Raw genomic sequence first — 104,262 nt, forward strand, 5'->3', positions numbered from 1 at the left:
CCGGCATCGACTCGGCCACGGGGCAGTGCGGCGTGGTCAGCGTCATCGTCACCACCGCATGGCCGCCATTAATCTCGACGCCGTAGATCAGGCCGAGATCGTAGATGTTGACCGGGATTTCCGGGTCGTAGATTTCCTTCAACGCGTCGATCACGGCCTCGTACAGCGCTCCACCCGGCTCCTCGCCGGAGAGCTGTTCCGGCTTTTCGGCCAGGAAGCCGGCGAGATAGTCGCGCTTGCGTTCGAAACTCTCGCGTGGCGCATCCTCGACGCGCGCCTTGGGCGGCGGCACGACGCCGTCCACTTCCTCTACGCTGATCCGGCTCTGCTCGTTCATCCGAAAATCCTCGTCACGCGCTCCACCCCTCGCGCCAGCGCCTCGACATCGGCCGCGCTGTTGTAAACCCCGAAGCTCGCGCGGGCTGTGGCGGGCACGCCCAGCACGTCCATCAGCGGCTGCGCGCAATGGTGGCCAGCGCGAATGGCGACCTGCCCCTCATCCAATATGGTGCCGACATCGTGCGGATGCACCCCCTCGACTGCGAAGCTGACGATGCCGGCCGAGTCCTCGGGCCCGAACAGCCGCACCGAATTGATCTGGCCGAGCCGCTCACGCGTGAGCTTCACCAGCGCGGTCTCATGCGCGTGAATTGTGTCCAGACCGATCGCATCGACATAATCGATCGCGGCGTGCAGCCCGAGCGCACCGGTGATGTGCGGGGTGCCCGGCTCGAAGCGGCCCGGCGGCGGGGCGTAGGTGGTGCGCTCGAACGTCACCCGGTCGATCATCGCGCCGCCGCCCATGAACGGCGGCATCGCGTCGAGCAGTTCGGCGCGCCCCCACAGCACGCCGATACCGGTCGGACCATAGAGCTTGTGGGCGGAGAAGACATAATAGTCGCAGTCGAGCGCCTGCACATCGACGGGCAGGCGCGGCACTGCCTGGCACCCGTCGAGCAAGAGCTTGGCGCCGACGCGGTGCGCCAGTTCCGCCGCGCGCCGGGCGTCGAGCACAGAGCCAAGCACATTCGAGACATGGGCGAAAGCGACCATCGCATGGTCCGGTGTCAGCATCGCCTCGGCGGCGTCCAGGTCGATGCGGCCGTCGTGGGTCAGCGGGCACACATCCACCTGCCAGCCGGCAAGCTGCCAGGGCACGATGTTGGAATGATGCTCGAGCTGGCTGAGCAGCACCCGGCGCCTGTCCGGGTGACGGTGCGCGACGAGGTTGATCCCCTCGGTCGCGCCGCGCACGAAAACGATCTCGTCCGTTTGGGCGCCGATGAACCGCGCCACGCGCTGCCTCGCCGCTTCATAGGCGAGCGTCATGTCGGCGGAACGCTGATACACGCCGCGATGCACGGTGGCGTAAGTGGTGTCGTAGGCGCGGGCGATGGCGTCGATAACCGGCTTCGGCTTCTGCGCCGTCGCGGCGGTGTCGAGATAGGCCCAGCCCGGGGGAATAGCCGGGAAGTCGGAGACGAGGTCGAGGGGGCGGGTGTCGAGTATCGTCGCCATCAACCTTCTCCGTTCGTTTCGAGCGCAGTCGAGAAACCGTCCTCCGCCAGCTCCAAACCGCGCTTCTCGACTTCGCTCGAAGCGAACGGAGTTTGGGTTAGCCACGCATCGGCGGCCGCCACAAACGCTTCCCGTACCTGCTGCTGTCCGACCCGCTCCAGCGCATCGGCTACGAACGCCCGCGTCAGCAGCGCCCGCGCTCGAACCGGCTGCACGCCCCGGCTCTGGAGGTAGAAGAGCGCGTTTCGGTCCAGCTCGCCGACAGTAGCGCCGTGCGCGCACTTCACGTCATCGGCGAAGATTTCGAGTTCGGGCTTCAGATTCACCGTTGCGGCGCGCTTCAAGAGCAGCCCGCGCAGCGACTGCTCTGCATCGGTCTTCTGCGCACCGCGCGCGACCTCGACCCGCGCCGAGAGGCTCGCGACAGCGGTGTCGTCGGCCACCGCGCGCCACGTTTGGCGCGACATGCCGTTCTCCGCTTCGTGCCGCACGACGACGGCCGCTTCGTGCCTTTGCTCGCCCCGGGTGAGCAGCGTTCCCCCCATCTCTGCAAATGCCGCTTCGCCGGTCAGGCGCAAATGCGCGTCGATCCGGCTGCCGGCGCCGCCTTCTGCGAGCACGGTGGTGACCAGGCTCGCCCCCCGCGCGATCTCCGCTTCGTCGCGGAGTGACTGGAACCCCGAGCCTTGCGCCAAACGCACCGCCCGCATCAGCCGCGCCGAGGGCGCTAGCCGGATCGCCGTCAACCGGTTCGCCCAGCCGTCGCCGACGAATGTCTCGACGATCGTCGCCGTTGCGTCTTCGTCAAGTTCGATCAGGCCGGGCAGATGGTTGGCCCCGCCGGTCGCAATATGCACGATCTCGATCAGTCCCGCCGCCGAGTCCCCATCAAGCCGCAGCGTCCAGCCTGACCCGGTCGCCAGCCTTCCAAGCGCATGGCCCGAGCGCAGGTCGAGCGCTTCAACCGTCACCGGCCCAAGCTCGCTCCGATCCGCATCCAGCCGCCCATCCACAAACACCAGCCGCGGCCCGTCCCCCAGCGCCGCAGGCGGCTCACCCGCAGCACCGCGCGCAGGCTGTTCCGCAAGCGTCGGCAAAGCCGATAGATCAGCCCACCGCCAAGCCTCATCCTGGCTGGAAGGAAGGGAGAGTGCGCTCACGCGTCCACCTTCTCCGTCATGCCGAACTTGGCTCGGCACAAGACGTCCGGTGCACCGTCAGTGGAACGCTTATCCCGAAACAAGTTCGGGATGACGGGTGTGGGGCGCTTCATGCGGCGATGGCTCCATAGCCTTCGCGTTCCAGCTCCAGCGCCAGTTCGGGTCCGCCGCTGCGGACGATGCGGCCGCCGGCCAGCACGTGGACAAAGTCCGGCCGCACATAGTCGAGCAGGCGTTGATAATGGGTGATCAGCAGCACGGCCTTGTCGGGCTTGCGCATGATGCGGTTGATGCCCTCGCCGACGGCCTTCAGCGCGTCGATGTCGAGGCCGCTGTCGGTCTCGTCAAGGATAGCGAGGCTGGGATCGATGATCCCCATCTGCACCATCTCGTTGCGCTTCTTCTCGCCGCCGGAAAAGCCAACATTGACGTTGCGCTTCATCATCTCAAAGTCGAGCCCCAACGCCTCGGCCTGCGCACGGGCGAGGCGGAGGAAGTCGCCGGCGGACAGCTCGTCCTCGCCGCGCGCACGGCGCTGGGCGTTGAGCGCGGTGCGGAGGAATTGGACGTTCGACACGCCGGGGATTTCGACCGGGTATTGGAAGCCGAGAAACAGTCCCGCCGCGGCACGCTCGTGCGGTTCGAGGGCGAGGAGGTCCAAAGCACCATCGTCATTGCGAGCGGAGCGAAGCAATCCAGCTCCGGACGGGTCACCCTGGATTGCCGCGTCGCTGCGCTCCTCGCAATGACGGGGAGAGAAGGTCACGCTCCCCCCCGTCACCTCATACCCAGGCCGCCCGCCCAGCACATAAGCAAGCGTCGACTTTCCCGCCCCGTTCGGCCCCATGATCGCATGCACCTCGCCCGCCCCGATCGAAAGATCGAGCCCGCGTAGGATCGTCTTGTCGTCGACAGTGGCTTGGAGGTTTTCAATCTTGAGCATCGTTATACCTTATCGCCTGCCCGAGAGCCGAAGACCGGCTCGTGCCAGTACATGCCAGGAGCGGCGAACCACTTCTCGTTCTGCTTCGTTCGAAAGCGCGCTAGCCGCGACATGTCGCGACCATATCTGTGATGAAGAGCGATCAATTCTCGCAGATCAGGCTCGCTCAGAGTATCCGTGGTCAGCTCAACGCAGACAAGGTCCAATCCATCCTTATGCAGCCCACGATAGCTCGCAACGCAGCCAATCTTGTCGAGCCACTGAAAGAATGCCGCCTCGTCATTTTGCGATCCATACCAGCCCTCAGGAATATCGAGCGTGATCACCCCACGCTCCCCTCAAGGCTGATGCCCAGCAGCTTCTGCGCCTCGACCGCAAACTCCATCGGGAGCTGCTGCAGCACGTCCTTGGCGAAGCCGTTGACGATCAGCGCCACCGCATCCTCCTGCCCCAGGCCGCGGGACATGGCGTAGAAGAGCTGGTCGTCGCTGATCTTGCTGGTGGTGGCTTCGTGCTCGATCTGGGCGCTCGGGTTCCTGACCTCGATATAGGGAACGGTGTGGGCGCCGCATTGGTCGCCCAGCAGCAGCGAGTCGCACTGGGTGAAGTTGCGCACGCCCTCGGCCGTGGGCCCGACGCGGACCAGCCCGCGATAGGTGTTGTCGCTGCGGCCGGCGCTGATCCCCTTCGACACGATGGTCGAGCGGCTGCCCTTGCCGAGGTGGATCATCTTGGTGCCGGTATCGGCCTGCTGGCGGTTGTTGGTGACCGCGACCGAATAGAATTCGCCGACACTGTTCTCGCCCGCCAGCACGCAGCTCGGATATTTCCAGGTGATCGCCGAGCCGGTCTCGACCTGCGTCCAGCTGACCTTCGAGTTCTTGCCCTGGCACAGCGCCCGCTTGGTCACGAAGTTGTAGATGCCGCCCTTGCCCTCGGCATCGCCCGGATACCAATTCTGGACGGTCGAATATTTGATCTCGGCATCGTCCAGCGCGACCAGCTCCACCACCGCCGCGTGCAGCTGATTCTCGTCGCGCATCGGCGCAGTGCAGCCCTCGAGATACGAGACGTAGCTGCCCTTATCGGCGACGATCAGCGTCCGCTCGAACTGACCGGTATTCTCGGCATTGATGCGGAAATAGGTGCTGAGCTCCATCGGGCAGCGCACGCCTTCTGGAATGTAGACGAAGGTGCCATCCGAGAAGACCGCGCAGTTGAGGGTCGCGAAATAATTGTCGTGCATCGGCACGACCTTGCCGAGCCACTTGCGCACCATGTCCGGATATTCGCGGGTCGCTTCGGAGATGGAGCGGAAGATCACGCCCGCCGCTTCCAGCTCCTTGCGGAAGGTGGTCGCGACCGAGACGCTGTCGAACACCGCGTCTACCGCCACCTTGCGCGCGCCCTCGACGCCGGCGAGTACTTTCTGCTCCTCGATCGGGATGCCGAGCTTTTCGTAGACGCGCAGGATCTCGGGATCGACTTCGTCCAGGCTGCCGAGCTTCGGCTTCGCCTTGGGCGCCGCGTAATAATAGGCGTCCTGGTAATCGATCGGCGCGAGGTCGAGCTTGGCCCAGTCCGGCGCCTCCATCGTCTGCCACAGCCGGAAGGCCTTCAGCCGCCAGTCGAGCATCCATTCCGGCTCGTTCTTCTTGGCGGAGATGAAGCGGACCGTGTCTTCGCTCAGGCCCTTGGGCGCGAAGTCCTGCTCGATGTCGGAGGTGAAGCCCCATTCATAGGTGGAGGCCCGATCGACCGCTTCCTGGGCTTCGGCATTACGCGTGGCCATCAGGCGGCTCCGTTCAAACTGGCGAGCGACACGCTGGAGAGCGCACCGCGAATCGCGTTGTTGACCGGCCCCCAGTGCGGCCGGACCTGGCATGCGCCTTCGAGTGCGCAATCGTGCCGTGCTTCATCGACGCATGACGTCATGGCGATGGGGCCTTCGACCGCTTCGATCACGTCGGCGAGGCTGATCTCGGCCGCCGGACGCGTCAGCACGAAACCGCCGCCGCCGCCGCGGGCGGAGGCGAAGAGACCAGCACTCGCCAGCCGACCTAGCAATTTCTGCGTCGTAGGAAGGGGTATGCCTGTCTTCGCCGCAAGCTCGGTCGCATTGACGCGCACGTCGCCCGCCCGCGCGGCGGCGGACATGATTACAACGGCATAGTCGGCAAGGTTGGACAGGCGCATGAGCTGCTTACAATCGGACTGATCTGGTCGGATTGCATGTGGGGGAGGGAATGGAGCGAGTCAATGTCGATCCTCCCCGGGACGGGGAGGGTGGCGGCGACTCGCGCGGCGTGGTGGAGGGGGCCCGTTGCCGCGCTCGATGCCAATCTCCCCTCACCATGCTTGGCATCGTCCCCCTCCCCGTCCCGAGGAGGATTTGTCCTACCGCGTCGGCACCGGCTCGGCGCCCGTCCAGTCGTAGAAGCCCCGCCCCGTCTTCTTGCCCAGCCAGCCGGCCTCGACATATTTGACCAGCAAAGGCGCGGGCCGGAACTTCGGATCGCCAGTGCCTTCGAATAGCACGCGGGTGATCGCCAGACACGTGTCGAGCCCGATGAAGTCGGCGAGCGTCAGCGGCCCCATCGGGTGATTGAGGCCGAGTTGGCAGGCGGCATCGATGTCGGCGATGGTGGCGACGCCTTCGCCGAGCGCGAAGCAGGCCTCGTTGAGCATCGGCATCAGCACCCGGTTGACGATGAAGCCCGGTGCGTCGTTTGCATGGACGATGCGCTTGCCGAGCCGCTGGCCGAAGCTCTCGACCTTGGCCACGGTTTCGTTCGATGTCGCCAGGCCGCGGATGACCTCGATCAAGCCCATCACCGGCACCGGATTGAAGAAGTGCACGCCGATAAAGCGTGCCGGATCGGGCGAGGCCTGCGCCAGCCGAGTGATCGGGATCGACGACGTGTTGGAGGCGAGCACCGCGTCGCCCCCGAGCAACGCGCCCGCGCTCTCGAAGATCTTGCGCTTTATCGCTTCGTTCTCGGTCGCCGCCTCGATGATCAGCCCGGCCTCGGCTAAGGGTGCATAGTCGCTTACCGGCTGGATGCGTGCGAGCGTTTCGTCGCGCTCGGCGGCAGAAATCTTTTCCTTTGTAACAGAGCGTTCGAGCAGTTTGGCGATGCCCGCCTTGCCCTTCTCGGCGACGTCGAGTGAGATGTCGGCGAGGAAGACGTTGTAGCCCGCCTGGGCCGACACTTGCGCAATGCCCGCACCCATCTGCCCCGCACCGATCACTGCGACTGACTGCACCCGACACCTCCTCGTCATCCTGAACTTGTTTCAGGATAAGCCTTCCGGAGCGGGGCGCTTGTCACGACCGTTATCCCGAAACAAGTTCGGGATGACGAAATCGATCAAGGCGCCATCCCCGACGGTTGCGCTTCTGCGAGGATCAGCGCGAACTGGTCGTCCGGGTCGGTCCACTCGGCGATAGGCGTCCAGGCGCCGGCGCGGAGCAGGAGGCGGGCGTCGCGCGGGCCATATTTGTGGCTGTTTTCGGTGTGGATCGTCTCGCCGGCGCGCATCGAAAAGCGCTCGCCGGCGACAGTGAAGGTGACGTCGCGCACCGCCTCCAGATGCATTTCGATGCGCGCATAGGCGTCATTCCAGATTGCGCGATGCCGGAAGGCGTCCACGGGAATATCCGCGTGAAGTTCGCGGTTGATGCGGTGCAGGAGGTTCAGATTGAAGGCCGCGGTGACGCCTTCCGCATCGTCATAGGCACGTTTGAGCGTTTCGACCGCCTTGATCCGGTCCATGCCGATCAGCAGCATCGCGCCGACCCCAAGCGTCTCGACCATCGCGCGAAGCAAGTTGACTGCGGTGCGCGCGACCATGTTGCCGATGGTCGAGCCGGGGAAGAAGCCGAGCTTCGGCAGCGAGGCGATCTCCGCCGGTGGCACGATCGGGTGGGTAAAGTCGGCTTCCACCGGCAGGATCGACAGCTTCGGGAAGTCGGACGCGAGCGCAGCGGCGCTTTCCCGCAGGAAATCGCCGGAAATGTCGATCGGCACGTAAGCGGCCGGCTGCACCGCATCGAGCACATAGGGCGTCTTGGTCGAGGAGCCGGAGCCGAACTCGACCACCGCGCGCCCTGATCCGACGATGTTGGCTACATCCGCCGCGTGTCGGGCGAGCAGCTCCGTTTCGACGCGTGTCGGATAATATTCCGGCAGGCCGGTGATCTGCTCGAACAGCTCGGAGCCGCGGAAATCGTAGAACCAGCGTGCGGGAATGGCGCGACGCTTCATCCGAAAGCCGGCGAGCACATCGGCGCGGAAGGCTGGATCGATCTGGGGCGGCGCCTGGATATTCACAGGTCGCGCGCCAGTCTCAGGCCGGTGAACTGCCAGCGCTGATGCGGGTAGAAGAAGTTGCGATAGCTTGCCCGGATATGACCGCGCGGCGTGGCGCAGCTGCCGCCCTTCAGCACGAACTGGCCGCTCATGAACTTGCCGTTATATTCGCCGACGGCACCCTCGGCTGCCTTGAAGCCGGGATAGGGGCGATAGGCGCTGCCGGTCCATTCCCAGACCGACCCGAACATGCCGTGGCCGCTCGGGCGCACCGCCCCGGCTTTTTCGAGAAACTGGCCTTGGTTCGCATCCAGCCCCGTCGCGGCATGTTCCCACTCCGCTTCGGTCGGCAGTCGGGCACCGGCCCAACTCGCATAGGCATCCGCCTCGTAGAGACTGATGTGCGTGACTGGTGCGTCAGGCTCGAGCTGCTTGAGTCCGTCAAGCCCGAACCCCTGCCCGTCTTCCCAGTAGGAAGGGGTGGCAATGCCCTCGCGCTGTATCCAGGCCCAACCGTCCGCCAGCCACCAGCGCGGCTCGCGATAGCCGCCATCCTCGATGAAGGCGTTCCATTCCGCATTGCTGACGGGGCGGTCCGCCAGCGCGTAGGGCTGCAGCAGCACCTGATGCCGAGGTCCTTCGCAGTCGAAGGCGAAGCCGAAGCCTGCATCGCCGACCTCCACGATGCCGCCCTCAAACTCCCGCCACCCACCTCCGTTCGCTTCAAGCGCAGTCGAGAAGCGTGTCTCGACTGCGCTCGACACGAACGGAAATCTTGAGGGCCAGAGCGCCGGCTTCAGCGGATTTTGCGCAAACAGGTGGAGGATGTCGGTCAGCAGCAGTTCCTGATGCTGCTGCTCGTGATGGCAGCCGAGTTCGACCAGCGCGCGCCTGTCCGTATCCAGGCCAGGCCAGTGGGCAATCAGCGCGGCATCGACATGGGCGCGGTAGGCGCGGATCTCTTCCAGGCTCGGCCGGGTCAGCAGGCCGCGCCGGGGCCGGGCGTGGCGCGGCCCTTCCGCCTCGTAATAGCTGTTGAACAGAAAGGCGTAGCGTTCGTCGAAGGCGCGGTAGCCGGGCACGTCCCGCAGCACGAACGTCTCGAAGAACCAGCTGGTGTGCGCCAGATGCCATTTGGCCGGCGACGCATCGTCCATCGACTGGACGGTGGCGTCGGCGTCGGAAAGCGGATCGGCAAGGGCGAGCGTTAGCGCACGGACCTTCTCGAATAGCTGCGGCGTCTCGGCCTCCAATCGCGCGTGCGGCGTCATCGCGAGACCAACATAGGCTAGTCCGCCTCCGCTGTCCCGTTATGGATTCGATGCGCTCAGCGCGAGGCGCCCGGCACCCACAGCACGTCACCACCCGAGCGGCTGGCGACCAGCCGCGCGGCGACGAACAAGTGATCGGACAGGCGGTTCAGGTACGCGAGCGCCTGCGGGTTGAGCGGCATGCCGCCCGCCGCAGCAACGGCTGAGCGCTCGGCGCGGCGCACCACCGCACGGGCGAGGTGCAGCGCCGAAACCGCGGCTGTGCCAGCAGGAAGAATGAAGGAACGGAGCGGCTCCAGGCCCTCGTTCATCGCATCGATCTCGCGCTCGAGCCGCTCCACCTGGGCCGGCACGATGCGCAAGGTCATCTCGTCGGGCTCGAACTCCTCGCCCGGCGTGGCGAAGTCGGCACCGAGATCGAACAGGTCGTTCTGGATACGCGTCAGGTCCGGCACGATGGGATCGGCACCCAGCGCGGCGATGGCGACGCCGATCGCCGAGTTCGCCTCGTCCACATCGCCGATCAGCGCCATCCGCGCGCTGGATTTCGCAATCCGCGAACCGTCGACCAGTCCTGTCGTGCCGTCGTCGCCGGTGCGGGTATAAATCTTGTTGAGCTTGACCATCCGCCTCTCACGTCATGCCGAACTTGTTTCGGCATAAGGCCCGAAACGCGGATCGGTCGAGGGCAAAGCGACCAGCCCGTTCGGCCGACAACTTATCCCGAAACGAGTTCGGGATGACGCATGTGATTAGCGCGCGACCAGCATCAGCAGGGCGGCGATCACCACCGCGATCGCCTGAAAGAAGATGCGGCCCATCATCGCCTTATTCTGTTTGAGCCCCGATGCGCTAGGACCCGTGCCGCCGGCTTTCAGGTCCGCCTCCGTCGTTTTCAGGAATGTGACAATGCCGCGCACGAGCATGGTCACGGTCGCGATCATCGCCGCGATGAGGAGGATGGTGAGGAAGATGCTCATGCTCATAATCTAGTTGTCCGAGAGCCGGAATCCAAGCGGCGCGCAGCCGGCTCGAATGGGTTCGACGATGTCTTTCGGATCAACACCTTGGGCGCGGAGCTCCGCGAGGCTGAGCGCGCCGTGGCGCTTGGCGAGCCGCTCGCCATCGGGTCCGATCATCAAGCGGTGATGATGATAGGCAGGCGTCGGCAGGCCGAGCAGCGCCTGCAGCAGACGGTGAACATGGGTGGAGAGGAAGAGGTCGCGCCCGCGCACTACGTCCGTCACGCCTTGATCTGCGTCATCTACGGTTACCGCCAGATGATAGCTGGTCGGCGCGTCCTTGCGGGCGAGCACCACGTCGCCGAGCAGGTCGGGCCGGGCCTCGATCTCGCCCGCGTCGGCATCGTCCCAGGTTAGCGGACCGGTCTCGGCCAAAGCACGTGCCGTATCCAGCCGCCAGGCGTGTGAGCGGCTGAGGTCAGGATCGGGCAGGCCCCGGCAAGTGCCCGGGTAGATCGGTCCCTCAGGGCCGTGGGGGGCCGAGGCACTGCGGGCGATGTCGGCTCTTGTGCAGAAGCAGGGATAAACGAGCCCACGGGCATTCAGCCGCTCGAGTGCCTCGGCGTAGAGCGAAAGCCGGCGCGATTGGCGCACGACCGGACCGTCCCACTTCAGCCCCAGCCAACGCAGATCCTCTTCGATGCCGGCGACATGCTCCTCACGTGTGCGGCCGGGATCGATGTCCTCAATTCGCAGCAGGAAGGTGCCGCCGCGGCTCCGCGCGAAGTCGTGCGCGAGCACTGCGCTCATCGCATGTCCCAGATGCAGCCTGCCCGTGGGACTAGGAGCAAAACGGGTTGTGGATAAGGCTGTGATCAAGATCGTGGATCGGGTTGACGCCGACTCGTCCGCAATGTCATTTCGGCGTCACTATCAGCGGGCAGAGCCGCAGGACAGATTGAGGGGACAAGGCGCTTGTACCATCCCGACCTGATCCGACATCCGGACAGCTGCCCGGCGCTCGTCCTCAATGCCGATTACACGCCGCTCAGCTATTATCCCTTGAGCCTCTGGCCCTGGCAGACGGCAATCAAGGCGGTGTTTCTCGACCGCGTGGACATCGTCGAGAGCTACGAGAAGGAAGTGCGAAGTCCCACCAGCGCGATGAAGCTGCCGAGCGTCATCGCACTCAAGCAATATGTTAAACCTTCCGCCTACCCCGCCTTCACCCGCTTCAACCTGTTCCTGCGCGACCGCTTCACCTGCCAATATTGCGGCACCGGACGCGATCTCACCTTCGACCATGTCATTCCCCGCGCTTACGGCGGACGCACGACGTGGGAGAATGTCTCTACCGCCTGCGCGCCCTGTAACCTGAAAAAGGGCGGCCGCACCCCGGCCGAGGCGCATATGGCGCTGTTCGAGCAGCCCTATCGCCCGACCAGCTGGCAGCTGCAGGACCATGGCCGCGCCTTCCCGCCCAACCATCTGCATGAGACCTGGCGCGACTGGCTCTATTGGGACGTCGAGCTACAGGCTTAGCCCAGCACCGTCATTGCGAGGAGCGGAGCGACGAAGCAATCCAGCTGCGCCGGACACCGGCTCTGGATTGCTTCGCTACGCTCGCAATGACGGAATCGGATTAGTTCTTAGGCGTGGGGCTTGGTGCCGGCGTCGGCGCCGTGCCAGCCGCCGCCCGCGCGTCCTGCCCATCACCTTCGGGCGCGGCGATGATGTCGCGGGTAACGGCGCCCTTGTCGACGGCGCTGGTTTCCGGCGAGCCCACTTCGGAACGGATGCCGGCCGGCGTGCGGTCCGCGCCGGCGCGGTTGAGCGCGGCGGCCTCCGGGATGCTGCGTGGGGCCGGCCCGCCGAACATCGCCTGCAGCGCCTGGGTCGAGCTGTCCGCTTCCTGCGGACGCGGCGCGCCCGGGCTCGGCGGCTGCAGCGCGAAGTCGGGCGGCACGACCAGCGGCGCGCGGCGGGCGACGGCGAATTCGTCCGGCCGCTCGCGGTTCAAACCGCCGCCGCCGCATCCCGCAAGCGTCAGGGCAGTGAGGCCCAGGGCTACAACATTACGCATTCACATTCTCCGCGGGTTCGCTCTTCGGCCGCGCGAACAAGGCGCGGGCGAGCAGGATCAGGACGCCAATGGTAATGGCAGCGTCGGCGACATTGAAGACCAAAAAAGGCCGGAAGTCGCCGAAGTGAAGGTCGAGGAAGTCGACGACATAGCCGAACCGCACCCGATCGAGGATGTTGCCAGCGGCGCCGCCGAGCACCAGGCCAAGCGCTATGACGTCATGACGGTTCTTCTCGCGCCATAGCCAGACGAGGACGCCGGTACCGATTGCCGCCGTCAGCCCGACCAGCGCCCAGCGCGCCGCGTCGCTGCCGGCGGTCAGAAAGCCCATCGAAACGCCGAAATTCTGCACCCAGGTCAGGTTGAAGATGGGCAGCAGGACGATCTGCCCCACTTCCTGCAGCTGCAGCGGACCGGTTACGATATATTTGACCAGCTGATCGGCCAGGAAAACGCCGAGTGCGATGAGAAGGCCGAAGCGGCGGGTGTTTGTCATCAAACGTCATCCCGAACTTGTTTCGGGACAAGGCGTCCAGCGCTCCTCAGGTGGAGGCCATATGCTGAAACAAGTTCAGCATGACGATGGTGTTTACCCACCCACTACCTCCGTGCACCGGCCGCACAGAGCGCCGTCCTCGGCCACCTCGGGCAGATGCCGCCAGCAGCGGCCGCATTTTAGCTTTTCGGTGCGCGTCACTGCGATCTCATCGCCGGGCGAGACCTTCGCCACGATGAACAGCTCTTCCAGCCCGTCATTGTCATTGGCGGGCACCGTCACTTCGGCCTCGAGGCTCGAACGGATGACCTTGTCGCGGCGATACGGCTCGATCGCTTCGGTGACCTGACTGCGCAACGCACGGAGCTCGGTCCATTTCGCTGCCAGTGCATCGTCCCGCCAACCGGCATCCACCTCAGGCCAGGTCAGCAGATGCACCGAGGCAGCGTCCGGCGTCCGCGTCTGCCACACTTCCTCGGCCGTGAAGGTCAGCACCGGAGCCAGCCAGCGCACGAGCCCGTTGAACAGGATGTCGAGTACCGTGCGATAGGCTCGCCGCTTCGGATCGCTCGGCGCGTCGCAATAGAGCGAATCCTTGCGGATATCGAAGAAGAAGGCCGACAGATCGTTGTTGGCGAAATCGCTCAGCAGCCGGACATAGGCATTGAAATCATAGTCGGCGACGGCCTGCCGCAGCTGCGCGTCGAGGTCCGCGAGCAGGTGCAGAATGTACTGCTCCAACTCCGGCATCTCCGCCGCCGGCACGCGCTCGGCCTCGTCGAACCCATCGAGAGCGCCGAGCAGGTAACGGAACGTGTTGCGCAGCTTGCGGTAGCCGTCAGCAGTGCCGGCGAGGATCTCCTTGCCGATCCGATGGTCCTCGGTGAAATCGACCGACAGCGCCCAGAGCCGCAATATGTCGGCGCCATACTCCGTCATCAGCTTCATCGGATCGACAGTATTGCCGAGCGACTTGGACATTTTCCGCCCGTCCGACGCCATGGTGAAGCCGTGCGTCAGCACCGCATCATAAGGTGCGCGCCCGCGCGTGCCGCACGCCTCCAGCAGCGACGACTGGAACCAGCCGCGATGCTGGTCGGAGCCTTCGAGATACAGGTCCGCGGGCCAGCTGAGCTCCGGCCAGCGCCCGCTTTCCAGTACGAAGGCGTGGGTTGAGCCGCTGTCGAACCAGACGTCGAGAATGTCAGTGACGCGGTCATAATCGTCCGGGTTGCGCCCCGGCCCAAGCAGCTCGACGGCAGGCGTGTCGAACCAGCCGTCGACGCCCTTCTCCCGCACGGCGGCGACGATGCGGGCGTTGACCTCAGGGTCGTTCAGATATTGGCCGGTCTTGCAGTCCACAAACAGAGTGATCGGCACGCCCCAGGCGCGCTGGCGCGAGATCACCCAGTCAGGCCGGCCCTCGACCATCGAGCGGATGCGGTTGCGGCCCTTTTCGGGGACGAAGCGCGTGGCTTCGATGGCGGCGAGGGCTTTCTGCCGGAGCGTCTCTCCCTCTCCCATCGGGAGAGGGCGACTCGCCGCAGGCGAGCGGGGTGAGGATGACAAAGCCTCATCGCCCTCACCCTCCCACCGCTTCGCGGCGGGCCCCTCCCTCTCCCGCTGGGAGAGGGGCATATCCATCGGGATGAACCATTGCGGGGTGGCGCGGAAAATGACCTTGGCCTTGGACCGCCACGAATGCGGATAGCTGTGGCGATAGTCCGCGCTCGCCGCCAGCAGCGCGCCTGCCTCGCGCAGCGCCTCGCAGATCGGCCCGTCCGGCGCGTTGAACTTGGGGTTGATCACCGATCCCTGGCCGCCCAGCCAGCCCCAATCCTCGCGGTATTTGCCGTCGCCCGTCACCGCGAAGACGGGTTCGAGGCCGTTCGCCTTGCACAGCTCGAAATCGTCCTCGCCATGATCGGGCGCCATATGCACGAGGCCGGTGCCCTGATCGGTGGTGACGAAGTTACCCGGCAGGAACGGCCGCGGCTGGGCGAAGAACCCGCCGAGATGGTGCATCGGGTGACGGGCGACGGTGCCGGCAAGGTCGGAGCCGTTTCCACGCCACAAGATCCCTGGAAACTGAAGCGTACCCGTGCCGTCCTCGTTCTGAGAGAGGAGCTGCAAGCCTGGCGCGAGACGCTTGATCGTCGGGGCTATCAGCTCAGCTGCCACAAGCAGCCTGCGCCCCTCAAACTCAATCAGCGCGTACGGAACTTCCGGCCCATATGCGATCGCCTGGTTGACGGGGATCGTCCACGGCGTCGTCGTCCAGATCACCGCATGGGCGCCGACCAGTTCCGGGATCGGGCTCTCGACAATCTCGAACGCCACGTCGATCTGCGTCGAGGTGATGTCCTCATATTCGACTTCGGCTTCGGCGAGCGCCGTCTTCTCGACCGGCGACCACATCACGGGCTTGGCGCCGCGGTAGAGCTGGCCGCTCTCCGCGAACTTCAGCAGCTCGCGGACAATGGTCGCCTCGGCCTCATAGTCCATCGTCAGGTAGGGCCGGTCCCAGTCGCCCAGGATGCCGAGCCGCTTCAGCTGCTCGCGCTGGGTGTCCACCCAATGCTGCGCATAGGCGCGGCATTCGGCGCGGAACTCGGCCGCGGGCACCTCGTCCTTGTTGCGCTTCTTGGCGCGATATTGCTCCTCGACCTTCCATTCGATCGGCAGGCCATGGCAGTCCCAGCCGGGCACATAAGGCGCGTCCTTCCCCAGCAGCGACTGGGTACGGCAGACCATGTCCTTCAGGATGTGGTTAAGCGCATGGCCGATATGCATGTCGCCATTGGCATAAGGCGGGCCGTCGTGAAGGATGAACTTCTCGGCACCGCTGCGCGCCTCGCGCAGCCGCTGATAAAGCCCCATTTCCTGCCACCGCGCGAGGATGGCCGGCTCCTTCTGCGGCAGGCCGGCCTTCATGGGAAAGTCGGTCTTGGGCAGGAAGACGGTGTCGCGGTAATCGGGCGGGGTCGGAGCGTCGGCCATAAGGGAGGGGCGATTAGCGCCTTAACCTCCATTCGTCATCCCGAACTTGTTTCGGGATAAGAGTGGAGCCACTCTCAAGCGTCGCGAGCCGGATGCCTGATCCCGAAACAAGTTCGGGATGACGCTTAGGGCACCGGCCCCAGGCGCGGCACCGTGCCCCCCGCGGCCCGTTGTCGGATCACGCGAAGATAGGTGTCGACCAGCGTCTGATTGACCTGGTCCCAGCCGAAGCGCTGCGCGGTCCGCTCGCCCGCCTCACCAGCGGCGCGGCGCGCGTCGTCATCGGTGCAGTAGGCGCCAAGTGCCTCGGCAAAGCCTTCGATCCAGCCGGGCCGGATGAGGCGGCCGGTGACGCCGTCGCGGACAAGGCTTTGGCTCCCCGTGGCGATCGCCGCGACGACCGGCAGCGCGCAGGCCATCGCCTCCAGCGTCACGTTGCCGAACGTTTCAGTTACGGACGGGTTGAACAGCATGTCGGTGCTGGCGAGCGCTCGGCCCAAGTCGCCGCCGCTCTGCTGGCCGACGAAGACGGCGTCGGGCAGCCGGCGCTCGAACCACTCCCGCGCAGGGCCGTCACCGATCACGAGCACGCGATGCGGGACGCCCTTCGCAGCGAGGCAGTCGATCGTGTCGGAGAAGACGTCGAGCCCCTTCTCCATCACCAGCCGGCCGAGAAAGCCGATCGTCACCTCCTGATCGTCGATCCCAAGTGAGCGGCGCCAGGCGAGATCGCGCTTGTTCGGTGAGAAAATCTCCCGGTCCACGCCGCGCGTCCAGATGCCGACATCATAGCTCATCCGTTGCTCGCGCAGCAGCTGGGCCATGGAGTCGGACGGCGCGACGATGGCATCGCAACGGCGGTAGAAGCGGCGCAGGATCGCTTCGATCACCGGTTCCATGAACGCCAGGCCGTAATAGCGCGGATAGGTCTCGAACCGCGTGTGCACCGACGCGACAGCGGGAAGCCCGTGCCGCCGTGCGAAGCGGACGGCGGAGTGGCCGGCGAAATCGGGCGAGGCGACATGGATCAGGTTGGGCGCGAAGCGGGCGATGTCCGCGCGCACGCGCCTCGGGATACCGCGCGGGATCCGATATTCGGGGCGCCGCGGGACCGCGAAGGCTGGGACGGGCACCAAGTCTCCGGTCGGCGGAAAGGCCGGCGTATCGGTAACCGGCGCATAGACGCGCACGGCGGCCCCTTGGCGAAGGAGATAGCCGACCAGCCGATTGAGCGCCTGATTGGCCCCGTCGCGGACATAATTATAGTTGCCGCTGAACAGCGCGATGCGAAGGTCGCTGGCTTGCATCGCGCGGGTGTTAGCCTCGCCTGCCGTCGAATTCCACACCGTCACCCCGGGCTTGACCCGGGGACCCGCTTCTTCTCCTGAAGGCAGCGGGACCCCGGCTCGGGGGCCGGGGTGACGTAGGGGAGGTTGCATGCTGACATTTGCCGCTATGCTGCTGGCCATGAGCACGCCTTTCGTCATCGGCCATCGCGGCGCTTCTGGCCAGCGGCCGGAGCATACGCTGGCGGCCTACGCCCTCGCTCTGGAACAGGGCGCGGACTTCATCGAGCCCGACGTGGTGCCAACGAAAGACGGCCATCTGGTCGCGCGGCACGAGAATGAGATTTCGGGCACCACCAATGTCGCCGACCACCCCGAGTTCGCCGGCCGCCGTACGACCAAGATGATCGAAGGCAAGGAGGTGAGCGGCTGGTTCACCGAGGATTTCACCCTCGCCGAGCTGAAGACGTTGCGCGCCCGCGAGCGGCTGCCACAACTCAGGCCCGCCAACATGGCCTATGCCGATGAGCCTATCGCGACACTCGACGAGCTGATCGTGCTTGCCAAAGCCCGCGGCAAGGGCGTGGTCGCCGAGATCAAGCATTCGAGCTATTTCGCCTCCATCGGTCTGCCGGTGGAGCAAAAGCTGCTCGAGACCTTCGCACGCCACGGCTGGACCAAGGCCGACGACCCGGTCTGGATCGAGAGCTTCGAGGTCGGCAACCTGAAGGCGCTTCGCCGCATGACCGGGCTGAAGCTGGTTCAGCTGGTGGACGACAAGGGCGCACCGATTGATCGGGCCGTGGACAGCTACGCCGCAATGATCACAGCCGAAGGACTGAAGGACGTGGCCAGCTATGCGGATGGGCTGGGCGCGGCAAAGGCGCTGGTGATCCCGCGGGATGGAGAGGGGCGCTCGCTTGCCGCTACGCCCTTAGTCGAGCATGCGCATGCGGCGGGCCTGAAGGTGATCGTCTGGACGCTGCGATCGGAGAATTTCTTCCTGCCCGCCGAACTGCGCGACGGCTCCGATCCGCGTGCTCGTGGCCGTGCGCAGGAAGAAGTGCGGATGTTTGCCAAGGCCGGCGTGGACGGCGTCTTCACCGACCATCCGGCGGACGCAGTCGCGGCGCTGAAATAAAAGGGCGGGCCCCCTGGAGCCCGCCCTTCTGGTACGCTTGAGCGACAACTCCCCAACAGGGGAGGCGATTACGGCATCAGCACCGTGTCGACGACGTGGATCACGCCGTTGGACTGGAGCACGTCGCCTTGCGTGACATGGCTCATGCCGCCCTTGGCGTCGGTCAGCATGATCTTGTTGCCCATCATCGAGGCGGTGAGCGTGCCGCCCTGCACGGTGGTAAGCGTCGCCTTGCCGCCACCCGCCTTGATCGCCTTGGCGACATCCTTGGCCGTCATCCGCCCCGGCACGACGTGATAGGTGAGGACGGTGGTCAGTGTTTCCTTGTTCTCAGGCTTGACCAGATTGTCGACCGTGCCGGCCGGTAGCTTGGCGAAAGCGGCATTGGTCGGCGCGAAGACGGTGAACGGGCCGGCGCCCTTAAGCGTGTCGACCAGGCCAGCGGCCTGGACGGCAGCGACGAGCGTGGTGTGATCCTTCGAGTTCACCGCATTGTCGACGATCGTCTTCGACGGATACATGGCGGCGCCGCCGACCATCACCGTCCTTTCGGCCGCAACGGCACCCGACGCAACCAACGACAGCGACAGCGCCGCAGCGGCCTTGAGCGAAGTCTTCATGATCTTTGATCCCTCTGATGAGCGCCGGCGCCGAAACGCCGGCCGCACGGCAGATACGGCGCGATTGTTGCAGCGGATGCATCGTCCGCGCGAAAAATCGCCGATCTTTCCGATCAGACGATCGTCATCGTTCCCGTCATCACCACCGGCCCGGTCGGCTGGCCGGTCGGCGAGCCGCCTTCGGGTTCCAGCGACACGGCCAATGTCACGCCGCTCGCCAGCAGCGGCCGGTGTCCGCCGGCGACGATCATCGTGCGCGCGTCCTTGGCCGCGATGACGCCCAATGAGCGCGGCTTGCCGTCGGCGGGGATGACCCAGAGCTCGGGCGTGCGGCCATCCGCATCCATGCCCACCGGAGTGACGGTCATCCGGCCTTCGCGTTCGTCATAGGCAATCGTGAGCGTGCCGCTGCCCTCCTTGGGGGTGAGCGCCGCGACCATCATCTTCGCCGCCGGCGTCGTGGCGACTTGCGGCGCGGGTGTCGGTGCGGTGCCGTCCGGCCGCAGAACGAGAATGCCGAGCAGCACCGCCGCGGCCGCGCTCGCGGCGAAGGTGGCGAACCGCCAGGGTCGCGCCGGGTCGCCTGGCTCATTGGCCGGCAGCCGGCGCTGAATGCGGTTCCAAAGCTCGGGCGGCGGCGCGCGCCCGGGCCCTAGCAAGGGGTCGAGCCTAGCGCGCCATGCCTCGACGGCAGCCGCGAATGCCGGATCGCTCGCTTCGCGCGCACTTTCGTCGGCCAGGCCCAGCGCGTGCTCGGCTGCGAGGATGTCGTCCTCTTCCGTCATCGGCACAGGCAATCGCGCAGTTTCATCAGCCCGCGGCGGATGCGGCTCTTGATCGTGCCGAGCGGCTCGCCCGCGCGCTCCGCCAGTTCCGGATAGCTGGCACCCTCCAGAAACGCGGTGCGGATCAGCGCCGCCTCTTGGCCGCCCAGTTCGCCGAGGCAGCCATATAGCCTGGCGCTCTCCCCGGCTTCCTCGATCAGCGCATCGGCGCGCGGTGTGGGATCGGCCAGGTCGAAGGCTTCTTCGATGGGCGCTGTACTACGATTGCCGCGCGCGCGCAGCCGGTCGATGGCCGTGTTGCGGGCAATCGCCGCCAGCCATGTGATGGGGCTCGCGCGCGACGCGTCGAAACGCTCCGCCCGCCGCCACACATTCACATAGGCTTCCTGCAACGCATCCTCCGCATCCTGGCCCTCACCCAAGATACGGCAGCAAATGCCGTAAAGTTTCGCGGAGGTGCGCTGATAGACATCGTGGAACGCCTTGCGGTCGCCGCGCGCGACAGACGCCAGGGCCGCTGCAAGGCGCTCCCGCGCCTCGTCCGCCGCCACCGACCGCATCACGTCCATTCGCTACGCTACCCCCGAATCGCGGGCGCACCCTAGCGGATCGTTGCGCCGTCGCAAGAAAGGCTCAGGCGCGTTTCAGCCGCGGCGCGAGCATGTCGACCTGAGCGCGGTAGCGCTCGTCATCCCCGCCGAACAGCAGGAAGAGCTACGAGTTGATCGCGATCGCGTCACGGACTGGTGACGGCCCGATTTGAGTCAGTCGTGCCTCGACCGTCAGGGCATGGCGCTTCAGGCGGTCGCCCAGGAAGTCGAGCACGGTGCGGATGCGGGGGCTGTGGCGCTGCCGCTCATGGGTGAGCAGCCAGATTTCCATGCCGCCATTGGTCGTGGCGGGCAAGCAGCGGATCAGCTCCGGGTCGAGTTCGGCAACCATGCACGGGAGCGCCGCACAGCCGACGCCAGAGCGGACCGCGGCGATGATTCCGGTGACGCTGCCGTGGGTCATCGCCACGGCGTGGTCGAGGCCGTTCTCTTTCAGCCACATGCCATAATAGCGGCCGACTCGCCCGCCACCGCCGCCGATCAGTGGATGCGAGGCGAGTTCCCGCCGGTTGCGCGGAATGCCATGCGCTTCAGCATAGGAACGGCTGCAATAGACGGTCCACAGGTCAGTGCCGATCTTGCGGCCGACGAGCCCGCTGCCGGTCATCTCCTTGGCAACGCGCACCGCCACGTCGGCGGCGCCGGCTTCCAGGTCCCGCAGTTCCTCGCTGGCGTCGAGTTCAATGATGATGTCGGGCCGCAGCTCGTGCAGTTCGCGCAGCATAGGCGTTAATACGCCGTTCGCGTACGACTCCTCAGTCGTCAGCCGGACCGTGCCGCCGGTCTCGCGCTTTTGCGCCGAGGCGGCATCGGACAGCGCCTCGGCGGCGGCATGCAGCGCCCGTGCTTCGAGCAGCAAAGTCTCGCCCGCTGTCGTCAGCGCATAGCCCGCACGGCGCTTGTCGAAGAGGGTGAGGCCGAGCGACTCCTCCAGCGCGGCGATGCGCCTTGCGACGGTAGTCTGACTGACGCGCAGCGCGCGGCCGGCGGCTAGAGTGCTGCCGGTGTCGGCCACCGCCACGAAGAAGCGCGCGTCGTTCCAGTCGAACATGGCGCCATTCTGCGCTTTTGCAGAACGGTTGCGCAACATCGTTGCTACCGCAGAACGTCCATAAGAGCCTATCTCCAGTCTCACGTTGGCGCCGACGGTAACCCCCTTAAAGGAACCGTCACCATGAAGACCCTGTTGATTACCTTCGCATTCGCCGCCGCTTTCGTGTCGGCGAACCCTGCCGCGGCTCAAGCCCCGGTGTCCCGCACTGCGGCCGTCAGCACGGCGGGTCTGGACCTGTCGACCGAACGCGGTCAGCGCGCGCTCGAACTGCGCATCGTCCATGCCTCGAGCGAGCTGTGCGGCACGCCGTCTCCGGCCGATGCCCGCGGCCGGATCAAGCTGAAGCAATGCCGCGCCGAGCTGCAGAGCAGCGCGGCCGAGCAGGCTCGCATCCTGGTTGCCCGTGCGGGCAGCCTCGAAGTCGCCGCCCGGTGACGTGGCGCCACGGCGGGAGCGCGCCCCTACGCTCCCGCCGCTTGGCCATTCAGGCCGCGGCCGGCACGCGCCGGCGCCGCGACAAGGCGCCGAGCGCGCCGAAGCCGATCAGCATCATTGCCCAGCTTGCCGGTTCCGGGATCGCCGCGATGCGCAACACTTCGCCCGTTCCCGCCTGATTGCCGAACCGGCTGACGTAAAAGGCTCCATTCGACCCGATCGCCAGACCGGTGGCGAAGACCAGGCCCTGGTTGAACAGGGTCGTCTTGCTCCCGTCGCCATTGATCCGGATCAGCGCTCCACCCACGCCAGGTGTCGCCAGACCATTCGAGTCGAGCTCGAGCGCGTAAAGTGTGCCGTCGGCTCCGAAGGCCAGATCGGACAAGGAGGTGAAGCCGCTATAGGCGACCGACACCACCCCGCCCGGCGTGACCCGAAGAATGCGCGCCGCGCCTTGGGTGAAAGGAAAGCCAGTCAGCTCCGTCACATAGAAATTGCCGTCCGGCCCGACCACGACGCCGGTCGGCACCGAGTCGCTGAACGGCGGCGGCGGGCCGATGAAGCGGGGCGGGAAGGCGGCGATCAGCGAAACGTTGCCGGCAGGGTCCACGTTCAGCAATGTGTTGCTGCCGGCGTCCGTCACCGCAAGGCCGCCGCTCCAGTCAGCAACGGAGAAGGGATTACTGTCGACCATGCCGCCGAGCGGGTTGTTGGCCAGCTCATAGGCTGCGACATCGCCGCGTGGGGTGGGGCCGGCCGTGAAGCTGTAGACCTGCCCCAGCTTCGCGCCGGCCGGCCCGAGCGCACCGGTGCGGATTGCCGGGTTTGCGCCGAGCCCAACAACGACATAGCCGGTACCGTCGGAACCGAACGCCACATCGTTCGGGCCCGATACGTCGCTGAGCGCCGGAATTGCGAGCGACGCGAGGCCGCTCACGATCCGTTGTTGCGATCCGCCGAAGATGCGGGTGATCGACCCCGTCTCCGAATAGGTCGCCGTCTGGCCGCGCACGATGGTGCTCGGTCCGCCGGGCGTGAACACGCCGCTTTCCGCAACATAGAGGCCGCCATCCGGACCGAAGGCGAGGCCCCGGGGATTGTTCAGGCCGCTCGCCACGACCGTGCTCGCATAAGGTCCGGCCAGGGCCGGGGCAGCCGCCAGCAGGGCGGCGCCCAGCAGCGCCGCCTTCAGGTAGTTGCGCATGACGATCCTCCTATGCGCGAGCGGGGGGGAGGCGCGGTGTCCGCCGCCGTGCCGACCATCCGGCTAGGCCGAAGCCCGCGATCATCATCGCCCAGCTTGCCGGCTCCGGAACGGCAGCGAAGATGCGTGGGCCAAAATCCGCAATTTCACTGTTCAGGCCATCGGCAGCCGGATTCACCCGAAGCCGGGACCAGGCCTGGAAGGTGTAGCTGCTGGCCGCAAAGCCGCGCGTCGGCAGCAGCGCGACGGGCACGGACGCGCTGATCGTGTCCCCGTTCACCACCGCTCCGCCAAAGATCGGCGTGATCGTCGGAGCCCCGGCCGGCGGGAAGGTCACCACCCGCAGCGTGCCGTCGGGCAACAGGACCGCCAGCGAGTCCCACCTGACCGACGGGTCCAGATCAGGATCGCTCAGGACGTTGAGGCGCGGCGTGCCCGCGCCGCGATTGATGCCGATGACATAAAGGCTGCCCGGCAATCCGCCGATCGCGCCGGCCGTCTTCAGGCTGAGGTTGAAGTGCGTGCCGGTGAAACGGGCGTCGGCACTCACGAAATCGAGATTAGCGCTGAGCGAGCCCGTATAGGTGCCGAGGAAATCGCCGAGCGGATCCGTGGCGGCGCTGGCGCTGCCCGCGCCGAGCAGGGCCAGAGCAAGCGCGGCGGCCGGTTTGAACGTCATCATGTCACACCCCTGTTTTCCTGTTGTCAGGCGAGGGAGAGTGCGGCGGGACGGGCGGGGCCGCCACATACAGGATCTGATGAGCATCTGATGAAAAGCTGATGATCATGGGATTTGCGGTCGCGTGCCCGTCACTTGCCAGTAGCGGTCGAGACCTAGTGTCGCTGTGAGCCGCGCGAATCGGGGATCGCTGCGGAGCGGCTTCAGAGGCGGCGAAAACAGGATGTCCGTGCGGCGCCATGTTACGGAAGGCAGCGGCAGGCGCTCGCCCGAAACCGGGTCCCGTTTGCCAAGAAAATAGACGTAGATCGCTTCCCACGCCTCCCCCATCGCGTCGAGCATGACGAGGTAAGGAACGGCGATGAATGAAGCCAGCCGGCCCCTGGCGCGGTCGGACAGGATCGCCTGCATCGCCGCGGCGCGGTCGGCCAGCCGGCCGCTGTTCATCGCCTTGACCATTGCCAGACCGACCTCGGTGCTGAGCGGACTGTAGCCGCCGAGGCCGATGGTCGACTCCCGTGTCAAAGCCAGTGCCAGCTGCGGCTGCCCCGACTGAAGCAGGAAGTTGAACTGGGCCAGCCACGCATCGGCATCGGACGGTGCGTTACGCCGGGTCTCGGCGATCAGCGCCCCCGCCCGTTCGATATCGCCAAGATACCACCAGGCGCGCGCGAGCTGGATCGGGTTGGCGGGCACCAGCGGCTCGCGGCCGTTAAGCCATCGAAACTCCGCTGCGGCGTCCCTAATCCGGCCCGTGTCGGCATAGAGGACGCCCATTCGCTGATGCAGCTGCGGCTCGTCGGGCATGCGCCCGAGGGCGGAGCGCAGCTCCCGGTCCACCTCGATCCAGTTTCGGAAATTAGGCTTGAGCAGCGCCAGAGTCAGCAGCGCCTGGCGGTTGCCGGGATCGAGCGCGAGCGCCCGGTCCGCCGTGCGCCGGATTGCCAGGATGTGCTGCTCCTGCTGCCGTTCGTGAAGTTGGTGGATCAGCAGGTACCGCGCATAGGCGAGGTCGGCCCAGCCGGGCACAAAGTCCGGATCGACGACCGTCGCGCGTTCCAGAAGGGCAATCGATTGCCGAATGCTGCTCGATCCCTCGCGCCTCTGGATGGCGAGGGCTGCGGCGTGAAGCCGCTCCGCCTCGCGGCGGGCCGGGGAAGGAAGGCCAAGCCAGCCCGCGCCTGCACCGACCAGCAGCAGCGCAGCGCCGCCGAAAAGGATGTTTCGCCGCTTGGCGGGTGCTGCCGGCTCTGCCGGGTTGGCGGCGGGAACCGGTCCCGGCTGGCGAACCTTGAGGCGGTAGCCGACCTTGGTGATCGTCTCGATCTCGAACGCGCCCGACTCGGCCGCTAGCGCGCGGAGCAGCGAGATGACGCGCTGGATTGCGTTTTCGCCGACGATCCTCCCGTCCCAGCAGCGCGCCACCAGCTCGTCGCGGCCGACGATCCCGCCATCTGCACGGGCGAGCGCTACCAGCACCTGCATGACCCGCGGCTCGAGCGTGCGGTGCTGGCCGTCCCAGCTCAACTGCCGAAGTGCGGGCCTGACCTGCGCGTAGCTCAGCCGGAAGGGCGGCTCGGTCGCGAGCATGATGCTGTCCGGTTGCCGCGCTGGTGCCGCCACCCTGATCTCCCGCAATGCCAGTCTATGCCTGGCGTGAGACAATAGCGAGAGGGCGGAACCGCGAATCGGTTCCCAAGCGTTACGGCTTTGACTAAGCACCCGCCCAAAGGAGAAGCATCGATGGACGCTCTGGTATCGACCGACTGGCTGGATAAGGAACTCGGAGCCCCGGATCTGCGCGTCGTCGATGCCACCTGGCTGATGCTGGGCGAAGGCGACGCCGCCGCTGCGTTCGAGCAGGCGCACATCCCGGGCGCCGTGTTCATGGACCTGAACGAGCTGGCCGACAGCGGCAGCTCGCTCCCGAACATGCTGCCTCCGGCCGAGAAATTCGCGAGCCGCATGCAGTCGCTGGGTCTGGGCGATGGCAGCCGCATCGTCGTCTACGACCAATCGCCGTACAAGAGCGCGGCGCGCGCCTGGTGGATGCTGCGCACCTTCGGCGCCCATGACGTCGCGATCCTTGACGGCGGCCTCGCCAAATGGCGGGCCGAAGCGCGGGCGGTGGAGAGCGGCAAGCCGCAAGTCCGCCACCGGCACTTCACCGCCTGGAACGACGCCAAGGGCGTGCGCACCATCGAGCAGATGAAGGCCAATGTCGGCGCCCGCACCGAGCAGGTGCTCGACGCCCGCGGCGCCGCCCGCTTCGCCGGCCAGGCAATGGAACGCCAGGGCGTGCAGCCGGGCCACATCCCCGGCTCCCGCAACCTGCCCTATGAGCAATTGTTCAACGCCGACGGCACCTTCAAGACCGGCGATGCGCTGCGCCAGGCCTTCACCGATGCCGGTATCGATATGGACAAGCCGATCGTCACCACCTGCGGGTCGGGCATGACAGCGGCGGTTTTGGTGTTCGGTCTGCATCTGCTCGGCAAGGACGCGGCGCTGTATGACGGCAGCTGGAGCGAATGGGGCGCCGATCCGTCGACGCCAAAGGAGCTCGGCGCCGCCGTCTGAGGCGGGGACCCTCGTCGGAGGAGCGGGATGGGCGATGGAGCCAAGGCGTTGCGCTGGAGCCTGGCGCTGGGCGGCGCGGCGCTGTCCGCCAATGCGCTCCGCGAATGGCTGCTGTGGCGAGGCGGTGCGAGCCGCCGCTTCGTCTATGTGACGCCCACGACCGGCACCGGCGAGGAAACTCTGTGGCTGAGCGAAATTGCGCGGCCCTCGCCCAAAACCAAGACGGTCGCCCGAACGATCAAGAGCCTGTTCAGCGTGCCCGGCGAGCAGCCTAGCGGCGGGGTGCCGGAGAGCTTCCACGCGTTGGTGCCTTCGCCCGGCAACCGGCGGATGGCAGTGCTGTCGGTGCAGCTCGGCTCCGACTTCGTCGACAACAATGTCCGTATCGTCGACATGGAAGCGGGCAAGCCGGGCGGGTTCTTCAACGAGCATCGTTTCTCCACCATCAGCCGGGCGACCTGCACTTCGGCGCTGTTCGACGCCCATCTGGCGGCGGAAGCGGCGGTCGGCGTGCCGGCCGATGTGCTGGCGGGCTATGACTGGCGCGTGGTGCTGGAGGGTCAGCCCGGCGCCAACATTCCCTCGCCGGAACTCCGTTGGGCCGATGACGAGACTCTGGTCGTCGGCTTCCGCCTGCCGGTCGTAACGATCCAGGGGCAGGAGCTGGGCGAGGAGCTGTTCCGCTTTCGGATCGCTGCCGATGGCGGCTCCGACAGTTTCGAGCAGTGGACAGGCCCTGCCCCCGCGCCGCCGCTGACCGGGCCGCTCTCCATCGCCTCGCCCAGCGCCGCCAAGGCGTACGCGATTCTGTACAATGGGTCGCCGCTTCGCTTCCTGCGCCGCGCTCCGGTGCTGGCGCCTCCTGCCTGGCTGATCCCGCAGCGGAAAGCGGCCCGGATGGTCGCGGGACTGATCGCCTGATCCCCGACTTGGTGACGGCCCCGCTTGCTGCTATGGTTAACGGCAACGGGGAAATGCCCCGGCGGTCGCATCGTGAGTTTCGCTTCAGGGGAGTGACGACATGACGCGTGCCTTGGCGGCCTTTGCCGCAGTTCTGACTCTGTCCGCGCCCGCCGCGGCCAACACCCTCATCACCTTCGAAAGCCTGCCCGGCATGGCGAACACGCCGGGCGCCGCGGTGCCGGTGGGGTCGCGGCTGAGCAACCAGTTCCTCGCCTCCGACGGCGTCGTGTTCAGTTCCGGCGCCGGCTATGTCGCGGTGGTCGACCATGTGCCCGGCTGCGGCACCACCTGCACGCCGACGCCGCCCAACGTGATCGGCGGCACTGCCGCGAACGGCACGCTCAGCTATGGGACCCCGATCACCGCCAGCTTCTTCAGCACGGCCAACACCAACGTGAAGGCCACCACCAATTTCGTCCAAGTGCTGGGCGAGACCTTTCCGGATGCCAGCACGCTGACGCTGGAGGCCTATGGCGTGGGCGGCAATCTGATCGGGTCGGTAAGCGTGAACGAAGGCAATGTGTTCGGCACCGGCGCCACGCTGAGCCTGTCGGTCGCCGGCATCCAGTCGGTCCGCTTCTATTCGAACGGCGGCACGGTCGCCTTTGACAATTTCGAGTTCGGCGACCTGAGCGCAGTGCCGGAACCGGCGAGCTGGGCGATGATGATCGCCGGCTTCGGCCTGGCGGGCGCGGCGGCGCGGCGGCGGCGGGAGCGTTTGGCGATCGCTTGAAGCCTGACGGAAAGTCACGAAAGTCACGCCACGTCAGGGTTTGGCGGGAGACTTTCCGAACAGCGCCTTCACCGATCGGTGGAAGGCGGCCACCGCCGCCTCCACCCTGGTGTCGCGGAAATAGGTGCGCCGTTCGCGATGCGGCGCATGGCGGACGGGGTCGCGGACACGCAGCAGATACTGGGTGAGCCGCTCGTCATAATGGCGCCGCTCGCCGATCTGCTCGCCCTTGTAGAAGACCGGCACCGAGACGCCGTTCAGCGCCCGGTCGAGCGCGGCCTCGCCAAGCCGGTGATAGGCATAATCGAGCGCGGCTTCCCAGGCGGCGCGGAAGCTGGCGGCATCCGGCCGGGCGCGCAGGCGATAGGCGCTCTCGCGCGACATGCCGACCCGCCCGGCAGCCGTGCCGACACACGCCATCTCGCCCAGCGCCTCGATAAAGGCGACCTGCTTGTCGGGCGTCCAGCCGTCGGCACGCGGCGCGACGAGGACAGGGGTGAAGGAGGGTTTCTCCTGATTCGGTGTGCTCATGCTTGACTCGCTAACCGAATAGGTTCAATGTAGGACAGAGTTTTCTTTCGGGCCGAGGCGCGGAGCGCGGAGAGACTGTTCTCACAAAGGGCACGAAGGACACCAAGATTGATCTTCGTGCTCTTTGTGCTCTTTGTGAGAACCGAGTCATCGCTGGTCCAGTTGCGAGCGGACCGAGGCGAGGCCGAGCCGGCTGATGCGGTAGGGCTGGCCGCCCTGGCTCGCGATCAGTCCGCGGCGCTTCAGCCGGCGGAAGATCAGTTCGGTGCAGTCGGCTAGCCGCAAGCCCTCGCGGGTGAAGCAGTCGACTTCCACGATCTTGCCGGTCGTTGTATCGCGGCGGTGCACGATGCGGCCGCCCAATGCGAGCGCATGCAGCACCCGCTGTTCGTATTTCGAGATGTTCAAGGAAGATTGACCCGTTGCTGAGGCGAACACGCGCGCGATCCGCCCCGCGCGGCGCCCTCAGCACCCCACGGCGATCACGCATGCCCGACGGCCGCTGGACTTGAGCGTCCAGCCCGTCGGTCAGCGGGCAACAATCTCCTGCATATCCACTCCGGCTTGCGGGCGCGCTGTTACGGGAGGGGAATGGAGTGGGTCAAGCGCGCACGGGCGCGAGTTCAACCTCAACCAGTTTTGTCTCGCCATCGCAGTCTTGGCAATCGGCGTTGTCGTAGAGATCGCCGAGCACCCATTCCTGAGCTTTGACGTCCCACCTCGCCCAAGCGTCGCGGGTGACATTGTTGCTGCCACAGACGTAGCAGACGAAGGTGACGCGTTTGCCTGTGGTCGCCATTCGGCTAGTCTGCCGGGCAAGGGCGGCAGGGGCAAGCAGTTGGCGCGCAAGACTTGGACGGATGCGGTGATCGAGGCGGTGCGGCGGCAGGTCGCGCGCACTGGATCGCCGCTGTTCACGCGTCAGGCCCTGATCGAAGCCGAGCTCGACAACATGATCGCGGCGACGGGCTCCAGCGGGGCCACGCCGTTTCAGACGCTCAGCCGCGAGCTCCAGCAGCTACGGCAAGCAGGGGCGCTGGAGTTCATTGACGATCACGGCACCTATCGCTGGCTCGGCATGCCCTGGAGCGGCAGCAGGGAACGAGCAAGGGCGTATTCGTCATCGGCTCTCATTCCATCTATGCCGACGAGCCGGAGCGCTTCTATCGCTTCCCGCCCAAGTGGATGCGCAATGCCGCGCAGGTGGTCGGCAACTGGATCATCTACCAGGAGCCTCGGCGCGCGGGGCCGCGCGGCTATTATGCCGTGGCGAAGGTGGACCGGATTGTCCCAGACCCGACGCATGAGGGCATGTTCCTGGCGCTGATCGAGTCGGGATCATATCTGGAGTTCGGCCGCGACGTTCCCTTCCAGCTTGACGGGCAAGCCGTCGAGCGCGGGCTTCTTAATCGCGATGGGCGGCTGAACAATGGGCGGGCGATCCAATCCATTCGGGCGATTTCGAACGAGGACTTCAATCGCATCGTCGACCTCGGCTTGATCGAAGACGACGAGTTGCTGCCACGGATCGATGAGAATGAGCCTACCGAGTTGCGGGTGTATGAGGAGCCGCAGCCGTGGGAAGGTCCGGTCGATCGCTCAACCGCGCTGGTCAACCGCAAGGTGCGGGACCGGCAGTTCCGCAAGCGCGTCCTCGACGTTTACGACAGCCGCTGCGCATTGACGGGCATGAAGCTGATCAACGGCGGCGGCAGGGCTGAAGCGCAAGCCGCCCACATCATGAGTGTGGAAGCGGGCGGGCCGGACGTGGTCACCAACGGCATCGCCCTGTCCGGCACGGTGCGCTGGATGTTCGACCGCGGCCTGATTTCGCTGAGCGACGAGGGCGAAATCCTGCTCTCGCGCAAGATCAACGACATCGAAGGCGTTGAGAAGATCATTTACCCGGATCGGCGGGCGCGATTACCTTCTGCAGCGGCTCACCGGCCACTGATGCGCTATCTTGGGTGGCATAGAAGCGAATGCTTCCAGCGATGAAGCTTACGCCGCAGCGATTTGCTCATTCGCGGGCTCGGGAGCCGCTACTTGCGTGCGTCGTGGAAATCGTTTGGACAACGCTTCGTGCCAGGGACTCCCGTGACTTTCGTGCTCAACGAAGCGTAGCGGCGCTTCCTCGATGCGACTTAGGGCGGAGCCGAAGAGACGAGCAGCGAATTGCGGATCAAGTCTGGCCGCTTCTCTGCGATACCCCTCATATGCTTGAGCGACCGAGGCCTTGTAAGCATAGTCTTCGGCGAGACGGAACCTCTGGCCGATTTGCTTTGTAGCAATCCAAGCAAACCAAACGGGCGCCGCGATGCTAAAAAACGCAAGCGCGATGTTGATCCAAATAAGTCCTAAGCGCGGATTCCCTGACGCAAGCAAGCTTCTCAGAAGATCGACCCTAGCCGAGCCTAAATATGCACCTAGAGCCAGCGCGACCAGCAGTCCGACGACCCACACCCACATAGATCGCGTTAACGAGTCTGCGCGCTTCGCAAACGCTTCACCAAGCCCCTTCGTGGTCGCAGCGCTATAGGCGTCCTCACAATTTTCGACGAGCTTTTCGGCTTCGAATGCAAACTGTTTGATGTTCCCGAGAATTTGGGTAGCTTGCGTTTCTGCTTCGCTCGCGCGCTGAGTTCCTGCAGCAGCCTTAGCTAATGCTTTTTCTACTACAGCCCGAGCCTCATTCAAACTGGCCAAGTCAGTTGGAAGAGCCTCAGCTGCAGCGTGAGCCTCTACAATAGTTGCTACCTTCTCATCTAGATCGCCTGAACGCGCAGTAATTGCCTGGATTTGAGTATCAACTGATCTCAATCTCCTCAACAACGCTCTAGGTAAAAGTTTCTGATCCTCAATGTCTTGCCAATCAACCTCTGGCAGTAGGTATGGGGCTAAGATCCCCCGCAACCACTCCATCAAAGATAGGTAAACAGGATACGAGCCTGCCATGTTACCGTTGTAGAAGTATTGCAGGGTGGTATTTTGGAACTGGCTCACTCTTTGCGGAACGATGGCTAGTTTGGCCTCTAAATCTGCATCAACTTCTTTCGGTGAGAGCTCGCGCAAGCGGTTGCTTAGCCGCCTGACTTCTTCGGACAGGTCATGGCGCGTCAGCGGTGGGCAGTTCCATCCCCAAGCCTCTAGAAAGGTCTGCTCACCGCTCCAGTTATCGCGGATCGCGTTTGCCAAAGCATCAAGTGCATTGCAGGCTGCAACTAGGTTCCCAGACATCCCGCTCTCCTGCTACCCTCTCACTCCGCCGCCACGCCCGCCCGCGCGAACATATCTTCTCCGTCTCCATCCTCGTTCGCCGGCACCCCCGCCTTCGCCGCCTTGCGGCGGTCAAAATTGTCCCACACCTCGTTCCAATTCCCCCGCGTCGCGGCCTTGGAATATTCGGTCGCCCTCGTCTCGAAGAAGTTGGCGTGCTCGACGCCGTTGAGGAGCGGGGCGAGCCAGGGGAGGGGGTGTTCGTCGATCATGTAGATGGGCGAGAAGCCGAGCTGGCCCAGGCGCCAGTCGGCGATGTAGCGGATGTACTTCTTGATCTCCTTGGGCGTCATGCCGGGCACCGGGCCCTGCTCGAACGCCAGGTCGATGAACGCATCCTCCAGCCGCACCGTCTTCTGGCAGACGTCCAGAATGTCCTCCTTGACCGATCGGGTCAGGCAGTCGCGTTCCTTCACGAAGGCGTGGAACAGGCGGGTGATGCCTTCGCAGTGGAGGCTCTCGTCGCGCACCGACCAGCTGACGATCTGGCCCATGCCCTTCATCTTGTTGAAGCGCGGGAAGTTCATCAGCATCGCGAAGCTGGCGAACAGCTGCAGCCCCTCGGTGAAGCCGCCGAACATCGCGAGCGTCTTGGCGATATCCTCGTCGGTATCGACGCCGAAGGTGCTCAAGTAATCGTGCTTGTCCTTCATCTCCTTATACTGAAGGAACATGCCGTACTCGCTTTCGGGCATGCCGATCGTGTCGAGCAGGTGCGAATAAGCGGCGATGTGCACCGTCTCCATGTTGGAGAAGGCGGTCAGCATCATCTTGATCTCGGTCGGCTTGAACACGCGGCCATATTTGTCGTGGTAGCAATCCTGCACCTCGACATCGGCCTGGGTGAAGAAGCGGAAGATCTGCGTGAGCAGGTTGCGTTCGTGATCGGTCAGCTTCTGCGCCCAGTCGCGGCAATCCTCGCCGAGCGGTACTTCCTCCGGCATCCAGTGAATCTGCTGCTGCCGCTTCCAGAACTCATAGGCCCAAGGATATTCGAAAGGCTTATACTGTTTGCGGGCTTCCAAGAGAGACATGGGGCTTACTCCGGCTGAGTCTGAATATGGGGCGCGCGACACCGATTTTCATGTCGTGCGTTGAGCGGGCGAAACGAAGGAGAATGCGAATGTCCGACCTCAGCCAGATCCGCGAACATATGGAAGTGGTGGGCGCCGACGGCGTCCATATCGGCACCGTCGACAAGGTCGAAGGCGGCCGCATCAAGCTGACCAAGAAGGACGCCGAGCCGATGATCGAAGGCGCGGAAGGCGGCGGGCACCAGGGGCATCACCACTTCATCCCCGGCGGCCTGGTGGCTGCGGTCGAGGGCGACCAGGTGCGCCTCTCCGCCAATGCGAATGTCGCGGTGACGTTCGAGGAGGAGGAGAGCGGGGCGGAGATCTAAGGCCCCAGCTCCGGACTCCACATCCGGTTCGGCCTGAGCCTGTCGAAGGCCTCCCTTTCCTTGCGCGAGAAGAAAAGGGTGGGCTTCGACAAGCTCAGCCCGAACCGAGTTTAAGGTGCCTGAGCCGGACGAGGCGCGGGCGCCTACTGACAAGCCAGACACTCGTCATAATCCTTCGCCTCCACTTCGATCTGGCGCAGGTCGGGCGTGTTGTCGGCTTCGACGCCGCCGGCGAAGCCCGCGCGCTGCACGGACTTGGAGCGGAGATAGTAAAGCGACTTGATGCCCAGCTCCCAGGCGCGGAAATGGAGCATCAGCAGGTCCCATTTCTCGACATCGGCCGGGATGAACAGGTTCAAGGACGCCGACTGGTCGATATAGGGCGTGCGGTCGGCGGCGAGTTCGAGCAGCCAGCGCTGATCGATCTCGAAGCTGGTCTTGTAGCAGTCCTTCTCCTCCTGGGTGAGGAAGTCGAGGTGCTGGACCGAGCCGCCTTTCTCCAGGATCGAATTCCAGATCGCGTCCGAATTCTTCGCTTTCTGGATCAGCAGCTTTTCCAGATAGGGATTGCGGATCGAGAAGCTGCCCGACAGCGTCTTGTGGGTGTAGATGTTGGCCGGAATCGGCTCGATACAGGCCGAGGTGCCGCCGCAGATGATCGAGATGGACGCGGTCGGCGCGATCGCCATCTTGCAGGAAAAGCGCTCCATCACGCCGCGCTCGGCCGCGTCCGGGCAGGCGCCGCGCTCGGTCGCGAGCAGCATCGACGCTTCGTCGGCGCCGGCGCGGATGTGCCTGAACATCTTCAGGTTCCAGCTCTTCGCCATGGCCGACTCGAACGGAATGCCCCGCGCCTGCAGGAAGGAGTGGAAACCCATCACGCCCAAGCCAACCGACCGCTCGCGCTCAGCGCTGTATTTGGCGCGCGCCATTTCCTCGGGCGCACGATCGATATAGTCCTGCAGGACGTTGTCGAGCATGCGCATCACGTCCTCGATGAACTGCTTGTCGCCGTTCCACTCGTCCCAAGTCTCGAGGTTCAGCGACGAGAGGCAGCAGACGGCGGTGCGGTCGTTGCCGAGATGGTCGCGGCCGGTCGGCAGCGTGATTTCCGAGCAGAGATTGGAGGTCGAGACCTTGAGGCCGAGCTCCTGGTGGTGGCGCGGCATCGCCTTGTTCACATGGTCGGAGAAGACGATGTAGGGCTCGCCGGTCGCCAGCCGGGTCTCGACCAGCTTCTGGAACAGCGCGCGCGCATCGACCTTGCCGCGCTCCGACCCGTCCTTCGGCGACCGCAGCACCCATTCGGCGCCCTCCCGCACCGCTTCCATGAAGGCGTCGGGGATCAGCACGCCATGATGGAGGTTCAGCGCCTTGCGGTTGAAGTCGCCCGAGGGTTTGCGGATCTCGAGGAATTCCTCGATCTCCGGGTGCGAGATGTCGAGATAGCAGGCGGCCGAGCCGCGGCGCAGCGAGCCCTGGCTGATCGCCAGCGTCAGCGAGTCCATGACGCGCACGAAGGGGATGATGCCGCTGGTCTTGCCATTGAGGCCGACCGGCTCACCAATGCCGCGCACGCTGCCCCAATAGGTGCCGATGCCGCCGCCGCGCGAGGCGAGCCAGACATTCTCGTTCCAGGTGTTGACGATGCCTTCGAGACTGTCGTCCACCGAGTTCAAATAGCAGCTGATCGGCAGTCCGCGGCCGGTGCCGCCGTTCGACAGCACGGGCGTCGCCGGCATGAACCAGAGCCGCGAGATATAGTCGTAGAGCCGCTGCGCATGGGCAGCATCGTCTGCGTAAGCGGAAGCGACGCGGACGAACAGGTCCTGATAGGATTCGCCGGGCAGGAGGTAGCGGTCCCTGAGGGTCTCCTTGCCGAAATCGGTCAGCAGCGAATCGCGGCTGTGATCGACTTCGACGGCATAGGGCTGCGGGCGCACTTCGCTGCTGCCGCTGCCGGTCCCAGCCATGGCCGGCGCCTCGAGAGTGGTCGTGCTCATGCTCGACTCCTGCGTGTCCCTGAAATCCATCCTGCGCCCCTCATGTTCCCGATCTGTTCGATTCGGGCAAGCCACCAATCCGTAACACTTGAGGGGCTCGTCCGGGGCGGCGATTTAGCGCCGTCCCCATGTTCCACAGGGCATGGCTCCGCCGTCCCGCGCAATATGGTGTCGCGCGGACGTGAATACCACGTCTTGTGTGAGCCCCCGTCGTGAACGCTACAGATTGTGTTCCAAGCGGGGACTCGACGCAAGATACTAAGTGGCTGATGCGGCGAACCGTTCGTCGCTCAAACGATTCGTTTCGCCGCTGTTCCGAGGTCGGGGAATGGGCGGGTTTGGGGGGTAGACCCGGTACGACTGAGACTGCTGCACCGATCAGAAATCTGTGGAAATCTCGTTCGTCATTCCCGCGGAAGCGGGAACCCAGCGGCGGTAAAGAGAGAAGAAGCTGGGTCCCCGCTTTCGCGGGGATGACGAGAATCTTCTAGGCTACCGCCCGCAGCGGCTGCTGGCCGGCCCCGAAGCGCGCCATGGCGGCTTCCATGCTGGGCGCGAAGCGGGCGCTGACCAAAGCGGCATAAGCGGGAACGGCCGCGGCGTGCAGTTCCAGCTGCTGATCGAGGACTGGCTGAAGCGCTGCGCGGTGGTGCGCATCCGGCAGCCATTGGAGGATCTGCTCGGCATAGGCGGCGCGCACCTGATCGGGGCCGAGCCGCGCATTGCGCGCGTCGGCGCCCGGCAGCCGATGGACAACGTCCAGCACGCCGGCAGCATCAAGTACGCCCCAGCCGGGAAAGGGATCGGTGTCGCGGAAATCATGCGCGATCAGCTCGTGCTGGTCTTCGAAGGCGCCGAGATAGCGTTCATGGTCGAACGCAAAGCACCAGAAGGGCGTGCCAGGCGCGCCACGCAACGGATCGATGATCATCAGCATGCCGTCGCGCAGCACTTCCCAGAGCATCGAGGCCGGGTCGGCGAAGACATGATATTGCAACTGGGCATAGAGGCTTGAGAAAGCTTCGCCCGGGTCGCGCAGGCAGACATGCCATTCCACGCTCTCCACGCCCATCGCTGCCGCGGCGCGTTCGATGCCAGCTGCGGTGACGCCGTCGAACAGCGCGCCTTCCAAATCCTCGGATGAGAGGATCACCGTGCCGCAGCCGGACTGCGCCGCCTCGCGGATCATCCGCTCCAGCGGCGCCATATCGCCGCGTAGCATCGCCCAAGCCGCGAAATGGTGGGCCGGATATCCGTCCTGGCGCTCATACCAGACGCCCGCCGCGCGCAGCTCCGCATGATGGTCGTTCATGATGTGCTGCAGATAAGTCGAGCCGGTCTTGTGCAGCCCGGCATGCACGATCAGGCGCATGGGCTTTTCTCCATTCGGCTCGTTTTGGGGCGGAATGGATAATGAGCCGTTAACCTCGTTCGCGGCTGCTTGGAGCAGGTGGCCGCACAGGGTAGAAGGGAAAAATGGCCAGGGGCGCGCTCGATCAACTGACCGAAGCACAACGTGAGTGCCTGCGCCTTGTGTACGCGCATCACAATTCCAAGGAGATCGCCGAGATTGTCGGCATCTCGCCCTCCGCGGTCGACAAGAGGATCGAGCGCGCGGTCCAGATATTGGGCGTCACCTCGCGCTTCGCCGCGGCCCGCATGCTGGCGGCGAAAGAGGGCTTCCCCGCATACGAACAGACCACATCCGAACCGTTCGACCTTCCCCCCGTCCCCTCGATCAGCCGAACTGCCGGTGACGAGCCGTGGTGGCTCGTTCGCCGGTTGCTGGGGATGCCGCCCACGACCGGGAGCGGTGGGGAAGCGCGGAACACACTCACCAAGGGCCAGCGGCTCGGCGTGATCGTGGGACTGATCTTCCTCATCTCGATGTCGTCGATGGCGCTGCTGAACCTGGGCCAGACCCTGTCCAGCCTCGCCGGACCGTCGCGAACCGCTCCCAGCCGGTGACGGAACAGGCGCGACGCGCCGGTCGAGGGAGTGACGATAATGCTGAAGCAACGACGCGAAGCGGTCCAGCGCGTGGCCGCCGACTTCCGGAAGCTAGAAGCAGCGGCCGACCAGGCCGCTTTCCTGGGCGCCGAATGCCTGCGCACGATGATCGACATGCGGGCCTCGGCTAATCTGCCGATCAATACGGGCCTGGCCGAAATCCAGATGGTGATGGATGCCACTGCCGATCTGGTGCGGGTGCGCCAGAAGCTGATCGAGGCGCATGCGGCGCTTGCCGAACTGCCCGCCAGCATCGGCGTCCGCAACTTCGGCGATGAGTCCGAATGCCCGAAGATCGTCGATCCGAGCACGGCCAAGGCGCCGATGCACTTGAAGGTCGTCGCCTGATCGAACACGGAGCGCGAGTGTGGAACGGGTCATTTTCTTCAATCTCCTGCTCCTGCTCGCCTCCGGTTATGCGGTGTGGCGGGGCGGCGCACCCGAACGGATCGTGGGTGTGTCGCTGCTACTCGCCGGACTGCTGACGCGGCTCGCCTATCAGCCCTTTGCGGTGCGGTTCGTCGCCGTCGACTGGGGCGTGCTGGCGATTGATTTGGCGCTGCTGGCGATCCTGCTGGCGGTCGCCCTATATGCCGATCGCTTTTGGCCGCTCTGGCTTGCGGCCTTTCACGCGCTCGGCACGGGTGCGCATCTGGTCCGCGGCCTGGATTACCGGATCGAGCCGGTCGCCTATGCAATCCTGCTCGCCGCCTGGAGCTATCCGATGATCCTGCTGCTGGTGATCGGAACCGCGCGGCACGCCAGGCGAAAGCGCGACGGGCCGGAGCGGGACTGGAGCGGGGCCGGCACAAGCTCCTGAAAAGGAAGGCAAAGCCATGAAGCGTGAGACGCGGGGCTGGTCGGCGGTGGTGCGGCCCGGATCGGTCCCGAAGCTGACCGTCGAGGGCGAGGTCTGCACCCACCCTTATGCCCAGGCCTTTCTGAAGGAAGGCCGCTCACGGTCAGGCGAACCCGATACCCTGTGCCTGACGCTCACCGTGCTTGCCGACACGCCTCGTGCCGAGCTGAAGAACTGGACGCGAGTGAGTTTCGAGAAGCGGCTTCTCACCCGCGACTATGCGCAGGTGAGGATTGCCGGCACCGGCTCCACGATCCTGATCGAGGTGAAGCAGGTAGTCGGAAGCTGACCTCCGCAATCCTGGCGACCGATGCTGTGGTCGTTGCGAGCGCAGCGAAGCAATCCATTCGCTCGGAGCCGCTGGATTGCTTCGTCGCTTCGCTTCTCGCAATGACGACAGAAGGCTCAAGCTGCCTTCCTGGCCGCGATCCAGTTGTCGATCTTCTTCTCCAGAACCGCCATCGGCAGAGCGCCGGTCATCAGCACCTGGGCGTGGAAGTCGCGCGGGTCGAACTTCGCGCCCAACTCCTTCTGCGCCTTTGCCTTAACGCGCGAAATGGTCAGCTGCCCGACCTTATAGGCGAGCGCCTGGCCGGGGATGGCGATGTAGCGCTCGACTTCGGCGGTCGCCTCGGTCCGGCTCATCGAAGAGTTGCCGAGCATGTAGGCAATCGCCTGGTCGCGGGTCCAACCCTTGGCGTGGATGCCGGTATCGACGACGAGCCGCATTGCGCGCAGCATCTCGTCCTGCAAGCCGCCCATGCGCTGATAGGGGTCGGTCTCCATGCCGAGCTCTTTCCAGAGCTGCTCGGCATAAAGGCCCCAGCCCTCGGAATAGGCGGTGACGCCGCCAAAGCGCATGAAGGCGGGCAGCTCCGCATTCTCCATCGCGAGCGCGATCTGGAAATGGTGGCCCGGCGCGCCTTCGTGCAGGTAAAGCGTCTCCATGCCGTTCAGCGAGCGCGACGGCAGGTCATAGGCGTTGAAGTAAAAGACGCCCGGCCGCTTGCCGTCCGGCGAGCCCGGCTCATAGCTGCCGCCGGCCGAGGTCTTCTCGCGATAGGGCTCGTAATAGCGGATCTCGAGCGGCGTCTTCGGAATGGTCGAGAATTGCTCGCGGATGCGGGCGTCGACGCGCTTGCCGATGGCGTAATAGGCCTGGAGATAGCCCTCCCGGTCCTTCGGCTTGAACTTGGCGTCGGTGCGCAGATGCTCGAAGAACTGGGACAAAGTGCCGGTGAAGCCGACGCGCGTCCGGATCGCCTCCATGTCGTTCTTGATGCGTGCGACTTCGGACAGGCCAAGCTGGTGAACCTGCTCCGGAGTCATGTCGAGCGTCGTATTGTTGCGCACCAGATAGGCGTAGAGCTTGTCGCCGCCCTTCATGTGGACGAGGCCATGGCCTTCGCGGGCGACCGGCAGATATTCGTTCTTCAGAAAGTCGCGAAGCCGCACATAGGCTGGCAGGATGCCGTCCTTCAGCGTGGCGGCATATTCGGCGGTGAGGCGGGTCCGGTCGGCGGCTGAGATCCCATCCGGGAAAGCCTTGACCGGGAGGTAGAAGGTCGAGCCCTCTACGCCTTGATCGATCTGCAGGTTGAGCTGGTCGATGACGTTGTTCACGACCAGCTTGGGCTGGACCACGCCCGAGGCCATGCCCTGGCGAAAGCGCATGATGGCGACATCGATCGCCTTCACATAGTCGCGGTGGCGCTTCAGATTGTTTTCGTAATCCTGGACCGTCTTGAACGGCGCAGCGCCCTTGCCGGACGCGAAACCGGGGTAGAAGACGTGAAAGCCGAAGAAATGGTCGACCGGCCGCACCGCAGTCAGCGCCAGCATTTCGGGCTTCAGGCTCTCGATCGTGTCGAGCGTCTGGAACTCGAACACGTCATAGGCAATCTGGTTGGTGGGCGTCAGCCTGGCGCGGTCGATCGCGCGGAGGCGCTGCAGGTCGCGCTCGGCGGCGGCGCGCGAGGCGTTGTAATAGGCATCGGTGCCGAACTCGCCCAGACGATCGGCATAGCGCATGTCGCCGCGGAAGATCGCCGACAATGGATTAAGCCTCAGCTGCTCTTCGTCGCTTTCGTGAAAAAGCTTCTTCAGCTCGCCATTGGCGTCGGCCTGAATGGCAGCGGCGGTCTGGGCGAGGAGCGTGGCGGGCGCAACAAGGGCGACGGAAGCGAGCAGCAGGGCGAGGCGCATCAGGGACTCCGAAGAAAGGCTGTGTTGCGCCTTTAGGACAGCCGTCCGGTCAGGTGAAGGTGGATCGTCATTGCGAGCGAAGCGAAGCAATCCAGCAGCTCCGTGCCATCTGGATTGCTTCGTCGCTGCGGCTGAGCCGCAGTTTATCCTGAGCGACGCCGCAGGCGGCGTCGACGGGCTCCTCGCAATGACGAGGAAGGTCTTCTTAGTAGAAGAAGTTCGGGATCACCTGCAGCACGCGGCCGTTGCGGGTGTTCACCAGCAGCACGTCGTTGCCGTAGCGGACCCAGCGCTGCACGCCGACCGCACGCGGCAGGCGATAGCGATAGGGATCGGCGATCAGATAGCGCTGCCCGTAAAATCCGCGGTTCAGGACCACGCCTACACGCGCCGGACGATAAGTCAGGCCCCGCGGGGCGTAGTAGCGCGGCAGCGTGTAGACCTGACGATTGTTGCGGCGGTAATCGCGCCAATCCTCGCGCGCCTCGCGGCGAGCATCGCGCAGCTCTTCGCGCTCCTCGCGGACGTCGCGGCGGTCGCCATAACGGCGGGCATCCCGCAACTCCTGGCGCTCTTCACGCACACGCTCCTGGCTGCGGCGCGCTTCGCCATAGCTTTGTGCGCTCGCTCCGGCGGCGGGCATGACGGTTGCGGCGATCAGAGCCGAGATGAGAAACTTACGCATTACTGTCCTCCTGGTTTGATCTGGACGGAGGCTCCTCTGGCCGATTCGGGCTGAACACTCCGGGAATCGGCCCGTCAGGCGCCAGCAAGGTTCAGAGACGCTTTGCTTGCGCCCCCCGTTCCCTTTTGCTTTGGGAGCCGGCAATGACCGACATCGAACAGATCAAGGCCGAGGCTCTTGCCGCCATCGGCGCTGCGGCCGCTCTCGAGGCGCTGGACGCCGAGCGCGTGCGCCTGCTCGGCAAGCAGGGGCAGGTGACGGCGTTGCTCAAGACGCTGGGCGGCATGTCGCCCAAACAGCGGCAGAGCGAAGGGCCCCGGATCAACGGGCTGCGCGAGGCGGTGGCCGACGCAATCGCCGCGCGCAAAGAGGTGCTGGAGAGCGCGGCGCTCGAAGCGCGGCTCGCCTCCGAGCGGCTCGATCTGAGCCTGCCCGCGCCCGAACGGCCGCGCGGATCGGTTCATCCGGTCAGCCAGGTGATGGACGAGCTTGCCGAGATCTTCGCCGACATGGGCTTTGCGGTGGCGACCGGTCCGGAAATCGAGGACGACTGGCACAACTTCACCGCGCTCAACATTCCGGAGACGCATCCGGCGCGAGCGATGCACGACACCTTTTATTTTCCCGATCACATGGCGCGGGACGGCAAGAAGATGCTGCTGCGCACCCACACGTCGCCGGTGCAGATCCGGACAATGACGTCGCAGGAGCCGCCGATCCGCATCATCGCGCCGGGCCGCGTCTATCGCTCCGACAGCGACGCGACGCACACGCCGATGTTCCACCAGATCGAAGGTCTGGTGATCGACCGCGGCATCCATCTCGGCCATCTAAAATGGACGCTGGAGACGTTTCTCAAGGCATTCTTCGAGCGCGACGATGTCATGCTGCGGCTGCGGCCCAGTTATTTTCCGTTCACCGAACCCTCGGCGGAGGTGGATGTCGGCTATAGCCTGAAGGACGGACGCCGCATCGTCGGCGGGTCCGAAGGTTGGATGGAAGTGCTCGGCTCCGGCATGGTCCATCGCCGCGTCATCGAATCCTGCGGGCTCGATCCGGACGAATATAGCGGCTTCGCTTTCGGCACCGGAGTCGACCGGCTGGCGATGCTCAAATATGGCATGGACGACCTCCGCGCCTTCTTCGACGGCGACCTGCGCTGGCTGAAGCATTACGGCTTTCAGGCACTGGACGTGCCCACGCTCAGCGGAGGAGTGGGCGCATGATGCATGCCCACCTTCCCCGTTCGTGTCGAGCGCAGTCGAGACACGCCTTATTGCCGCGCAGCCGTTTCTCGACGTCGCTCGAAACGAACGGAGCCCAAAAGTGAAGTTCACCCTCTCCTGGCTGAAGGACCATCTCGACACGAGCGCGAGCCTCGACGAGATCGTCGCCACCCTGACCCGCATCGGGTTGGAGGTGGAAGGCGTCGAGAACCCGGCCGAGAAGCTGGCCGCCTTCCGCATCGCCAAGGTGCTGACCGCGGACCGCCATCCGCAGGCGGACAAGCTCCAGGTGCTGTCGGTCGATGCGGGCGACGGGCCGATGCAGGTCGTGTGCGGCGCGCCAAATGCCCGTGCAGGCCTGGTCGGCGTGTTCGGCGCGCCAGGTACCTATGTGCCCGGCTCCGGCATCACGCTGAAGGTGGCGGCGATCCGCGGCGTCGAAAGTCGCGGCATGATGTGCTCCGCGCGCGAGTTGGAGCTCGGAGAGGATCATGACGGTATCATCGAGCTCGCCGCCGACGCGCCGGTGGGGACAAGCTTCGCAGCCTGGTCGGGACTCGACGACCCGGTTATCGACATCGCCGTCACGCCCAACAGACAAGACTGCATGGGCGTGCGCGGCATCGCCCGGGATCTGGCCGCCGCCGGCCTGGGCACGCTAAAACCGCTCGACGTGCCGAAGATCGCTGGCAGCTTTGTCTCGCCGGTCGAAGTGCGGACGGATGATCCGGAGGGCTGCCCTGCTTTCTTTGGCCGCGTCATTCGCGGCGTGCGCAACGGCGCCTCGCCCGACTGGCTGCAGCGGCGGCTTAAGGCGGTGGGGCAGCGGCCGATCTCTGCCATCGTCGACATCACCAATTATGTGATGCTCGATCATGGTCGGCCGAGCCATGCCTATGACCTGGCCAAGCTCTCTGGCGCCGTGGTGGCGCGGCGGGCGCGCGACGGCGAAACCGCGCTCGCGCTCAACGGCAAGGAATATGCGCTGACGCCCGAGATGACGGTGATCGCCGACGACGGTGGCGTGCACGATATCGGCGGCATAATGGGCGGCGAGCATTCGGGCGTCGCCGAGGACACGACGGACATCCTGCTCGAGATCGCCTATTTCAAGCCGGAGCGGATCGCGCGCACCGGCCAGGCGCTGGGGCTTACGTCAGACGCGCGGGCGCGGTTCGAGCGGGGCGTCGACCCGGCCTTTCTGAACGATGCGATGGCGATCCTGACCGGCCGCATCCTCGACATTTGCGGCGGCGAAGCGTCGGAGCCGTTCCGGTCCGGCGAGCCGCCGGCCGAGCCTAAGCAGCTCCGCTACGATCCGGCTTTGTGCGTCGCGCTCGGCGGGCTGAACGTGCCGGCAGACGAGCAGCGAGCGATCCTGGAGCGGCTGGGCTTCATCGTCTCCCCCGATTGGGACGTGACGGTGCCGACCTGGCGCCGCGACGTGGACGGTCCGGCCGACCTGGTCGAGGAAGTGGTGCGGATCGCCGGAATCGACAATGTGCCGTCGACGCCGCTGCCGCGCGCCGACGGCGTCGCCAAGCCGACGGCAACTCCCGAACAGATGGTCGAGCGCCGCGTCCGCCGCATCGCCGCCGCGCGCGGGCTGAACGAGGCGGTGACCTGGAGCTTCGTGTCGGAGAAGGAAGCGCAGGCGCTCGGCGGCGGCAGCTGGACGCTCGACAACCCGATCAGCGAAGACATGAAGGTGATGCGCCCGTCGCTGCTGATCGGGCTGATGAGCGCCGCGCAGCGCAATCTCGACCGGGGCGCCAAGTCGGTGCGCCTGTTCGAACTGGGCCGGCGCTATTTCGCTGACGCCGAACGCCCGACGGTCGGCTTTGTGCTGGCGGGCGAGCGCGCCGCGCGCGACTGGAAGACGGGGAAAGCGCAGCCCTTCGATGCCTATGACGGCAAGGCGGAAGTGATCGCCTTGCTGGAAGCGGTCGGCGCGCCCGTCGAAAATCTGCAGGTGAGGGGCGAGGCATCCGCCGCCTATCATCCCGGCCAGTCGGCGACGCTGCGCCTGGGACCGAAGTCGGTGCTGGCCGAGTTCGGCGTGCTTCACCCAACCATCGCCCACGCCTTCGATCTCGACGGCAGCGTCGTCGCCGGCGAGATCTTCCTCGACGCCCTTCCGGCGCGGCGCGGGACCGGGCGCATGCGCACGCCCTATACGCCGCCGGCGCTGCAGCCGGTAACGCGGGACTTCGCTTTCCTGGTGCCGGAGGCGCTCGCGGCCGCCGACTTGGTCCGGGCGGTGCGCGGCGCCGACAAGAACGCAATCACGTCCGCGCGGCTGTTCGATGTCTTCGTCGGCTCCGGCGTACCGGAAGGACAGAAGTCGCTTGCGGTCGAAGTGACTCTGCAGCCGGGGGAGAAGAGCTTCACCGAAGAGGAGCTCACGGCGATCTCAGGCCGCATCGTCGCCGCCGCGGCCAAGCTGCACGCGACGCTAAGGGGCTAACACAGCTTTCGTCATCCCCGCGGAAGCGGGGACCCAGCTTTCTTCTCTCCTCCCTCTGGGTTCCCGCTTTCGCGGGAATGACGAAGTGGGGCGTTAGGTCCGCGCAGCTCGAAGCGCAGCGCCGGCGGCGAAGGGTGCGCCCGCGACTAGCAGCAGCGACACGGCGGCGAGCAGCTTCAGCGCGCTGCCGCTGCCGTCGGTAAGTGCGCCGGCGCCGAAGATCAGCACCGGCACTGCGAGCGGCAACATCAGCAGCCCGCCGAGCGCGCCTGCGCCGCGTAGCCCGGCCGTGAGCGAGGCGGTCGTCAGCCCCAGCGCGGCGAGCGCGGGCGTGCCGATGGCGAGGCCTGCCTCCAGCCTGATCAAGGTCTGCGCATCGACCCGCAACAATGCGGCGGCAGGTAGCACCGACAGCAGCAGCGGCGGGCCGAAGCTCAGCCAATGCGCGGCGAGCTTGGCGGCGGCGACGCTTTCGTCCGAATGGCCGCGCACCGCGAGTTGATCGAGCACTCCGGACAACCGGTCGGGCTCGATCAGGCGGTCCACCGGCAGCAGTGCGGCGAGCAAGGCCGCCATCCAGAGCACCCCGCCGCCGGTGCGTGCGAGCAACTGCGCGTCCGGTCCGACCGCAAAGGCGAACAAGGTCGCCACCAGCAGGAAGAAGACGACCGGGAGGACCACGCCGCCCGCGCGCCAGGCCTGGGCGACATCGCGGCGGATGAGTGAATACATCAGCCTGCCCCAACTCCGTTCGTATCGAGCGAAGTCGAGATACGCTTCTCGACTTCGCTCGAAGCGAACGGATCAAGGAGGATCGTTTTTGGAGAGGGAAGGCTTAGAGCCTGATGCGTCGCCGCAACCACAATCCCGCCCGCCGCCTGATGCTCGGCGCAGGCGCGTTCCAATCGTCCGACCGCCTCCGCGTCCAAGCCGTTGGCCGGCTCGTCGAGCAGCCAGATCGGGGCACCGCTGGCGATCACGCGGGCGAGGGCGGCGCGCTTGCGTTGGCCCGTCGAGAGCATCCGCACCGGCACGGGCGCAAGATGACCAAGGTCCATGGCGGCCATGGCTCCCTCCACCGAGTCATTGCGCCCGTCGAGCCCGACCCAGAAGCTGAGGGCCCGCTCAAGCGGCAGCTCGCGATCGAGCGCGGCATTCTCGTCGGCCAGGGCGGCGGCGCCGTCACGCTCCACCCGGCCGGCCACGACTTCGAGCAGCCCGGCGGCGATGCGCAACAGGCTAGACTTGCCGGTGCCGTTCGGGCCGGTCACCACCGCCGCCTCGCCCGCGCCGAGCGCGAAGCTCACGCCTGCGAACAACAGCCGGCCGCCGCGCAGGCACGCGACACTGTCGAAAGCGAGGCTCGTCACCCGGCGGCTTCTTCCAGCGCGTGCATATCGGCATCGGACAGGCCGAAATGATGCCCGACTTCGTGCACCAGCACATGCGTGACCAGGGCTTCCAGCGAGACGCCGGTCTCCACCCATTCGTCGAGGATCGGGCGGCGATAGAGGTGGATCATGTCGGGCAGCGTACCGCTGTCACCCGACGACTTCTCCCCGACCGGTCGGCCCGAATAGAGGCCGGTGAGATCGAATGGGTCCTCGATGCCGAGTTCGTCGAGCACCGCGTCCGCGGCGAACTCCTCTACGCGCAGCACCACATCGCCGAGATGGGCGCGGAACGCCTCCGGCAAGCGCGCCAATGCGTCGCGGGCGAGCCGTTCGATCGTCGCGGCGTCGGGTGCGTAATTTGCCTGTCCGGCCATGGCGGTGACATAGGCGAGGCAGGAGGATGCGGACAATGGTCGAGCAGTTGAACGAGGCGGAACGGGCAGCGGCGCTCGACCGGCTGGGTGAGTGGGACTATGACGAGGCGCGTGACGCGCTGACCCGCAGCTTCCTCTTCGCCGACTTTTCCGAAGCCTTCGCCTTCATGACACGCGTCGCGCTTCTGGCCGAGAAATTCGACCATCACCCGGAATGGTCGAATGTGTGGAACCGGGTCGACATGCTGCTGACCACCCATGATGCGGGCGGCCTTTCCGAGCGCGACGTGCGCATGGCCGAAGCCGTGGAACTTCTGCTTCGTTCTTAAGGCTTTGCTGACTCTTCGGCGTCAGTTCGGGAGGCAATGAAAAAGGTCGCCGAAGTCGAAACCATGTGCGCGCAGCATGAAGCGCTGCGCGAAATCGCCAAACTGTACCGGCTGGAGCTGGCACGACCGGCGCCGGACGCGCGCTCGCTGGCGGACTGCCGCTGGAAGCTGATGCGGCTCGTGACCGGGCATCTGGCCTATGAGGGACTGCACCTCTACCCCGCTTTGTACAAGGCAGGCGGGACCGCGGGGGAGACGGCGCGGCAGATGGCGGACGAAATCGGACAGTTGAGCTGCGCGCTGCAATGTCATGTCCGGGATTGGACAGCGGCCCGAATCGAAAGCGACTGGCCGGGCTATCGCGCTGCGGCCGAAGAGCTGATCGTGCAGCTGCTCCGCCGCTTGGAGCGGGAGGAGAAGTCTCTCTACCCGCTGATGCCCATGGCGAAAGCCGCCTGATCTTGGTGTGAGATGAGCTGAAGTTGGCATTTCCCGCCAACTCCGGTCGGGTCGGAGCCGATTTCTCCCTGAGAGATCGACTTGGCACGGGCTGTGCAAAGTCCCTGGCATAGCCGGACGGAAGGTCCGACCGGCAGATCAGGGAGTAACAAAATGTCTCGCTTTTCATCGATGTTCGACACGGTCGCTTCGGTCATCGCCGCGGTTGCCGTTGGCACCATGTTCATCGTCGCCGCCGTCGGCCCCGCCGCCGCCCCGATGATCGCCTAATCCACCGCCGATCGGGAGTAAGTGAAATGTCCGCATTCCGCCTCGATCGCGGCAACGCCAGACTGATGGGCGTCTGCGCGGGAGTGGGAAATGCAACAGGGATCGACCCGTTGCTGGTCAGGCTGGCCCTGTTCATCAGCGTGCTGATCCTGGGTCCGGTTATGATCCTGGCCTATTTTCTCACCGCCTGGGCCGCGAACTGACACTGGCACCTTGGGCCTGGGGCGCTTAAGCTGGCGGCGCCCCAACGCCTTTCCAAGGAGCCGCTCATGATCCGCTTCGCTCTCGGCCTGTCGCTGCTGCTCGTATCAGGCTCCGCGCAAGCGGCTCTCGCCCGCGGGGCCGTAGCCCCCGATTTCACGACTCAAGGCGCGCTTGCCGGCAAGCCCTTCCCCTTTTCCTTGAAGCAGGCGCTGAAGAAGGGTCCGGTGGTGCTCTATTTCTTCCCCGCCGCCTTCACACCCGGCTGCACGATCGAGGCGCATGAGTTCGCCGAGGCCACGCCCGAGTTCAACAGGCTGGGCGCCACCGTGGTGGGCGTTTCGGCCGATTCCATCGACAAGCTCCAGCGCTTCTCCGTCGAGGAATGCCGCAACAAGTTCGCTGTTGCGACCGCCACCCCTGCCATGATCAAGGCCTATGACGTGGCCCTGCAGGTTCGCCCCGGCATGACCAATCGCACCTCTTACGTCATCGCGCCCAACGGCAAGATCGTCCACGCCTACACGGCGATGAGTCCGCAGGGGCATGTGTCCGGGACCATGGCGGCGGTGAAGAAGTGGAAGGCCGGACGTAAATAGGTCTCAGCGCTGGCGGGGATAGAGGAGGGCGGGGCGTTGCCGTGCGATCATCGGGAAGATGCGGCCGCCATGATAGGCGACCGTCCCGCACATCATGTCGCCCGCGTCAAAAAGCCGGCCGGTGAACACGACATCGCCTTCGAGGGACGCGACCGCCATCGTTACCGCAGCACCGTCCAGCGTCAGCTTGCGAATGGCGAGGCTGTTGGTCGCATAGATCGTCAGGGATCCGCCCCAGGCGCCGTCGATCGGCCCCAGCGCCATGGTGCCGCGCGAAATCTGCCCGCCCGCATCCATCGCGAAGTCCCACGTGCCTTGCAGGTTGGCGGGCTTGGACGAGGTGCTGGCAGGAAGATTGGTGCAGGGCCCGGCATCGGCCGACGGTACGGTCTGGCCCATGGCAGGGGCGGCAATCAGGGCAGCGGCGACGGCGAGAAGGCGCATGAACACTCCTTGTGGTTGGTCCCGCGACGAGTGGCGGCTCTGTAGCCGGTGAGACAAGGCGCTCATTCGTGAAGAACCGGCTCGATTTCGCGGACGCGAGATGGATGCGCTTGGCGAAGCGCGAACGGCCGGACTGGCTGCGTCAGCTTGGCATGGCGCTGCTTGTCGGCGTGCTGCTCGGCGTGTTTGGGCCCTTCCGCTCCTCCGCGACGATGAGCGTGGGCGCGCGTTACGCCTTCTGGGTCGCGAGTGCGCTGGCTGGGCTGCTCTGCCTGTGGGGGGCGGATGCGCTGCTCGGCGACAAGACCCGGCGATCGGCCTGGCTGCGCGCGGCGGCACTGGCGGCGGCATCGGCGGTGCCAATGACCTTCTTCGTCGCCTGGCTATTTTCCCTGGTGCAGCCGGGACGGGTTTTTCCGCCGGGACGCCTGCTCGCGCTCTACTTTGCCGTCGCGCTGGTGCAGCTGATCCTGGCGGCTGCAGTCAGGCGGGGCACGGCCGTTCCGGAACCTTCCCAGCCACCGCGGACATCACGCCTGCCGCGGGAGCTTGGCGACGATGTCATCGCGCTGGAGGCGGAGGATCATTATCTGCGCGTGCACCGATCGAGCGGATCGACGCTCGTGCTGATGAGGCTCGCCGACGCGGTCGCGGCCGATGACGGTCACCAAGGCTTGCAGGTGCACCGCAGCTGGTGGGTGAGCCGCGATGCCGTGGAGCGGATGGAAGGCGCCCGGCTGCACTTGTCGAACGGCCTTAACGTGCCGGTGGGCCGCACCTTTGCCGCGCAGGTGCGGGCGGCGTTCCGCAGCTAGGCCTTGACCGCCACCACCGCGTCGACCTCCACCGCCACGCCTAGCGGCAGGCTGGGCACGCCGACCGCGCTGCGGGCGTGCTTTCCGGCGTCTCCGAACACTTCCGCCATCAGCAGCGAGCAGCCGTCCGCTACCTTGGGCTGTTCGGTGAAGTCGCCAGTCGAGTTCACGAACACGCCGAGCTTCACCACGCGGGCGACGCGGTCGAGCGAGCCGAGCGCCGCCTTCATCTGGGCCAGCAACATGATGCCGCAACTCTGGGCGGCGTCGCGTCCGGCCTCCAGGTCCATGTCTTCGCCCAGCCGGCCGGTGATCCGCTGGCCATCGCGCTGCGACACCTGGCCCGAGATATAGAGGAAGCCGCCAATCTCTACGGCCGGCACATAGGCGGCAACCGGGGCGGCGGGTTCGGGAAGGGTGATGCCGAGTTCGGCGAGGCGCTGGTCGATGCTCATGACGGCTCCCCAATCACCGGCGCCGCCGTCGCGTCAAGCTCGGAGGTCAGCCGCTGTCGGATCCAGTGCCTGGCCTCCGTCCAATCGTCGATACGGGCATGGGCCTGGGGCGCGGGCGGCATGATCGCGGCCAGCTCCGGCTCTGCGATCATGTGCAGCCGATGCACCTGCGGCGCGGCCTTCGCGACCGAGGCATGATGGATAGCGAGATCGTCGACGAACACGGCGGCGCTCGGCCGGTATTCCTCGAGCAGCGCCGTCACTGGCGTGCCCTTGCCGCCCTGGTTGCACATCACGCGGTGCCGAATGCCGAGCGCGTCCAGCTGTGCCATGCGCCGCTCCTGATGCTCGTCGAGCAGGTTCGTCAGCACCACCACATCGGCGATCTCGGCGAGTTCGGCGAGCGCTTCGGCGGCGTGGGGCACGAGCGTCTGGCGGTGCATTTCAGTCTCGAAAAAGGCGTTCAGCAGCGGCCAGGTTTGCTCGCGCGCCAGTATTTCCCCGGTCTTGCGGTGGCGGACGGCGCGCGAATAGTCGCGGGCGGCCAAGTCGAAGTCCACGTCATGCGCTTCATCGAGCCAAGCCCGGAAATGGCTGACCATATGCAGCAGCACTTCGTCGCAATCGGTGATGAGGAGGGGGCGGTTCATCCTTCCAGCTCCCGCTGTGCCGCGACGAGCTCCTCCGGCTTGACGCCGATCGCTTGGGCGCAGGCGATCAGGTCGGGCTCATGCGCCTCCAGGAAGCCGAGCACAGCGGCTTGGACGGCGGGCATCTCGATGCGGGCGCGCAGGTCATTCGTGGTTAACCCGGTCAGGCCAAGCAACCGCTCGGCCCGACGCGAGTCTTCCAGGCACCAGGCCAGTGCCATCAGGGCGAGCGTCGAGGCATTGTTTGTTGGTGGAGCGCGCATGGTCTATGTGGATAAGTGCGGGGGCGAGAGTGTGAGGTGCTTGTGAGTAAGAAAGTGCTCGTTGTCGAGGACAACGAACTCAACCTCAAGCTCTTCTGCGACTTGTTGCGCGCGCACGACTATGTCGCCGTGCCGGTGCGCGACGGCCGCGAAGCGGTCGCGCGTGCGCGGGAGTTCGCGCCCGATCTGGTGATCATGGATATTCAGTTGCCGAACGTCAGCGGCCTGGAACTGATCGAGACGCTGAAGGCGGACGAGCAATTGAAGCCGATCCCGATCATGGCTGTCACCGCGTATGCCGGCAAAGGCGATGAGGAACGCATCCGCGCGGCGGGGGCGGAGGCCTATGTGTCGAAGCCGATCTCGGTCGGACGGTTCGTGGAGAGCGTGGAGGCGCTGGTCTGATGATGTGCTCCGGCGAAGGCCGGAGCCCAGAGTCGCTTTCGGGCTGGATCCCGGCCTGCGCCGGGATGACGAGCCTAAAGGCTTGTCACTTGATCTTGGCTTCCTTGAACTCGACGTGCTTGCGGGCGACGGGATCGTATTTCCGGAAGCTCAATTTCTCGGTCTGGGTGCGCGGGTTCTTCTTGGTGACGTAGAAAAAGCCCGTGTCCGCGGAGCTGACGAGCTTGATCTTGACGGTGGTCGGCTTGGCCATGGCCCAACTCTCTTGATTTCGCGAAAAAGAAAAGCGGCGTCGCCGCCGCTCTGTCAGCCGCGCCCCATGCAGCCAAGCCGCCGCAGAGTCAAGCCGCTCGGCCTTAACGCGGCTTTCACGAAGAGCTGCTTAGCCTTCCTTGGCAGAGATCTGGAGGGCCATATGCATCAGGACGGGATGAAGCAGGTTCAGGCGGATCTGTGCGAGCGGATCGACGGACTGCGAGCGGCCGTTCCGTACGGTTCCGTGGCCGGCCTGTGCGACAAGGCCTCGGACCTGCGGCACCTCGCCCAGCGCTATGAAATCCGACCGGTCGCCGATCTCGCCTGGAAGCTCGAAGGGCGGCTGGCCAGGGGCGAGCGCGGGCCGGCGGTGCTCGACATGCTCTCTCTTATGCGCGAGGCGAGCGAATGCGGCCGCACCGACAGCCAGGCGGCCAGCGCCTGGGCCGCGGCGGCTTCCGTCCGCCTCTCCTGACATCCCTCTCTTGAGCCGGCGCTTTTCTTCTTCCATGGGGGGAGATTAGGCGCCGGGCAGGGGCCCGGCGCGCCGATAAGAGGCTGACCCATGCGCCGCCCATTGATCGCCCTTGCCTTCTGTCTCGCCGCTCCCCTCCACGCCCAGCCCGCCGACGGCCCCAGCCGCACGCTGCAGGGTGGCGACCTGTTCAGCCTGGAAGTCGCCACCGACCCGCAGATCAGTCCGGATGGTTCGATCATTGCCTATGTCCGCCGCTCGGGCGACATCATGACCGACCGCGCGCGGCCGACCATCTGGCAGATCGACACGCGCACCGGCGCCCATTCGCCGCTGATCGCCGGGCCGGGATCGCACACCAGCCCGCGCTGGTCGCCCGATGGCCGGCGCCTTGCCTATGTCTCGACCGCGGAAGGCGGCGCGCCGCAGCTGTTCGTGCGCTGGATGGCGACGGCGCAGACTGCGCGCGTCACCGGCCTGCCGACTTCGCCCGGCCAGATCGTCTGGTCGCCGGACGGCACCCGCCTTGCCTATACCATGCTGGTGCCCGCCGAGGCGCCCGCGCTGGGCAAGCCCCTCAAGAAACCGGAAGGCGCGGAATGGGCCAAGCCGCTCGAAATCTATGACCGCGTCGTCTATCGCACCGACAGTCAGGGCTATCTGAAGCCTGGCCTTACCCAGATCTTTACGGTTTCGGCCGAGGGCGGCGCGCCGCGCCAGGTCACCTTCGCCAAGGCGCCGATCGGCGGGCAGATCGACTGGACGAGCGACGGCCGCAAGTTGCTGTTCAGCGCCAACCTGACCGACAAATGGCAGCTGGAAGGCAATGACAGCGAACTGCAGGAAGTGGATGTCGAGACCGGCGCCATCCGTGCGCTGACCGATCGCCGCGGCCCCGATCAGGATCCCGTTACCTCGCCCGACGGCAAATGGATCGCCTTCACCGGCTATGACGATGCGGGACGCGCCTATGAGGCGGACGAGCTTTATGTGATGCCCGCCGGCGGCGGCGCGCCGCGCGCGCTGACGCCGCGGCTCGATCGCAGCGTCTCCTCGCCGGTCTGGTCGGCAGACAGCCGCGCCATCTATGTCTCCTATGATGACAAGGGCGTCACCAAGGTCGCGCGCGTTGGGATGGACGGATCGATGCGGACGGTGGCCGAGGGGCTGACCGGGTCAGCGCTCGACCGGCCCTACACCGGCGGCGAGTTCAGCGTGGCGCGAGACGGCTCCGTCGCCGCCACTGTCGGCAATCCGCAGCGCCCGTCGGACATCGCGCTGGTGCGGGGCGGGACGACACGGACTCTGACCCGGCTCAACCAGGAACTGTTCGCGGGCAAGACGCTGGGCGCGGTGCAGAAGGTCAACGTCACCGCATTCGACGGCAAGCCGATCGACGCCTGGCTGACGCTCCCCCCGACGCCGGCCGCGGGTGGCAAGCACCCGCTGGTCCTGGAGATCCATGGCGGCCCGCACTCCGCATACGGCCCGTCTTTCGCGACCGACAACCAGCTCTATGCGAGTGCCGGCTATGCGGTGCTGTCGGTCAATCCGCGCGGCTCCACCTCCTATGGCGAGGCGTTCGCCAACGAGATCGACAAGACCTATCCGGCGCGCGACTATGACGACCTGATGAGCGCGGTCGATGCGGCGATCGCGACCGGGCAGATCGATCCGAACAATCTGTTCGTGACCGGCGGCTCCGGCGGCGGCGTGCTGACCAGCTGGATCATCGGCAAGACCGACCGGTTCAAGGCGGCCGCGACTCAGAAGCCGGTGATCGACTGGGCGAGCTTTGCGCTGACCGCCGACAACCCCGCCTTCTTCACCAAATATTGGTTCGGCAAGAAGCCATGGGAAGACCCCCAGCTTTACTGGTCGCGTTCGCCGCTGTCGCTGGTCGGGAATGTGAAGACGCCGACCCTGGTCGTCGTCGGCTCGGAGGACTACCGGACCCCGGTCAGCGAGGCCGAGCAATATTATTCTGCACTCCAGCTGCAGGGCGTGCCCACGATGCTCGTCAAGGTTCCAGGCGCGAGCCATGGCGGCCTCGCCGTCCGACCGTCGCAATCTGCGGCCAAGGCAGCGGCGATCATCGCCTGGTTCGACCGGTACAGGGCCAAATAATACCCCTCGTCATTCCCGCGAAAGCGGGAACCCAGTTCTTCGCTTCAGCTGGGTCCCCGCTTTCGCGGGGATGACGGAAGAAGAAGCAGGAGAGCGTGAATGAACGACAGCATCCGCCAGCAGGCGATCGAACTGTATGATGCCTTCACGCATGAAGGCCGCGACCGCCGCGCCTTTCTGCGCGAGATGACGCTGCTGGCTGGCGGTGCCGCCGCAGCGGAGGCGCTGATAGCATCCATCGCTGCCTCGCCGGCTGCCGCGGCCGTGGTGCCGGCGGACGACAAGCGGCTGAAGACGCGCAGGGATCGTTGGGAGAGCGCGCCGGGTCGGGCGATGAGCGCCTATGTCGCCGAGCCGGCGCGCGGCAAGGCTGGGCCGCTCATTGTCGTCATTCACGAGAATCGGGGCCTCAACGAGCATATCCGCGACGTGGCAAGGCTCGTTGCGCTGGCTGGCTATCGCGCGGTCGCGCCCGATTTGCTGACGCCTGCGGGCGGCACCCCGGCCGACGAGAACAAGGCACGGCAAATGATCGGTGCGCTCGACCTCGCCGACACAGTGAAGGATGCGCAATCGGTGTTCCCGCGCTTCTCCGGTGGTCGCAAGGCGGGCGTGACCGGCTTTTGCTGGGGCGGGGCGATGGTGAACCGGCTTGCGGTCGCCGACGCGCCGGGGCTCGCGGCGACGGTGAGCTATTACGGCCCGGCGCCTGCTCCCGAGGAGGCGGCCAAGGTCGCCATTCCCCTGATGCTTCATTTGCCGGAGCTGGATGCGCGGGTGGCTGGGACGGTGCGGCCTTTCGTCGCCGCGCTGCAGGCGGCAGACAAGCCGGTGACGCTGCACGAATATGCCGGCGCCAACCACGCCTTCAACAACGACACCTCGGCCGAACGCTATAATGAGGCGGCGGCAAAGCTTGCCTGGGAGCGGACGCTGGCCTTCTTCAAGACGCATTTGGCCTGAATGATTGTTCCTGCTATGTTCTAATCGACTCGAACAAGGGAGAGCCGCATGGCCGAGCTGACTTTCTACACCAACCCGATGTCGCGCGGCGCGATCGTCCGCTGGATGCTGGAGGAAGTGGGCGCGCCCTATGAGACGGTGGTGTTGGAATATGGCACGACGATGAAGGCGCCGGAGTATCTCGCGATCAATCCGATGGGGAAGGTGCCGGCGATCAAGCACGGTGATGTGGTAGTGACCGAGGGCGCGGCGATCTGCGCCTATCTCGCCGATGCATACCCGGAGGCGGGCCTGGCGCCGCCGCCTGGCTCCAAGGAGCGCGGGCCTTATTATCGCTGGATGTTCTACGGGGCCGGACCCGTGGAGGCCGCCATCATCGACAAGACGCTGGGCGTAGACATCCCGGCCGATAAGAAGGCGATGGTCGGCTATGGCGATTACGACACGGTCGTCGATGTGCTCGATGGCCATTTCTCCGAGAATGAATGGGCCGCCGGTGGCCGGTTCACGGCGGCGGACGTCTATCTCGGCTCGCAGATCGTCTGGGGCACGCAGTTCGGCACGCTGCCGAAGCGCGACAGTTTCGATGCCTATGTCGGTCGGCTGACCAGCCGTCCGGCCGCGCAGCGCGCGCAGGAGATCGACGCCAAGCTGCGCCCGCAAGGCTAGATCATGCCCGATCCGGCTTTATAGATCGGGCCGGACCAACAAAGGGGCATGGACATGGACAGCCTGGAACTTCGCTCGCTCGTCACCGGGGACGGCACGTTGCGCATCAGCCTAGAGCCGCAGGAACTGGGCGAGCCGGGCCCTGGCGAGCTGCTCGTGCGCGTCGAGGCGGCGCCGATCAACCCGTCCGACCTGGGCCTGCTGCTCGGGCCCGCCGACGTGTCGACGCTGCAGCTGGACGGCGACGTGCTCACCGCCAAAGTGCCGCAGGAGCGGCTGGGCGCGGTCGCGGCGCGGCTCGGACAGTCGCTGCCCGTCGGCAATGAAGGCGCCGGCACCGTTATTGCCGCAGGGCCGGACCAGCAGCAGCTGATCGGCCGCGTCGTCGGCATGATCGGCGGCGCGATGTACGCCCAGCATCGGCGTATCGCCGCCCGCGATTGCATCGTGCTGCCGGAAGGCGCCACCCCGGCCGAAGGAGCGTCGCTGTTCGTCAACCCGCTGACCGCGCTCGGCTTCGTCGAGACGATGAAGGCCGAAGGGCACAAGGCAATCGTGCACACTGCCGCCGCCTCCAATCTCGGCCAGATGCTGGTGCGCATCTGCCTGGCCGATGGCGTGCCGCTGGTGAACATCGTCCGCAGCGCCGAACAGGAGAAGCTGCTGCGCGACCTCGGCGCCGAGCATGTCGTCGACAGCAGCCAGGCCGACTTCATCCAGAAGCTCGAAGCCGCGATCGACGCGACCGGCGCGACCATCGCCTTCGACGCGATCGGAGGCGGCAAGCTCGGCAGCCAGATCATGTCGGCCATGGAGCGCGTCGCCTCTCGGAAGATGGGCAGCTACAGCCGCTACGGCTCCGACAGCTTCAAGCAGCTCTATATCTATGGCGCGCTCGATCTCGGGCCCACCATCCTGAACCGCTTGTCCTTCGGCTTTTCCTGGAGCGTCGGTGGTTGGCTGCTGACGCCGTTCCTGCAGAAAGCAGGCATGGAGACCAATGTGCGCCTGCGCGAACGCGTCGCGCGCGAGTTCCGCACCACCTTTGCCAGCCACTATACCGACACGATCAGCCTTCGCGATGCGCTCAGGCCGGAGGTAGTCCGCGCCTATGAGCAAAAGCGGACGGGATCGAAATACCTGATCGATCCGAGCCGCTGACGCATAACTGCTCCCCGGCGCAGGCCGGGGCCCACTCGTCCGTGCCGCTGGACCCGGCCTTCGCCGGGGAGCGGCTATTCTTCTCCCGCTCCACCTTCTTTGGCCGTTCCTGCCGGTGCGGCCGGGAGCGCGCGGCGTTCGACGGGCTTCAGCCCGGCCGCACGCAGCCGCTGGTTCAGCGCCGGCAAGCTGCCAAGCGCCTGCTCTAGTGCGGCGAGCTGCGCATCGAGCTGGCCGGACAGGGTCGCGAACGCCTGCTCGGTCTGGTCGGTCGGTGGCGCTTCGGCGCTCTCGACCGTTCCGATCAGCCCGGCAAGCTTGTCGTTGAGCATGATCGGGTAATTGAGCGGGTCCTGCCGGCTGCGATTCTGCACCTGGTAGAGCCGGCCTTCGACCGCGCTCAGCTTCGCGTCGAAGTCACCCAGTTCCGCCTTCAGCCCGGCATCGGCCGTCTTTGCGGATGCGGCCGCCGTCTGCTGCTTGACGCCACGGATCAGCAGCACCGCTTCGTTGGCCTGACTGACGCGCGCCGAGATGCGGTTGGCGAGGTCGAAGCGCCGCTGCAGGTCGGCTGGTGTCGCGGTGGTGACGCGCGGATCGGCGCGCAGTTCGAATGGCTGCACCTGGGCACGGCCATCCACCGTCAGCCGGGCCTGATAGCGGCCGGGCAGCGCCGTAATGCCGCGGTTGCGGCTGGTCCACAGGATCATGTTCGGAAACTCAGTGAAACCGGGATGGCGCATGTTCCAGACGAACCGGTTGAGACCGGCCTTCATGCCCGCGGTCGGCACCGGGATCGGCCCGTCATCGTCTTCCTCGGGCTTCTTATACTCCTTGGTGCTCCCAGCGAAGCTCTGGATCAGCTTGCCGTCAGGGCCGAGGATATCGAGCGATAGCTTGCGTGGGGCTTTCGGCAGGAAATAATCGATCGCCACGCCTTCGTCGACGCCGCGAACGGCCGCCGACGGCGTGAACAGCCGCAGCCGCCGGTCCTCGCCTGACGCGAGCTGTCGCAGCACGCCGATATCGTCCATCACCCAGAAGGACCGGCCATGGGTGGCGATGACCAGGTCGCGGTCGGTGACGGCGAGGTCGGAGACCTGCACCGCCGGCAGGTTGCGTTGCAATTTGTGCCAGCGCCCGCCCGCGTCGAACGACACCCACACGCCCCGTTCGGTGCCGAGATAGAGCAGGCCCGGCCGCTTCAAATCCTCGCGAATGCTGCGCGCCATCTCGTCGGCGGGGATGCCGCTCGCGATCGCCGACCAGCTGCGGCCATAGTCGGTCGTCCTGAAGACATAGGGCTTGAAGTCGCCGAGCAGAAAGCGATGCCCGGTCAGATAGGCGGTGCCCGCCTTGTGCGGCGAATCCTCGACCGTGGTGATCTTCACATTGGCGGGCAGTGCCTCGGGCGTGATGTCCGCCCAATTGCCACCGCCGTCGCGCGTCACATGCACCATGCCGTCGTCGGACGCGGCCCAGATGACACCACGTTCCAGCCGCGAAGGCGCCAGCGCGAAGATCGTCGCATAGGTCTCGACGCCGGTCTGGTCGCGGGTGATGGGTCCCCCCGACGGACCCAAAGTCGCCGGATCGTGGCGCGTCAGGTCGGGGCTGATCTTCTCCCAGCTCTGACCTTCGTTCCGCGTCCGCCAGACATGTTGGGACGTGACATAGAGCGTGCCCGGCTCGTGCGGATCGAACACGATCGGATAGGTCCATTGGAAGCGTTCGGCGATGTCGCCGGCCGAATAGCCCATCGGATTGTCGGGATTGACGTTGATCCGCCGTTCCTGGCCGGTCGCATGATCGTATCGGTCCAGCGTGCCGCCATAACTGCCCGAATAGAAGATGTTCGGATTGCGCGGATCGTTGGTGACATAGCCGCTCTCGCCGCCACCGGCCGCGAAGCCGTACAGCCCTCCCAGCACATTGACGTGCTTCCAGTCGCGCGAGGGCACGCAGATCGTGGAGTTATCCTGCTGGCCGCCGCAGACGAAGTAAGGGAAGTGGTTGCTGACCGAGACGCGGTACATCTGCGCAGTCGGATAATTCTGCTTGGTCCAGCTGGTGCCGCCGTTGACGCTGACATTGGCGCCGCCGTCGTTCGACTGGACCATGCGCTGATTGTCGTTGGGCGCGATCCACAGGTCGTGATTGTCGCCGTGCGGCACCTTGATCTTGGTCTTGAACGTCTTGCCGCCATCGTCGGAGCGGAAGAAGTCGACGTTCAGCACATAGACCCGGTCCTTCAGTTTCGGATCGGCGACCAGGCGCGAGTAATAGAAAGCGCGTTGGCGAAGGTCGCGATGATCGTTGGTGCGGGTCCAGCTGGCTCCCGCATCGTCGGACACGAACACGCCGCCATCCTGATGCTCGACGATCGCATAGACGCGCTTGGCATCGGCCGGCGAGACGCTGACGCCGATCTTCCCGATCAGGCCCGTCTGCGGCATGCCCTTGGCGCGGGTGAGTTCGGTCCAGGTCGCGCCGCCGTCGGTGGACTTGAACAGGCCGCTGCCCGGCCCGCCCGAACTCATCCCCCAAGGCTTGCGCCAGGCTTCCCAGAGTGATGCGTAGAGCGTGTCTGGGTTGTTCGGGTCGAGAGAGATGTCGACGGCGCCGGTGCGCGGGTCGCGGTAGAGCACTTTCTTCCAGCTCTTGCCGCCGTCGACCGTCTTGAAAACTCCGCGCTCTTCATTCGGCTCGCCATAATGGCCGAAGCCGCCGACATAGACGGTGTCGCAATTCTTCGGATGGATGCGCACGCGGGAGAAATTCTGGACCTCGGCCAGTCCGATCTTCTTCCAGGTCTTGCCGGCATCGACCGTCTTCCACACGCCGTTGCCGGGCAGGATATTGCCGCGCAGTTGAGTTTCGCCGGTGGTCGCATAGACCACATCCGGATTGGCTTCGCAGACGGCGACGCCGCCCATCGCGGCCGTGTCCAGTTGGCCGTCCGTGACAGCGGACCAGCTGGTGCCGCCGTCGGTCGTCTTCCAGATGCCACCCCCGGTCGCCGCGAAATAATATTCGTTGGGCCGCGCCACGCTGCCCGAGGAGGAGATCGAGCGGCCGCCGCGATTGGGGCCGATGTTGCGCCATTTAAGGGCGGTGAAATAGGCTTCCTCGCCCTTGGGCAGCGGCTCGGGCTTTGTCGCGGGATCGGCGGGCTTGGCACCCGCATCAACCGCCTTGGCCGAGTCTTGCGCGGCGGCAGGAACAGTCAGCAGCGCGAAGCTAAGGACAAAGGGGATGCCGCGCATGTTCCTGCTCCTGATTATTCTTTGGCGCCGCAATAGCATGGCGGTGGTCTGCAGCAATGGCCAGGTCAGCGCGATTGACTAAGCCGCTGCTGCACCGCAGCATCGGATCATGGCCGAGCTCCCCCCGATCGCGCAGAACCCCGACATCCGTTTCCTGGGCAAATTGCTTGGCGACGTGATCCGCCATTATGGCGGCGAACGGCTCTACCGGCGCACCGAATATATCCGCAGCGCCTCGGTCGACCGGCATCGGGGCGCCGCGCAGGCGATCGACACCGGGCTTGAAGCGCTGACGCTCGACGACACGCTCGATTTCGTGCGCGGCTTCATGCTTTTTTCGATGCTCGCCAACCTCGCCGAGGACCGGCAGGGGATCGCGTCGGAGCCGGGTGCCGATGTCGCCCATGCGGTGGCGCGCCTGCGCGAGCAGGGCGTCACCGACGCGGCGCTGCTCGAACTGTTGGAAACCGCCCTCGTGGCGCCGGTGCTGACCGCCCACCCGACCGAAGTGCGCCGCAAGAGCATGATCGATCACCGCAACCGCATCGCCGAACTGATGCGGCGGCGCGACACGGGCGCGGAGGAGACCGCATCGGGCGAGCCGCTCGAACAGGCGATCGCCCGCCAGATCGCGCTGCTGTGGCAGACGCGCCCCTTGCGTCGCGAACGGCTCTACGTCGCCGACGAGATCGAAACCACGCGCGCCTATTTTCGCGACACCTTTCTGCCGGTGCTGCCGGCGCTTTACGCCCGCTGGGAACGCGCACTCGGCCAGGGTCTGCCCAGCTTCGTGCGGCCCGGTAGCTGGATCGGCGGCGATCGTGACGGCAATCCCTTCGTCACTGCCGACTCGCTCCGCTTGGCGATGGCGAGCGGCGCAGAAACGGCACTGGGTCATTATCTCGATGCCGTGCACCAGCTGGGGTCAGAACTGTCAGTCTCCTCGACGCTCGCACAAGTTGACGAGGCGGTACTGGCCCTGGCGGAGGCGAGCCACGACGCCTCACCCGCGCGGGCTGACGAACCCTATCGCCGCGCCTTGTCCGGCATCTATGCACGGCTGAGCGCCACCTATCGCGAGCTGACCGGCAAGGCGCCGCCGCGCGCCACCAGCCTGACGGCCGCGCCCTATGCCGCGCCCGCCGAGCTGCAGGCGGACCTGGCCGCGATCAACCACTCCATCTCCAAGGATGGAGGTGTGCTGGCGGGCGCCGGCGCATTGAGCGGTCTGATGCGCGCAGTCGATGCCTTCGGCTTCCACATGGCGACGCTCGACCTGCGCCAGAACAGCGCGGTGCACGAGCGGGTGGTCGCCGAGCTGCTGCGCGTTGCCGGCGTCTCGCCGGACTATGCCGCGCTTGACGAGTCTGCTCGGGTCGCGCTGTTGCAGCAAGAACTGGCCTCGCCCCGCCTGCTGGCCACACCGTTCGCCGGCTATTCGGACGAGACGCAAAGCGAACTCGCGATCGTCCACGCGGCAGCCGAAGCGCACCGGCGCTACGGCCCCGCCGCGATCACCCAATATATCGTGTCGATGTGCAAGTCGGTGTCCGACCTGCTGGAAGTGCAGTTGCTGCTGAAGGAAGCGGGGCTGTACCGGCCAGGCGAAGCGCCGGCGATCATGGCGGTGCCGCTGTTCGAGACGATCGGTGACTTGGAAGCCGCACCCGCGATTATGCGCGAGTGGCTCGCGCTGCCCGGCATTGCCGACTGGGCCCGCGCGCGCGGGCGTCAGGAAGTCATGCTCGGCTATTCGGACTCGAACAAGGACGGAGGGTATCTGACCTCCGTCTGGTCGCTTTATCGCGCGAGCGAAGCTCTGCGAGAGGTGTTCGCCGAGGCGAGTGTCGGCATGCAGCTCTTCCATGGCCGCGGCGGCGCGGTCGGGCGCGGCGGCGGCTCGTCGTTCACCGCCATTCGCGGCCAGGCGCCGGGCACCGTCCAGGGTCGCATCCGGATCACCGAGCAGGGCGAAGTCATTGCCGCCAAATATGGCACGCCCGAAAGCGCGGCGGCCAATCTGGAGGCGATCGCGGCCGCCACCCTGCTCGCCTCGCTTGAACCGCCGCTGTTGAGTGCCGGGGATGCGGGGCGGTTCCAGACGGCCGCTGAGCAACTCTCGAAAAGCGCGTTCGGCGCCTATCGGGGCCTCGTCTATGAGACGGAGGGGTTCCGGACCTTTTTCCGCCAGATGACGCCGATCGCGGAGATCGCGACGTTGAAGATCGGATCGCGCCCGGCCAGCCGCACCAAATCCGACGCGATCGAGGATCTGCGCGCCATTCCCTGGGTGTTCAGCTGGGCGCAGGCGCGCGTCATGCTGCCCGGCTGGTACGGCGTCGGCAGCGCGCTAGAGGGTTTCGGCGACCGCGGATTGCTGCGCACCATGGCGGTAGAATGGCCGTTTCTCGCTACTACGCTCGGCAATCTGGAGATGGTGCTCGCCAAATCCGACATGGAAATCGCCGCCCGTTATGCCGGGCTGGTCGAGGATCGCATACTCGGCGAGACTCTCTTCGACCGCATCCGCGACGAGTGGCGCCGCACCCATGACCAGCTGCTGGAAATCACCGGCCAGTGCCGGCTGCTCGAGCGCAATCCGTCGCTCGATACCTCGATCAGGCTGCGCCTGCCCTATATCGAGCCGCTCAATCTGCTCCAGGTCGAATTATTGAAGAGGCATCGCGCCGGCGAGCAGGATGAGCGGGTCGCGGAAGGAATTCAGTTGTCGATCAATGCGATCGCCACCGCGCTCCGGAACAGCGGTTAACCACCTACTTACCTTTCGCTGGAGCATGCGCCCGGTCTACCGATGCGAGGCCGGAACAAACGTGCAGGATGCGCGCTGTGGCGGCGGGGAGTAACCTGATGCTGTGGATCGCCGTCCTTGTTTCCTTCCTGCTGGCGCTCGGCCTCGCGTCGTTCGTGCGATCGCGGCTGCGGCGACCGATCGCGCTCACCGAAGTGCAGCCGATGCGGGCGACGCTGGAGCGGCGGCTGCGTGAGGGACGCGACTTCCACATCTAGGCCATGACAGGCGACCTGTTCGGGCCGGGCATTGCTGGCCTCGCGTTCGCCGTCGACTTCGTCTCACCGCAGGAAGAACAGGCGCTGATTGCGGCAATCAATGCCGCACCGCTCGAGCCGTTCCGCTTCCAAGGCTGGACCGGCAAGCGCCTCACCACCTCCTATGGCTGGCGCTATGACTTCGAGGACAGCCGCTTCGCCGAGACCGAGCCATTGCCCGGCTGGCTGCTGCCGATCCGCGCCCGCGCCGCCGCTTTCGCCGGATTGCGGCCGGACGAACTGCCGCATGCCCTGCTGATCCGCTACGATCCCGGCGCCGGCATTGGCTGGCACCGGGATCGGCCGGTCTTCGAGCATGTGGTGGGGATCTCGCTCGGCGCGCCCGACACGATGCGTTTCCGCCGCCGCTCCGGCACTCGGTTCGAGCGTCACTCGATGACACTCGAGCCGCGCGCCGCCTATCATCTGAGCGGACCCGCGCGCTGGGAATGGGAGCACAGCATCAGTGCCGCGGAGCGCACGCGCTGGTCCATAACCTTCCGGAGCCTGCGCTCCTGATCTCGTCATTGCGAGGAGCATAGCGACGAAGCAATCCAGCGGCGTCGACCACTGGATTGCTTCGCTACGCTCGCAATGACGAAGTGTTTAGGCGCTAGCCACCCAGTTGCCGTGAAAGCCCGGAGGGACGCGGTGTGGCACGCGGATGCTGGCCTGCGGTTCGCCTTCAAAATCGCGCGCGTTGAGGATGACGAGGTCGGTGCTCTCGGCCGGATAGTTGACGACGAGGCCGATCAGCCAGCCTTCGTCCTCCGCCGCCGCTGCATGGGCAGGCACGAACACGAACTCGCCTGGGTAACGGCCATCGCCAAAGTCGTGCACCTGGCGCGTGCCGGTCTCCAGATCATGCTTGTAGAGTTTCGTCGCGCCGAGAAACTGGTCGGCGCGGCCCTCCGGCAGCGCCATGGCATAGGCATAGCGATAGGGCTCGCCGGTCAGCCGCTCGTCGGGCCGCGGGAATTCCTGCGGGCTGGCGTCGATTGCCTGGCGCGCGACGCGGTGCGCGGCCGGGTCGATCGTCCACCGCTCGAAGGCGCTGGCGACGCTATCGGGTCCGTGCGCGGAACGGCCGAACATCGATTCATGCGCCACGACATCGACCACGACGCGCCCGTCCGGCAGGTCATAGGCGTTGCAGGGGTGGAAGACGTAGCAGGGCTCGACATCGCACCAGATGATGTCCTCCGCCTTGCCCTGGCGCGGCAGCAGCCCCACCCGCGCGCGGTGATCGGGGTTCCAGGCATAAGGAAAGTTATGCCCGGCGATCAGCTTCTTCATCGAAAAGGTCACCGGCAGGTCGAACACCAGCACATAGCGCGCCGTAATCGCGCAGTCATGGATGGATGGGCCGTGCTGCACCGGGATCGGCTCCTCGCGCACCACCTTGCCCTCGGCCGACACCACCACATGGCGCACGACGTTCTGATCCATGCCTTCATAGCAGATGGCGTGGTTCTCACCGGTCAGCGGATCGAAATGCGGATGCGCGCTGAAGCTGCCCAGCAGCGTGTCGTCGAACGGATTATAGGTCTGTTCGTCGAGATCGTCCGACAGCTCGACCGGATAACTGCCGGCTTCCACGAGCGCCCAGGTGCGGCCACCGATGCCGGTGACATTGGTGTTGACCGTGTCGAAGCCGCCATGCCGCGGGCCGGGCGCCGCCTCCACCCCGCGCAGCTCCGCCACCCGCTTCGAACGGATCCATCGGTTCTTGTACCAGAGCGCGCGGCCGTTCTGCAGGCGAAGCCCATGCACCATGCCGTCGCCGCTGAACCAGTGATGGCTGCGCGGATCGGCCGCGATCGGATTGGGGCCGATGCGCAGATAACGCCCGTCCAGCGCCGCCGGGATCGTGCCGCTGACCGGCAGCTCGGTCAGCGTCTTTTCATCGGTCATCGGCGCGTGGATGCCGGTCAGGAACGGGTGATCTTCGACCGGAGGAAGCCGCTTGCGGTTGAAGCCGGCCAAAGCGGTGACCCCCTTGGCCACCGTCGAACGAATCAGTGTTTCTACGGAGCTTGCCACAGCGACTCTCCTGCGCCAGATGTTGACGGCATAAACATAGCTCCAATGGTAACAGTGTCAACATGGAAAAGCGCAGCTATCATCATGGCGATCTGAGGCGGTCGCTACTCGACGCCGGGCTGGAGCTGCTGGAGACGCGCGAGGCACATGATCTCTCCCTGCGAGAAGTCGCGCGCGCGGTCGGCGTCAGCGCCACCGCGGTCTATCGGCACTTTCCCGACAAGGATGCGCTGCTCGACGCGCTGGCCGCCGAGGGGCTGGGCCGGTTGGGCGCGGCGCAGCACCGCGCCGCCGAGGCGGCGGGCGGCGGCGAAAAGGGGTTCGTTGCGACCGGCATCGCCTATGTCCGCTTCGCGCTTGATCATCCCGCACTGTTCCGCCTCACCTTCAGCGCAACGGCAGCCCGCAACATCCTCGCCCAGCCGCCCGAACATGTGCCAGACGCCATGGCCTTCCTGCGCGAGAATGCCCGCGCTGCGGGCGAGCTGACCGGCATGGACCCGCATGTGATCGCCGTCCGCGCCTGGTCAATCGCCCATGGCCTGGCGCTGCTGATCCTCGAACGGCAAATCGAGCCCGATGACGCGCTGATCGAAGCGGTGATCAGCGCAGAAGTGCTGAAGCTGCCTCGTCCACCAGCCAGCGCCTGAAGGCCTCCATCTCGGGCGTGAGCGCACGCGACTTGAGGTGCGTCAGCCAATAACCGCCAATGTCCGCCTCGACTGCGAAGGGCCGCGCCAGCCGGCCCGCTTCGAGTTCGCGCATGAACATCGAAGGCGGCGCCAGCGCCACGCCAAGCCCTTCCAGCGCCGCATCGACCATCAGCCGCGAGGAGTCGAACACCGGCCCGCGCAGCACCGGTGCCTGCAATCCGGCAGCGGCAAACCACCGCGTCCAGTCATCGGCCCGATAGGACCGGAACAGCGTCGTGCCGAGCAGGTCGGCCGGCTGCTTCAAACCCTCCGCGATCGCCGGCGTGCAGAGCGGCGATACCGGGGCGTCGACCAGCCGCTCGGCATTGGTCGCATGCCAGGCGCCGTCGCCGAAGCGGATCGCCAGATCCAATCCTTCCTCGGCCAGGTCGACCCGGTTATTGTTGGTGGAGAGGCGCAGGTCGATCTGCGGGTGGGTGGTGCGGAACCGCTCCAGCCGCGGCAGCAGCCAGCCGACGGCGAACGTCCCCACCACGCCAATGCTGAGCACCGCGCCGGAACTGCCGGCCAGCCGCTCGACCATCGCAGCCATATCGTCGAGCGAGCGGCTCAGGACAGGCACCAGCGCCTTGCCTTCGTCAGTCAGGGCCAGCCCCCGCGGCAAGCGATGGAACAGCGGCAGGCCGAGCCGCTCCTCCAGCGCCTTTACCTGGTGGCTGAGCGCCGCGGGCGTGACCCGCAGCTCGATGGCGGCATGGGTGAAGCTCAGATGCCGCGCCGCCGCTTCGAAGGCGCGAAGATTGTTGAGCGGCAGGTATGGGCGGATCATCGAGGCGCGGGCGATTCCCTGGCGTGCTGCGCCTCGATACGCGCTTCCGACTTGTCCAGAAAGGCGGCGCAGCCCTCCTTGTCCAGAAAGGGATTCGGCCTTCCCGGTGCCATTCGCGCCCGCTTCTCCGTCATTCCGAAGTAAGAAGCGTGGGCGCCCAGAAACACTTCGCAATCGAGCGACCGCCATTTGGCGAAAGAGCGGCGGAAATCGTCCATGATCCAGGGATAGGCCGGGTTGTCTCTCAGCCGATAGCCGGGCGCGCTGGCGCCACAGATGAAGAGCGCGTTGCGCATGCGTTCATCGACCCGCACCTGGAGCGTCCAGCTTGTGCAGCCGCGCGTATGGCCGGGCGTCACATGCGCCGTCATGCGGATGCGGCCGAGCGTCAGCCGCGCGCCATCTTTGGTCAGGCTGTCCACCTTCACGGGCGGATAGGTGAGCGTGTCGCCAAAGGCGAAGTCACCGCTGCCCCCTCGCTCCAGCAGCTCCGCATCGGGCGCGGATGCCAGCAGCCTGGCGCGCGTCGCACGCTTCAGCTCGGCGAGGCCACCGGCATGATCGTAGTGCGCCTGGCTGTTGATCAGAAATCGCACCCGCTTCGGGTCGAAGCCGAGCTGCCGGATGCTGTCGAGGATCAAGGGCGCGCTCTGGGGAAGGCCGCCGTCGAGCAGGATCATGCCCTCCGGGTCGACTACCAGATAAGCCGCGAGATCGGCCGTTCCGACATAATAGAGATTGTCGGCGATCCGGAACGGCGCGACAGGCGCGTTCCACCGCGCCTCTTCCGCGCTCAACGTGGCGGCAAACACCAAGGCGGACAGCATCACACCGCAGCCGTATAGAAGCGGGAGGACTCGTCGAAGTCGATGATCGGCGCGCGGATCACGCCTCCCGTCAGCCGCTCGCCGCGCACGGGGTCGACCGCCTTGATGTCGTAATCGGGGGCGCCTGCGTCGAGACCGGAGACGACCACGTCGAAGGTCGTCGCGGGCCCACCCTGCGGCACGAACCAGTGAATATTATCCCGCTCCGAACACATGGTTGAGACTTCGCCCGCTTTGGCGACGTAATCGCGGGTGGGCCGGAGCAGCATGGCGCCGGGCTCATCCCCGACTCGGTCAAAGTTGCGGATGCGGAAGGCGCCTTTCACGACCATGTGCGCTGAGACCATGTGCCGATGCCCGTGCGGCGTGATGACGTTGTCGGGGGCGAAGTCGAACAAGGCGACGCCGTAGCTCAGCTTGTGGGGTGCGCCTTGCTCGTCCAGGAAGCGGACATGACGCTTGGACGGGTCGTTGGCGGAGCCCTTGCCGGCGGGCGCCACGCGAGCCCGGGCGATCTCCGCCCAAAGCTCCTCCAGTTCGACCTGTGCGGCAAGCCGTTCCACTCCCGCGCTCCATGAAGGCCCGTTGATCCGCCCGGCCGCGAGACTGGATGCAAGCGCCTGCTGCTCGTCGATCCAGCGCGCGACGTTGCCCCGCTTCGAGGCCGCTCGTGCTTCACCGACAAGTGCGTAGACTGCGAAGCTCGACAGGATCGTCGCCAGCCCGTCGCGCCGTGTCAGTGGATCCATCGCTCTCTCCCTCGCCGACAAGCTTCGGCGAGGCGACGACGCCACGCAAACGAGAAAAGCTAGAAGCTCCCGTTAGTGCGCGCCGCCCTTGCGCGGGACCAGGTGCAGGACGCCGACGATGATGCCGCCGACGATCAGCCCGACGATGCCCGAGCCGATCGCCGTCACCAGCCATTCGACAAAGCCATGCGCCACCGGCGCGGCATGCGCTGCGCCGACCGCGACATTGTGGAGCGCGTGCGGCAGCGCCTCCCAATGGAACGCCTCCAGGCCGTGCACCAGAATGCCGCCGCCGACCCAGATCATGGCGGCGACGCCCACCACCGAGAGGATGCTCATCAGCACGGGCATGCCCTTGACCAGCCCGCGGCCGAGCGCCCCGGTGCCGGGCCTTTGCGACAGGTGCAGGCCGACATCGTCCATCTTCACGATCAGCGCGACCACGCCATACACAGCGATGGTGATCGCGATGCCTACCACTGCGAGGGCGAGACCCTGGGTCAGCAGCGACTGGTCGGCCACTTCGTTCAAAGCAATAGCCATGATTTCGGCCGACAGGATGAAGTCGGTGCGCACGGCGCCGCTCACCATCTTCTTCTCGAGCTCGGTCGATTCGAGCGCCACATGATCGTCGGCCTTGCCATGACCATGGCCGCTGACCGCCTCGATCAACTTCTCGACGCCTTCGAAGCAGAGATAGGCACCGCCGATCATCAGCAACGGCGTGATCGCCCAAGGCAGGAACGCCGTCAGCAGCATAGCCGCCGGCAGCAGGATGACGAGCTTGTTGAACAGCGATCCTTTGGCGATGCGCGCGATGATCGGCAGTTCGCGATCAGGCGTGAAGCCATGGACGTAGCGTGGCGTCACCGCGGTATCGTCGACGACCACGCCCGCCGCCTTCACTCCGGCGCGGCCCGCTGCGGCGCCGATATCGTCGATCGAAGCGGCCGCGAGCTTCGTGATCGTCGCGACGTCGTCGAGCAGGGCGAACAGACCGGATGCCATCAGCGTACCTCCGCCCACGGCGTTAGCGGCTGGACTTCAAAAGAAAAGGTCAGTCCTCGTCGCCGCCGAGATCGCGCGCCACTTCGGGCCGGCGCAGGATGGAGTCGATATGGCTCGCCTCGTCGAAGCTTTCGTCGGCGAGAAACTTGAGCTGGGCGGAGAATTTCAGGTTCACGCGCTTGGCCACCTCGCCGCGCAGATATTTGACGTTCCGCTTCAAGGCCGCGAGCACTTCGCCTTCGTCGGCGCCCAGCAGGGGTTTAACGAACACGGTCGCATGACGCAGGTCCGGCGACATGCGGACTTCCGTCACCGAGACGCTGTGGGAGGCAAGCACCGGATCATGCACTTCGCCGCGCATCAGCACGTCGGACAGCACATGCCGCACCTGCTCCCCCACACGGAGCAGGCGGACGGATCGGGTTTCGGGAGTGGTGTGAGCGGGCATATCTATCACATATTCCGTTCGTATCGAGCGAAGTCGAGATACGCTTCTCGACTTCGCTCGAAGCGAACGGGAAAGATTACAGGGTCCGCTCGCGCATCTCGACTTCGAAGGTTTCTAGATAGTCGCCGGCCTTGATGTCGGTGAAGTTCTGGCTGAACGTCACGCCGCACTCCAGGCCCGCCCGCACTTCGGCGACATCGTCCTTGAAGCGGCGCAGCGAGGCGATCTCGCCATTGTAGATGATGACATCGGCCCGGGTGATGCGCGCCTTGAGCGCCTTGCGGATGACGCCTTCGGTGACGAGCAGACCCGCCGCCTTGCCGTGCTTGCCGGCCGAGAAGACCTCGCGGATTTCGGCACGGCCGACGACATGCTCGATTGCTTCCGGCCCGAGCTGCCCGGCCATGCCGGCGCGGATCTCGTCGGTGAGGTGATAGATCACGTCGTAATATTTGAAGGCGACGCCATCGCGATTGGCGATCTCGCGTGCCTTGGCGTTAGGACGCACGTTGAAGCCGATGATCGGGGCGCGGCTGGCCGAGGCCAGGATCACGTCGCTTTCGGTGATGCCTCCGACGCCGGCCGACAGGACACGCACGCGGATGTCGTCCGTGCCGAGCTTGCCCAGCGCGCCGACGATCGCCTCGACCGAGCCTTGCGTGTCGGCTTTGACCACCACCGGATATTCGATCGCCTGCTTTTCGCGCAGCGCCGAGAACATCGATTCGAGCGAGGCCGGAGCAGAGGTCGTCCGCTTCTGCTGAATGACGCCGGCACGGTAAGCCGCGACCTCACGCGCACGCGCTTCGTTCTCGACCACCGTCAGCTTGTCGCCGGCGCCGGGCACACCCGAAATGCCGAGCACTTCGACCGGCACCGAGGGGCCTGCTTCCTTGACGTTGCGTCCCTTGTCGTCGACCAGCGCGCGGACCTTGCCGCTCTCCGCGCCGACAACGAAGATGTCGCCGACCTTCAGCGTGCCGCGGTTGACGAGAATGGTCGCGACAGGGCCGCGGCCCTTGTCGAGCTTCGCCTCGACCACCGTGCCTTCCGCTTCGCGATCCGGATTGGCGCGCAGCTCGAGTAGTTCGGCCTGCAGCTGGATTTTCTCGATCAGCTCGTCGAGATTCTCACGCTTCAGTGCCGAGACTTCGACGTCCTGCACGTCGCCGCCCATCTGCTCGACGATGACCTCATGCTGCAGCAGTTCCTCGCGGACGCGCTGCGGATTGGCCTCGTGCTTGTCGATCTTGTTGATCGCGACGATCATCGGCACGCCGGCCGCCTTGGTGTGGTTGATCGCCTCGATCGTTTGCGGCTTCAGTCCGTCATCGGCCGCCACCACCAGAATGACGATGTCGGTGATGTTGGCGCCGCGCGCCCGCATCTCGCTGAACGCCTCGTGGCCCGGCGTGTCGAGGAAGGTGATCTTGTCGCCCGACTTCACCTGCACCTGATAGGCGCCGATATGCTGAGTGATGCCTCCGGCTTCGCCTGCGACCACGTCGGTGCCGCGCAGCGCATCGAGCAGCGACGTCTTGCCATGGTCGACATGGCCCATGATGGTGACCACCGGCGGACGCGGCTGCAGCGTATCCTCGGCATCGACATCGTCGGTCGTCTGGATGTCCACATCGGACTCGGACACGCGTTTGATGCGATGGCCGAACTCGGTGACGAGCAGCTCGGCCGTATCCTGGTCGATAGTCTGGGTCAGCGTGACGGGCATGCCCATCTTGAACAGCGCCTTCACCAGGTCGGCGCCGCGTTCGGCCATGCGGTTGGCGAGCTCGCCGACGGTGATCGCGTCCGGCACCACCACGTCGCGGACCTGCTTGGCCTGGGGCTGGCCGAAGCCGGACATGTGCGCGCGCTTTTCCTTTTCGCGCGCACGCTTCAGTGCGGCGAGCGAGCGGGCGCGGGCGCCTTCATCGTCCGAAAGAGCGCGGGTGACGGTCAGCTTGCCGGACTGGCGGCGGTCGTCGCCGCCACGGGGTCCCGGACGGGCCGGACGCGCCGGCGGCTCGGGCCGGCGCGGCGCCTGGACGGGCGTGAAGCGACGGGGCGCGGGAGCGGTGGCAGTCCGCTCTTCGGCCTTAAGCTCTTCGGCGGCAGGAGCGGCCGGTGCCGGCGCGGCTTCGGCAGGCGGCGCTTCGGCGGCGCGGCGCGCCTCTTCCTCGGCAGCCTTGCGCGCTTCTTCCTCCGCGCGGCGATTCTCCTCGGCGCGGCGCTTTTCTTCCTCGGTCTGCTGCTGCCGCTGCTGTTCGTCGCGGCGGCGCGCTTCTTCCAGCGCACGCTGGCGCGCTTCCTCGGCTTCGCGGAGCAGGCGTTCCTGCTGCTCGCGCCGCTCGAGCGCGGTCATCGGGCGGGCGGGCGCAGCCTGGGGCGGCGCGGCCGGACGCGGCGCCTCGGCGACAGGCGCGGGCGTCGGCTGCGCGACTTCCGGCTCAGGCGTCGGCGTCGGTTCGGCCTCGCCCGGGCGGCCGAGGATGCGGCGCCGCTTCACTTCGACCACGACGGTGTTCGAGCGGCCGTGGCTGAAGCTTTGCTTGACCTTGCCGGTCTCGACCGTGCGCTTCAGGCCAAGAGGGGCCCGCGTACCCAGCTTCGGCTTTTCCTTGTTGTCGATATCACTCATGAACCGTCGTCAGCCCTTCATTCGCAGCATCTGCCGCATCGCCCGCCGGCGTCGCAGCGGCGATTGAACCTTGCGAGTTGCTTTCGCAAGGCCGATCGCCTGAACCAAATCCGATAAACCGGTGCCAGCGCGTCAGCATCTCGCCGACACGCCTGGCCGCACCCTGATCGATGATCGCGATATGTACCACATTCTCGCGGCCCAGGGCAGCCGACAATATGGTACGCGGCGCGGCGATTACGAGGCCCCGCAAGCCGCTTCCTTCCGCATCGCTGCCCATGCGCAATGCCTGGTCGAGCTTGCGATTGCCGTCCTCGCCCGCATCAGCCGCGTGCAGCAGCAGATGCACCTGGCCCGATCGCGCCGCATTGTCGATCCGGTCGGAGCCGGTGACGAGCGTGCTCGCCCGCGCCTCAAGGCCGAGCCGGTCAAGCGCGGCGCGTTCGAGTTGCTTCTCGATCTGCTCCGGCAGGTCCGACGGTATCGTAAGATCGCGCCGGCGAAAGGCCCGGCCGAGCGCGGACTTAAGCTTGCCGCCGTCAAGCGCGGCCTGCAGCGCCTTGCGATCGACGCCAATCCAGGCGCCACGGCCGGGCGCCTTGGCGCGGACATCGGGCAGCACCTCACCTTCGGGCGAGACGACCAGCCGGATCAGCGCCGCCCGGTCGGTCTTGCCGCCGGTCAGCACGCATTTGCGCTCAGGTCCGTCTTTATCAGGCTTGTTCCCCGGCGAAGGCCGGGGTCCACTCACATCCGCCGGCTGGACCCCGGCCTGCGCCGGGGAACTGCGAGGATGCTTCAGCCCTAGCTTCGGCCGCTCATTGGGAGGTTTCCGCAACGGCGTCCTCCTCAAACCAATGCGCGCGCGCGGCCATGATGATCTCGTTGCCCTGCTCTTCGGTAAGACCATAGTCGGCAAGGATGCCGCCCTTGTCTTCCTGGCGCTTTGGGGCGTCTTCGTTGCGTCGGCGCGGTTCCTGCCGCTTCTTGGCGATCAGCTCGTCGGTCGCGAGATCCGCGAGATCGTCGAGCGTCTTGATGCCGGCCTTGCCCAGCGTAACCAGCATCGCCTCGGTCATGTACGGCATGGTGGCGAGATCGTCCTCGACACCTAAGGCGCGCCGCTCCTCGCGATTGGCTTCCTCGCGCCGCTCCAGCGCTTCCTGGGCGCGGCTCTGCAGCTCGGCGGCCAGCTCCTCGTCGAAACCCTCGATCGAGGCAATCTCGTCGGTTTCGATGTACGCCACTTCCTCCAGGCTGGTGAAGCCTTCGGCGACCAGCAGCTGCGACAGCGTCTCGTCGACGTCCAGCTCGGTCTGAAACATTTCGGACCTTTCGGCGAACTCGCGCTGGCGCTTTTCGGATGCGTCGGTCTCGGTCAGGATGTCGATCGCCTTGCCGGTCAGCTGCGAAGCGAGGCGCACATTCTGGCCCCGGCGGCCGATCGCCAGCGACAGCTGGTCGTCGGGCACCACCACTTCGATCCGGTCCTCTTCCTCGTCGATCACGACGCGGCTGACATTGGCCGGCTGCAGCGCGTTGACGACGAAGGTCGCGGTGTCGGGCGACCAGGGGATGATGTCGATCTTCTCGCCCTGCATCTCCTGGACGACCGCCTGCACGCGGCTGCCCTTCATGCCGACGCAGGCGCCGACCGGGTCGATCGAGGAGTCGCGGCTGATCACGCCGATCTTGGCGCGGCTCCCCGGGTCGCGGGCGGCGGCCTGGATGGTGATGATGCCGTCGTAGATCTCGGGCACTTCCTGCGCGAACAGCTTCTTCATGAAGTCTGGATGCGCGCGGCTGAGGAAGATCTGGGGACCACGATTTTCGCGGATCACGCGCAGGATCAACGCGCGGATGCGATCACCAACGCGCACCACTTCGCGGGGGATCTGCGCGTCGCGGCGAATCACGCCCTCAGCGCGGCCCAGATCGACAACGATATGGCCGAATTCGACGCGCTTGACGACACCGGTGATGATCTCGCCGACGCGGTCCTTGAACTCTTCATATTGCCGCTCGCGCTCGGCTTCGCGGACCTTCTGGAAAATGATCTGCTTGCTGGCCTGGGCCTGGATGCGGCCGAACTCGATCGGCGGCAGCGGATCGACGATGAAGTCGCCGAGCTTGGCGTCCTTCTGCAGCCGCTGCGCGTCGGCGACCGAGACCTGCTTGTAGATATCGTCGACCTGCTCGACCACTTCGACGACGCGCCACAGGCGGAGATCGCCATTGGTAGGATCGAGCTTGGCGCGGATCTCCATTTCCGCGCCGTAGCGGTTCTTGGCGGCGCGCTGGATCGCGTCCTCCATCGCCTCGATGACGATGGCGCGGTCGATCAGCTTTTCTTTCGCGACCGAGTCCGCGATTGCAATCAGTTCGGCCTTGTTGGCGGAAACAGCGGCAGTTGCCATTCCAGTTACCCTTCTGCGTGGATATCGTCGTCGGCGGACTCGTCCTCGAACTCTTCGGCGCCGGCCGAAGAGAGAGGTGCGGTCGCCGCGATAAGCTTGTTGGTGAGCGTCAGCTTGGCGGTCTTGATGCCGGCGAACGGCAGACGAGCCTCGCGCCCATCCTTCGTCGCGATCACAATCTCTTCGCCTTCGGTGCCAATCAGATCGCCGGTGAATTGCTTGCGGTCCCCAATGGGCTCCGCCAGCGTGATCCGCGCCTCATGGCCAGCCCAGTCGCTAAAATCCTTGAGGCGGGTCAGCGGCCGGTCGATGCCCGGCGAACTCACCTCCAGCCGATAGGCCGCGTCGATCGGATCGGCCGCGTCTAACACGTCAGACAGGCGGCGCGACAGGTCGGCGCAGTCGTCGATCGTCAGCTGGCGCGTGTCCGGCCGCTCCGCCATCACCTGCAGCGTCGGATCGGAGGTGCCGCCGATCATCTGAACGCGCACGAGATCGAAGCCGAGCGCCTTCGCCTCGGGCTCGATCAACTGCGTCAGGGCGGCGATATCGGCCAATGAACGTCCTTCAAATGCACGAGCGTTCCGTGCCGGCGCCGCGTGGCACCAGCCTCAACTCCGTTACCGATGTCGAGGGAACAAGGGCGATATAGACCTTGCCGGCAGGAGTCACAAGGGCCGATTGGCGTCGGCGCGCCGGGGCGCTAGGCATTCGGCAACATCACAGAATCGGAGAGACGATCATGCGCCTGACCCTCGGCTTCGCTTTGGCTTCGACCATGCTCATGGCCTGCTCCAGCCAGGCCCAGCCCGGCCCCAATCAGCCGAGCGCGGCCAAGCCCTTCCAGGTTCAAGTCCTCACCGATTTCGACAAGCCTTGGGCGATGACCTTCCTGCCCGACGGCCGCATGCTGGTGACGCAGAAGGAAGGGCAGTTGCTGCTCGTCTCCGCGGATGCGAAGAGCCGCAGCTCGGTGGCCGGCGTACCGGCGGTGGACAGCGCCGGCCAGGGCGGGCTGATGGACGTCGTGCTGCATCCGCAGTTCGCGCAGAACCGGATGGTCTATCTGAGCTTCTCGGAAGCCGGCGAAGGCGGCAAGGGCGTCGCGCTCGCCCGCGGCACGCTGACCGATGGCGTCAGCCCGCGGCTCGACAATGTCCAGGTCATCTTCCGCGCCACGCCTTATGTGCAGGGCAATGGCCATTATGCGGGCCGCATCGCCTTTGGTCCGGACGGCAAGCTCTATTTCACCAATGGCGACCGTCAGAAGTTCACGCCGGCCCAAGACCCGAAAGCGACGCTCGGCAAGGTGCTTCGTCTGAACGACGATGGCACGCCCGCCGCCGGCAATCCGCTGGCGGCCAAGGGCTTCCACCCGGCCATCTGGTCCTATGGCCATCGCAACCAGCTCGGCATCGCCTTCGACGCCAAGGGCAATCTCTGGCAGCAGGAAATGGGTCCGCGCCATGGCGATGAGCTGAACCTGGTTCTGGCGGGGCGGAATTACGGCTATCCGCTCGCCTCCAATGGCGACCATTATCCGAATGAGCCGGTCGCCGATAAGAACATCCCCGATCACCGCCCGGGCGATGGCTTCGAGGCGCCCAAGGTCTGGTGGAACCCCGCCATCTCGCCCGCAGGACTGATGGTCTATTCGGGCAAGCTCTTCCCGCAATGGAACGGCGATGTGTTCATCGGAGGCATGAATACGCCGGGTCTGGTCCGCGTCGACGTGACCGGCACCAATGCGGAGAAGGGCGATTTCTGGGACATGGAGGGCGCGCGCATCCGCGAAGTCGACCAAGGACCGGACGGCGCCATCTATGTGCTGGAAGACGAGCGCAACAGCTCGCAGGGCCGCCTCCTCAAGCTGACCCCGGCGCGCTGACATGCGGAACGGAACTCTCAACCGCCGCGAGTTGCTGGCGGGAGCGGGCGCCCTGGCGCTGGCAGGCAAGGCCGCAGCGCAAGGAACCGCGCGGACCGGCAAGGATAAGCAGCTGCACGATCTGCTGATGCGACAGTTCGAAGCGGACCTGCAGCGCAATCCAACTTCGGCCACGAGCCTGGGAATGGACACCGGTGCCCGCGCCGCGCTCCGCTCCCGCTTTCCCGACTGGTCGCCCGCCGGGCGCGAGAGCGACCGCAAGGCGACGGCGCGCGATCTTGCCGACCTGCAGGCGCTCGGCCGTGACGGGCTGAGAGCGGAAGCGCAGATCAGCTATGATACCGCCGAGTTCAGCCTCGCGCGGCAGGCGGAGCTCGACCGTTTCCCCTATCACACCGCCGGCTTCGGCCATCGCGGCGGACCCTATGGAGTCACTCAGCTCGGCGGCTTTTACACCGGCGTCGGCAGCTTCATGGACACCCAGCACCCGGTCAAGAACAAGGCCGATGCCGACGCGTACATGGCACGCTTGTCAGCGATCCCAAGCCTGCTCGACGCCGATACCGAGATCGTCCGCAGCAATGCGGCGATGGACGTGATCGCCCCCCACTTCATTCTCGACCAGGCCATCGCTCAGCTGAAGCAGTTCCGCGACGGCGACGTGCGCCAGAAGACTTTGGTCAAGTCAATCGCGCGCCGCTCCGCCGCACTCGGCCTCAACGGCTATGAGGATCGGGCCGCCGCTATCGTCGAAGGCCCAATCCGCGCCGCGGCCACCCGCCAGATCGAGACCCTCACCAGATTGCTCGACCGGGCGGGGCCGACCGGCGTCACCAATCTGCCGAACGGCCAGGCCTATTACGCAACCTGCCTGCGCCTGCACACGACGACCCGGATGAGCGCGCAGGAGATCCATCAGCTGGGCCTCACTCGTGTCGCCGAGCTCAACGGCCAGATTGATGCGCTGCTTAAGGCGCAGGGCTATACGCAGGGCAGCATCCGCGAGCGGCTGAACGCCGTCGAGAAACGGCCCGGCCAAATCTTCCCGAACACTGATCCGGGCCGTGCCGAACTGATCGCTTATTTGAACGAGCGGCTCGCCGCCATTCAGCCGAAGCTGCCGCAGGTCTTCGCTCGCATGCCGACCCTGCCCTACGAGATCAGGCGCGTGCCGCCCGAAATCGAAGGCGGCGCGCCCGGCGGCTCGGCACAGCGCGGCCTTCCCGACGGCTCGCGTCCTGGCATTTTCTACATCAACCTGCGCGATACGTCGGAATGGCCGCGCTACACGTTGCCGACGCTTGCCTTCCACGAAGGGGCGCCGGGGCATCTGTTCGAAGGCGCGCTCAGCCTCGAAAATGGCGACCTGCCGATCTACCGGCAGACCGGCTCGGCGACGGCGTACAGCGAAGGCTGGGGGCTCTATTCGGAGCAGGTGGCGGACGAGCTCGGTATGTATGCCGACGATCCGCTCGGCAAGATTGGCTATCTGGGCTCCTATGCGTTCCGCGCCTCTCGCCTGGTCGTCGACACAGGCCTGCATGCGATGGGCTGGAGCCGCGAAAAGGCGATCGACTATATGGTCGAGAACTCGTCCCAGTCGCGCAGCGCGTCGCAGACCGAGATCGACCGCTACATCGTTTATCCCGGCCAGGCCTGCGCCTACATGGTCGGCCAGGTCGCGATCAGCCGCTTGCGCGCGGAAGCGGAGCGCGCCCGCGGTTTCGATATCAAGCGCTTCCACTCGCTCGTTCTCGACGGTGGCCGCATGCCGCTCGAAGTGCTCGAACGCCGGGTGCGGACGAGCTTTGGTTTGGGTTAGGAACAAGCTAAGCATTGCAGGCGTAATGAAGAGGAGGAGGTGACACAGCAGTGACGGCTTCCAGTGCCAAGTACACCATCGCGGAAATGCAGGAATTCGCGTCCTTTCCACCAGGCACGCAACGCTACATCCGAAGGTCGATCGGCATTGTCAGGGAACCAGGTGCCGTCGACCGCTATTCGCGCGATCCGATCGAACGGGTCTCCATCACCGTCCAGATGCGCAATTACGAGCGGCTGCCTGAGCTGCGCGGCCGCGTGCCGGAACGGGTGGGGCTCGAAGATGTCGAGGCGTTCATGGCGCCGCTTGTCGGCATCAGCGCCTTCGACCTGTCGCAGGAACGGCTGGTTAGTTTCCAGGCCTATCGCTTCCTCTACGAACGGCTGATAGGCGCCACCGCCCGGCCGTGGCTGCTCGGCGCCTTTTGTGCCGCCGCCTCGCTGCCGCACATTCCCGGCGAGCGCCGGCGCGATCTGTTCCTGACGATCACCGAAAGCGCCGCCACGGCGCCCGGCTGGTCGCGACGGGAACCCAGCTTCTACCCCGACTGGATCGACGCCGACGAAGCCGATCCCGACGAAGCGTAGCGTCCGCTCTTTTCCGTCATGCGAGCGGAGCGAAGCAATCCAGCTTCGGACTCGTAGACTCTAGATTGCTTCGTCGCTGCGCGTCTCCCAATGACGGAAATGGATCAGCGGCTGCCAATGGTCTTTAACCAGGCAAGCATCGGCACGATCAAAGCCTCGCGGTCGATCTTCCCGCCCTCGTCGCGATAGGCCGCATAACTAGAAGCATGCCGGAATAGGCTGTGGTCGATCCCCGGCATCGCCACGAACGTCGCCGTGCCCGGCCGCAGCGCATTGACCGCATCGACGATCATCTGATGACCGTGCCGCGGCTCGAACTGCTCATGCTCGCCCCACAGCACCAGTATCGGCGCTTCGATCCGGGTCCAGGCGGCGAGGAAGTTCTTGTCCGCCGCCTGCCAGTGCCAGGCGTGCGGCCGACCATAATGCGGCGGCGCCTCGACCGTGCCGCGCATCGATGCCCACACGCCCTTCAGATCAGGCTGCTCGCGCTCGACCTGCTCCGGCAGCTTGCGGTCCAGCAGATAGGCCTGGTTGAAGCGGATGCTCTTGAGCACCCGCCCGTGCACCTCGTCCGGCGGGAACTTGCCCGACCGTTCGAAATAGAAGCGGTCGAAATGGATCATGCGCTCAAGATACGTCAGCGCCCCGCCGCCCTGAACGGCGACGCCCGCCACCCTTTTGCCCTGCGCCACCAGCGGAGCCGTCGTCGACCCGAGGCTCGATCCGTAGATCACGAGTCGGGCGGGATCGATCCAGGGGTGCCGCGTCAGCTGGTCGAAGGCCTCGCGATAGTGCCTCACCTCGGTGTCGTAATCGAGCGCTGAACAATCTGGCCCCTCGCTGTCGCCCGTCCCCGCCCGCTCCACGCGGATGAACACGTGGCCCGATCGGAGCGGCAGCTGCCGCATCACCGATCGCGACTCCGGCGGCAGTTCCAGGCTGCCGCAGGACACCGCCTGGGTCATGAAGATGGCCGGCAGCTTGCCCTTGGCGCCCCCCGGCCGGGTCAGGATCGTCCGCAGCCGATATCCCTCCGACGCCCGCACGGCGCCATATTCCGTCTCCAGACCAGGCGTGGTCTCCAGCGGCTGCGCCTGCTTGCGCGGCAGGTCCCCTACGATCCGCGTCTGCGCCACCGCCGCGCCGCTCACCAGGATCAACGCCATCAACATGGTTCGCATTGGTCACCTCCGGCTGCGATCCTGGAGGGGCGGCCGCGCGCTCGCCAGCGCCGGGTGACGAAGGGACGAAAATCAGGCGAGCAGTTGCGCGCGAAAGCTGGGGCCGAGCTTCAGCGATCGGCCATTGTCGAGCAGCAGGTCGGCGCTCCTGACCTTCGCCACGCGCTGGCGGTTGACCAATGTCGAGCGATGGATCCGCACAAACCCGTGGGGCTTGAGCGCCGCCTCGACCGCGCCGAGCGGCGCCCGCACCAGCAGCGGCCGCTCGCCGCCGTGCAGCTCGACATAGTTCCCGGCGGCGGCGACCCAGGCGATCCGGTCGGGCGGCAGCGGCAGGGTGATGCTGCCCTCCCCGGTCCGCACCTCGTGGCGCCGCACGAGCATCAGCAGCCCCAGCGTCAGCGCCGCGCCCGGCACCCGCCGCGCGAGCTCGAAGAGATTGAGCGCGCCGGCGAGCAGAATCGCGCCCAGCAGCAGCGACAGCAGCGCGCCGCCGGCCGCCACCGCCAGGGGCCGCTGCCACCGCTTGCCCGCCTCAAACGCCAGTAGCCAGGGGGTGAGATTGACGATGCTCCAGCCGACCGCCTGCGCCACGCTCTCCGGCCGTCCCGCCAGGCTCGTGTAGATCAGGCAATAGAGCGCATTGGCGGCGACGACGGCCATCACGGCGAGTGCAATCATGCGTGGCGACCAGGGGCGGGCGAGCGACTCCAGCATGGTCGGAGCCTAGCAGAGATAGCAGGCGTTACGATGCCATATGGGAGACGAGACATGCCGCTCACCACCGATGCCGAGATTGCCGATCTGCTCCGGTCCACCCGCACCATCGCGCTGATCGGCGCATCCGACCGCCCCGACCGGCCGAGCTGGGGCGTGATGAAGTTCCTAGTCGATCACGGCTATCGCGTGCTGCCGGTCAACCCGCAGATCACCGGCGAGCATGTGCACGGCGAATATGTCTGGCGCGACCTGTCCCAGATCGGCGAACCGATCGACATGGTCGATATCTTCCGCCGCCCCCAGGCCGCCGGTGAAGCGGTCGACGAAGCCATCGCCGCCGGCGCCAAGTCCGTTTGGCTCCAGATCGGCGTCATCAACCACGAAGCCGCCGCCCGCGCCGAAGCCGCAGGCCTGAAAGTGGTCATGGACCGCTGCCCCAAGATCGAGATTCCACGGCTACGGGTGCCGAGTATCCAAGGAGCCGGAGGCTGAACACACTTATTGTGCAGTGCAGCAACCGGAGCCTTATGGGCGCGTTGAGACGCTTGGGCCCGAAGCCCGGAAGGACGCACCGTGACAGGTCTTGCCGAAACAATCTCCCGCTTGGCGGCAATGCGCGCAAAACCGCTGCCAGGAGGGCTCTCCGCGCCTGAGGACAGGCTGGGCAACATCGACGATTTCGGGTCCAATCCGGGCAATCTGCGCGCCCGCATCTACATCCCAAATGGCTTGGAAGCGGGCGCGCCGCTGGTCGTCGTGCTGCACGGCTGCACCCAGACGGCGGCGAGCTATGATCATGGCGCCGGCTGGTCGGTCCTGGCGGACCGCTACGGCTTTGCCCTGCTATTTCCCGAACAGCGGCGCGCCAACAATTCGCACCTGTGCTTCAATTGGTTCCTGCCCCAGCATACTCACCGAGACGGCGGGGAGGCCCTTTCGATCGCCCAGATGGTGCGTACCGTCCGGGCGCGCCATCATACCGACCCGGCCCGCACTTATGTCACCGGGCTGTCGGCGGGCGGCGCGATGACGTCCGTGATGCTGGCGACCTATCCGGAGCTGTTTGCCGGAGGTGCGATCATTGCTGGGCTTCCATTCGGAGCGGCGGCCTCGATGCCGGAGGCCTTCAGCGCCATGCAGGGAAGCGCGATCGCCGATGGGGCCGGCCTTGCAGCGAAGGTGCGGTCCGCTTCTGCGCACGACGGCAGTTGGCCCATGGTGTCTGTTTGGCACGGGACGGGCGACCGGACCGTGTCGGCGGTCAATGGCGTCGCGTGCGTGGAGCAATGGCGCCAACTTCATGCCCTGCCGGCCCAGCCTTCCGAAAGCCGCCGGACAGGCAATGCGGCGCAGCGGCTCTGGCGGGATGCTGCAGGCCGCGTGCAGTTGGAGGAAACAGTCATCCGCGGGATGGGGCATGGCACGCCGGTGGACCCGTCGCTCCAGGGCGGTGGCAAGAGCGGCGCTCACATGCTGGACGTCGGCATCGGCTCTTCTCAGGAGATTGCGCGCTTCTGGGGTATTGCAGGACCAGCGTCCGCTCGCCCGACGGGCGAGGTGCCTGCGGCAAGACTTCCTGCTCCGATCGCGGCGGCTTCAGTAACTCCAGTCCGCCCGGAGCGCCTGATCAGAGAGGAACGGGAAGAGCGCCCGCCGGTCGAGACAGGCATTGCCAAGACGATCAACGATGCCCTTCGCGCGGCCGGCCTGATGCGCTGAGCAGGTGCCGCGAGGTCAGGCTTTCTCCAACAGCCGTTCCCTCGCGATCTTCTCACGCCAAACCAAGGGCGCCGTGTGATGAACGCTTTCGCCGGTCGCATCGACGGCGACGGTCACCGGCATGTCCTTCACCTCGAACTCGTAGATCGCTTCCATGCCCAGGTCCTCGAAGCCGACCACCTTGGCGCCCTTGATCGCGCGGGCGACCAGATAGGCGGCGCCGCCGACGGCCATCAGATAGGCCGCCTTGTGGTCGCGGATCGCCTCGATGGCGAGCTGCCCGCGCTCGGCCTTGCCGACCATGGCGAGCAGGCCCTGTTCCAGCATCATGCGCGTGAACTTGTCCATCCGCGTCGCAGTTGTCGGCCCGGCCGGGCCGACTACTTCGTCGCGCACCGGATCGACCGGGCCGACATAATAGATGACGCGGCCCCGGAACTCGACGGGAAGCTGCTCGCCTCTGGCCAGCATGTCCTGGATGCGCTTGTGCGCGGCGTCGCGGCCGGTCAGCATTTTGCCGTTGAGCAGCAGCCGGTCGCCCGGCTTCCAGCTCGCCACCACGTCCGGCGTCAGCGTGTCGAGATCGACCTTGATGGCCTCCTTGGACGGCGCCCATTCGACCTTCGGCCATTCATCGAGGTTCGGCGGGTCGAGATAGGCGGGCCCCGAGCCGTCGAGATGGAAGTGGGCGTGGCGCGTGGCCGCGCAATTGGGGATCATCGCGATCGGCTTGGACGCCGCGTGGGTCGGCCAATCGAGGATTTTCACGTCCAGGATCGTCGCGAGCCCGCCCAGGCCTTGGGCGCCGATGCCTAGCGCATTCACCTTGTCGAAAATCTCGATGCGCAGCTCCTCGATCTTGTTCTGCGGACCACGGAGCTTCAGCTGCGCCATGTCGATATCGCCCATCAGCGATTCCTTGGCGAGCGTCATCGCCTTTTCCGCCGTGCCGCCGATGCCGATGCCGAGCATGCCGGGCGGGCACCAGCCGGCACCCATTTGCGGCACCATCTCCAGTACCCAATCGACGATCGAGTCCGACGGGTTCAGCATCTTGAACTTGGACTTGTTTTCGGAGCCGCCACCCTTCGCTGCGACCGTCACCTCGACATGATGGCCCGGCACCATCTCGACGTTCAGCACCGACGGCGTATTGTCCTTGGTGTTGACGCGCGTGAAGGCGGGGTCGCGCAGGATCGAGGCGCGCAGCCGGTTCTCCGGGTGAAGATAGGCGCGGCGCACGCCCTCATCGATCACTTCCTGCAGCGACCTGCTCGACTCCAGCCGGCAGTCCTGGCCCCATTTTACGAAGACGGTAACGATGCCCGTATCCTGGCAGATCGGCCGATGCCCCTCCGCGCACATGCGGCTGTTGGTGAGGATCTGCGCGATCGCGTCCTTCGCTGCCGGCGACTGCTCCGCCTCGTACGCCGCGCCGAGTGCGCGGATATAGTCCATCGGGTGATAGTAGGAGATGTACTGGAGCGCGTCGGCGACGCTCTCGATCAGATCGGCTTCGCGGATGATGGTCGTCATGGGCGTGCCCCCTCGCACAGCTTTGCTGGCTGTTCTAGATCAGGGGCGTTGGCAGGGGAATGTCTGCAAACTCGGATTTGTCGAGCCGCAGGTAGACACTGTCGCACCAGTGTCCGCCGATATTCCAGGTCCTGCTCGCGCGGCCTGTTTCCACGAAGCCCAGGCGGGTGAGAAACCGGAGCGATGCGCTATTCCGCGGATCCACATCGGCTTCGACGGCGGGCAGCCCGTGAACTGAAAAGGCGCGGTCGAGCACCGGCTTGAGCGCTTCACGCGCAAATCCCTGGCCCCAGGTGCTGGGGTGCAGGATGAAGCCGATCTCGGGAAAGCGATAGAGACCTGCCTTGCCGATCACCCGCCCGTCCTGCTCGATCACGAAGTCCTCACCCTCGCCCGGATCGATGCTCATCATCGCGGACACCCAAGCCGCGGTCTCGCTCATGTCCGTGTGCGGAGGCGAGGACCAGAATGCCATCGCCTCGGGATCGCTCAGGATGCTGTGAAACGCTTCCACATCGTCCATCGATGCGGGCCTGAGCCGAAGCCGCGCCGTCTTGATCTCGATCATGCCAGGTGCGTAGCTCTCCCGTCAGTGCGGGTGAAGGCTCAGAGCCCGATTGGCAGCTCAAGCGTTCTGAGGACATGAGCGACCCTGTCCTTGCCGGCATCCTCGCCAGCCTGATCGCCGGAGCCGCGACCGGGATCGGGGGGCTGGCGCTGTGGTTCACCGGGCGCCCCAGCCTTGATCAGCAGAAGCTGATGCTCGGCTTTGCGGCCGGGGTAATGCTCGCCGCTTCCTTCTTTTCGCTGATCATCCCCGGCATCGAGCAGGCGGAAGCGATGGGCGCATCCAAGGCGGAGGCCGCGGGCACGCTGGTGGCGGCGGTGCTGCTCGGCGCGTTCGTGCTGTCGTCGATCCACCGGCACTTGCCGGTCGATCATATCGCGTTGCTGGGCAAGCCAGGCGCCGATCCGCTGAACGTCAAGCGCATCTGGCTGTTCGTGGCCGCAATCACGCTGCACAATTTTCCCGAAGGCATGGCGGTCGGCGTCAGCTTCGGCACCGGCGACTTTGCTGCCGGCACCGCCACGGCGACCGGCATCGGACTCCAGAATATTCCCGAAGGGCTCGCCGTCGCTGTGTCGGTGCTGACCCTCGGCTATTCGCGCCGCACGGCCTTTCTGATCGCGCTGGGCTCGGGCTTGGTCGAGCCGATCGGCGGCACGTTCGGCGCCGGCCTCGCCTGGCTCTCGGCGGCTTTGCTGCCCTGGGGACTAGGCTTTGCCGCCGGCGCAATGATCTATGTCGTCGCCACCGAGATCATTCCCGACACCCAGCGCCCGCAGCCGAGCGCCCGTGCGTCCCATGGGCTGATGATCGGCCTCGCCGCGATGATGTTCCTCGACGTGACGCTCGGCTAGGCCTTGGCGGCGAGCGCCTCGGCGATCAGGCGGCGTGTGTTGGCGATGCCGTAGAGCGCGATGAAGCTGCCCATGCGCGGTCCTTGGGCAGAGCCGAGCAATGTCTCGTACAGCGCCTTGAACCAGTCGCGCAGCTGCTCGAACCCGCCTTCGTTGCCGATCGCATAGACGATGTTCTGGATGTCCTCCGCCTTGGCATCGGCGGGAAGGGCCGCGAGTTCGCGGTCGAGCCGCTCCAGCGCGGCCACTTCCACACCTTCAGGCTTGCGGCGCTTCAGCGTAGGCGCGACGAAGTCGCGATTATACGCAAGCGCGTGGCCGATCAGCTTGGCGAGTTCGGGATAGCGTTCCGGCGTCGCCCCTTCGACATAGTTGCCGAGATAGCCCCAGACCTGATCCTCGGTCGCGTCGGCGCCCATCACGCCGACCAGGTTGAGCAACAGCCCGAAGGTAACCGGCAGCTTCGCGTCCGGCACCCGGCCGTCATGGATATGATGGACCGGATTGCCGAGCTTCTGCTCGATCGGCTGGGCGGGGTAGTTGCCGCGGAACTGCCAATATTCGTCGATCGCGCGCGGGATCACGCCGATGTGCAGCTGCTTGGCCTTTTTGGGCTCGCGATAGGCGAAGAAGGCGAGGCTCTCCTGCGGGCCATAGGTGAGCCACTGCTCCAGGCTCAGGCCGTTGCCCTTGGACTTGGAGATCTTCTCGCCATTCTCGTCGAGGAACATCTCGTAGTTGAAACCGGCCGGCGGGTCGCCGCCCAGCACGCGGGCGATCTTGCCGGACTGGATGACAGAGTCGATCAGGTCCTTGCCCGCCATCTCATAGTCGACGTCGAGCGCGACCCAGCGCGCCGCCCAGTCGACCTTCCACTGGAGCTTTGCCTGGCCGCCGAAAACGGACTGCTCGACCATTTCCCCTTCATCCTCGAAGCGGATCAGGCCGGCGGCCGCATCGATCACCTCCACAGGCACCTGGAGCACGATCCCGGACTTGGGGCTGACCGGGAGCACCGGCGAATAGGTCTCGCGCCGCTCCGCCCGCAGCGTTGGCAGCATGACGTCAAGAATGGCCTGGTAGCGTTCCAGCACGGTCCGCAGGATCGGGTCGAACTTGCCGGACGCATAATAGTCGGTCGAGCTGGCGAATTCGTAATCGAAGCCGAACCGATCGAGGAATTCGCGCAGCATCGCATTGTTGTGATGCGCGAAGCTCTCGAACTTGCCGAACGGATCGGGAATGCGGGTCAGCGGCTTACCGAGATACTCCCGCAGCATCTCCTGGTTTGGGACATTGTCCGGCACCTTCCTCAGGCCGTCCATGTCATCCGAAAAGGCGATCAGCTTGGTCGGGACGTCCGACAGCGCATGAAAGGCGTTGCGCACCATCGTCGTGCGCAGCACTTCGTTGAAGGTGCCGATATGCGGCAGGCCGGACGGTCCATAGCCGGTCTCGAACAGCACATAGCCCTTGTCCGGCGTGCCGCGCTTCAACAGCTTGCGGGCCTCTTCAAAGGGCCAGGCCTTGGAGACGAGAGCGGCGGAGCGAAGATCGGTCATCGCGCGCCCTTTGCAGGACGGAGGACCAAGTGCCAAGTTGCTCCTTGGCGCGCTGACGATAAACAGGAGCCATGACCGCCAAGCCCCACCGCCTGCGCTCGATCATCGGCGGTTCGGCCGGCAATCTCGTTGAATGGTATGACTGGTACGCCTATTCGGCCTTCGCGCTCTATTTCGCGAGCGCCTTCTTCCCGAGCGACAACCGGACCATCGAGCTGCTGAACACGGCCCTGGTCTTCGCGGTGGGCTTTCTGGTGCGGCCGATCGGCGGCTGGCTGATGGGCATCTATTCGGACCGGCACGGGCGCAAGGCGGGGCTGACGCTCTCAGTCACCCTGATGTGCGCCGGCTCGGTCGCCATCGCCCTGACGCCGACCTATGAGCAGATCGGCTTTGTTGCGCCGCTCATCCTGACGCTCGCGCGCATGGCACAGGGGCTGAGTCTCGGCGGGGAATATGGCGCCAGCGCCACCTACATGTCGGAGATGGCGGGCCGGAAGCACCGCGGATTCTGGGCGAGCTTCCAATATGTGACGCTGATCGGCGGCCAGCTGACCGCGCTCGCGCTGCTCGTGCTGCTGCAGTCGATCCTGACCGAGGCGCAGATGGACGCCTGGGGCTGGCGCATCCCGTTCGCCATCGGCGGGGTGCTGGCGGTGGTCGTCTTCTGGCTGCGGCGGCGGCTGGTCGAGACCGAAAGCTTCCGCAACGCGCAGGACCAGGAGCTGCCGCGATCCAGTGCGCTCACCCTGTTTCGCGATCATCCGCGCGAGGCGCTGACGGTAATGGCGCTGACCGCCGGCGGCACACTCGCCTTCTATGCCTATTCGATCTACATGCAGAAATTCCTCGCCAACACATCAGGCTTCAGCCGGGAGGTGGCGAGCGGGATCATGACCGGCGCGCTGCTGGTGTTCATGCTGCTGCAGCCCCTGGCCGGCGCTCTATCCGACCGGATCGGCCGCAAGCCGCTGCTGGTCGGCTTCGGCGTGCTCGGGCTGGTGGCGACCTGGCCGGCCTTCGTCTTCCTCGAAACGGTGCACGATCCGTGGATCGCCTTTGCAGTGGTCTGCGGGCTGCTGCTGATCAACTCTGGCTACAGCGCGATCAGCGGCGTGGTGAAGGCCGAGATGTTCCCGGCCCATATCCGCGCGCTGGGTGTCGCCTTTCCTTACGCCATCGCCAACGCGATCTTCGGCGGCACCGCCGAGTCACTGGCGCTGTGGCTGAAGAAGATCGGCTGGGAGCGCGGCTTCTACGCCTATGTGACGGCGATGATCGGCCTCTCGCTGATCGTCTATCTCCGCATGCGCGACACTCGCGACCATAGCCGGATCCTGGAGGATTGACGCTCCCCGGCGAAGGCGGGGCCCAATGTTGGTGAGGGTCAGTCGTCCAACGCAATCCTGGACCCCCGCCTTCGCCGGGGAACAACTAGCGTGGCTGCGGCTTGCCCAGCTCAGTAACAGTCACCTTGCCATCCCGGATTATCCAGATGCGGCCATAGTCGGTGTCGGCAAGGTCGGGTCCGGCCGGCCCGCCCAGCTCCTCGACGATCTTCGGCACCGTGTTCGAATGTCCGACGATCAGCACCGGCCCCTTGCTCGCCTTGACTTGAGACAGCATCGCTTCGGGCTTGCCGGGATCATAGCGAATAGGAGTGATCCGCAGCCGCTTGGCGAGAGGCGCCACCGTTTCCTGCGCACGACGGAACTGGGTCACGAAAATCGCTTTCGGCCGGTCGCGCCGGAACCAGGTCGCCAGCTCCTCCGAATGTTTGGTACCGATCGCGTTCAACGAAGGGTCCTTGCCGGCGTCGCGCTCGAGGTGACGCATCACATAGACGGGAGCAGCGTGGGCCACGCTGGCCAGGAAAACGCCGGCAATCGCCGCGATGGAATGCTTTGTCATGGGCACAGGCTAGGACGTTGACCAGTCCGGACGCAACTCGGGCGGCACTTCATGTGAAGCGCCGCCCGGCTGGTTGGCTCAGGCCTTCGCGTCTTCCGACTTGGCGCCCTTCTTTTTGGGCTTTTTGGGCGGGGCGCTGACCATTTCGAAGGCGAGGGCGTCGTCCTTCAGATGGACCTTTACTTCGCCGCCATGAACCAGCTTGCCGAAAAGCAATTCCTCGGCGAGCGGCTGCTTGACCTTCTCCTGAATGAGGCGGCCCATCGGGCGGGCGCCGTAGAGCTTGTCGTAACCGCGTGCGGTCAACCATGCCTTGGCGTCGTCGTCCAGATTGATGTGCACGTCGCGGTCGGCCAGTTGCAGTTCGAGCTGCAGGATGAACTTGTCCACCACGCGGGCGACCACTTCCGGCGGCAAATAGCCGAACGGCACAATCGCATCGAGACGGTTGCGGAACTCCGGCGTGAACATGCGCTTCACGGCCTCTTCGTCCTCGCCCTCGCGGGTGACGTTGCCGAAGCCGACCGCCTCGCGCGCCATGTCGGACGCGCCGGCATTGGTGGTCATGATCAGGATCACGTTCCGAAAGTCGACCGTCTTGCCGTGGTGGTCGGTCAGCTTGCCGTTATCCATGACCTGCAACAGAATGTTGAACAGGTCCGGATGGGCTTTCTCGATCTCGTCCAGCAGCAGCACCGAGTGCGGCTGCTGGTCAACGGCGTCGGTCAGAAGGCCGCCCTGGTCATAGCCGACATAGCCCGGAGGCGCGCCGATCAGCCGGCTGACCGAATGGCGCTCCATATATTCGGACATGTCGAAGCGCTGCAGCGGGATGCCCATGATCGAGGCGAGCTGGCGCGCGACTTCCGTCTTGCCGACGCCGGTCGGGCCGGTGAACAGATAATTGCCGATCGGCTTGTCCGGATCGCGCAGGCCAGCCCGGCTGAGCTTGATCGCGGATGAGAGCTTCTCGATCGCCAAGTCCTGGCCGAACACGACGCGCTTCAGGTCGGTCTCCAGGCTCGCCAGATTCTTGGTGTCGTCCGACGAGACGGTCTTCGGGGGGATGCGCGCCATGGTCGCGATCACCGCCTCGATCTCCTTGGGGGTGATCACCTTCTTGCGCTTGTTCGGCGCCACCAGCATCTGCATCGCGCCGACTTCGTCGATCACGTCGATCGCCTTGTCCGGCAGCTTGCGGTCGTTGATGTAGCGCGCCGACAGCTCCACCGCCGACTTGATCGCGTCGGGCGTGTATTTGACCGAGTGATGGCCCTCGAACGCGGTGCGCAGGCCGGCAAGGATCTTGATCGTGTCCTCGATCGTCGGCTCGTTCACGTCGATCTTCTGGAAGCGCCGCAGCAGCGCGCGATCCTTCTCGAAGTGGTTGCGGAACTCTTTGTAGGTGGTCGAGCCGATGCAGCGGATCGTACCGCCCGAAAGCGCCGGCTTCAGCAGGTTCGACGCGTCCATCGCGCCGCCGGACGTGGCGCCGGCCCCGATCACAGTATGGATCTCGTCGATGAACAGGATGGCGTGCGGCAGCTTCTCAAGCTCGTTTACGACCTGCTTCAGCCGCTCTTCGAAATCGCCGCGATAGCGCGTGCCGGCAAGCAGCGCGCCCATGTCGAGCGAGTAGATCACAGCCGGCTTCAGCACCTCGGGCACATCGCCCTCGATGATCTTGCGCGCCAGGCCTTCCGCGATCGCCGTCTTGCCGACGCCAGGATCGCCCACATAGAGCGGGTTGTTCTTCGAGCGGCGGCAGAGGATCTGCACGGTGCGGTCCACTTCAGGGCCACGGCCGATCAGCGGGTCGACCTTGCCCTCTTTGGCCTTCGCATTGAGATCGACGCAGAACTGCTTGAGCGCGCTCTCAGTCTTCTGCTTGCCGTCGGATTTCTGGGCCTTTTCCTCCTCGGCGCCTTTCACTTCGCGCGGCTCCGGCGCGGTGCTGCCCTTGCCGACCCCATGGCTGATGAAGCTGACCGCATCGAGACGGCTCATGTCCTGCTGCTGGAGGAAATAGACGGCGTAGGATTCGCGTTCGGAGAACAGCGCGACCAGCACGTTGGCGCCCGTCACCTCGTCGCGGCCGGACGATTGGACGTGCAGGATCGCGCGCTGGACCACACGCTGAAATCCGCTGGTCGGCGACGGATCGGTCTCACCCTCGACGCGGAGCGCTTCGAGCTCGGTGTCGAGATAATGCGTGACCGCGTCCTTCAGTTCGGAAAGGTCGACGCCGCAGGACACCATCACCTTCGACGCATCGGCATCGTCGGTCAGCGCCAGCAGCAGATGCTCGAGCGTCGCATATTCATGCCGGCGGCTGGACGCATGCGTCAGCGCCTTGTGCAAAGTGGTCTCGAGCGCAGGGGCAAAAGAGGGCATTCAGGTCACTCCTGGGGCCCGGCGGATGCCGGGCACCGCTTCCGTTCTAATGTCGGGGCCCGAAGATCGTTCATCAAGGCCGCGAAAATGCGGTGCTGGGAACCCGTAAGGCACCCGCGCCGAGTCATCGCTTGAATAGCGCGTCGGCGCTTGCGCGATGGTTAACCGACTTTTCGATCTTCGCCTTGGCCCGCCCGATCTCCGCTTCCAGGATCCCGATCCGCGCGTTCAGCTCCTCGACGGACATGGGATCGAGGTCCTGCCGGACGAGCATGGCCAGCGGATCGTCGGGCCGCTTCGGAAGAATGTCGTCGAGATCCATGCCCGAGGAAAGTTGACCCGTTCGCCCCCCAAGTCAATTAGGGGCTCGCCGCAATCTGGGGATGAGTGTGATCGATTTGCCCGAAACGATGATCGCCATCGACCCCGAAGCGCCGGGCGGACCCGAAGTGCTGCGCCCGGTCGAGCGGCCAGTGCCGCAGCCCAAAGAAGGCGAAGTGCTGATCAAGGTCGCCGCGGCGGGCGTGAACCGGCCCGACGTGCTGCAGCGCAAGGGCGGCTATCCACCCCCGCCGGGAGCGCCCTCAATCCTCGGGCTGGAGGTGGCCGGCGAAGTCGTCGCTGCCAACGGCCTGGCGGAAGAGGCGCTGATCGGCCAGCCGGTCTGCGCGCTCGTGGCGGGCGGCGGCTATGCCGAATATGCCGTAGCGCCGGCCGGCTCCTGCTTGATCGTGCCGGAAAGCCTGACGATGGTCGAGGCGGCGGCCATGCCCGAAACGCTGTTCACAGTCTGGGTCAATCTGTTCGAACGCGCCTTTGCCGCCGATGGCGACGCGGTGCTGGTCCATGGCGGCACCAGCGGCATCGGCACGATGGCGATCGCACTCGGCAGATTGTTCGGCCTCAAGATGATCGTCACTTGCGGATCGGACGAAAAATGCGCCCGCGCCCGGGAGCTCGGCGCGGCAGCAGCCATCAACTACAGGTCCGAGGACTTCGTCGCCCTGACCAAGGAAGCGACCGGCGGCAAGGGCGTGCAGATCGTCATCGACATGGTCGGCGGCGACTATCTGCCCCGGAACCTTCAATGCCTGGCGGAGGAGGGTCGTCATGTCTCCATCGCCGTGCAACGCGGCGCGACGGCGGAAATCCCGATCTTCGACATCATGCGGCGCCGGCTGACGCTCACCGGCTCGACGCTGCGGCCCCGCTCCAACGACTTCAAGCAGCTGGTCGCTGACGAGATCGATCGCATGGTTTGGCCGCACGTCCGCGAAGGCCGTCTCAGACCGGTGATCGACACGACCTTCCCACTCGCCGAAGCCGCAAGAGCGCATGAGCGAATGGAAGGCGGCGATCACATCGGCAAGATCGTGCTGACCACGGCCGCATAAACGCAGCTTATCCGTCGTTCGTCGAAACTTGTTGGCTCACGCCCACAGGTCGCGACATGGCGCGACCAACTGGGAGGGCAAGGATGGACGGACAGCTGATCCTCCATGAGGATGCGCGATCGGGTAATTGCTATAAGATCAGGCTGACGGCCGCCCATCTCGACGTGCCGCTGACCCGGCGCAACTACGACATCATGGCGGGCGAGACGCGGACGCCCGAGTTCCTGGCCGGCGTCAATGCCAATGGCCGCATCCCGGTGCTGCAGATCGGCGACCGCTTCCTGCCCGAGAGCAATGCCGCCTGTTTCTGGTTGGCCGACGGCTCGCATCTGATCCCGGGCGACCGCTTCGCCCGCGCCGACATGCTGCGCTGGATGTTCTGGGAGCAGTATAATCACGAGCCGAACGTCGCCACCTTGCGCTTCTGGCGCGCCTTCGTCGGCGAGGACCAGCTGAACGACGCCCAGCGCTCACAACTGGCGGCAAAGAAGTCTTCAGGAGAAGCGGCGCTGAAGCTGATGGACGAGCAGCTTTCCCGCACAACCTGGCTCGCGGGCGACAGCTTCAGCCTCGCCGACATCTGCCTTTACGCCTACACCCATGTGGCGGAGGAAGGCGGCTTCGACCTTTCGGCCTTCCCGAACGTGCAGCGCTGGTTGAGCGACGTGGCACGGCTGCCCGGCCACGTGCCCTTCTGATTGTCGAATGCGAATCTCGCTTCGTCATTGCGAGGAGCGAAGCGACGAAGCAATCCAGGAGTCGCCCCGCTGGATTGCTTCGCTGCGCTCGCAATGAAAGGTGAGCCAGCAGAAGGAGAATCGCTCCTCAGTCCGAAGCGTCGTTGATGCGGTCGATGAACACGGCCGCGGCAATGCCGACGGCGATCACGACACCACCCACGACCAGAGCCCAGGTCGGCACGCCGCCCTTTCCGTCTGCCTGCAGCCTTATCTCTTCCATCGATCGGCCGGCGACCGACAGGCGTGCCGGGCCGGTGCCGCGCATACCGAACTGCAGACCCTCGCCAAAGCTGGTGCGGATGCGCCCGTCATGGCTCTGCACGCTCCGTATCGGTCCGATGCCGAGACCGGCGCGAAGCTGGCCGGAGTCGCGGCCGCCGAGCCCGATCCGGAGTCGCGCCCCTGCAAAGGCGCTGGTGCGAGTGGGGCCAGCCCCGATCGGCTCCAGCGAAGCGGCAACAGCCGGTGCACCCGACAGCTGCGCGGCAATCAGCATAGCTGCCGAAAGCTTCTTCATTCTTACCTCCGTAATCCGTCGCGCATCAGCATAGCCCGGAAGCGGCCCAGGCCGAGCGTCACTCGATTGTCACTGAGACGGAGTCGATCTGTCACATCCGTCAGGCATAGCACCCGAGCGAGAGAGCAAGGGGCCGCCCATGAACGCCATCACTCGCATTCCGCTCGACGCGGACCTGTTTCCCATATCCGAACCTAGCCATCCGGAAGCGCCGGTTGCGCAGCGGCGGCGGTTCCGAACGATCTGGATCTCCGACATCCATCTCGGCACACGCGGCTGCAACGCCGCGATGTTGATCGACTTTCTCGACCACACCGACAGCGACACCATCTATCTGGTCGGCGACATCATCGACGGCTGGCGCATGAAGAAGCGCTTCTATTGGCCTGCCAGCCACAATGACGTAGTGTGGCGGATCATGAAGCGCGCGAAGCGCGGCGCGCGCGTGGTCTATATTCCCGGCAATCACGACGAGATGTTCCGGCAGTTCACGGGTCTGAACTTCGGCGGAGTCGAGATTCGGCGCAAGGCGATCCACGAGACCGCCGATGGCCGGAAGTTGCTGGTGATGCATGGCGACGAGTTCGACGCGATCATGCTGGCGCATCGCTGGCTCGCCTTTGTCGGCGACGCTGCCTACCATCTGCTGATGAAGCTGAACGTGGGCGTGAACCTCGTGCGCCAGCGGCTCGGCCTGCCCTACTGGTCCCTCTCGAAGCACGCCAAGCACAAGGTCAAGAACGCGGTCGAGTTCATCGGCCGGTTCGAGGAAGTGGTGGCGCATGAGGCCGGCGTCCGCGGCGTCGACGGCGTGGTCTGCGGCCATATCCACACTGCCGAGATGCGCCGCATCGGCGGCATCGACTATTATAACGACGGCGATTGGGTCGAGGGCTGCACGGCGCTGGTCGAACATGGCGATGGCCGCATGGAAGTGCTGCACTGGGCGGACGAAATCGCCGCCCGCCGGGCCGCCGAAGCGGCGGCGCGCGAACTGGCGGTGGCGGCATGAGGATCGCGATCGTAACGGACGCCTGGAGCCCGCAGGTCAATGGCGTCGTCCGCACGCTTCAGGCGGTTGCGCATGAGCTCGAGACGATGGGCCATCAGGTGCTGGTCATCTCGCCCGATCTCTACGGCTCGGTGCCCTGCCCGACCTACCCGGAGATCAGGCTTGCGCTCGCCTTGACCCGTTCGGTGGGTAATCGCATTGCGGCGTTCGAAGCCGAGGCGGTGCATCTGGCGACGGAAGGCCCGCTCTGCCTGGCGGCGCGCCGCTGGTGCCTCAACCGGATGCGCCCCTTCACGACCGCCTATCACACCCAGTTCCCCGACTATGTCGCGGCGCGCACCGGTCTGCCGAAGGAGCTGTTCTGGCGCTATATCCGCTGGTTCCACACGCCGGCCGAAGCGGTGCTGGTTTCCACGCCGTCCATTCGCCGCACGCTCGAAGTGAATGGCATCGCATGCGTAAAGCCCTGGGGACGCGGCGTCGATCTCGAAACGTTCACGCCCAACGCGCCACCGCCCGCGCTGTTCGCCACGCTGCCGCGGCCCATCCAGCTCTATGTCGGCAGGGTCGCGATCGAGAAGAATCTGGAGGCGTTCCTCGCCCTCGATACGCCCGGCAGCAAGGTCGTCGTCGGCGACGGCCCCGCGCGTGCCGAGCTGGAGCGGCGCTTCCCTTCGGCGCATTTCCTCGGCGCCCGCTCGGGCCGGGCGCTTGCGGGAGCCTATGCCGCCGCCAACGTCTTCGTCTTCCCGAGCCGCACCGACACGTTCGGACTGGTCATGATCGAGGCGCTCGCCTGCGGCACCCCCGTCGCCGCCTACCCGGTCAGCGGCCCGATCGACGTTCTGACGGAGCGTGTCGGAGCAATGCGCGACGATCTGGGCCGGGCAATTATCGAAGCGTTGACGCTGGATCGCCAAGCCTGCGCGGCGTTCGGCGCGGGATTCAGCTGGAGGGCAAGTGCGCAGCAGTTCGTCGAAGCCTTGGTGCCGGTGCGGGAGCTCGAAGCGGCGTAACTTGGTTCCGTTCGTTTCGAGCGAAGTCGAGAAACGCGGCACCGCGCGGGCAAGTGCTTCTCGACTGCGCTCGAAGCGAACGGAGTTAAGCGGAGTTCAGCCTTAGCCGCGCCTCGACGCAGTCCGCGTCCATCTGCGCAGTCAAAGCATCAAGACTGTCAAATTTGGCTTCAGGCCGGATGAAGGCGTGGAACTCGACTTCGATCGTCTGTCCGTAAAGGTCTTCGTCGAAGTCGAACAGATAGGCTTCGAGCAGCTCCTTCGGCGGATCGAAGCTGGGCCGAATGCCCAGGTTCGCGGCACCGTAGATCAGACGTCCGTCCGGCAGCCGTGCGCGCACCGCATAGATGCCGTAGCGGGGGCGGAGATAGCGATCGAGTGCAATGTTGGCCGTCGGATAGCCGATCGTGCGCCCGACCTTGTCGCCATGCTGCACCACGCCCTCAATGGTGAAGGGGCGTGTCAGCAGCCGGGCGGCGGTCGCACAGTCGCCCTGCTGGAGCGCCGACCGGATGCGGCTGGAAGAGACGGGATCTCCCTCAAGCGTCACTGGCGCGACCGCTTCGGCGGAAAAGCCGTGGCGTTGAGCCAAATCGGCCAACACCTGTGCATTGCCGCCCCGTCCCCTGCCGAAGGTGAAGTCCTCGCCGGTCACCACGCCTGCAGCGCCGATCAGCCCGACCAGCCGCTCTTCGACGAACGCCTCGGCCGTAAGCCCGGCGAGCGCCGCGTCGAAGTGAAAGACGATCATCGCATCGGCGCCTGCGGTTCCGAACAGCCGCTGGCGCTGTTCGAGCGTCGTCAGGCGAAAAGGCGGCGCGTCCGGACGGAAGTAGCGGACCGGATGCGGGTCGAAGGTGGCGACCAGTGCTGGACGCCTTTCGGCGCGCGCGCGCGTGATCGCACGGCCGACGACCGCCTGGTGCCCAAGGTGAAATCCGTCGAAATTGCCCAGCGCGACGACCCCGCCGCGCAGATGGGCTGGAACCGCCGAGCCGCCCTCCAGCCGCTCCATGGTGCCGCGCTATAGAGATTCGGGCGAGCGCTTCCAAGCTGCGCCGGTGAGCCGATAATCATGCGCGATGAGCCGAAAAGTTCCTCCGGCTCACCCTGCCCCAGGCTCCGCTCAACGCACGGGGAATGACGGGTGGACGAACGCTTCCCTACAGCCGTGTCAGCGAGAGCGGGGACACTCTTCGAACATGAAAAACGGTCGCAGCGCCTTCATTGGCGCGCTCATGATGCTTGCCTCATTCCTGATTGCCACGCCTGCCAGCGCGCAGTTCTGGCAGTGTGCGCCTTTTGCGCGGATGGTGTCGGGGATCGAGATCTACGGCAATGCCGGCACCTGGTGGGGCCAGGCGGCGGGCCGCTATGATCGCGGCCAGTCGCCGCAGGTGGGCTCGGTGATGGTGATGAAGCCGCACGGCAAGATGCGCGTCGGCCATGTCGCAATGGTCAGCCGCATCGTTTCGCCCCGTGAGATCAAGGTCACTCACGCGAATTGGTCGCGCCGCGGCGGCGTCGAGCGGGACGTGCGGGTGGTCGACGTGTCGGACGCCGGCGATTGGAGCCGGGTCAAGGTATGGTTCGCGTCGATGGGCCATGTCGGCCAGACCAGCTATCCGACCTTCGGCTTCGTCTATGCCAAGCCCGCGACGACGCAGTTCGCGTCGGCAAAGGGCGGCGCAGTCACCCACGCCGCCCTTCTTTAAGCCTTAGTAGCGGTCGCAGATCCGGACGCGGCGCCAGCGGCCCCGCCAATCGTCCCACTGCCGCTCGGTCCAGCAGCGCGCACGCGGCGCGCGGTGGCCGTAAGCATAGCCATAGGGGCTGGCATAGCTGTTGCCGTAATAGCTGCTGCCATAGCCATAGGCGTAGGGCTGGTTGTAATAGCCGCCATAATAGCCGCGGTTGCCGTAATAGCGATCGCCATAATAGCCGCGGTTGCGCGAGCTGGACGCGATCGCCGCGCCGACCGCGAGGCCGAGCGCACCGGCACCGATGGCGAGCGCCGTACGGTCGCCGCCGCGGTTGCGGTAATAGCGATACTGCGCTTCCGCCGGAGCCGCCGCGACCAGCATAGTCGCGCCGGCAACCAGGCCGGTCGTGATCTTCTTGATGGTGGTCACCCTCTATCTCCTTCAAAACACATGGAAACGACGCGGAACGACACGCTCCGGTTCCACCATGTCCTTTTGCCCGATTCGTTCTGAACAGGCGCGGAACGGGTCGTTCAGCTTATAGCTGCCCGGAAGCGGTCGAGCCCGGCGCGAAGATCGGCGATCAGGTCGGCGGGGTCCTCCAGCCCGACATGAAGCCGGACCAAAGGTCCCTCCGCTTCCCAGTTCGTCGCGCTCCGCAAGGTTTGGGGATCGGCGGGAATGACCAGGCTTTCGAAGCCGCCCCAGCTGAAGCCGATGCCGAACAGCGCGAGCCCGTCGATGAGCGCCGCGCGCGCGGTATCCTCGCCGCCGTTCAGCACGAAGCCGAACAGCCCGGACGCGCCGCTGAAGTCCCGCCGCCACAGCTCGTGGCCCGGGCAGCCGGGCAGCGCCGGGTGGATGACGCGTGCGACCTCCGCCTGTTCAGCCAGCCAGCGCGCGACTTCGAGGCCGTTCGCCTGATGCTGGGCGAGCCGCACGCCCATCGTGCGGAGGCCCCGGGAGCCGAGCCAGGCATCGTCGGCGGAGGCGGTCTGGCCGAGCTGGTAGCTCGTCTGCCGCAGCTTCGCCCAGGCGCCCGGTGCGGCAGTGACCGACCCCAGCATCGCGTCCGAATGGCCGACCACATATTTGGTGCAGGCGAGGATAGAGAGGTCCACGCCTTTCTCGATCGCGCGGAAGAAGAGCGGTGTCGCCCAGGTATTGTCGAGCATGGTCACGATGCCGCGCGCCTTGGCGGCCGCGCAGATCGCCGGCACGTCCTGCACTTCGAAGGTCAGGCTGCCCGGGCTTTCCATGAACACGGCGCGCGTCTTGTCGGTGAACAGCGCGTCGATGCCACCGCCGATCAGCGGATCATAGAAGCGCGTCGTGACGCCCAGCCGCTTCAGCAGCCCGTCGCACATCAGCCGCGTCGGCTCATAGGCGCTGTCGACCATCAGCAGCTCGTCGCCGGGCCGGAGCACGCTCAGCAAGGCCGTGGCCACCGCCGCGACGCCCGACGGATAGAGGAGCGTCGCCTCCGCACCCGGCTCCAGCTCGGTCAGCGCCTCGGCCAACGACCATTGAGTCGGGGTGCCCCGCCGGCCGTAATAAAGCCGGTGATGCGTGTCCTTCTGCCGCGCCTTCATGTCGGCAACGCTGTCATAGAGAATGGTGGAGGCGCGCCAGACCGGCGGATTGACGATGCCTTGCGTCCATTCCTCGCGCCGACCGGCGGTGACGAGCCTGGTCGCCGCGCGCTGATCGGATGGCTTGTCCTTGCCGCTCATGGTCCGCCCATCGTGGCAAATGGCCCGAATGTAAATCTGGTCCGGGCGACGGGCTGAGCCCGGCGTGCAACTCCGTTCGTTGTGCGGGTGCCCAGCCGACGGCGATGCGGGCGGATCAGCGCAGGAGGACATGCCATGGCCAAGGGCCAGAAGAAATCGAACAAGGAAGTCCGCAAGCCCAAGGCGGAAAAGAAGAAGGTGATTGCCGCCAACCCTTCGACCAAGGACCAGCCGGTCAAGATGGTGAATGTGAAGAGCTGAGACAGATGTGACCGAACGCGGCCTGGAGCGGTTCGTGGACGCGCAAGTGGGCAGCTATGCGGCGGCGCTGGCCGAGTTGCGCGCCGGCGCCAAGCGGAGCCACTGGATGTGGTTCATCTTCCCGCAGATTGCCGGCCTGGGGCAGAGCGCCATGGCGCGGCGCTATGCCATTCGCGACCTGGACGAAGCGCAGGCGTACCTCGCCCATCCGCTGCTCGGCGCCCGGCTGCACGAGTGCGTGGAGGCGGTCACCGCCTGGGCGGGACGTCGCACGCCCGAGCAGATCATGGGCGGCATCGACGCCGTGAAGCTCCGCTCCAGCCTTACCCTGTTCGAAGCGGCCGGCGGCGGTGCGGTCTTCGCCGAGGCGTTGGAAGGGCTGTACGGCGGCGAGCGGGACGAGCGCACTCTCGCGCTGAGCTAGGGTAAGGCGAGCGACGCGGCCGACAAGGCAACCTACTCCTTTTGATTATTGATCTGTGTATACGGAATAGAGTAGCTCTAGCTTCGTGACGAGGCGCATCGAGTATAGTCGCGAGGCGTTGAAGGCGCTGCAGCGGATCGATCGCGTGACGGGTAAACGGATCGTGGCGAAGGTGGAGCAACTCGCCGAGCGGCCAGAGTCATTGGCCAACAATGTGCGCGCGTTGAAGGGACCGGGGGGCCTGAAACGGCTGCGGGTCGGCGACTGGCGTGTCATTTTCACCGAGACGCTGGTTATCGTTGCCGTGCAACGGATCGCCCCACGCGGCTCGGCATATGAGTGAAAGGTAAGCGGCATGACCTATCATCCCCAGCGGTTCACGGCCCCGGACGGCACCGAGATGGTGGTTCTGCGCGCGGAAGATTGGGAGCGGCTGCGCGCTTATGCCGAAGACGAGGAGGATGTGCGCGAGGCAGGCGCGACCCTGGCCCGGATTGAGGCCGGCGAGGGAACCGTGCCGGGTGACGTCGTCAAGCTGATGGTCGTGGACGGCCTGAAGCCGCTCGCCGCCTGGCGCCGCTATCGCGGCTACAGCCAGGCCGAACTCGCCCGCCGCGCGGGTTTGAGCCAGGTGTGGGTAAACCGGATCGAAGCGGGTGGCGGCTATGGCTCCCGCGCGACCCGCCGAAAGCTGGCGGAGGCGCTGGGCGCGCCCGTGTGGGCGCTGGACGAGGAGGGCGAGAGCTGATGAACCCCCAGCGCACGCATCGCGCCGTAAGGGGCGCTGGCGCCCGACCGTCGATCGAGGAGACGATCTACCTGTTGCGCTCGCCGTAAAATGCCGAGCGGCTGCTGGAAGCGGTGTGGGGGTTTGAAGCGGGCGAGGCCAAGACCGTCGATCTCAAGTGATGCCACCTTTTGCCCGTCGATATAAGAGGATTTCTGCCACTGGCAGGATCATGACACGCCAATCTGGCGGGTCTAATCTTTCTCGTTCGAGGTGTAGATGTCTGATATTGTGGCTAAGTAGGGGGAGGAGGTCGCGGGTCGGGGCTTCGCTCAAGTGCCGAACTATCTGCTGCTTTTAAACCAGTTTTTGGCGGAAGACGCGCGTCTGAGCCCATCCGAGCTTCTCATCCTTATTCAGCTCGTGGCGGCTTGGTGGAAGAAGGAGGAGGCCCCGTTTCCGGCCCTAAAGACGTTGGGCGTTCGAGCTGGGGTATCTGATCGGCAAGCTCACAGGGCGATCTCGAAGCTTGAAGAGCATGGGTATCTCAGGCGCGAGAAGCGCAAGAGAGGCGTCTAATTGCTTCCAACGCTTATAATCTGGAACCTTTGGCGGAGGTTCTGCGTGAAGTGGCAAAGGCATTCCCCAACGAGGCGCCAAGACGACTTCGCAGATTAGCGTCATCGACGGTTGACAGTCCTGAAGATGAGAAGGCATCTCGTCCCAAGACCAAGATACGGCGGCCTAGGAAGGCAGCTGCAGGTTAGCTCAAGGTGCACCATCACCGTGTCTAGTAAATCTGCCCCCTGCTTCTTTGTCCTGGCGGGATCGATATATATTCACATTTGACTGTCGAACGACGAAGCTGGTCAATATGGTGACTTGTCTCAGGCTCCCACCGGCTGGGGCCATTTGAAACTGAGCGAGTGGTCGTTGATGCATTAGGGACACCCACTCCCCTCACACCGCATCGTTACATAGGTCTCGACCTCGACCCGCCAGACGCCTTCGATGCGGCGCCATTTGGCGGTGTAGTCTCCGCCGATCCAGTCCTTGGTCGCGCCGGCTGTCGCGCCGCGCCAGTGGCCGGTTTCCAGGGCGATGGGGAGCAGGGGGGAGACCGTCGCCTTGTCCGTGGTGCGGACATAGACGAGGCGGTTCGGGTCTTTGAAGCCCTCGGTCCAGCGATCGAGATGGGCCTGTCTGCCGGCTACGTGGATGGAGTCGCTGCCGGTAATCATCTGGACATTGTCGGCGAGCACGGCGGCGATCGCGGTCAGGTCGGCGGCGGCGATGGCGCGGTTGAAGGCGGGGCGCTGGGCGCGGATCTCGGCTTCCGCCTGGGCAGGCGTCTGGGCGGGGGCGGCCTGGGCGATCGCCATGGTCGCAAGGACGAAGCTCAGCAAGCCGCCCGCCGGGTCAGCCGAGGACGCGGACGCCTTCTCTCGGCCACTCCACATCGACATCGACGCCCTGGTTCGCCCACTCGTCGCGAGTCCAGCACTTGACCTGCTCGGTGATGGTGCCGGTCAAGGCTTCCATCCGCATGCAATAGCGCGTGTCCGGGCCGCCGGCCGGGGCGGCCACCGGCCGCTCCTGCATGGCGCCCCAGGCGGGCGGGGCGGCGATTATGCTCAATGCCAGAAACAGCTTTGCGTACGCCATGTCGTTCCTCCTCAAAAGGCAAGCTGGCACCGCCTTCTAGCACCGATGGAACCCCGACGCGACTGGTCAGGGGCCAAACAGATGCGACGCGTTGCGCCTCTCCTGGCTACGGCCGCACCAGCCACATGCGCTCCTGCGCTCCTGGACCTACCCCCCTGTAAACCTCCGTTCGGATCGGGTGGTTGGGGTCGGTCAGGTCGAGCCAGAGATCGTGCTGGTGAAACTCGCCCGCGTCGAGATCGGTGGCGTCGCGAAAGGTGAAGTGGAGGCCCTGGTCGTCGCGGCCCGCCAGCGCCAGGCGGGGCTGGTTGCCTTGCGGGCAGTAATGGGTGGCGATCAGCGCGTCCCCGTCACGGTGATAAAGGGTGAGCGAGTGCGGCTCGCCGTTCGTGCGCTCCCGGCTTTCGACCAGCACGGTGCCGCCGGCGGTCAGGTAGAAGTGGATGTTGAGCGAGCCGTCGGCGCGGTCGGCCGGGCGCCAGCGGCCGACGAGCTGCTTGAGCTGGTCGAAGGCGGTGGCGGCCGGCACGGGTGCAGCGGCCGCCAGCAGGAGCGCGGCCGCCGTGATCATTTGGCGGGGATGTAGAGGTCGCCGGCGGCGCGGTATTTTTCCGCCATTTGAGCCATTCCCGCTTCGGCGTCTTCAGGAGAAGAAGGGAGGGCTTCGACAGGCTCAGCCCGAACGGCCCCGGAGTTCGCAGCCAAGAAAGTATCCGCCGGGGCATTCTGCTTTGCGGCGAAGTCGCGAACTTCCTGCGTGATCTTCATCGAGCAGAATTTGGGGCCGCACATCGAGCAGAAGTGCGCGGTCTTGGCGCCTTCTGCCGGGAGCGTCTGGTCGTGGTACTGCTCGGCCGTGTCGGGATCGAGCGAGAGGTTGAACTGGTCGCGCCAGCGGAACTCAAAGCGGGCACGGGACAAGGCGTCGTCGCGCAGCTTGGCGGCGGGGTGGCCCTTGGCGAGGTCGGCGGCGTGGGCGGCGAGCTTGTAGGTGACGACGCCGACCTTGACGTCGTCGCGGTCGGGGAGGCCGAGATGCTCCTTGGGGGTCACGTAGCAGAGCATCGCCGTGCCGTACCAGCCGATCATCGCCGCGCCGATACCGCTGGTGATATGGTCGTAGCCGGGCGCGATGTCGGTGGTCAGCGGCCCAAGCGTATAGAAGGGCGCCTCGCCGCATGCTTCCAGCTGCTTGTCCATATTCTCCTTGATCTTGTGCATCGGCACATGGCCGGGGCCTTCGATCATCACCTGCACGTCCTGGGCCCAGGCGCGCTTGGTCAGCTCGCCGAGCGTGTAGAGTTCGGCGAACTGGGCTTCGTCATTGGCGTCGGCGATCGATCCGGGGCGAAGGCCGTCGCCCAGCGAATAGGCGATGTCATAGGCCTTCATGATCTCGGTGATCTCGTCGAACCGCTCGTAGAGGAAGCTCTCCTTGTGGTGCGCCAGGCACCATTTCGCCATGATCGAGCCGCCGCGGCTGACGATGCCGGTGACGCGCTTGGCGGTCATCGGAATGTAGGGCAGCCGGACGCCCGCATGGATGGTGAAATAGTCGACGCCCTGCTCGGC

114 protein-coding genes (1 of these 114 only partly in view) are annotated in these 104,262 nt (G+C 65.7%); 46 read left to right on the forward strand and 68 right to left on the reverse strand.

What is annotated here, in order from left to right; all coding sequences use genetic code 11:
- The 13 genes from VGT77_RS14980 to gluQRS all read right to left on the reverse strand — a co-directional run.
- On the reverse strand, positions 1-337 hold the 5' portion of the coding sequence (locus VGT77_RS14980) for an SUF system Fe-S cluster assembly protein (protein WP_327463884.1). It extends 128 nt beyond the left edge of the window; 337 of the gene's 465 nt are visible here — the first part of the coding sequence; its start codon is at positions 335-337; its stop codon lies off the left edge, out of view.
- Positions 334-1,518, reverse strand: coding sequence for a cysteine desulfurase (locus VGT77_RS14985; RefSeq protein ID WP_327463885.1), 1,185 nt, complete (start codon positions 1,516-1,518; stop codon positions 334-336). Before VGT77_RS14985 ends, VGT77_RS14980 begins: the two co-directional genes overlap by 4 nt.
- Positions 1,518-2,678: a SufB/SufD family protein gene (locus tag VGT77_RS14990; RefSeq protein WP_327463886.1), complete on the reverse strand. Its 1,161-nt coding sequence runs from the start codon at positions 2,676-2,678 to the stop codon at positions 1,518-1,520. The genes VGT77_RS14985 and VGT77_RS14990 overlap by 1 nt, the downstream gene beginning before the upstream one ends.
- A 109-nt stretch (positions 2,679-2,787) precedes the next feature.
- The gene (sufC, locus tag VGT77_RS14995; RefSeq protein WP_327463887.1) at positions 2,788-3,621 is read right to left on the reverse strand and encodes a Fe-S cluster assembly ATPase SufC; all 834 of its coding nucleotides are present in this window, start codon (positions 3,619-3,621) and stop codon (positions 2,788-2,790) included.
- A 2-nt stretch (positions 3,622-3,623) separates the two neighbouring features.
- Positions 3,624-3,947 (reverse strand): hypothetical protein, encoded by a 324-nt coding sequence (locus tag VGT77_RS15000; protein ID WP_327463888.1) that lies wholly within the window; start codon positions 3,945-3,947, stop codon positions 3,624-3,626.
- Entirely contained in the window at positions 3,944-5,413 is a 1,470-nt protein-coding gene (gene sufB / locus VGT77_RS15005; RefSeq protein WP_327463889.1) for a Fe-S cluster assembly protein SufB, read from the reverse strand. Before sufB ends, VGT77_RS15000 begins: the two co-directional genes overlap by 4 nt.
- Positions 5,413-5,817, reverse strand: a complete 405-nt coding sequence (locus VGT77_RS15010; RefSeq protein WP_327463890.1) for an SUF system Fe-S cluster assembly regulator — start codon at positions 5,815-5,817, stop codon at positions 5,413-5,415. The genes sufB and VGT77_RS15010 overlap by 1 nt, the downstream gene beginning before the upstream one ends.
- 201 nt (positions 5,818-6,018) lie before the next feature.
- Positions 6,019-6,888: a 3-hydroxyacyl-CoA dehydrogenase NAD-binding domain-containing protein gene (locus tag VGT77_RS15015; RefSeq protein ID WP_327463891.1), complete on the reverse strand. Its 870-nt coding sequence runs from the start codon at positions 6,886-6,888 to the stop codon at positions 6,019-6,021.
- A 104-nt stretch (positions 6,889-6,992) separates the two neighbouring features.
- Positions 6,993-7,955, reverse strand: a complete 963-nt coding sequence (gene egtD / locus VGT77_RS15020; RefSeq protein WP_327463892.1) for an L-histidine N(alpha)-methyltransferase — start codon at positions 7,953-7,955, stop codon at positions 6,993-6,995.
- Entirely contained in the window at positions 7,952-9,205 is a 1,254-nt protein-coding gene (egtB, locus tag VGT77_RS15025; RefSeq protein ID WP_327463893.1) for an ergothioneine biosynthesis protein EgtB, read from the reverse strand. Before egtB ends, egtD begins: the two co-directional genes overlap by 4 nt.
- Before the next feature lie 56 nt (positions 9,206-9,261).
- Positions 9,262-9,831, reverse strand: a complete 570-nt coding sequence (locus tag VGT77_RS15030; RefSeq protein WP_327463894.1) for a cob(I)yrinic acid a,c-diamide adenosyltransferase — start codon at positions 9,829-9,831, stop codon at positions 9,262-9,264.
- A gap of 126 nt (positions 9,832-9,957) precedes the next feature.
- Positions 9,958-10,185, reverse strand: a complete 228-nt coding sequence (locus VGT77_RS15035) for a twin transmembrane helix small protein (RefSeq protein WP_327463895.1) — start codon at positions 10,183-10,185, stop codon at positions 9,958-9,960.
- A gap of 9 nt (positions 10,186-10,194) precedes the next feature.
- Positions 10,195-11,043: a tRNA glutamyl-Q(34) synthetase GluQRS gene (gene gluQRS, locus VGT77_RS15040; RefSeq protein WP_327464013.1), complete on the reverse strand. Its 849-nt coding sequence runs from the start codon at positions 11,041-11,043 to the stop codon at positions 10,195-10,197.
- A 99-nt stretch (positions 11,044-11,142) separates the two neighbouring features.
- On the opposite strand from gluQRS, the gene VGT77_RS15045 reads away from it, so the two are divergent.
- Positions 11,143-11,709 carry an HNH endonuclease gene (locus tag VGT77_RS15045; RefSeq protein WP_327463896.1) on the forward strand — a complete coding sequence of 189 codons (567 nt, stop codon included), beginning with the start codon at positions 11,143-11,145 and terminating at the stop codon, positions 11,707-11,709.
- 100 nt (positions 11,710-11,809) lie between these two features.
- On the opposite strand, the gene VGT77_RS15050 is transcribed toward VGT77_RS15045, so the two are convergent.
- The 4 genes from VGT77_RS15050 to VGT77_RS15065 form a co-directional block, all read right to left on the reverse strand.
- Positions 11,810-12,250 carry a DUF3035 domain-containing protein gene (locus tag VGT77_RS15050; protein WP_327463897.1) on the reverse strand — a complete coding sequence of 147 codons (441 nt, stop codon included), beginning with the start codon at positions 12,248-12,250 and terminating at the stop codon, positions 11,810-11,812.
- Positions 12,243-12,746 carry a signal peptidase II gene (gene lspA, locus VGT77_RS15055; RefSeq protein ID WP_327463898.1) on the reverse strand — a complete coding sequence of 168 codons (504 nt, stop codon included), beginning with the start codon at positions 12,744-12,746 and terminating at the stop codon, positions 12,243-12,245. The genes VGT77_RS15050 and lspA overlap by 8 nt, the downstream gene beginning before the upstream one ends.
- 93 nt (positions 12,747-12,839) lie before the next feature.
- Positions 12,840-15,746 carry an isoleucine--tRNA ligase gene (ileS, locus tag VGT77_RS15060; protein WP_327463899.1) on the reverse strand — a complete coding sequence of 969 codons (2,907 nt, stop codon included), beginning with the start codon at positions 15,744-15,746 and terminating at the stop codon, positions 12,840-12,842.
- A gap of 125 nt (positions 15,747-15,871) precedes the next feature.
- Positions 15,872-17,053, reverse strand: a complete 1,182-nt coding sequence (locus VGT77_RS15065; RefSeq protein ID WP_327463900.1) for a glycosyltransferase family 1 protein — start codon at positions 17,051-17,053, stop codon at positions 15,872-15,874.
- 130 nt (positions 17,054-17,183) lie between these two features.
- Here VGT77_RS15065 and VGT77_RS15070 point away from each other — a divergent pair, with 130 nt between their 5' ends.
- Positions 17,184-18,173: a glycerophosphodiester phosphodiesterase gene (locus VGT77_RS15070; protein ID WP_327463901.1), complete on the forward strand. Its 990-nt coding sequence runs from the start codon at positions 17,184-17,186 to the stop codon at positions 18,171-18,173.
- A 68-nt stretch (positions 18,174-18,241) separates the two neighbouring features.
- Here VGT77_RS15070 and VGT77_RS15075 read toward each other — a convergent pair whose 3' ends face one another.
- The 4 genes from VGT77_RS15075 to VGT77_RS15090 all read right to left on the reverse strand — a co-directional run bounded on the left by VGT77_RS15075 (position 18,242) and on the right by VGT77_RS15090 (position 21,279).
- On the reverse strand, positions 18,242-18,793 hold the full coding sequence (locus VGT77_RS15075) for a fasciclin domain-containing protein (protein ID WP_414713412.1): 552 nt from the start codon (positions 18,791-18,793) through the stop codon (positions 18,242-18,244).
- 113 nt (positions 18,794-18,906) lie between these two features.
- Entirely contained in the window at positions 18,907-19,578 is a 672-nt protein-coding gene (locus VGT77_RS15080) for an anti-sigma factor (protein WP_327463902.1), read from the reverse strand.
- Positions 19,575-20,147: a sigma-70 family RNA polymerase sigma factor gene (locus VGT77_RS15085; RefSeq protein ID WP_327463903.1), complete on the reverse strand. Its 573-nt coding sequence runs from the start codon at positions 20,145-20,147 to the stop codon at positions 19,575-19,577. Before VGT77_RS15085 ends, VGT77_RS15080 begins: the two co-directional genes overlap by 4 nt.
- A 145-nt stretch (positions 20,148-20,292) precedes the next feature.
- Positions 20,293-21,279, reverse strand: a complete 987-nt coding sequence (locus VGT77_RS15090) for a LysR family transcriptional regulator (RefSeq protein ID WP_327463904.1) — start codon at positions 21,277-21,279, stop codon at positions 20,293-20,295.
- Positions 21,280-21,363: 84 nt separating this feature from the next.
- On the opposite strand from VGT77_RS15090, the gene VGT77_RS15095 reads away from it, so the two are divergent.
- Entirely contained in the window at positions 21,364-21,678 is a 315-nt protein-coding gene (locus VGT77_RS15095; protein WP_327463905.1) for a UrcA family protein, read from the forward strand.
- Between the two features lie 49 nt (positions 21,679-21,727).
- Here the strand turns inward: VGT77_RS15095 and VGT77_RS15100 are convergent, their stop codons facing one another.
- The 3 genes from VGT77_RS15100 to VGT77_RS15110 all read right to left on the reverse strand — a co-directional run bounded on the left by VGT77_RS15100 (position 21,728) and on the right by VGT77_RS15110 (position 25,184).
- The gene (locus VGT77_RS15100) at positions 21,728-22,882 is read right to left on the reverse strand and encodes a ScyD/ScyE family protein (RefSeq protein WP_327463906.1); all 1,155 of its coding nucleotides are present in this window, start codon (positions 22,880-22,882) and stop codon (positions 21,728-21,730) included.
- A 10-nt stretch (positions 22,883-22,892) separates the two neighbouring features.
- Positions 22,893-23,564: a PEPxxWA-CTERM sorting domain-containing protein gene (locus VGT77_RS15105; RefSeq protein ID WP_327463907.1), complete on the reverse strand. Its 672-nt coding sequence runs from the start codon at positions 23,562-23,564 to the stop codon at positions 22,893-22,895.
- 102 nt (positions 23,565-23,666) lie between these two features.
- Positions 23,667-25,184: a winged helix-turn-helix domain-containing protein gene (locus tag VGT77_RS15110; protein ID WP_327463908.1), complete on the reverse strand. Its 1,518-nt coding sequence runs from the start codon at positions 25,182-25,184 to the stop codon at positions 23,667-23,669.
- A gap of 120 nt (positions 25,185-25,304) precedes the next feature.
- Here VGT77_RS15110 and sseA point away from each other — a divergent pair, with 120 nt between their 5' ends.
- From sseA to VGT77_RS15125, 3 genes are all read left to right on the forward strand, one after another.
- Complete coding sequence (gene sseA, locus VGT77_RS15115; protein ID WP_327463909.1) at positions 25,305-26,141, forward strand: 3-mercaptopyruvate sulfurtransferase; 837 nt, start codon at positions 25,305-25,307, stop codon at positions 26,139-26,141.
- A 27-nt stretch (positions 26,142-26,168) separates the two neighbouring features.
- Positions 26,169-27,062, forward strand: coding sequence for a hypothetical protein (locus VGT77_RS15120; RefSeq protein ID WP_327463910.1), 894 nt, complete (start codon positions 26,169-26,171; stop codon positions 27,060-27,062).
- A 100-nt stretch (positions 27,063-27,162) separates the two neighbouring features.
- Complete coding sequence (locus VGT77_RS15125; RefSeq protein ID WP_327463911.1) at positions 27,163-27,837, forward strand: PEPxxWA-CTERM sorting domain-containing protein; 675 nt, start codon at positions 27,163-27,165, stop codon at positions 27,835-27,837.
- Positions 27,838-27,870: 33 nt separating this feature from the next.
- Here VGT77_RS15125 and VGT77_RS15130 read toward each other — a convergent pair whose 3' ends face one another.
- The 3 genes from VGT77_RS15130 to VGT77_RS15140 form a co-directional block, all read right to left on the reverse strand.
- Entirely contained in the window at positions 27,871-28,368 is a 498-nt protein-coding gene (locus VGT77_RS15130) for a hypothetical protein (protein WP_327463912.1), read from the reverse strand.
- A gap of 147 nt (positions 28,369-28,515) precedes the next feature.
- The gene (locus tag VGT77_RS15135; protein ID WP_327463913.1) at positions 28,516-28,776 is read right to left on the reverse strand and encodes a YjhX family toxin; all 261 of its coding nucleotides are present in this window, start codon (positions 28,774-28,776) and stop codon (positions 28,516-28,518) included.
- 193 nt (positions 28,777-28,969) lie between these two features.
- Complete coding sequence (locus tag VGT77_RS15140; RefSeq protein ID WP_327463914.1) at positions 28,970-29,167, reverse strand: hypothetical protein; 198 nt, start codon at positions 29,165-29,167, stop codon at positions 28,970-28,972.
- 512 nt (positions 29,168-29,679) lie between these two features.
- On the opposite strand from VGT77_RS15140, the gene VGT77_RS15145 reads away from it, so the two are divergent.
- Positions 29,680-30,366, forward strand: coding sequence for an HNH endonuclease (locus VGT77_RS15145; protein ID WP_327463915.1), 687 nt, complete (start codon positions 29,680-29,682; stop codon positions 30,364-30,366).
- A 3-nt stretch (positions 30,367-30,369) separates the two neighbouring features.
- Here VGT77_RS15145 and VGT77_RS15150 read toward each other — a convergent pair whose 3' ends face one another.
- The gene (locus VGT77_RS15150; RefSeq protein WP_327463916.1) at positions 30,370-31,605 is read right to left on the reverse strand and encodes a hypothetical protein; all 1,236 of its coding nucleotides are present in this window, start codon (positions 31,603-31,605) and stop codon (positions 30,370-30,372) included.
- A 20-nt stretch (positions 31,606-31,625) separates the two neighbouring features.
- Positions 31,626-32,678 carry a ribonucleotide-diphosphate reductase subunit beta gene (locus VGT77_RS15155; RefSeq protein WP_327463917.1) on the reverse strand — a complete coding sequence of 351 codons (1,053 nt, stop codon included), beginning with the start codon at positions 32,676-32,678 and terminating at the stop codon, positions 31,626-31,628.
- 89 nt (positions 32,679-32,767) lie between these two features.
- On the opposite strand from VGT77_RS15155, the gene VGT77_RS15160 reads away from it, so the two are divergent.
- Complete coding sequence (locus VGT77_RS15160; RefSeq protein WP_327463918.1) at positions 32,768-33,046, forward strand: DUF2171 domain-containing protein; 279 nt, start codon at positions 32,768-32,770, stop codon at positions 33,044-33,046.
- A 143-nt stretch (positions 33,047-33,189) separates the two neighbouring features.
- On the opposite strand, the gene VGT77_RS15165 is transcribed toward VGT77_RS15160, so the two are convergent.
- Positions 33,190-35,049, reverse strand: a complete 1,860-nt coding sequence (locus VGT77_RS15165; RefSeq protein ID WP_327463919.1) for a ribonucleoside-diphosphate reductase subunit alpha — start codon at positions 35,047-35,049, stop codon at positions 33,190-33,192.
- A 487-nt stretch (positions 35,050-35,536) separates the two neighbouring features.
- Positions 35,537-36,421, reverse strand: a complete 885-nt coding sequence (locus tag VGT77_RS15170; RefSeq protein ID WP_327463920.1) for a hypothetical protein — start codon at positions 36,419-36,421, stop codon at positions 35,537-35,539.
- A 104-nt stretch (positions 36,422-36,525) separates the two neighbouring features.
- On the opposite strand from VGT77_RS15170, the gene VGT77_RS15175 reads away from it, so the two are divergent.
- From VGT77_RS15175 to VGT77_RS15190, 4 genes are read left to right on the forward strand one after another with little or no spacing between them, the layout of a single operon-like run.
- Positions 36,526-37,017, forward strand: coding sequence for a helix-turn-helix transcriptional regulator (locus tag VGT77_RS15175; protein ID WP_327463921.1), 492 nt, complete (start codon positions 36,526-36,528; stop codon positions 37,015-37,017).
- A gap of 39 nt (positions 37,018-37,056) precedes the next feature.
- The gene (locus tag VGT77_RS15180) at positions 37,057-37,407 is read left to right on the forward strand and encodes a hypothetical protein (protein ID WP_327463922.1); all 351 of its coding nucleotides are present in this window, start codon (positions 37,057-37,059) and stop codon (positions 37,405-37,407) included.
- 19 nt (positions 37,408-37,426) lie between these two features.
- Complete coding sequence (locus tag VGT77_RS15185) at positions 37,427-37,879, forward strand: hypothetical protein (protein WP_327463923.1); 453 nt, start codon at positions 37,427-37,429, stop codon at positions 37,877-37,879.
- Between the two features lie 16 nt (positions 37,880-37,895).
- A complete protein-coding gene (locus VGT77_RS15190; RefSeq protein WP_327463924.1) occupies positions 37,896-38,207 on the forward strand; it encodes a hypothetical protein in 312 nt (103 codons plus the stop codon).
- A gap of 116 nt (positions 38,208-38,323) precedes the next feature.
- Here VGT77_RS15190 and VGT77_RS15195 read toward each other — a convergent pair whose 3' ends face one another.
- Both VGT77_RS15195 and VGT77_RS15200 read right to left on the reverse strand, forming a co-directional pair.
- A complete protein-coding gene (locus VGT77_RS15195; RefSeq protein WP_327463925.1) occupies positions 38,324-40,123 on the reverse strand; it encodes a DUF885 domain-containing protein in 1,800 nt (599 codons plus the stop codon).
- Between the two features lie 205 nt (positions 40,124-40,328).
- On the reverse strand, positions 40,329-40,808 hold the full coding sequence (locus tag VGT77_RS15200; protein WP_327463926.1) for an RcnB family protein: 480 nt from the start codon (positions 40,806-40,808) through the stop codon (positions 40,329-40,331).
- A gap of 143 nt (positions 40,809-40,951) precedes the next feature.
- On the opposite strand from VGT77_RS15200, the gene pheS reads away from it, so the two are divergent.
- Complete coding sequence (pheS, locus tag VGT77_RS15205; RefSeq protein ID WP_327463927.1) at positions 40,952-42,034, forward strand: phenylalanine--tRNA ligase subunit alpha; 1,083 nt, start codon at positions 40,952-40,954, stop codon at positions 42,032-42,034.
- 100 nt (positions 42,035-42,134) lie between these two features.
- Positions 42,135-44,501: a phenylalanine--tRNA ligase subunit beta gene (gene pheT, locus VGT77_RS15210; protein ID WP_327463928.1), complete on the forward strand. Its 2,367-nt coding sequence runs from the start codon at positions 42,135-42,137 to the stop codon at positions 44,499-44,501.
- 93 nt (positions 44,502-44,594) lie between these two features.
- Here the strand turns inward: pheT and VGT77_RS15215 are convergent, their stop codons facing one another.
- From VGT77_RS15215 to VGT77_RS15225, 3 genes are read right to left on the reverse strand one after another with little or no spacing between them, the layout of a single operon-like run.
- A complete protein-coding gene (locus VGT77_RS15215; protein ID WP_327463929.1) occupies positions 44,595-45,233 on the reverse strand; it encodes a heme exporter protein CcmB in 639 nt (212 codons plus the stop codon).
- Positions 45,233-45,871, reverse strand: coding sequence for a heme ABC exporter ATP-binding protein CcmA (ccmA, locus tag VGT77_RS15220; RefSeq protein ID WP_327463930.1), 639 nt, complete (start codon positions 45,869-45,871; stop codon positions 45,233-45,235). Before ccmA ends, VGT77_RS15215 begins: the two co-directional genes overlap by 1 nt.
- Positions 45,868-46,269: a metallopeptidase family protein gene (locus tag VGT77_RS15225; protein WP_327463931.1), complete on the reverse strand. Its 402-nt coding sequence runs from the start codon at positions 46,267-46,269 to the stop codon at positions 45,868-45,870. Before VGT77_RS15225 ends, ccmA begins: the two co-directional genes overlap by 4 nt.
- A gap of 35 nt (positions 46,270-46,304) precedes the next feature.
- Between VGT77_RS15225 and VGT77_RS15230 the strand changes: the two genes are divergently transcribed.
- The 4 genes from VGT77_RS15230 (at position 46,305) to VGT77_RS15245 (ending at position 48,127) form a co-directional block, all read left to right on the forward strand.
- Complete coding sequence (locus VGT77_RS15230; protein WP_327463932.1) at positions 46,305-46,598, forward strand: 4a-hydroxytetrahydrobiopterin dehydratase; 294 nt, start codon at positions 46,305-46,307, stop codon at positions 46,596-46,598.
- Positions 46,599-46,634: 36 nt separating this feature from the next.
- Positions 46,635-47,057 (forward strand): hemerythrin domain-containing protein, encoded by a 423-nt coding sequence (locus VGT77_RS15235; RefSeq protein WP_327463933.1) that lies wholly within the window; start codon positions 46,635-46,637, stop codon positions 47,055-47,057.
- Between the two features lie 296 nt (positions 47,058-47,353).
- On the forward strand, positions 47,354-47,530 hold the full coding sequence (locus VGT77_RS15240; protein ID WP_327463934.1) for a PspC domain-containing protein: 177 nt from the start codon (positions 47,354-47,356) through the stop codon (positions 47,528-47,530).
- Between the two features lie 66 nt (positions 47,531-47,596).
- Entirely contained in the window at positions 47,597-48,127 is a 531-nt protein-coding gene (locus VGT77_RS15245) for a peroxiredoxin (protein WP_327463935.1), read from the forward strand.
- Between the two features lie 3 nt (positions 48,128-48,130).
- Here VGT77_RS15245 and VGT77_RS15250 read toward each other — a convergent pair whose 3' ends face one another.
- Complete coding sequence (locus VGT77_RS15250) at positions 48,131-48,571, reverse strand: hypothetical protein (protein ID WP_327463936.1); 441 nt, start codon at positions 48,569-48,571, stop codon at positions 48,131-48,133.
- A 68-nt stretch (positions 48,572-48,639) separates the two neighbouring features.
- On the opposite strand from VGT77_RS15250, the gene VGT77_RS15255 reads away from it, so the two are divergent.
- Positions 48,640-49,386: a LytTR family DNA-binding domain-containing protein gene (locus tag VGT77_RS15255; protein ID WP_327463937.1), complete on the forward strand. Its 747-nt coding sequence runs from the start codon at positions 48,640-48,642 to the stop codon at positions 49,384-49,386.
- Here VGT77_RS15255 and VGT77_RS15260 read toward each other — a convergent pair.
- From VGT77_RS15260 to VGT77_RS15270, 3 genes are read right to left on the reverse strand one after another with little or no spacing between them, the layout of a single operon-like run.
- Positions 49,383-49,841 (reverse strand): RidA family protein, encoded by a 459-nt coding sequence (locus VGT77_RS15260; protein WP_327463938.1) that lies wholly within the window; start codon positions 49,839-49,841, stop codon positions 49,383-49,385. The genes VGT77_RS15255 and VGT77_RS15260 overlap by 4 nt on opposite strands.
- The gene (locus VGT77_RS15265) at positions 49,838-50,491 is read right to left on the reverse strand and encodes an HAD family hydrolase (RefSeq protein WP_327463939.1); all 654 of its coding nucleotides are present in this window, start codon (positions 50,489-50,491) and stop codon (positions 49,838-49,840) included. Before VGT77_RS15265 ends, VGT77_RS15260 begins: the two co-directional genes overlap by 4 nt.
- Positions 50,488-50,754 carry a DUF3572 domain-containing protein gene (locus VGT77_RS15270; protein ID WP_327463940.1) on the reverse strand — a complete coding sequence of 89 codons (267 nt, stop codon included), beginning with the start codon at positions 50,752-50,754 and terminating at the stop codon, positions 50,488-50,490. The genes VGT77_RS15265 and VGT77_RS15270 overlap by 4 nt, the downstream gene beginning before the upstream one ends.
- A gap of 42 nt (positions 50,755-50,796) precedes the next feature.
- Between VGT77_RS15270 and VGT77_RS15275 the strand changes: the two genes are divergently transcribed.
- Positions 50,797-51,159 (forward strand): response regulator, encoded by a 363-nt coding sequence (locus tag VGT77_RS15275; RefSeq protein ID WP_327463941.1) that lies wholly within the window; start codon positions 50,797-50,799, stop codon positions 51,157-51,159.
- An 85-nt stretch (positions 51,160-51,244) separates the two neighbouring features.
- Here the strand turns inward: VGT77_RS15275 and rpmG are convergent, their stop codons facing one another.
- Positions 51,245-51,412 carry a 50S ribosomal protein L33 gene (gene rpmG / locus VGT77_RS15280; protein ID WP_046348982.1) on the reverse strand — a complete coding sequence of 56 codons (168 nt, stop codon included), beginning with the start codon at positions 51,410-51,412 and terminating at the stop codon, positions 51,245-51,247.
- A 162-nt stretch (positions 51,413-51,574) separates the two neighbouring features.
- On the opposite strand from rpmG, the gene VGT77_RS15285 reads away from it, so the two are divergent.
- From VGT77_RS15285 to VGT77_RS15305, 5 genes are all read left to right on the forward strand, one after another.
- Positions 51,575-51,889 (forward strand): hypothetical protein, encoded by a 315-nt coding sequence (locus VGT77_RS15285; protein WP_327463942.1) that lies wholly within the window; start codon positions 51,575-51,577, stop codon positions 51,887-51,889.
- Between the two features lie 90 nt (positions 51,890-51,979).
- Positions 51,980-54,016, forward strand: a complete 2,037-nt coding sequence (locus VGT77_RS15290) for a S9 family peptidase (protein ID WP_327463943.1) — start codon at positions 51,980-51,982, stop codon at positions 54,014-54,016.
- A gap of 99 nt (positions 54,017-54,115) precedes the next feature.
- On the forward strand, positions 54,116-54,979 hold the full coding sequence (locus tag VGT77_RS15295; RefSeq protein WP_327463944.1) for a dienelactone hydrolase family protein: 864 nt from the start codon (positions 54,116-54,118) through the stop codon (positions 54,977-54,979).
- 48 nt (positions 54,980-55,027) lie between these two features.
- Positions 55,028-55,648 carry a glutathione S-transferase family protein gene (locus VGT77_RS15300; RefSeq protein WP_327463945.1) on the forward strand — a complete coding sequence of 207 codons (621 nt, stop codon included), beginning with the start codon at positions 55,028-55,030 and terminating at the stop codon, positions 55,646-55,648.
- A gap of 48 nt (positions 55,649-55,696) precedes the next feature.
- A complete protein-coding gene (locus VGT77_RS15305) occupies positions 55,697-56,809 on the forward strand; it encodes a zinc-binding dehydrogenase (RefSeq protein ID WP_414713414.1) in 1,113 nt (370 codons plus the stop codon).
- Positions 56,810-56,883: 74 nt separating this feature from the next.
- Here the strand turns inward: VGT77_RS15305 and VGT77_RS15310 are convergent, their stop codons facing one another.
- Positions 56,884-60,075, reverse strand: a complete 3,192-nt coding sequence (locus VGT77_RS15310; RefSeq protein ID WP_327463947.1) for a WD40/YVTN/BNR-like repeat-containing protein — start codon at positions 60,073-60,075, stop codon at positions 56,884-56,886.
- Between the two features lie 109 nt (positions 60,076-60,184).
- On the opposite strand from VGT77_RS15310, the gene ppc reads away from it, so the two are divergent.
- From ppc to VGT77_RS15325, 3 genes are all read left to right on the forward strand, one after another.
- Positions 60,185-62,845, forward strand: coding sequence for a phosphoenolpyruvate carboxylase (gene ppc / locus VGT77_RS15315; protein ID WP_327463948.1), 2,661 nt, complete (start codon positions 60,185-60,187; stop codon positions 62,843-62,845).
- A gap of 98 nt (positions 62,846-62,943) precedes the next feature.
- On the forward strand, positions 62,944-63,102 hold the full coding sequence (locus tag VGT77_RS15320; RefSeq protein WP_327463949.1) for a hypothetical protein: 159 nt from the start codon (positions 62,944-62,946) through the stop codon (positions 63,100-63,102).
- A 3-nt stretch (positions 63,103-63,105) separates the two neighbouring features.
- Complete coding sequence (locus VGT77_RS15325; protein WP_327463950.1) at positions 63,106-63,660, forward strand: alpha-ketoglutarate-dependent dioxygenase AlkB; 555 nt, start codon at positions 63,106-63,108, stop codon at positions 63,658-63,660.
- Between the two features lie 87 nt (positions 63,661-63,747).
- Here the strand turns inward: VGT77_RS15325 and VGT77_RS15330 are convergent, their stop codons facing one another.
- Positions 63,748-65,184 (reverse strand): carotenoid oxygenase family protein, encoded by a 1,437-nt coding sequence (locus VGT77_RS15330; RefSeq protein WP_327463951.1) that lies wholly within the window; start codon positions 65,182-65,184, stop codon positions 63,748-63,750.
- Between the two features lie 62 nt (positions 65,185-65,246).
- On the opposite strand from VGT77_RS15330, the gene VGT77_RS15335 reads away from it, so the two are divergent.
- The gene (locus tag VGT77_RS15335) at positions 65,247-65,834 is read left to right on the forward strand and encodes a TetR/AcrR family transcriptional regulator (RefSeq protein WP_327463952.1); all 588 of its coding nucleotides are present in this window, start codon (positions 65,247-65,249) and stop codon (positions 65,832-65,834) included.
- On the opposite strand, the gene VGT77_RS15340 is transcribed toward VGT77_RS15335, so the two are convergent.
- The 9 genes from VGT77_RS15340 to rimP all read right to left on the reverse strand — a co-directional run bounded on the left by VGT77_RS15340 (position 65,788) and on the right by rimP (position 75,310).
- Positions 65,788-66,666 carry a LysR family transcriptional regulator gene (locus VGT77_RS15340; RefSeq protein WP_327463953.1) on the reverse strand — a complete coding sequence of 293 codons (879 nt, stop codon included), beginning with the start codon at positions 66,664-66,666 and terminating at the stop codon, positions 65,788-65,790. The two genes, VGT77_RS15335 and VGT77_RS15340, sit on opposite strands and share 47 nt — an antisense overlap.
- A complete protein-coding gene (gene bla / locus VGT77_RS15345) occupies positions 66,663-67,493 on the reverse strand; it encodes a subclass B3 metallo-beta-lactamase (RefSeq protein ID WP_327463954.1) in 831 nt (276 codons plus the stop codon). The genes VGT77_RS15340 and bla overlap by 4 nt, the downstream gene beginning before the upstream one ends.
- A complete protein-coding gene (locus VGT77_RS15350; RefSeq protein ID WP_327463955.1) occupies positions 67,493-68,242 on the reverse strand; it encodes a hypothetical protein in 750 nt (249 codons plus the stop codon). The genes bla and VGT77_RS15350 overlap by 1 nt, the downstream gene beginning before the upstream one ends.
- A 72-nt stretch (positions 68,243-68,314) precedes the next feature.
- Positions 68,315-69,250: a DUF808 domain-containing protein gene (locus VGT77_RS15355; protein ID WP_327463956.1), complete on the reverse strand. Its 936-nt coding sequence runs from the start codon at positions 69,248-69,250 to the stop codon at positions 68,315-68,317.
- Positions 69,251-69,299: 49 nt separating this feature from the next.
- Positions 69,300-69,698, reverse strand: coding sequence for a 30S ribosome-binding factor RbfA (rbfA, locus tag VGT77_RS15360; RefSeq protein ID WP_327463957.1), 399 nt, complete (start codon positions 69,696-69,698; stop codon positions 69,300-69,302).
- Positions 69,699-69,774: 76 nt separating this feature from the next.
- Complete coding sequence (gene infB, locus VGT77_RS15365; protein WP_327463958.1) at positions 69,775-72,336, reverse strand: translation initiation factor IF-2; 2,562 nt, start codon at positions 72,334-72,336, stop codon at positions 69,775-69,777.
- Positions 72,329-73,024, reverse strand: a complete 696-nt coding sequence (locus tag VGT77_RS15370; RefSeq protein ID WP_327463959.1) for a DUF448 domain-containing protein — start codon at positions 73,022-73,024, stop codon at positions 72,329-72,331. Before VGT77_RS15370 ends, infB begins: the two co-directional genes overlap by 8 nt.
- A gap of 130 nt (positions 73,025-73,154) precedes the next feature.
- Complete coding sequence (nusA, locus tag VGT77_RS15375; protein WP_327463960.1) at positions 73,155-74,753, reverse strand: transcription termination factor NusA; 1,599 nt, start codon at positions 74,751-74,753, stop codon at positions 73,155-73,157.
- A gap of 5 nt (positions 74,754-74,758) precedes the next feature.
- Entirely contained in the window at positions 74,759-75,310 is a 552-nt protein-coding gene (rimP, locus tag VGT77_RS15380) for a ribosome maturation protein RimP (RefSeq protein WP_327463961.1), read from the reverse strand.
- Positions 75,311-75,495: 185 nt separating this feature from the next.
- Between rimP and VGT77_RS15385 the strand changes: the two genes are divergently transcribed.
- The 3 genes from VGT77_RS15385 (at position 75,496) to VGT77_RS15395 (ending at position 79,050) form a co-directional block, all read left to right on the forward strand.
- A complete protein-coding gene (locus VGT77_RS15385; RefSeq protein WP_414713415.1) occupies positions 75,496-76,641 on the forward strand; it encodes a PQQ-dependent sugar dehydrogenase in 1,146 nt (381 codons plus the stop codon).
- Position 76,642: 1 nt separating this feature from the next.
- Positions 76,643-78,463: a DUF885 domain-containing protein gene (locus VGT77_RS15390; RefSeq protein WP_327463962.1), complete on the forward strand. Its 1,821-nt coding sequence runs from the start codon at positions 76,643-76,645 to the stop codon at positions 78,461-78,463.
- Positions 78,464-78,549: 86 nt separating this feature from the next.
- Positions 78,550-79,050 carry a hypothetical protein gene (locus VGT77_RS15395; protein WP_327464016.1) on the forward strand — a complete coding sequence of 167 codons (501 nt, stop codon included), beginning with the start codon at positions 78,550-78,552 and terminating at the stop codon, positions 79,048-79,050.
- 104 nt (positions 79,051-79,154) lie between these two features.
- Here the strand turns inward: VGT77_RS15395 and VGT77_RS15400 are convergent, their stop codons facing one another.
- Positions 79,155-80,219, reverse strand: a complete 1,065-nt coding sequence (locus VGT77_RS15400; RefSeq protein ID WP_327463963.1) for an alpha/beta hydrolase — start codon at positions 80,217-80,219, stop codon at positions 79,155-79,157.
- Between the two features lie 87 nt (positions 80,220-80,306).
- Positions 80,307-80,951, reverse strand: coding sequence for a LytTR family DNA-binding domain-containing protein (locus VGT77_RS15405; protein WP_327463964.1), 645 nt, complete (start codon positions 80,949-80,951; stop codon positions 80,307-80,309).
- Between the two features lie 54 nt (positions 80,952-81,005).
- Between VGT77_RS15405 and VGT77_RS15410 the strand changes: the two genes are divergently transcribed.
- The gene (locus VGT77_RS15410) at positions 81,006-81,446 is read left to right on the forward strand and encodes a CoA-binding protein (protein ID WP_327463965.1); all 441 of its coding nucleotides are present in this window, start codon (positions 81,006-81,008) and stop codon (positions 81,444-81,446) included.
- A gap of 120 nt (positions 81,447-81,566) precedes the next feature.
- On the forward strand, positions 81,567-82,673 hold the full coding sequence (locus tag VGT77_RS15415; RefSeq protein WP_327463966.1) for a PHB depolymerase family esterase: 1,107 nt from the start codon (positions 81,567-81,569) through the stop codon (positions 82,671-82,673).
- A gap of 15 nt (positions 82,674-82,688) precedes the next feature.
- Here VGT77_RS15415 and VGT77_RS15420 read toward each other — a convergent pair whose 3' ends face one another.
- Together VGT77_RS15420 and VGT77_RS15425 are read right to left on the reverse strand one after the other, a co-directional pair.
- Positions 82,689-84,209, reverse strand: a complete 1,521-nt coding sequence (locus tag VGT77_RS15420; RefSeq protein WP_327463967.1) for a fumarate hydratase — start codon at positions 84,207-84,209, stop codon at positions 82,689-82,691.
- Positions 84,210-84,243: 34 nt separating this feature from the next.
- Positions 84,244-84,777, reverse strand: coding sequence for a GNAT family protein (locus VGT77_RS15425; protein WP_327463968.1), 534 nt, complete (start codon positions 84,775-84,777; stop codon positions 84,244-84,246).
- A gap of 74 nt (positions 84,778-84,851) precedes the next feature.
- Between VGT77_RS15425 and VGT77_RS15430 the strand changes: the two genes are divergently transcribed.
- Positions 84,852-85,631, forward strand: a complete 780-nt coding sequence (locus tag VGT77_RS15430) for a ZIP family metal transporter (RefSeq protein ID WP_327463969.1) — start codon at positions 84,852-84,854, stop codon at positions 85,629-85,631.
- Here VGT77_RS15430 and VGT77_RS15435 read toward each other — a convergent pair.
- Positions 85,628-87,193 carry a lysine--tRNA ligase gene (locus VGT77_RS15435; protein WP_327463970.1) on the reverse strand — a complete coding sequence of 522 codons (1,566 nt, stop codon included), beginning with the start codon at positions 87,191-87,193 and terminating at the stop codon, positions 85,628-85,630. The genes VGT77_RS15430 and VGT77_RS15435 overlap by 4 nt on opposite strands.
- Positions 87,194-87,264: 71 nt before the next feature.
- Between VGT77_RS15435 and VGT77_RS15440 the strand changes: the two genes are divergently transcribed.
- Positions 87,265-88,542 (forward strand): MFS transporter, encoded by a 1,278-nt coding sequence (locus VGT77_RS15440; RefSeq protein WP_327463971.1) that lies wholly within the window; start codon positions 87,265-87,267, stop codon positions 88,540-88,542.
- Between the two features lie 85 nt (positions 88,543-88,627).
- On the opposite strand, the gene VGT77_RS15445 is transcribed toward VGT77_RS15440, so the two are convergent.
- From VGT77_RS15445 to VGT77_RS15455, 3 genes are all read right to left on the reverse strand, one after another.
- Positions 88,628-89,104, reverse strand: a complete 477-nt coding sequence (locus VGT77_RS15445) for a histidine phosphatase family protein (protein ID WP_327463972.1) — start codon at positions 89,102-89,104, stop codon at positions 88,628-88,630.
- Positions 89,105-89,182: 78 nt separating this feature from the next.
- Positions 89,183-91,498, reverse strand: coding sequence for an ATP-dependent Clp protease ATP-binding subunit ClpA (clpA, locus tag VGT77_RS15450; protein WP_327463973.1), 2,316 nt, complete (start codon positions 91,496-91,498; stop codon positions 89,183-89,185).
- A gap of 124 nt (positions 91,499-91,622) precedes the next feature.
- Entirely contained in the window at positions 91,623-91,820 is a 198-nt protein-coding gene (locus VGT77_RS15455; RefSeq protein ID WP_327463974.1) for a DUF1192 domain-containing protein, read from the reverse strand.
- Positions 91,821-91,908: 88 nt separating this feature from the next.
- On the opposite strand from VGT77_RS15455, the gene VGT77_RS15460 reads away from it, so the two are divergent.
- Both VGT77_RS15460 and VGT77_RS15465 read left to right on the forward strand, forming a co-directional pair.
- Positions 91,909-92,892 (forward strand): NAD(P)H-quinone oxidoreductase, encoded by a 984-nt coding sequence (locus VGT77_RS15460; RefSeq protein ID WP_327464017.1) that lies wholly within the window; start codon positions 91,909-91,911, stop codon positions 92,890-92,892.
- An 83-nt stretch (positions 92,893-92,975) separates the two neighbouring features.
- Positions 92,976-93,590 carry a glutathione S-transferase family protein gene (locus VGT77_RS15465; RefSeq protein WP_327463975.1) on the forward strand — a complete coding sequence of 205 codons (615 nt, stop codon included), beginning with the start codon at positions 92,976-92,978 and terminating at the stop codon, positions 93,588-93,590.
- A 127-nt stretch (positions 93,591-93,717) separates the two neighbouring features.
- On the opposite strand, the gene VGT77_RS15470 is transcribed toward VGT77_RS15465, so the two are convergent.
- On the reverse strand, positions 93,718-94,149 hold the full coding sequence (locus tag VGT77_RS15470; RefSeq protein WP_327463976.1) for a hypothetical protein: 432 nt from the start codon (positions 94,147-94,149) through the stop codon (positions 93,718-93,720).
- A 139-nt stretch (positions 94,150-94,288) separates the two neighbouring features.
- Here VGT77_RS15470 and VGT77_RS15475 point away from each other — a divergent pair, with 139 nt between their 5' ends.
- Complete coding sequence (locus VGT77_RS15475; RefSeq protein ID WP_327463977.1) at positions 94,289-95,161, forward strand: UDP-2,3-diacylglucosamine diphosphatase; 873 nt, start codon at positions 94,289-94,291, stop codon at positions 95,159-95,161.
- Complete coding sequence (locus VGT77_RS15480; RefSeq protein WP_327463978.1) at positions 95,158-96,177, forward strand: glycosyltransferase family 1 protein; 1,020 nt, start codon at positions 95,158-95,160, stop codon at positions 96,175-96,177. The genes VGT77_RS15475 and VGT77_RS15480 overlap by 4 nt, the downstream gene beginning before the upstream one ends.
- An 85-nt stretch (positions 96,178-96,262) precedes the next feature.
- Here VGT77_RS15480 and VGT77_RS15485 read toward each other — a convergent pair whose 3' ends face one another.
- On the reverse strand, positions 96,263-97,192 hold the full coding sequence (locus VGT77_RS15485) for a bifunctional riboflavin kinase/FAD synthetase (protein ID WP_327463979.1): 930 nt from the start codon (positions 97,190-97,192) through the stop codon (positions 96,263-96,265).
- 223 nt (positions 97,193-97,415) lie between these two features.
- Here VGT77_RS15485 and VGT77_RS15490 point away from each other — a divergent pair, with 223 nt between their 5' ends.
- Positions 97,416-97,892 carry a CHAP domain-containing protein gene (locus VGT77_RS15490; RefSeq protein WP_327463980.1) on the forward strand — a complete coding sequence of 159 codons (477 nt, stop codon included), beginning with the start codon at positions 97,416-97,418 and terminating at the stop codon, positions 97,890-97,892.
- 3 nt (positions 97,893-97,895) lie between these two features.
- Here VGT77_RS15490 and VGT77_RS15495 read toward each other — a convergent pair whose 3' ends face one another.
- Both VGT77_RS15495 and metC read right to left on the reverse strand, forming a co-directional pair.
- Positions 97,896-98,309 (reverse strand): hypothetical protein, encoded by a 414-nt coding sequence (locus VGT77_RS15495; RefSeq protein ID WP_327463981.1) that lies wholly within the window; start codon positions 98,307-98,309, stop codon positions 97,896-97,898.
- A gap of 104 nt (positions 98,310-98,413) precedes the next feature.
- Positions 98,414-99,613: a cystathionine beta-lyase gene (gene metC, locus VGT77_RS15500; RefSeq protein ID WP_327463982.1), complete on the reverse strand. Its 1,200-nt coding sequence runs from the start codon at positions 99,611-99,613 to the stop codon at positions 98,414-98,416.
- Positions 99,614-99,748: 135 nt separating this feature from the next.
- Between metC and VGT77_RS15505 the strand changes: the two genes are divergently transcribed.
- The 5 genes from VGT77_RS15505 to VGT77_RS15655 all read left to right on the forward strand — a co-directional run bounded on the left by VGT77_RS15505 (position 99,749) and on the right by VGT77_RS15655 (position 101,604).
- Complete coding sequence (locus tag VGT77_RS15505) at positions 99,749-99,874, forward strand: hypothetical protein (protein WP_327463983.1); 126 nt, start codon at positions 99,749-99,751, stop codon at positions 99,872-99,874.
- Between the two features lie 7 nt (positions 99,875-99,881).
- On the forward strand, positions 99,882-100,298 hold the full coding sequence (locus VGT77_RS15510) for a DUF1810 domain-containing protein (protein WP_327463984.1): 417 nt from the start codon (positions 99,882-99,884) through the stop codon (positions 100,296-100,298).
- A gap of 85 nt (positions 100,299-100,383) precedes the next feature.
- A complete protein-coding gene (locus tag VGT77_RS15515; protein ID WP_327463985.1) occupies positions 100,384-100,641 on the forward strand; it encodes a type II toxin-antitoxin system RelE/ParE family toxin in 258 nt (85 codons plus the stop codon).
- A 12-nt stretch (positions 100,642-100,653) separates the two neighbouring features.
- Positions 100,654-101,046 carry a helix-turn-helix transcriptional regulator gene (locus VGT77_RS15520; RefSeq protein WP_327463986.1) on the forward strand — a complete coding sequence of 131 codons (393 nt, stop codon included), beginning with the start codon at positions 100,654-100,656 and terminating at the stop codon, positions 101,044-101,046.
- Positions 101,047-101,361: 315 nt separating this feature from the next.
- Positions 101,362-101,604: a helix-turn-helix domain-containing protein gene (locus VGT77_RS15655; RefSeq protein WP_414713416.1), complete on the forward strand. Its 243-nt coding sequence runs from the start codon at positions 101,362-101,364 to the stop codon at positions 101,602-101,604.
- Positions 101,605-101,966: 362 nt separating this feature from the next.
- Here VGT77_RS15655 and VGT77_RS15525 read toward each other — a convergent pair whose 3' ends face one another.
- The 4 genes from VGT77_RS15525 to thiC form a co-directional block, all read right to left on the reverse strand.
- Positions 101,967-102,431, reverse strand: coding sequence for a DUF4440 domain-containing protein (locus VGT77_RS15525; protein ID WP_327463987.1), 465 nt, complete (start codon positions 102,429-102,431; stop codon positions 101,967-101,969).
- Positions 102,432-102,444: 13 nt separating this feature from the next.
- Complete coding sequence (locus tag VGT77_RS15530; RefSeq protein ID WP_327463988.1) at positions 102,445-102,690, reverse strand: hypothetical protein; 246 nt, start codon at positions 102,688-102,690, stop codon at positions 102,445-102,447.
- A 106-nt stretch (positions 102,691-102,796) separates the two neighbouring features.
- Positions 102,797-103,261, reverse strand: coding sequence for a hypothetical protein (locus VGT77_RS15535; RefSeq protein WP_327463989.1), 465 nt, complete (start codon positions 103,259-103,261; stop codon positions 102,797-102,799).
- Positions 103,258-104,262, reverse strand: a 1,005-nt coding sequence (thiC, locus tag VGT77_RS15540; RefSeq protein WP_327463990.1) for a phosphomethylpyrimidine synthase, incomplete at its 5' end; no start/stop codon positions are given. The genes VGT77_RS15535 and thiC, both read right to left, overlap by 4 nt.

Origin of the sequence: Sphingomonas sp. (genome assembly GCF_035944535.1) — a bacterium.
Lineage (GTDB): Bacteria > Pseudomonadota > Alphaproteobacteria > Sphingomonadales > Sphingomonadaceae > Sphingomonas_B.

What these genes read in the sequence shown, in the direction of transcription:
- VGT77_RS15470 (WP_327463976.1), bottom strand. Translation starts at nt 94,149, where the DNA reads ATGAAGAAGCTTTCGGCAGCTATGCTGATTGCCGCGCAGCTGTCGGGT.
- VGT77_RS15265 (WP_327463939.1), bottom strand. Translation starts at nt 50,491, where the DNA reads ATGAACCGCCCCCTCCTCATCACCGATTGCGACGAAGTGCTGCTGCAT.
- clpA (WP_327463973.1), bottom strand. Translation starts at nt 91,498, where the DNA reads ATGCCCTCTTTTGCCCCTGCGCTCGAGACCACTTTGCACAAGGCGCTG.
- VGT77_RS15325 (WP_327463950.1), top strand. Translation starts at nt 63,106, where the DNA reads ATGACAGGCGACCTGTTCGGGCCGGGCATTGCTGGCCTCGCGTTCGCC.
- VGT77_RS15460 (WP_327464017.1), top strand. Translation starts at nt 91,909, where the DNA reads ATGATCGCCATCGACCCCGAAGCGCCGGGCGGACCCGAAGTGCTGCGC.
- VGT77_RS15190 (WP_327463924.1), top strand. Translation starts at nt 37,896, where the DNA reads ATGAAGCGTGAGACGCGGGGCTGGTCGGCGGTGGTGCGGCCCGGATCG.
- VGT77_RS15410 (WP_327463965.1), top strand. Translation starts at nt 81,006, where the DNA reads ATGCCGCTCACCACCGATGCCGAGATTGCCGATCTGCTCCGGTCCACC.
- VGT77_RS15075 (WP_414713412.1), bottom strand. Translation starts at nt 18,793, where the DNA reads ATGAAGACTTCGCTCAAGGCCGCTGCGGCGCTGTCGCTGTCGTTGGTT.
- VGT77_RS15415 (WP_327463966.1), top strand. Translation starts at nt 81,567, where the DNA reads ATGCGCGCAAAACCGCTGCCAGGAGGGCTCTCCGCGCCTGAGGACAGG.
- bla (WP_327463954.1), bottom strand. Translation starts at nt 67,493, where the DNA reads ATGCTGTCCGCCTTGGTGTTTGCCGCCACGTTGAGCGCGGAAGAGGCG.
- VGT77_RS15300 (WP_327463945.1), top strand. Translation starts at nt 55,028, where the DNA reads ATGGCCGAGCTGACTTTCTACACCAACCCGATGTCGCGCGGCGCGATC.
- VGT77_RS15350 (WP_327463955.1), bottom strand. Translation starts at nt 68,242, where the DNA reads ATGGATCCACTGACACGGCGCGACGGGCTGGCGACGATCCTGTCGAGC.
- VGT77_RS15150 (WP_327463916.1), bottom strand. Translation starts at nt 31,605, where the DNA reads ATGTCTGGGAACCTAGTTGCAGCCTGCAATGCACTTGATGCTTTGGCA.
- VGT77_RS15195 (WP_327463925.1), bottom strand. Translation starts at nt 40,123, where the DNA reads ATGCGCCTCGCCCTGCTGCTCGCTTCCGTCGCCCTTGTTGCGCCCGCC.
- VGT77_RS15200 (WP_327463926.1), bottom strand. Translation starts at nt 40,808, where the DNA reads ATGCGTAAGTTTCTCATCTCGGCTCTGATCGCCGCAACCGTCATGCCC.
- VGT77_RS15225 (WP_327463931.1), bottom strand. Translation starts at nt 46,269, where the DNA reads ATGGCCGGACAGGCAAATTACGCACCCGACGCCGCGACGATCGAACGG.
- VGT77_RS15030 (WP_327463894.1), bottom strand. Translation starts at nt 9,831, where the DNA reads ATGGTCAAGCTCAACAAGATTTATACCCGCACCGGCGACGACGGCACG.
- VGT77_RS15085 (WP_327463903.1), bottom strand. Translation starts at nt 20,147, where the DNA reads ATGGACGTGATGCGGTCGGTGGCGGCGGACGAGGCGCGGGAGCGCCTT.
- VGT77_RS15230 (WP_327463932.1), top strand. Translation starts at nt 46,305, where the DNA reads ATGGTCGAGCAGTTGAACGAGGCGGAACGGGCAGCGGCGCTCGACCGG.
- VGT77_RS15130 (WP_327463912.1), bottom strand. Translation starts at nt 28,368, where the DNA reads ATGAGCACACCGAATCAGGAGAAACCCTCCTTCACCCCTGTCCTCGTC.
- VGT77_RS15455 (WP_327463974.1), bottom strand. Translation starts at nt 91,820, where the DNA reads ATGGATCTCGACGACATTCTTCCGAAGCGGCCCGACGATCCGCTGGCC.
- VGT77_RS15505 (WP_327463983.1), top strand. Translation starts at nt 99,749, where the DNA reads ATGGCCAAGGGCCAGAAGAAATCGAACAAGGAAGTCCGCAAGCCCAAG.
- VGT77_RS15215 (WP_327463929.1), bottom strand. Translation starts at nt 45,233, where the DNA reads ATGTATTCACTCATCCGCCGCGATGTCGCCCAGGCCTGGCGCGCGGGC.
- VGT77_RS15035 (WP_327463895.1), bottom strand. Translation starts at nt 10,185, where the DNA reads ATGAGCATCTTCCTCACCATCCTCCTCATCGCGGCGATGATCGCGACC.
- rpmG (WP_046348982.1), bottom strand. Translation starts at nt 51,412, where the DNA reads ATGGCCAAGCCGACCACCGTCAAGATCAAGCTCGTCAGCTCCGCGGAC.
- VGT77_RS15170 (WP_327463920.1), bottom strand. Translation starts at nt 36,421, where the DNA reads ATGCGCCTGATCGTGCATGCCGGGCTGCACAAGACCGGCTCGACTTAT.
- VGT77_RS15420 (WP_327463967.1), bottom strand. Translation starts at nt 84,209, where the DNA reads ATGACGACCATCATCCGCGAAGCCGATCTGATCGAGAGCGTCGCCGAC.
- VGT77_RS15320 (WP_327463949.1), top strand. Translation starts at nt 62,944, where the DNA reads ATGCTGTGGATCGCCGTCCTTGTTTCCTTCCTGCTGGCGCTCGGCCTC.
- sufB (WP_327463889.1), bottom strand. Translation starts at nt 5,413, where the DNA reads ATGGCCACGCGTAATGCCGAAGCCCAGGAAGCGGTCGATCGGGCCTCC.
- VGT77_RS15180 (WP_327463922.1), top strand. Translation starts at nt 37,057, where the DNA reads ATGCTGAAGCAACGACGCGAAGCGGTCCAGCGCGTGGCCGCCGACTTC.
- VGT77_RS15440 (WP_327463971.1), top strand. Translation starts at nt 87,265, where the DNA reads ATGACCGCCAAGCCCCACCGCCTGCGCTCGATCATCGGCGGTTCGGCC.
- VGT77_RS15530 (WP_327463988.1), bottom strand. Translation starts at nt 102,690, where the DNA reads ATGGCGTACGCAAAGCTGTTTCTGGCATTGAGCATAATCGCCGCCCCG.
- ileS (WP_327463899.1), bottom strand. Translation starts at nt 15,746, where the DNA reads ATGGCCGACGCTCCGACCCCGCCCGATTACCGCGACACCGTCTTCCTG.
- VGT77_RS15435 (WP_327463970.1), bottom strand. Translation starts at nt 87,193, where the DNA reads ATGACCGATCTTCGCTCCGCCGCTCTCGTCTCCAAGGCCTGGCCCTTT.
- VGT77_RS15095 (WP_327463905.1), top strand. Translation starts at nt 21,364, where the DNA reads ATGAAGACCCTGTTGATTACCTTCGCATTCGCCGCCGCTTTCGTGTCG.
- VGT77_RS15285 (WP_327463942.1), top strand. Translation starts at nt 51,575, where the DNA reads ATGCATCAGGACGGGATGAAGCAGGTTCAGGCGGATCTGTGCGAGCGG.
- lspA (WP_327463898.1), bottom strand. Translation starts at nt 12,746, where the DNA reads ATGACAAACACCCGCCGCTTCGGCCTTCTCATCGCACTCGGCGTTTTC.
- VGT77_RS15120 (WP_327463910.1), top strand. Translation starts at nt 26,169, where the DNA reads ATGGGCGATGGAGCCAAGGCGTTGCGCTGGAGCCTGGCGCTGGGCGGC.
- VGT77_RS15175 (WP_327463921.1), top strand. Translation starts at nt 36,526, where the DNA reads ATGGCCAGGGGCGCGCTCGATCAACTGACCGAAGCACAACGTGAGTGC.
- VGT77_RS15240 (WP_327463934.1), top strand. Translation starts at nt 47,354, where the DNA reads ATGTCCGCATTCCGCCTCGATCGCGGCAACGCCAGACTGATGGGCGTC.
- VGT77_RS15140 (WP_327463914.1), bottom strand. Translation starts at nt 29,167, where the DNA reads ATGGCGACCACAGGCAAACGCGTCACCTTCGTCTGCTACGTCTGTGGC.
- VGT77_RS15065 (WP_327463900.1), bottom strand. Translation starts at nt 17,053, where the DNA reads ATGCAAGCCAGCGACCTTCGCATCGCGCTGTTCAGCGGCAACTATAAT.
- nusA (WP_327463960.1), bottom strand. Translation starts at nt 74,753, where the DNA reads ATGGCAACTGCCGCTGTTTCCGCCAACAAGGCCGAACTGATTGCAATC.
- VGT77_RS15245 (WP_327463935.1), top strand. Translation starts at nt 47,597, where the DNA reads ATGATCCGCTTCGCTCTCGGCCTGTCGCTGCTGCTCGTATCAGGCTCC.
- VGT77_RS15405 (WP_327463964.1), bottom strand. Translation starts at nt 80,951, where the DNA reads ATGCTGGAGTCGCTCGCCCGCCCCTGGTCGCCACGCATGATTGCACTC.
- VGT77_RS15295 (WP_327463944.1), top strand. Translation starts at nt 54,116, where the DNA reads ATGAACGACAGCATCCGCCAGCAGGCGATCGAACTGTATGATGCCTTC.
- VGT77_RS15155 (WP_327463917.1), bottom strand. Translation starts at nt 32,678, where the DNA reads ATGTCTCTCTTGGAAGCCCGCAAACAGTATAAGCCTTTCGAATATCCT.
- VGT77_RS15395 (WP_327464016.1), top strand. Translation starts at nt 78,550, where the DNA reads ATGCAGGAATTCGCGTCCTTTCCACCAGGCACGCAACGCTACATCCGA.
- VGT77_RS15090 (WP_327463904.1), bottom strand. Translation starts at nt 21,279, where the DNA reads ATGTTGCGCAACCGTTCTGCAAAAGCGCAGAATGGCGCCATGTTCGAC.
- metC (WP_327463982.1), bottom strand. Translation starts at nt 99,613, where the DNA reads ATGAGCGGCAAGGACAAGCCATCCGATCAGCGCGCGGCGACCAGGCTC.
- VGT77_RS15425 (WP_327463968.1), bottom strand. Translation starts at nt 84,777, where the DNA reads ATGATCGAGATCAAGACGGCGCGGCTTCGGCTCAGGCCCGCATCGATG.
- VGT77_RS15105 (WP_327463907.1), bottom strand. Translation starts at nt 23,564, where the DNA reads ATGATGACGTTCAAACCGGCCGCCGCGCTTGCTCTGGCCCTGCTCGGC.
- VGT77_RS15310 (WP_327463947.1), bottom strand. Translation starts at nt 60,075, where the DNA reads ATGCGCGGCATCCCCTTTGTCCTTAGCTTCGCGCTGCTGACTGTTCCT.
- VGT77_RS15305 (WP_414713414.1), top strand. Translation starts at nt 55,697, where the DNA reads ATGGACATGGACAGCCTGGAACTTCGCTCGCTCGTCACCGGGGACGGC.
- sufC (WP_327463887.1), bottom strand. Translation starts at nt 3,621, where the DNA reads ATGCTCAAGATTGAAAACCTCCAAGCCACTGTCGACGACAAGACGATC.
- VGT77_RS15390 (WP_327463962.1), top strand. Translation starts at nt 76,643, where the DNA reads ATGCGGAACGGAACTCTCAACCGCCGCGAGTTGCTGGCGGGAGCGGGC.
- sseA (WP_327463909.1), top strand. Translation starts at nt 25,305, where the DNA reads ATGGACGCTCTGGTATCGACCGACTGGCTGGATAAGGAACTCGGAGCC.
- VGT77_RS15335 (WP_327463952.1), top strand. Translation starts at nt 65,247, where the DNA reads ATGGAAAAGCGCAGCTATCATCATGGCGATCTGAGGCGGTCGCTACTC.
- VGT77_RS15400 (WP_327463963.1), bottom strand. Translation starts at nt 80,219, where the DNA reads ATGGCGTTGATCCTGGTGAGCGGCGCGGCGGTGGCGCAGACGCGGATC.
- VGT77_RS15160 (WP_327463918.1), top strand. Translation starts at nt 32,768, where the DNA reads ATGTCCGACCTCAGCCAGATCCGCGAACATATGGAAGTGGTGGGCGCC.
- VGT77_RS15250 (WP_327463936.1), bottom strand. Translation starts at nt 48,571, where the DNA reads ATGCGCCTTCTCGCCGTCGCCGCTGCCCTGATTGCCGCCCCTGCCATG.
- VGT77_RS15385 (WP_414713415.1), top strand. Translation starts at nt 75,496, where the DNA reads ATGCGCCTGACCCTCGGCTTCGCTTTGGCTTCGACCATGCTCATGGCC.
- VGT77_RS15480 (WP_327463978.1), top strand. Translation starts at nt 95,158, where the DNA reads ATGAGGATCGCGATCGTAACGGACGCCTGGAGCCCGCAGGTCAATGGC.
- VGT77_RS15490 (WP_327463980.1), top strand. Translation starts at nt 97,416, where the DNA reads ATGATGCTTGCCTCATTCCTGATTGCCACGCCTGCCAGCGCGCAGTTC.
- VGT77_RS15445 (WP_327463972.1), bottom strand. Translation starts at nt 89,104, where the DNA reads ATGACAAAGCATTCCATCGCGGCGATTGCCGGCGTTTTCCTGGCCAGC.
- VGT77_RS15465 (WP_327463975.1), top strand. Translation starts at nt 92,976, where the DNA reads ATGGACGGACAGCTGATCCTCCATGAGGATGCGCGATCGGGTAATTGC.
- VGT77_RS15080 (WP_327463902.1), bottom strand. Translation starts at nt 19,578, where the DNA reads ATGACGGAAGAGGACGACATCCTCGCAGCCGAGCACGCGCTGGGCCTG.
- ppc (WP_327463948.1), top strand. Translation starts at nt 60,185, where the DNA reads ATGGCCGAGCTCCCCCCGATCGCGCAGAACCCCGACATCCGTTTCCTG.
- VGT77_RS15235 (WP_327463933.1), top strand. Translation starts at nt 46,635, where the DNA reads ATGAAAAAGGTCGCCGAAGTCGAAACCATGTGCGCGCAGCATGAAGCG.
- VGT77_RS15355 (WP_327463956.1), bottom strand. Translation starts at nt 69,250, where the DNA reads ATGGCATCCGGTCTGTTCGCCCTGCTCGACGACGTCGCGACGATCACG.
- VGT77_RS15270 (WP_327463940.1), bottom strand. Translation starts at nt 50,754, where the DNA reads ATGCGCGCTCCACCAACAAACAATGCCTCGACGCTCGCCCTGATGGCA.
- VGT77_RS14985 (WP_327463885.1), bottom strand. Translation starts at nt 1,518, where the DNA reads ATGGCGACGATACTCGACACCCGCCCCCTCGACCTCGTCTCCGACTTC.
- VGT77_RS15485 (WP_327463979.1), bottom strand. Translation starts at nt 97,192, where the DNA reads ATGGAGCGGCTGGAGGGCGGCTCGGCGGTTCCAGCCCATCTGCGCGGC.
- VGT77_RS15260 (WP_327463938.1), bottom strand. Translation starts at nt 49,841, where the DNA reads ATGAGCATCGACCAGCGCCTCGCCGAACTCGGCATCACCCTTCCCGAA.
- VGT77_RS15290 (WP_327463943.1), top strand. Translation starts at nt 51,980, where the DNA reads ATGCGCCGCCCATTGATCGCCCTTGCCTTCTGTCTCGCCGCTCCCCTC.
- infB (WP_327463958.1), bottom strand. Translation starts at nt 72,336, where the DNA reads ATGAGTGATATCGACAACAAGGAAAAGCCGAAGCTGGGTACGCGGGCC.
- VGT77_RS15070 (WP_327463901.1), top strand. Translation starts at nt 17,184, where the DNA reads ATGCTGACATTTGCCGCTATGCTGCTGGCCATGAGCACGCCTTTCGTC.
- VGT77_RS15430 (WP_327463969.1), top strand. Translation starts at nt 84,852, where the DNA reads ATGAGCGACCCTGTCCTTGCCGGCATCCTCGCCAGCCTGATCGCCGGA.
- VGT77_RS15010 (WP_327463890.1), bottom strand. Translation starts at nt 5,817, where the DNA reads ATGCGCCTGTCCAACCTTGCCGACTATGCCGTTGTAATCATGTCCGCC.
- VGT77_RS15340 (WP_327463953.1), bottom strand. Translation starts at nt 66,666, where the DNA reads ATGATCCGCCCATACCTGCCGCTCAACAATCTTCGCGCCTTCGAAGCG.
- egtB (WP_327463893.1), bottom strand. Translation starts at nt 9,205, where the DNA reads ATGACGCCGCACGCGCGATTGGAGGCCGAGACGCCGCAGCTATTCGAG.
- VGT77_RS15050 (WP_327463897.1), bottom strand. Translation starts at nt 12,250, where the DNA reads ATGCGTAATGTTGTAGCCCTGGGCCTCACTGCCCTGACGCTTGCGGGA.
- VGT77_RS15475 (WP_327463977.1), top strand. Translation starts at nt 94,289, where the DNA reads ATGAACGCCATCACTCGCATTCCGCTCGACGCGGACCTGTTTCCCATA.
- VGT77_RS15535 (WP_327463989.1), bottom strand. Translation starts at nt 103,261, where the DNA reads ATGATCACGGCGGCCGCGCTCCTGCTGGCGGCCGCTGCACCCGTGCCG.
- VGT77_RS15165 (WP_327463919.1), bottom strand. Translation starts at nt 35,049, where the DNA reads ATGAGCACGACCACTCTCGAGGCGCCGGCCATGGCTGGGACCGGCAGC.
- VGT77_RS15520 (WP_327463986.1), top strand. Translation starts at nt 100,654, where the DNA reads ATGACCTATCATCCCCAGCGGTTCACGGCCCCGGACGGCACCGAGATG.
- VGT77_RS15145 (WP_327463915.1), top strand. Translation starts at nt 29,680, where the DNA reads ATGTTCCTGGCGCTGATCGAGTCGGGATCATATCTGGAGTTCGGCCGC.
- VGT77_RS15100 (WP_327463906.1), bottom strand. Translation starts at nt 22,882, where the DNA reads ATGCGCAACTACCTGAAGGCGGCGCTGCTGGGCGCCGCCCTGCTGGCG.
- VGT77_RS15125 (WP_327463911.1), top strand. Translation starts at nt 27,163, where the DNA reads ATGACGCGTGCCTTGGCGGCCTTTGCCGCAGTTCTGACTCTGTCCGCG.
- rbfA (WP_327463957.1), bottom strand. Translation starts at nt 69,698, where the DNA reads ATGCCCGCTCACACCACTCCCGAAACCCGATCCGTCCGCCTGCTCCGT.
- pheS (WP_327463927.1), top strand. Translation starts at nt 40,952, where the DNA reads ATGACCGACATCGAACAGATCAAGGCCGAGGCTCTTGCCGCCATCGGC.